The organism is Candidatus Desulfosporosinus nitrosoreducens, assembly GCF_030954495.1.
In the GTDB taxonomy this organism is placed as follows: domain Bacteria; phylum Bacillota; class Desulfitobacteriia; order Desulfitobacteriales; family Desulfitobacteriaceae; genus Desulfosporosinus; species Desulfosporosinus nitrosoreducens.
In genome coordinates, this window is sequence record NZ_JAVHUW010000073.1 from 1 (window position 1) to 115,343 (window position 115,343).

Below are 115,343 nucleotides of genomic sequence, written 5' to 3' on the forward strand. Positions count from 1 at the left end.
CTCGGGCCAGAGATTTGCCGCCGGTTTCTTTCGGATTTCACCTCACGGTGAACACCCTTACCTTAAACTATAGCTACTGCTACCTTCACTATTCGGGACTTTCACCCTAGAGATAACGCCCATGCCGGGCACACAAAGCAAGAAGAGCAGGAACGCCTTGTTCTGCTCTTCTTGCTTAAGATTATGGTTTTTTCTATAACAAAGGATTTTCTTACCTGAAATTTTCTATGGCAAAATGATTCAAAATTAAAGGATATAAATCCACAATGCGGGGGTTTTCCAGCTTGAGGGGCCTGCCGGTGACAATCATAGGTACTGTCGAGTCTTCCTCTTCCAGGGAACCATGACTTCCTCCGCCGGGGTGAATTGGCGCTCCCTCAGCGAAATACTCGTACCCCGACACGGCAGAAACAACAACCCGGCTTTCCTGTCTCGCTTCTAAAGCTGAGATAAGCCGGTTGAAAGCATCCGGAAACTTTCCAAACCTGACTGTCTGCTCCTCCGCTACATGAGCATCCAGCACAGATAAATCTCCATCGTAAGACCAGCTTTGACCATAGACATCATGAATGAGACCGTCACGGGAAAAGTACAGCTGTTTTCCTGTACCTCCCTGCAGGACACTATACTTGTTTTCGGCAATTTTCCAGGCGATTTGGGCATTGCGGGCATCTTTGACTAGAATGTCCACGATCCTGGGCAGAATCTCCTGCTGTCTTTGCAATATGTAAATAAAGGCCATACGTTCATTCGGGCAAATGGCAATCTCCTGCTGCCCTTCAATAGCTTCTTCCGTAGATCTGAGCCTGGTGAAAGACTTCAGGGCATGATCGAGATCAATCAGATAGTCTCTGCCTAAGCCAACCGTCGACTGAGAATGATCCCCCGTCACAATTACCACGGTTTCCTCAAGAGCTTTCTCCCATGATCCAAACTCTTTAAGGACCAAACCAATCTGTTGATCGGCCCGTTCGATAGAAGGCCCCGTACGCAAAGGACCATAGTAATGGGAGTTTTTATCGTTATCCGGAAAGTAAACCATCGTAAAATCCGGTAGAATTCCTTCTCGCACAAGCTGGCGCGCCACCGTTCCGGAAAAAACGTCATTAAAGCCAAAACGGTGAAAAACCCCTCTCGGGTAGGCCGGCAAGCGACGGGAAAAAGGCAGATGGACAAGTTGCCCTAAGGTTAAATGGGAAGGCCCGAAAATTTCTTTTTGCCGGAGCTGAAAACCGGTTGCCAAAGAAATTAAAAACGGAAGTTTCGCTTGAAAAGGATGTGCAGCCCGGTGCATAAAAAGGTTAATATTTCCGGTACTAAAGCCTGCGGCCTCTAACGTCTCATAAATCGTTGGAGTTTCTAAAGCCAGATGTTCCCTATTAAGCTTGGACAATAAATTTAAAATAATATTTTTAGGACCCATTTTTAAAACGCTTTGCCAAGTCGCCCCATAATCAACGACCTTGCGGCTCTCCCCGTCATACCAGATAAAACCCGGGATTCCATGCCGGTCAGGCCCTGCCCCCGTGACCATCGTACTGGTGGCCACCGGGGTCATCGTCGGAAAAGAGGATACAACACGTTCGAAATAAGTCCCATGTTGCGCCAGAAAGCATAGAGCCGGCGCGTTTCCCTCACATAAAATTCTTCCCAGAACAACAGGATGCAAAGAATCTATCACAAATAAGATAATCTTTTTCATGATCGACCCCCTTCAAAGTTGCTGGTAAAATCCATTATAACAAATTTATCTCCTATTTGTCACGAGAAGAGACTTGACCCATAGCATTCAACGTCACTGCCACTTCGGCCCCAAACAAAACTATAATACAGGAAATATAGACCCAAAAGGTAAACAGCATAATAAACGTCAAACTTCCATAAATCATCTCATATCTCCCCAAATGCTCGGTGTACCAAACAAAGACTACCCGGGAAGTATATATTCCCAAAGTTGAGACTAAAGCACCTATGAAGAGATAAGAATTCCGGATTGTCTGGGATGGTAAAAAACGATAGCAAAAATGACAGGTCAAAAAAAGCAATAGGGGAAAAGCTAAATGAGAAATCCCATGGAAAAGCGCTAACCACAGAGGAACACCTTGGCCCGTGAAAACGTTTTTGAAGAGAGCTAGAGAAACAATAGTTGCCAAAGAGGAAATAATCGTAAGGCTTACAAGGACCACGAGCATCCCGAAGCCTACAAGATACTGCCGAATAAAGGATCTTCTTTTGGTCACTTCCCAAATTGTATCAAGAATCCTTTGAAAATAGACAAAGCCACCCGTAGTGGTCCAAAGCAAACCGAGAATCCCAAAAAGCCCGACCTTGTTGGAACCTAATAAAACCAGCCGGGACACGTTTTGAGCGAGATAGAGTTTGGCATCCGGAAGAGCAGGAACGTAGGACTGGAAAACCTCCGAAATAAAATACTGCACCGTTTCCTGAGGAATAAAAATCGAAGCGCCATAAATCATCAATAGAAGTAACGGGACCATCGAAGAAAACCCAAAGAAGGCAATCACCGCTGCCAAAGCCCCAATATTGTGTTTCACAATTGATGTCACGAGACTTCGAACAAATAATGCAATCCGTTTGGCAACCATTTTAATTACTTCCACCTGCCTCTTCGCACAGCAACCTGAATACTAGTTTGCCCTGGAAGCCAATTCCCAATCCGACGATAACCCTTAGTAAGGTTTACCGTCGGATTGGGATCAGACCTTCCGGCTGCCCGGCTTAATTGCCGGGATTCCTTGAGCGCACAAAGGGCATTTTTCCGCCTCATAAGCCTGAATTTCAAGCTGGAGAAGGGAGCTTTGAGGCAAGCCGAACTCCACTGTTCCGCCGCTGCGATCGACAAGAACGCCAACTCCCACCGGAACAGCCCCCAGCTCCCGAACTACCGCCAGCACTTCACGCACCGACCCGCCTGTCGTAATAACATCCTCCACAACCAAAACCCGTTCCCCCGCAGCCAGGGTGAATCCCCGGCGCAAGCGCATAATTCCGTTTTCCCGCTCCGTAAATAAAGCTCTCACACCCAAGGCTTTAGCCACTTCATGAGCCACGAGAATACCTCCCATAGCGGGGCCTATGACGGTCTGGACCTCAAAATCCCGAAAAGAGGCTGCCAATCCTGCGGCTAAAATAGCTGCCCGCTCAGGATACTGCAAAACTTGAGCGCACTGCATATACTGCGCACTATGTTTCCCCGAAGTTAAAAGAAAATGTCCTTCGAGCAGGGCTTGGCTTTTTTTGAACAAATCCAGATAGTCTTCCATTTTAAGCAGAGTTCTCTCAGCGGCAACGTTTTTTTCAGTCATGTTATCCTCTCCTTATTTCATCTCAGCCAAAGTCTTTCTAAGGCTTGTTGCGGATTCTCCGCCCGGGTTATCGGCCTTCCCACCACAAGATAAGAGCTGCCTGCCGCCAAGGCTTCGTGCGGAGTCAAAACCCGCATTTGATCATCTGTTTCACTCCAAGCCGGTCTTATCCCCGGAGTAACAATCAAAAATTCAGGAGCTGTGTTTTTTCGGATGGCTCCGGCCTCTTGAGCTGAGGCTACGACACCGTCCAATCCAGCCTTGGCGGCAAGTTTCGCCAGGGCCACAACGTGCTCTTGAAGTTGGCGTTCTATCCCCAACTCTTGGTGAAACTGATGTTCCGACATGCTTGTCAGGACGGTTACCCCAATGATTTTAGGTACAAGTCCCAGTTTATAGCCTTCGTCACGTGCAGCGGAAGCCGCCCGAGCCATCATATCCTGCCCCCCGCTGCAATGGACGTTGAGCATATCCGCCCCGGCCCGCACATAGCCTCGCACTGCCCGCTCAACTGTAGTGGGAATATCGTGCAGTTTCAAATCTAAAAATATGGGAAATCCCAGTGATTTTAGTTCGCCAACGATTGCAGGACCTGAATAAGCATAGAGCTCCATGCCAACCTTAAGCCAACAACCGCTTCCCTGCAGGGCATTTGCTAAGGCTAAGGCCTCTTCTCGCCCCTGGACATCGAGTGCGACCATAATCCGCTTATTTAAGTTCTTATCCATTACAAGCCCTCCATTCATTCCTAACACCTAAGATGCGGAATATCTTCAGACGTTCTGCCTTACCCGCCGCAAGGAGCTTCCTGTAACTTAACCGCGATGGGCTAAGCCAACTATTTCCCGCACCGCAGAATACCCTTTCTCTGCACAATAATGTTCGATACCCTCCAGAATTTCCAGCGGAACCTGAGGATTATAAAAGTTCCCCGTTCCAACGCTGACCGCCGTTGCCCCCGCTAAAAGAAACTCCACCGCATCCTGCCAGGAAATAATTCCGCCCATTCCTATGATCGGTAAATCTACGGCTTCCGCCACCTGCCAAACCATGCGCACCGCCACAGGGCGAATCGCCGGGCCGGAAAGCCCGCCAAAGGTGTTCGCCAGAACGGGACGCCGGGCCTCCAAATCAATACGCATGCCTAAGAGAGTATTGATCAGGGAAAGGGCATCTGCTCCGCCGCGCTGAACAGCCCGGGCCATAGCTGCGATATCCGTGACATTCGGGGAGAGCTTGGCGATGACCGGCAGATCTGTTTCAGCCTTAACCGCCGCGATTACTTCTTGAGCACTCTGAGGGTCCGTACCGAAATGCATCCCGCCGTGTCTGACATTGGGGCAGGAGATATTGACCTCCAAAGCAGCTATGCCGGAGCCCTGACGCAGCGCCCGGGCCATAAGGACATAATCCTCCAGAGAAAACCCTGAAATATTAGCTATCACAACCGTAGGAATTTTGCTTAGTTTGGGCAGATAGGACGTGACAAATTCCTCTAGCCCCGGATTTTCCAAACCAACGGCATTTAATAAGCCCGACGGGGTTTCCGCCAAGCGCGGAACAGGGTTTCCTAAACGAGGAAGGGGCGTGATTCCTTTTAAAGTAATCCCCCCCAAAGCTTCGAGCGGGCAATAAGCGCTATATTCCTCGCCAAATCCATAGGTCCCTGAAGATGTAAGGACAGGATTGCGGAGAGTGATCCCGGCAAGCCGAGTCGTCAGGTCAACAGGTTTCATCCCAAACAACCTCCTCTCCGGGAAAGACCGGGCCATCTGTGCAAACCTTTTTATGGATCAATTGCCCCGCTCCGTTTTTCAGAGTACACACACACCCCAAACAAGCTCCCACGGCACATCCCATGCGTTCTTCGAGCGAAACCTCCAGCGGAACCCGGAACCCACTGCAGAGCTCTGCAACTGCCCGCAGCATTTGTTTCGGGCCACAGGCAGCGACACTTATTTTTTTCCTGCTTACGTCCTCCCCATCGGTCTGCAAGATTAAGAGCTCTTGGCGAACCAGTTCTGTCACCAAGCCTTTTTCCCCTCTGCTTCCGTCCATAGTACTGAGATGCGCAGGAATTCCCAGGCCCTTCCAGCTGGACAGTCCGGCACTTTCCAGAAAGGACAGATTTTCACCGCCCCAAAACAGGCGCACCTTCAGCCCTCGCATGAGGGCACTCTGAGCCAGAGCATACAGCGGGAACACTCCGATTCCCCCGGCAACCAGCCACAGTTCTCCTTCTTCAGGCAGAGAAAAACCATTTCCCAAGGGCCCCATTACACTGAGCTTATCTCCACAGTTCGCCTGAGCTAAAATCTCAGTCCCTCTTCCTTGGACTCGATAAAGAAGTACGATTTCATCACGCTCCGGAAAAATCTCAGCGATACTAAGCGGGCGTCTTAATAAAGGATCAAGGGTTGTACGGGCCAAGTCTTGGACTTGAAGGGCTACAAATTGCCCGGGCTTTGCCGTTCGGGCAATGGGCCCCTTTAAAACCAAGCGCCTCAGCTTTTGATCTTCATTTCCTATAAGTTCATGTTCAGCGACTTCTCCCAGCGCAAGCATGGCATTCTCTCCTTTCGAGTAACCTAAACGTCACCGGATTTCGTACTAGGGTTCTCCCTTCCCCGGATTTTTAGACTTAAATTTAAACCTTGCCGTTTCCGCTTTATGTTTGTGCCTTGACGTTTAAAGGGGCAGCAGGCCCGGAGAAATGCTCTCCAACACGTGAAGCAGAGCAGCCGCAGTATCGAGACTGGTAAAGCAAGGAATTCCATACTCAACAGCCGCTCTACGGATAGCAAACCCGTCACTTTCCTGAAGCCGCCCATGGGTCGTGGAGTTAACGACATATTGAATCTTCTGTTTGCGGATTCCGTCAATAATTTCATTGGAACCATCGTGCAGCTTGGCAATGGGTTCTACCCGAATTCCTTCCTTTATCAGATAACCGGCCGTTCCCGCGGTAGCTAAGATGCGAAACCCCAACTCTACGAAGCGGCGAACAAGATCCACCCCTTCCGCTTTATCCCGGTCCGCCAAAGTCACCAGCACGGAACCATAAGTCGTAAAAGAAAGCCCCGCCCCTAAAAGTGCTTTGTAAAGAGCTTTCTCGTAAGTGCGATCCATCCCCATGACTTCTCCGGTGGACTTCATTTCCGGTCCTAAAGAGGGCTCAACCTTTTGCAGTTTAGAAAAAGAAAACACAGGGGCTTTGACTGCAACGCGATTCCCCAGCGGCCAAAGGCCACGGGGTATTCCGATATCCTCCCATTTTCTTCCCAATATAACTTGAGTACCCCAATCTACGATGGGTACTCCTGTAACTTTGCTTAAAAAAGGAACGGTTCTGCTGGATCTCGGGTTGACCTCCAACACATAAAGTTCCTTTTGATAAATGACATACTGAATATTTAACAGCCCGCTTATTTTCAGAGAGCGTGCCAGGGATTCTGTCAGAGCAATTATCCGCTCCTGCATACTTTGCTCCAGAGTCTGAGGAGGGTAGACCGCGATAGAATCGCCGGAGTGAACTCCGGCCCGCTCTAAGTGCTCCATAATGCCGGGAATAAAGACATTTTCTCCATCGGAAATGGCATCGACTTCTACTTCCTTGCCCAACAGGTATTGATCCATCCAGATCTCCTGATCCGAAGAAGCACTTAAAGCACGCTTAACAACCGCATCTAGTTCTTTTTCTTCATAAACGATCTCCATAGCCCGGCCGCCCAAGACATAGGAGGGGCGTACCACTAAGGGAAATCCTATGGTTTCAGCCACTTGGCGCACTTGTTCCCTGGTTGTCGCTCCGCCGCCCTGCGGGCGTTTCGCGCCCAGTTCCTGAAGTACTCGATCAAAGGTTCCTCTCTCTTCCGCCCGATCAATATTTTCCACCGCAGTACCCAGAATCGGATACCCCCGCCGTTCCAAACTGCTTGCCAAGCCGATGGCCGTTTGCCCGCCGAACTGAACAATGACACCCTCAGGCTGCTCTTTATCCAAGATCGCCGCCACATCCTCCAAGGTTAAGGGTTCAAAATATAAGCGATCTGCCGTATCAAAATCTGTCGAGACGGTTTCAGGGTTATTATTAATGATAATACTTTCAAAACCTGCCTTTCGCAACGCTAAGACAGCATGCACCGAGCAATAATCGAACTCAATCCCCTGCCCGATGCGAATCGGGCCCGACCCTAAAACGACCACTTTAGGACGTTTGTGGACTTCCCCCTCATCTTCGGCATCATAACTGGAATAAAAGTAAGGAGTGCTGGCTTCAAACTCTCCGGCACAGGTATCCACCATTTTAAACACCGGCAAAATCCTATGTTCTCGTCGAAACCTGCAGATCTCGTCTTCCGTACTGTTCCAGAGCAAGGCAATCTCTCTATCGGCAAACCCCAGGCGTTTGCCCTTGCGCAACGTCTCCGCATTCCAAGGAGCACTTGCTAAAACATCCCTAAAGTCCACCAATCGTTTAAGGATGAGCAGAAAATATGGATTCCACCTGGTCAGTTCCGCTAGTTGTTCAATGCTCCAGCCCCGCCTTAAAGCTTCAGCCAGAACAAACAACTGCCGGTCGTCAGGTTTGCCGCAGATGTTCTTAAGTTCAGCCTCAGAGATTAATTCCAGTTCTTCCAGATTCACTCCGAAAAGTTTAATGTCAAGGGAACGAATTGCTTTGAGCAAAGCTGTTTCCAGGTTCCTGCCGATACCCATGACTTCGCCCGTTGCTTTCATTTGAGTGCCTAGCCGGCGGTCTGCCTCTGAAAATTTGTCGAAAGGCCAGCGCGGAATTTTCACCACTACATAGTCCAGGGCAGGCTCAAAGCAAGCCGACGTTTTACCCGTAACGGCATTTTTCAGCTCGGTCAGGGCATAACCTAAGGCGATTTTGGCAGCGACTTTAGCGATGGGATATCCCGTAGCCTTGGAAGCGAGGGCACTGGAACGGCTGAGACGGGGATTCACCTCAATCACCACATAGTCCATGCGCTCCGGATGCAAGGCAAATTGGACATTGCATCCCCCTTCAATGCTCAAGCCGTGGACAATCCTGCGCGCTGCGCTGCGCAGCATCTGGACTTCCCGATCCGTTAAGGTTTGGCAAGGCGCAACGACAATACTGTCTCCCGTATGAACGCCAACCGGGTCCATATTTTCCATATGGCAAATCGTAATACAGGTGCCGATACTGTCACGCAAAACCTCAAATTCGACCTCTTTCCAACCGGCCACACTGCGTTCCACTAAAATCTGCCCAATCAGGCTCGCTTGCAAACCGCTTTGGGCAACTTGTTTCAACTCTTCATCACTTTCGACAATTCCGCCCCCGGTTCCTCCCAAGGTAAACGCCGGACGCACAATTAAAGGGTAACCGGTTTTGCGGGCAAATTCCAAAGCATCTTCAATCTTAGCCACGATTTTGCTCTCCGGAATCGGCTCACCCAACTTCTGCATTAAAGTCCGGAAGCTTTCCCGGTCTTCCGCCTGGTCGATACTCTCCAAGGAAGTGCCCATCAAGACAACGCCACAGCGTGCCAACACTCCGCGCTTAGCCAGTTGATAGGCCAAATTGAGGCCCGTTTGTCCGCCCATGGTGGGAATTAACCCGTCCGGCCTTTCTCGCTCAATAATTCGTTCCAGTGCTTCCACAGTTAAGGGCTCAATATAAATCCGGTCTGCGGTTTCGCGATCCGTCATGATTGTCGCCGGATTGGAATTGACTAAGATTACTTCAATCCCTTCTTCCCGGATAGCCCGGCAGGCCTGTGTTCCGGCGTAATCAAATTCTGCCGCCTGCCCAATCACAATGGGGCCCGAGCCAATCACCAGAACCTTTTTCCATGCCTTCTTGGGCATTACCTTCTCCCCTTCCTCGCCAAACGTTCTTCCACCATCCCGGCAAAGCGATTGAAAATCTCGGCATTTTCTTCAGGGCCCGGAGCCCCTTCCGGATGAAACTGGACGGACAGCACGGGATAGACGGCGTGTTCCATACCTTCGACAGTTCCATCGTTAAGATTGCGCATGGTCACTGCAAAACCGGAACCCTGCAAAGAAGTGTCGCGGACCGCGTAGCCGTGGTTCTGCGACGTCATTGTCGCTTTACCCGTCCGCAAATCTATGACGGGATGATTTCCCCCGCGATGCCCGTAGGGAAGCTTGTAAGTTTCTCCGCCAGCTGCTAAAGCCAACAGTTGATGACCTAAGCAAATCCCTAAAACAGGCAGCTGCGCATAAAGCTGCCGAACTGTAGCAATCCCTTGGAACAAGGCGCTGGGATCTCCGGGGCCATTGCTCAGAACCAGGCCGCTCGGTCGCTGCCATAAAATTTCTTCGGCTGCAGAGCCTGCCGGAAAGACCATGATCCTAAATCCCCTCTGTTGGAGCGAGCGCAAAATATTCCGCTTCACTCCAAAATCGAGCACCGCAATCAGCGGGCCTGACCCGGGTATCTCATAAATCTCCTTCACGGTCGAACGATAAACCCAATGCTCTCTCCCCCCGCCCTGGCAATCAGAATCCGCATTGCCGCTGTCAGGGCCGACCCGGTCTTCTCTCTGCTTTCTCCAGAACTCCAGCCCTGCTTCCTCAGTGTCAGTCAAAACCCCCGGCAGTGTGCCAAATTCCCGCAGATAGCGAGTCAAGGCTCTCGTATCGACGCTTTTTAACCCTTGAACATTATACTGCTGACAATACTCCTCCAGAGATCCCTCGGCGTGCAGGCTTCCTTCCCCTTGAGACAGCTCGCGCACAATGAGTCCCTGGAGGCGGGTTTTATCCGCCTCATTCTCTTCGTGGTGCCAGCCATAATTTCCGATTTGCGGCTGGGTAAGGACTAAAATCTGCCCGGCATAAGATAGGTCTGTGACCATTTCTTGATATCCGCTCTGAGACGTATTAAAAACTACTTCCCAGGCCACCGGCGAAACAGAACGTTTCTCCCACTCTCCGAACCTCTCCCCTGCAAAGGCCGTCCCATCCTCAAATACGAGATAAGCCACCTGCGACACTTCCTCTCATTTCTCTTCCCGCCCCTGCTTAAGCAGACCAGGTTTTTGCATGTTAGTGTTCCGGCTGGAGAACAACTCTGTTCTTCTGAACTAAGCGGCCTTCCACCCAGACCATGACCGGGAAGCCCTGCAGGGTTTTTCCAAGAAATGGAGTATTGCGCGCTTTGGAAACTAAACTGGCCGGTTCAATCACTTCCCGGAAATCCGGATCGAAAAGCACCATATCCGCGCCGGTTCCAGGCTTTAGAGTTCCCCCGGATAATCCAAAGCGCTGAGCCGGCAGACAACTCCAGGCCTCAATCACCCGCTCCCAGCTTATTTTGCCGGGCAGTACCAAATATTGATACACCGCACTTAAGGCTGTTTCCAGACTTGCAATTCCAAAAGGGGCCTCGGCGAAGGGACGGGACTTCTCCGCTTGAGTATGAGGAGCATGATCCGTAGCAATCATGTCGATAGTCCCATCACACAGTCCCGCAATCAATGCTTCCCGATCTTCTTTTGAGGCCAGGGGCGGATTTACTTTCAGGGCTGTATCTGTCAGACGGATATCTTCATCACAGAGAATCAGATGGTGAGGGTTAACCTCAGCGCTGACATTAACTCCGCGCGCTTTAGCCCTGCGGATCAGCTCCACACTCTCCGCCGTAGAAATATGGGCTAAATGCAGTTTCCCACCCGTTTCCTCCGCCAAGATCACGTCCCGGGCTACAACGACGCTTTCGGCACTGGCCGGGATTCCTTTCAGTCCCATCCGCCCTGAAGCCAGTCCCCGGCGCATGAGTCCATCCCCTGCCAGATCCTTGTCCTCACAATGACTGATAATCGCCAGTCCTGTTAATTTGGCATATTCTAAGGCCAGTCTCATGACCTCGGCGTTTTGAATATTTTTCCCATCATCAGAAAAGGCTGCCACTCCGCCTTCTTTCATATCGGCCATTTCCACAAGTTCTTGCCCGTGCATGCCTTTAGTGACAGTCCCAATGGGCAGGACGTGAGCATACCCGGCCCGTTCTCCTTGCAGCCGCACAAATTCCGCCAAGGCGCGTTTGTCAATCACAGGCTGAGTGTTGGCCATGGCCAAAATCGTTGTAAATCCGCCGCGTACAGCCGCCCGTGAACCGCTGAAAATATCTTCCTTGTCTTCTTGTCCCGGTTCGCGCAAATGCGTGTGGACGTCAATGAGTCCCGGAAAAAGAAACTTTCCCTGACCGTTGACAGTTTCCACCTCTTCACCCTGAGCTTTATTCAGAACTTCTTCCTCCGTGATTGAGGAAACCATCTCCAGAACTTTCCCTTCTTGGATGAGAACATTTTGCGGACTCGATATTTTTTGACTCGGGTCAATCACCCACACATCTTTAAGCCACCACACTGCCGGACCCTCCAATCAATAAATAGATTAAAGCCATGCGTATAGCCACGCCGTTCGTCACCTGACGCTCAATCAAAGCTTGCGCCCCGTCGGCCACATCGTCGGAAATCTCTACTCCCCGGTTCATCGGACCCGGATGCAGGACAATGCTTTCCTTCCCGGTCTTCCGCAAACGCTCTGTCGACAAGCCATAGAGACGGCTATATTCACGCAGACTGGGAAAAAGCCCGCTTTTCTGCCGTTCCAGCTGCAAGCGCAAAGCCATCACCACATCTGCGCCCGGCAAGGCCTTGTCCAGATCATGAGTGAGTCTTACTCCCAAGCCCTCCATCTCGGCGGGCACTAAGGTAGGCGGACCCACCAAAGTCACATCGACTCCCAGTTTTTGCAGTCCCCAAGCATTGCTCCGGGCCACCCGGGAGTGCAGGACATCCCCGACGATGACTACCTTTTTTCCATTTAAATCTCCGAGTTTCTCTTCCATTGTGAAAATGTCCAGTAAAGCCTGGGTCGGATGTTCATGCTGACCGTCTCCGGCATTAATAACCCCTGCGTCGAGAATGTCCGCCAAAAAACTTGCCGAACCGGAACTGGAATGTCTTAAAATCACCAAATCGGCACGCATGGCCTGGATCGTTTTGGCCGTGTCGTAAAGACTCTCTCCTTTGCTTACGCTGCTCTGAGCGACAGCGATACTTGTCGTGTCGGCGCCCAAAACTTTAGCGGCCATTTCAAACGACGTCCGCGTTCGGGTACTGGCCTCATAAAAAAGATTGACAACGGATTTCCCTTTAAGAGTAGGCAACTTTTTAATGGGACGCATGAGAATCCCTTTCATCACTTTTGCCGTGTGCAGGATCTGGCGAATTTCCTCTACGCTCATCTCTTCCAAGCCCAAGACATCCTTACGCTGCAGTTTCATTGTAACCCTCCTAATATTTCTAATACGAACGGCGGCCCAAATGCAGAACAATTCTTCTTTACCCGTGAATCACATTCTTTGCCATCAAACCTAAAACGTCTCTTTTCTCTTTGTATCCCCTTCTCCACAACCTTATATACAAGCCCAATGGAGGCTTGATTGGTAACAAAAAATCCTCTCCCTTCTAAAGGGAGAGGATTAAAAACAGGCATAGCCCGTCATCCACACGTCCCTTGACCATCTCTCGGGATGGCATTTAAAGGGGTAAGTCATTAAGCGTATGTTTTCAAATTTGGCTGCCCAAAAAACAGGCAGGTACTTTTACTTTTGTTTCCTAACGATGATCTTCCCGTTCCAACAGCAGGACATCTTCCTCGGAATCAACCTCAAGCAAACGGACCGCAACAATTTCTCGTCGCGATGTAGGCAGGTTCTTGCCGACAAAGTCCGCTCGGATAGGCAGTTCCCGATGTCCACGATCAACCAGAACGGCAAGCTGGATGCGCTCAGGTCTTCCCAAGTCCATCGTCGCATCTAAGGCGGCGCGGGCTGTCCGCCCGGTGTAAAGGACATCATCGATAAGAATAACCGTTTTTCCTTCGATGCTAACCGGGACATCAGTTTCATGAACAACCGGTTGAACATCAATGGTACTCAAATCGTCCCGGTAAAGCGTAATATCCAAGATTCCCAGCGGAAGCTCCGCTCCTTCAAATTCTTTGATATACTGCTGAATCCGCTCAGCCAGCGGCACACCTCGCCGCCGGATTCCCACTAAGACCAGCTTATCGGTTCCTTTATTTTTCTCTACGATTTCATGGGCGATTCGGCTCAGTGCCCGGCGAATCCCGTCGGCATCTAAAATCTTGCTTTTAACCGTTCCCTCCAAAGCAACAATCTCCCTTCCTCATAGGCAGTACAAGAATAAATAAGACCGTCCCAACAGCAGACAGTCCTCCCTCAACTTCCGTCTGCCTTTCCAAGCCTCACAGGACTTCATTTAAAGGCCATTTAACTGTCATTAAGTTTACTTTAGCTTAGACTAAATGTCAATGACAAGCGATAAGCAAATTCAGCGAACCACCAGTGCGGTGCCGAGGACAAACTAAGAAATCTCTTCCCTCAGCTTCTTAATTACTTGGGCAAATCCTTCCGGGACAGGAGCGTCAAATCTCATTAAATCCCCGCTGCGCGGATGAAAAAAACCCAAGTGAGCCGCATGCAGCATTTGCCCTTTAAGTCCGAAGCGATTTTTCGAAGGTCCATAGACAGGGTCCCCCAAAATCGGGTGCCGCAAATAATTCATATGAACGCGAATCTGATGAGTCCTTCCCGTTTCGAGATGCACTTCCAGATAAGTCATATCCTTAAAACGCTCCAAAACAGTATAATGAGTCACAGCCGTTTTGGAATGCTGCATAACCACAGCCATCCGTTTGCGATCCGCCGGGTCACGTCCGATGGGAGCATCCACCGTACCCGAGGGTTCCGCTATCACTCCGTGAACCACCGCTAAATACTTTCTTTCCATGCTATGTACTTTCAATTGGGCAGCCAGGTTTTGATGGGCATCATCATTTTTAGCTACCACCAAAATGCCCGAAGTATCTTTATCAATGCGATGGACAATTCCGGGGCGCAAAACTCCGTTAATACCGGAAAGATTTTGACAATGATACAGCAAAGCATTGACAAGAGTCCCTGTCCAGGCACCCGGTGCCGGGTGCACGACCATGCCCTGAGCTTTATTCACAACCAAAACATCTTGATCCTCATAAAGAATTGCCAACGGAATATTTTCCGGTTCGGCTGCAGCCGGACGCGGCATAGGGATTGTCACTACAATCCGGTCACCCTCACGGACTTTATAATTGCTTTTTTTTATAAGCCCGTTGACTTTAACCTGCCCAGCGGCGATGAGATCTTGCACAAAAGACCGGCTTTTGTCTAAAACACCCGTCACTCCAACATCCAGTCTTAATCCCGCGGCAAGGCCGAATTCCCAAACCTCCGGCTGAGGGGAGTCCTCTGAACCCGTGGAGTTCATTTTCTCTTCAGAGAAGCCATCATTAAATTCGTCAAATTCAAGATCTTCCGGCTCAGACCCAAATATCTTTTCCACTTCCACACCCTCAACTATTTCCGCTTTCTCCTTGTCAGGTTATCCTATTCCTGAGTATTTGCAGTTTTCGGCTCGTCTTCCCGTTTCTTGCGCACCTTTTCATCCCAATATAAACGCAGCATGAGCAGCCCAACCCCGATTACAATCATACTGTCGGCAAAGTTAAAAACATACGGCCAAATCTGGAAGTCAAGATAATCGACAACCTTGCCGGACATCAGACGGTCATAGAGATTCCCGAGAGCTCCTCCTCCAATCATCCCAATAGCCAAACGCGCTAAAACTTCCTTCTTGGGAATACGGAATTGACCATAAATAACCCCTCCTACCACCAAAAGGGCGGTAACAACAAAAACCCAGGTTCGACCGGCCATCAAGCCGAAGGCCGCTCCCGGGTTAAGTACAAACGTTAAATGAAATACTTTAGGGATGACCTTCAGCGATTCGCCTGGAACAAAATTTGTTTGAATCAGCACTTTTAGCAAGCGATCGACAGCCCATACCCCGATCATGGCCAGCCACACTAACAAACGTTTAACCCCCCTGTTTTTTCTCATCTTAACACAGGGCTTAAACGAGAGCAAATTATTCCTTGGTCCTTTTTAGGTACGACCGTGATCCTGACTATAATGGATAGTGTTGCCGCGACCCTCCGGCTCTCTGGCTGTCTCAAGGGTTTCGACAGATTGGACAGCCCCGATCACCTCGTCCGAATCCTCGTAGAGGTCATTAGGATCGGATATGTCCCTATTTGTTCCCAGATCCTGAAGGGAATCCGCTGTCCCGTAACGGGCTACAGCCTGCCAAGCATCTTCACCATCAAATTCAACCCGATCCAGTCCATCGTTAAAGGTGCGGGCAAAAGGACGGTTAAGAAGCTCATCTTCCACAGGTTCGCGGTGCAAGGAGTGCTGCTCCTCCTGTTCTTCCTCTTGGCTGCAGCGAGTACAAACCGTAGTATATGGCACCAGTTCCAGGCGTTCATAAGGGATCTCTTGCCCACAGTGCTCACAAACCCCGTACTTTCCCTTTTCAAAACGCTCTAAGGCGGCATCAATCGCTTCAATTCTATGCAGCGAGCGATCATGGTAAGCAATATCCTGAGAACGTTGGTAGACCTCCGTGCCAATGTCGGCAGGATGATTATCCGCCACAGACAGTTCACCTAAAGACTCCCGCATGTCTCCGTTGATAAACTCTGTTGCAGTCTCCATCAAGCTTTGCTTTTCTGCTCGCAGGGCTTCAATCAATTTTATATAACGAGATCCATTGTTCATCTCGTCACCCCTTTCTGATGGTTTGACATTAGTGTTCCCACGCGCTAACTATTTACGCAAGAAATCCATCAACAGCAATTTCTTATGCTGAGTTGATAGTTTGTCTGGTATTAAAACCCTCTTAAGTAAATCTCCCTAAACGTATTTCTGAAAAAATTTAGGACCTGTGGAATTATTCCACAAGTCCCAAGCAATCCGCTAACTTTAATTGACTTCCCCGGCAGCATACCGGAAGAGCCCCCGTTTTCCTAATCCAAAAGAACTTCCAACTGCAGGCCATTGGACAGACTGAAAGCATTCCCTTCATCCGTATCAATATGCATATCCAAGGCATAACTTGAACTGACACGAATCAGAACATGCTCAAGAATTCCGCCTCGCACACCAGGGACAACAACCCGCACATGGTCACCATCCTTTAAAGAATGTTTTGCCGCATCCTCAGGAGTCATGTGAATGTGGCGGGCGGCAATAATGACGCCTTCATCCAAATGGACTTTCCCTTGCGGACCCTCCACATCAAGTCCGGGTGTACCGTCGATTTTTCCTGAATCGCGCACGGGAGGTTTAACTCCCAATTTAAAGGTATCTGTCGCCGCCAGTTCAACTTGCGAAGCCTTTCTCGCCGGTCCCAAAACACGAACTCCAGGCATGGAGCCTTTCGGCCCAATTAATGTCACAATTTCCTCACAAGCAAATTGGCCTGGTTGGCTCAGGTCTTTCGTTTTTGTCAGCGTATGCCCTGCTCCAAAAAGCTCTTCGATATGCTGTTGGGACAAATGAATATGCCGGTTAGAAATACCAACTGGAACCATAAAACTAGCCATTGAACTTATCACCCTCCATAGTCTACTACCCAATAAAGAAAACTCAGCTTATGCCGATCTTACCTGAGCGGAAGCCACCAGTTGACCTTATGCCAATAGTATACTCCTATTTAGAGCAAAACACATGAACTTCGGGCGATAAATTCTTAAGTTGTAATTTTTATAATCTTTATAATTTTAAAACCCTTTTCTCAAACTACCGCTTTTTCGTCCAGCCGTCAGATAAGTACTTAGAACTTGTCTCCGGCATTAAAGATTTCTCCTCAGCCGTCAATTGACTGGGGATGAGCTCAATTCCCATCACTGAACAAAATCCCCGGCAAATTTCCCGCTCCAATTCCTCGCGCTCAATAGGCCGGGGCCAAACCCCATCCAAAGCGCAAGCTTTGGCTTTAAAGCCTTGCAATAAACGTTCCCGCATCTCTTGAGTAGGGAACTTCAGAAGTCGAAAGAGAAGATCGGCATCAAAGTGGAGAAGGATAGACCCGTGCTGCAAAAGCATCCCCTCTTTCCGCATCTGAGCACTCCCCACCAATTTACGGCCCTGCACGACAAGCTCATACCACGAAGGCGCATCGAAACAAGCAGCGGTGCCTGTTGCTTTACCTAGTCCGCCGAGAGACATCTCCGCCGGAATCCCCAGCGCTTGAAACCCTGCAACCAAAGCTTTGCTGATCTTTAAATAGGATTCCGTCACAGTCCCCGAGACTTGGGGATCTTGTTCCGGGGCAATGACACTATAAGTCAGCTCGTATTGATGCAAGACTGCCCTCCCCCCTGTTGGCCGGCGGACAATGTCAATCCCTTCCGCCCGGCAAGCCTCTTCATTAACCTCTTTATCATAGCTTTGAGCATAACCCAGGGATAAGGTTGCCGGATGCCAGCCATAAAAGCGGAGAACGGGCTGAGGGGCCGGAGCTTGAGCCATAGTTTTCAACAACACTTCATCAATTGCCATATTCTCAGCTCCCTTAAATACGGCATAAGGTAAATAGCGCCAGCTTGTCATAGAATCACCCTTTCCTTTCATCTTTTGTTAAATCCAAGCCTTCAAGCACTTGGGCCCAGGCCTTTTTAGTTTCTTCCTCCGTCAGCGGTAAAGGATAATTGTATAAATCCTCTCCGGGAATTTCGTTGTAATAAGGGCGATTACAGCCTGTACAGCCCGAGGTTTGAAAAGGTATCCCTCCGCGTTGTTGTTGAAGCTCAGCCACAGGAATTCCAAAGCTTGTTAAGCGGCCATTACCATTAGCAAAGCCAAAACTTTCGCACCGCGCCAAGCCCTGCTTAATTAAATCATGCGCCACCTGAATCCGGCGGTAATGACTCATTTCAGGTTGGCTTACTTTTTCCATCTTTGTTCCTTTCACCGGCGTAAAAGCGAACAAAGCTACGGTCACTCCCCGGTCATATAAAGTCTGAAGGCAGCGGACCATTTCCTCTTCATTTTCCCCTAAACCAACAATGAGATGAGTTGCCATACGGCCGGGAAACATCTCGGCGGACTTACAGAGCAGGTCCATCCGTTCCTGCCAGGACCCATCTTTACTTAGGGCATAAACTTGAGGAGTCGCCGCATCCAAGGCAATGCTGACATGATCAACTCCCAGTTCCAGAAACTCCCTGACCTCGTCAAGAGTTCGCGGACCGGCAGAAACACAGATTGGCAAAGGGTTTGCGGCTTTGACCTCTTTAACCAGACTCTTCACTTCCTCCAAAGCCGCCCTATCCTGAACGACTTGGAAGCAAACCCGCTGTAACCTGTTGTCAGCTTTAGAGGCAACCAGACTTTGCAGCAAGACATCCGTGCTGAAATCAGGCCAGCTCACCCGGGAGAGGAGGTCTGCACGAGCCCCGCTTTCCCGGGCCTGAGCACAAAAAGCGCAATTAAAACGGCACCGTTCTCCGACCATCAGGTAAGCTGTTGTTGGCAAGGCATCCACTTTAACCTTTTTTAAACCTAAGACTTTGGCTGTGCCTAAAGAACATCGAATCACAGCGCACAACACTCCTCTCCGCGAACAATTTTCAGGCGCAATTCCTCGGCTTTGCGGCGCGCCCCCGGGGTAGGCATGACTAAATGGTTCAGTCCCAAGGCGACGGCAGCTTCATCCAGACTCTGGCGGTATCTGCCTTTAGGACGCATACATCCTAAGAATAAAGGGATCTTGGGAAACCGGATTCTGGCTGAAGCCAAAAAGCGGACAACCTCTTCGACAGGCAACGGTTGCCGGTCGGCGTATTTTGTTCCGGGCGTGGGAATAAAGACATTAAAAACTATGCCCTCAGCCTTCATATCGTCAAGAGCCTCCAAAGCCGCCGCTTCTCCGCTCCACTCGCCCCCTTTCAAGCCCAAAGTCAGATGCGGCATAACCGGCAGAATTTCACGCAGGGCGAGAAAAACCCGCCGGTAATCTTCCGGTCCGCGCTCTAAGCCATAAACTTCCCGAATCGTTTCCCGGTCCGCCACAAAATCAAAGGAAACGACATCTGCCAGGTTTTTTAAAAAAGGGATTTCGCCGTTGTCCAATAGGCCTACGTGAAAATTCAAGCGGATGTCCCGCTTAAGGTCACGCAAAAATTCCAGATGCTCCAGAAAAGGAACCTTTCCTTCCGGTGTGCACCCCCCACTAACGAGCGCGCTGCGAAACGGGTAGCGGTCATTAAGAGCTCCGTGGATTTGTATCTCTTCGATGCTCCGCATTCCTTTCAGATAATGCCCGCCGCAATGAGCACAATTGAGAGCACAGGAGCGGCCCGTGAGCGTGATGCTCTCTGTTTGAGTCGGATAATCAAAATAGATCACGTTCTCAAAATTTGCCTGACGTACTTCCCAGGCCTGCCGAATCAAACTTGGGACATCATATTGTTCCATCTCTACTTCCTCGCTTACTTGGAAAAAAGCCGCCCGAAACGAGCGGCATTTTGCAATATCTTTGTATCGGGCATTCTTGGCTTCTCTAACTACTTCTTGCGATAACGCAGATCCGGTTTTCGCACCGCACCCACTTCATCCAGGCGGGTAATCAGAGTCGTATGCGGGGCATTTTTAACCATATCCGCATCTTCTTGGGCTTCCCGGGCGATGTTGATGAGAGCCTGAGCAAATTCGTCGAGCGTCTCGGCACTCTCTGTTTCCGTGGGCTCAATCATCATGGCCTCTTCGACGATCATCGGGAAATAAATTGTCGGCGGGTGATAGCCATAATCCAGCAAGCGCTTGGCAATATCCAGAGTATGCACGCCTGTGGACTTCAAAGTCTTCGGCGTAATCACAAATTCATGCTTGCAGATTCGATCAAAGGGCAGGAAATAATGGTCTTTAAGCACGCTCATCAAATAATTGGCGTTAAGCACAGCATTTTCCGACGCCGCCTTGAGCCCTTCTCCACCCAATCCCCGAATATAAGCATAAGCCTTAACCAGAACAGAAAAATTAGCATAAAAAGAGCGAACCCGGCCAATCGAAAGAGGCAAATTATCCTCCAGCTTAAAGGTCCCATCCTCATTTTGCACTACAATCGGTTTCGGCAGGAAAGGCAAAAGGAACTCTTTAACTCCCACGGGACCGGCACCAGGCCCGCCTCCCCCGTGAGGTGTGGAAAAGGTTTTATGCAAATTAAGGTGAACCACATCAAAACCCATGTCGCCGGGACGGGCTATTCCCATAATCGCGTTTGTGTTCGCTCCGTCATAATACAATAGCCCTCCGACCTCGTGAACCAGCCGCGTGATTTCCAAAATGTTTTCATCGAAAAGTCCGACTGTGTTCGGATTCGTTAACATCAGAGCGGCGACCTCATCGCTGAGAACCTTTCTTAAAGCCTCGATATCCACCCCGCCGCGCTCCGTGGAGGGCACCTGAATAATATCATAGCCAACCATTGCCGCTGTCGCCGGGTTTGTACCGTGAGCCGAATCCGGAACAATGACTTTCGTCCGTTTCGTGTCTTTGCGATGCTGATGATAGGCTCTGATAATCAGCATTCCTGTCATTTCCCCGTGCGCACCGGCCGCCGGCTGGAGGGTAAAGCCATCCATTCCTGACAGTTCACAGAGATCCTGCTGCAGTTCGGCCATGAGCTGCAGTGCTCCCTGCGTCAAAGCTTCCGGCTGGTAAGGATGGAGAGAGGCAAAGCCCGGCAGGCGTGCCAGGGTTTCGTTAACCTTGGGATTATACTTCATTGTACATGATCCTAAAGGATAAAATCCAGTATCTACCCCATGATTAAAGGTAGAGAGCCGCGTGAAGTGGCGAACAACATCAACTTCAGATAATTCCGGAAGCTGGGGCTCTTGCTGGGTAAGCATATGCTCAGGAATCAGCATCTCCACAGGAACTTCCGGAACACCACATTTGGGCAAAGTCACCGCATTGCGGCCGCCGGCACTGAGTTCAAAAATCAACGGTTCTAACGATTTCATTGGATTTCCCCCAATCTGGCCACAAGCCGGTCAATCTCCGCTTTAGACTTGGTCTCAGTCACGCAGAAAAGAAGATGATGGTCAAGTTCAGGATAGAATCTTGCCAAATCAAGTCCGCCGATAATTCGATCTTTTAACAGGGATTCGTTTATTTTTGAAGGTTCAAGCGTTGTCTTTACCACAAACTCATGGAAGAAGGGCTGCGAGAAAGCTAAGCTCATACCGGGGATTTTGGCAATCTCCCGAGCCGCATAATGAGCGTTTTGTAAATTAAGATAGGCTAATTCCGTCAGCCCTGTTCTTCCCAAGGCACTCAAATGCATCGTAAAGGCCAAGGCACAGAGAGCTTCATTGGAGCAAATATTGGAAGTGGCTTTTTCTCTGCGGATATGCTGTTCGCGAGCTTGGAGAGTTAAAACATATCCTTTTTTTCCATTTTTATCGCTGGTCGCTCCGACGATCCTGCCCGGCATTCTGCGGACATATTTGTCCCGACAAGCTAAGAACCCTAAATACGGACCTCCAAAATTAAGAGGATTCCCAAAGACTTGACCTTCACCAACTACTATATCCGCGCCGCATTCTCCCGGAGTCTTCAACAGCCCGAGAGAGACCGGGTTGACGGCCATCACCATCAGGGCCCCTTGGGCATGAACGGCTAAAGTAATTTCCTCCGCTTCTCCGATATTGCCAAAAAAGTTAGGAGTTTGCACAAGCACACCCGCGATGCCCTCGCGCAGCTGAGCCTCTAAAGCTGCCATATCGGTCATACCGTCTTTAAAAGGAATTTCAATAAGCTCCACCCCGCGCGGCGGCAAATAGGTTTTTAAAACCTCACGATATTCCGGATGTACAGTTTGCATCACGAGCACTTTATTCCGGCGTGTGGCATCACAGGCCATGAGAGCCGCTTCAGCCAAAGCGGAGGCCCCGTCATACATTGAAGCATTGGCAACGTCCATTCCCGTTATTTCACAGACCAGAGTTTGGTACTCGTAAATCGCTTGCAGAGTTCCCTGACTGATTTCCGGCTGATAAGGAGTATAGGCGGTATAAAACTCCGAACGCAGCAACAACTGATCCACGAAACTGGGAATATAATGTTCGTAAGCCCCTGCACCTAAAAAAGAGGTGTACTCTTCAACCGTCTTATTCTGATTAGCCAATCCCTTGACATGTTTGACCAGTTCCTGTTCAGACATTCCCCCGCGAATGTCCAGCGATCGATTTAAGCGAACCTCTTTAGGCACATCGGCAAAAAGATCTTCCATAGCCTTAACCCCGATACGGGCTAAGAGTCGCTCTTTTTGGCTGTCCGTATTCGGTACGAAGTTCATTCTAATGCTCCTCCTCTGCCAAGAACGATTCATATTCGGCAGCCGTCATCAGACTATCCAGGGGCGACAAATCCTCCGCTTCAACTTTTATAAGCCAGCCCTCACCATAGGGATCGCTGTTGAGTAAATCCGGCGAATCCATCAGTGAAGTATTTACTTCCACAACCTTGCCGCTGACCGAAGCCGTAATATCCGAAACGGCCTTGACCGATTCAACCGTTCCGTAGGCTTGCCCCGCTGTAACTGTTGCGCCTTCTTCAGGAAGTTCAACAAAAACAACATCGCCGAGACTTTCTTGGGCATGGTCGGTGATCCCGAAAGTCACTATCTTGCCCTCCACCTTTATATACTCATGTTCTTTGTTATACTTTAATTCTACTGGATTCATGATATCGCCCTCCTCAAATTTTTCTTATTTTGCCCTATAAAACTGTGTGACATCCCTTACTCCCCAAAGCTACTCATCCTGAGGAGCTCCGCCCGTTTTCTGCCTGCTGGAATGAACCTTCACTTTAACTCCGTTTATAAAATAGGCTGGGAATAACCTTCGCCTGAACGGCCTTGCCGCGAATCATAACATCCAGTTCCTGGCCCAAAACCGCTAAATCAGCTCGGACAAGACCAAGAGCTATATTTTTGTCCAAAGTTGGCGAGTAAGAACCCGAAGTAACGAATCCAATTTCCTGTCCATCCTTTTGCAAAGGATAATGAGACCGGGCAATTCCTCGTCCGATCATTTCCAGGCCTACGAGTTTGCGCGGAATTCCCTGTTCTTTTTGCTTGACCAGAGCGTCCTTGCCAACAAAATCCTCTTTATCTAATTTGACAAAAATACCGAGTCCTGCTTCCATGGGAGTAATGGCTGCTCCTAACTCATTGCCGTAGAGCGGAAGACGGGCTTCAAACCTCAGGGTATCACGAGCGCCCAAGCCAATGGGCTGTATTCCTTCCGCCGAGCCGGTCTCTAGAATTTTCCGCCAAAGTTGTCTCCCAAACTGCGGGGAAACGTAAATTTCAAAACCGTCTTCCCCTGTGTACCCTGTGCGGGAAATAAGGCTTTTAACGCCTTCAATCTCCCCGTAAGTAAAGGTGTAGTATTTCAGAGCCGACAGGTCCGTATTGGTCAGTTGTTGCAGGATTTTTTCCGCTTGCGGCCCTTGCAAGGCGAGTTGGGCATATTGGTCGGAGATATTCTCCACAACAACCTCAAAATTTTGAACTTGTTCAAGCATCCAGGCAAAATCCTTATCCGTATTCGAAGCATTGACAACAAGCAGGAAATGGTCCGGGCTATGCCGATAAACCAGCAAATCGTCGACAATTCCGCCATCCGGGTAACACATCGGCGAATAAAGGATCTTACCGTCCTCAAGTTTAGCCACATCATTGGTTATCAGCCTCTGAACAAAAGCTAAAGCATCCTTGCCCCGGACATCAACCTCACCCATATGCGAGACATCAAAAAGTCCCGCATTTTTTCGCACAGCATGATGTTCTTCGATCACCCCGCTATACTGTACAGGCATTTCCCAGCCGCCAAAGTCAATCAGTTTGGCCTTAGCTGCTTGATGCTCTTCGTAAAGTGGAGTTCGCTTCAGTTCCACCATCTCGACACCTCCTCAAATTTTTGACATAGTCTTAGTATTTCCTCAAAAACCGAAACAAACTATCCCGTAAAAAAATTTAGCGATCCCCTACTGCGGAAAGTATTTATTAACGAGGCTACACTTTTCCTCAGCATAAAAAAGGACAGAGAAGTTATGCTTTCGCACCTTCTCTGTCCTTGAACCTGAGAGATTCGCCGTTTGCGGCTTCCCCTTTGGTGTTCCCTTTGAGAGAAACTCTCCAGAGTATCGTCTACTGGCCGTACCTTTGCCTGAGAGTTTCCCCTCCTGAGAAGCGACTTCAAGAGATTTTCTCCTTCGGCGTCTGGATTTCCAGATCTCTCCTGCCAGTATCATCCGATTACTATTGTTATTGTTGTATACTATACTATGCCATTTCTCTCAATTAGTCTATACCCTTTTCAAGGGTTTGACTGATTTTTTTCAATTTTATACTACTTGATTCGACAAACCTCCACCCATTCTTTGGCAAGGCTAAACCCAAGTCCCCTGTTATTCGCTATACTGCTCAATCACCGAACTGCAACGCGGGCAGATTGTCGGGAATTTCTCATTTTTTCCGACGTCCTCATGGAACATCCAACAACGCTCGCACTTTTGCCCTTTCGCCGGTTCAACCAAAATTCCCAAGCCTTCGTGCACCTCGGCTTGCTGTACCCCTTCCGGCCTTTTTTCCTGAGGCTCATGAACTGTCAGCTCAGAGACAATGAAAATTTCCGCAAGATTCGGGACTCGCTGTAAAAAAGCATACTGTTCTGCAGTGGGATAAAGACTGACATGAGCCGTCAAGGTATGATTAATCGTCTTTTCCTGACGCGCTTTTTCCAGCACCTTAGAAACATCTGTCCGCAATTCGAGGATCTGATCCCAGAGATCGGCTAATCTCTCATCCAGCCACTCCGGATTAACTTCAGGCATTTCGGCCATTTGAACATTTTCTTCCGCCTTTTTACCGGGAATGTAAGGCCAGATTTCTTCCGTCATGAAAGATAAGACCGGCGCCAGGAGACGAACAAGGGCGTTCAGAACCTCGTACAACACCGTTTGGGCAGAACGGCGAAGCAGAGAATTCTTCCCTTCCACATAAAGCCTATCTTTGACGATATCAAGATAAATAGCGCTTAACTCAATGGTGCAGAAATTGTGAATCGTGTGGTAGACCCAGTGAAATTCATAGGAATCATACCCCAATAACACCCGCTCGATAACTTTAGAAAGCTTAAGCAAGGCCCAGCGATCAATCTCCTGAAGCTCTTGGTAGTTTACTTTGTCCTTCTCCGGATCGAAGTCATTCAAATTACTCAGCAAGAAGCGAAGGGTATTGCGGATTTTGCGATAAGCCTCGGACATTTGCTTCATGATACGAGGAGAAGCCGCCACATCGTTCTTATAATCCACAGAACTGACCCATAAGCGGAGGATATCCGCTCCTAATTCTTGAACAACTTTCAGGGGATCGACGCCATTGCCCAGGGATTTAGACATTTTGCGTCCTTGCTCATCAACCACAAAGCCATGAGTTAAGACACTCCGGTAAGGAGCCTGGCCAAAGGCAGCCACCGCCGTGGAAAGGGAAGAATTAAACCAACCGCGGTGTTGATCCGAGCCTTCCAAATATAGGTCCGCAGGCCAAGCTAATTCTTCACGTTGCTTCAAGACACCGGCATGACTCGTGCCCGAATCAAACCAAACATCCATGATATCCGTCTCTTTACGGAATTTAGTACTGCCGCAGGAACAGGCAATCCCTTCGGGCAGCAATTCTTCAGCTTCACGGGCAAACCAGGAATCCGAGCCTTCACGGCGGAATATTTCTTGGACTTGAGCAATCGTCTGTTCGTTTACCAGGACCTTCCCGCAATCCTCGCAATAGAAAATAGGAATCGGGACCCCCCAGGTTCTTTGTCTTGAAATACACCAGTCTCCCCGGTCCGCGATCATGTTGAAAATCCTGTCTCTGCCCCAGGCGGGAATCCAGCGCACTTTCTCAATCTCGTTCAAAGCCTCCTGACGGAAACCGTCGATCGAGGCAAACCATTGTTCTGTCGCTCGAAAAATAATCGGACTCTTACATCTCCAACAATGGGGATAACTATGCTCTATCGTTTCCTCCAGGACCAGGTCCCCCGTTTTTTGAAGATCCGCAACAATCAGCGGATTGGCCTTATCGGTTTTGAGACCTGCATAGGCTCCTGCCTCAGCGGTAAATTTTCCGCGGTGATCGACGGGACATAATACTGGTAAACCGTACTTCTTCCCGACGAGAAAATCGTCTTCACCATGTCCGGGAGCGGTGTGAACACAACCTGTCCCTGCTTCTAAAGTCACATGTTCTCCGCAAATGATCACAGAGTCGCGATCCATAAGGGGATTTCGGCAAACTATTCCTTCCAGCTCTTTGCCTGAAAGTGTCTTTTCCACAGGCAGCTCCAGGTTCCACAAAGAACGCAGGGATTCAAGCATCCCTTCGGCCACAACCCAATGTTCATTCTTCACCGCGACAACGGCATAGGTTAATTCCGGGTGAACACTGATTGCCAGGTTGGCAGGCAAGGTCCAGGGGGTTGTGGTCCAGATCACCACGTAGGAATTCTCTGCCGCGAGGACATTCTGGCCGTTCTTAACGGCGAATTTAACGTAAATAGCTGTTGCCGGCTTATTGGCATATTCGATCTCCGCTTCCGCTAAAGCCGTTTCACAGGAAGGGCACCAATAAACAGGTTTCATACCTTTATAAATATAGCCCTTCGTCGTCATTTTGCCAAAAATCCCAATCTGCGCAGCCTCATATTCCTTTTTGAGGGTTAAATAAGGGTGTTCCCAATCTCCGCGTACACCCAGCCGCTTGAATTGTTCCCGTTGTATGCCGACATATTTCTCGGCATAAGCCTTACATTGCTGCCGAAATTCAAGCGCCGACACGGCATGACGGTTAACTCCCAACTTTTTAATAACTTGTTGTTCGATTGGCAGACCGTGTGTGTCCCACCCCGGCACATAAGGTGCATCATAGTTCATCATGGTCTTGTATTTTACGATAATATCCTTAAGAACTTTGTTGATGGCATGACCGAGGTGTATATCTCCATTAGCGTAAGGCGGCCCATCATGAAGAATAAACTTTGGGCGTCCAGCACGTGCGCGCTGTACCTTTTCATACAAGTTTTGCTCTGCCCAGGATTTCAAGATTTCCGGTTCCCTTTGGGGCAGGTTCCCCCGCATCGGAAAGTCTGTTTCCGGCAAATTTAATGTTTCCCGATAGTCCATGAATATTTCCTCCTTATTAATCTCCAACCTCAGCGGATGGTCAAAAACAGCCTAAATAACTAAAATCCCGCCCCTCTATAAAGGGACGAGATCACTCGCATACCACCCTTGTCGCTATTAAAAAGCCACTCGGAAGTCTTTTAACGGTGACCAACCGTAAGAAACTTACTGAAAACCTTCAGTTCTTCACTCCAAGGGGATCTTCTTTGCCTTTCCTCACGGGCTCACACCATTTCCCGTTCGCTGTTGAGGGGATCAGACAAAAACAGTCCTTGTCAACGCTTTCCTCAAGTATTATAACTATTATTCCAATATAACTTAAAAATTAGTCCTTTAAAATAACTTTGCGCAAAATCGTTACTAATTTCGCTTTTCCTTCCAAGTCGATGGGATCTACCATCCAAAGACACAAAAAGGAGATTTTTCGCCCTCTCCACTCCTGCACCAACGGCTCCATCTGTTCTTTAGAAAGATATAAATGGGTTGACTCCTGAGCGGGAGTTAAGCTAACTACAACACAACGCTGCTCGATGCCGTCCATGACCTGAAAGGCACGATCAAGCAAATCGTCACTCCCGGTCATCAAAACATCCCCCGGACGAAAATGATGGCTCGCCTCGGCAAGACCGACACAAAAGATTTTTAAATCCTTAGCTTCTAAAGGGAGATCGTCAAGGGTCGGCGAGAGCTGAATCTCTTGTCCTCCGACTTTCCCAGTAAAAACCTGCTTCTCATCCTCGTGCAGTCCAAAACCTTGAACGAGAAAGTCGGGAGATATCTCGCTAATTAATCTATTCATCGGTGACAATCCTTCTCTTTCCAAGTTCTCTTTAGAACATTTTACCACGAAACCGGACGGATTCGCAACAACCGGCAAGCTCAGTCCTTCTAGGCTATCACTTCATTCCGATCCTGCATCGTTTCCAAATCAAGATGGGAGAGCAAAAATGACTTAAGTTGAGTTCGAATCAAGTCACGCTTGCGGATCAGCTCTTGAATTTCCCCTTGTATTTCTTCCCATTTTTGCTGAGCTTCAGACACCTTGACCAACTTTTCCTGTTCAGCCTCTCTCAGCAATAATTCAGCCTCATGACGAGCGGCCTGCTTCACCTCTTCCGCCGTTTGTTGGGCCAAAATTAAAGTCTGCTGCAGAGTGTTCTCAATTTGACGGAAATGACTGATTTCAGCTTCCAAAGCTTTGGTCTTCTCGCGCAGTTCGAAATTCTCTGCATAAGCGGATTCAAATTCTTGACTCACAGTTTCCAGAAACTTCTCTACTTCCCCACATTGATACCCCCGGATTCCCTTGCCGAATTCTTTATTGCGTATATCAAGAGGAGTCATTTGCATCATAGTTCCCTCCTAACGGCGTTGTGACTTATAAAGTACAAGTTGCCAGGCAATTCGTTCTTTGCGCGTGGAAATACACTCTAAAAGTTTAATACGTCCATAGCCTCGGCAGGAAATTGTTTCCCCGGGTTGTGGTTTAATATCCGCTTTGTTAACGGCTAAACCCTCACGCCGCACCTTGCCTTGAACTATCCATTCCTGAGCCAATGTCCTCGAAACCCCAAAAGCGTGGGCAAGCAAGGCGTCCAGGCGTGATGAGCTTACCGTAACCCTCTTCTCTACTCCCAAATCGGGCTGAATATCCGGCGTCTCCTGACAAAATAAGACTTCGATTTTTTCCCGCCCAACCATTTTCCATTGATTTATTAAAAATGAAGCAATCTCGGAGGAAGCCGCAAGATATTGTTGACCGTTCTGACCGGCCCGGATATCTCCCAGCACATCCCGTTTGCAGCCAAGGCCAATCAGTGAACCCAAAATCTGGCGGTGTTCCAGTTGGGCACGAGGGTCTAGCGGACGCACTTTCAGAATCGCTAAATTCACATCCTGAAAGCTCAAGTCTGCTCCTTTAGGCCCCATGACAATTCGGACGCGTTCTGCGTCAGGAAACCCACCTTCAGCTAAAAAAGCCAGCTGCTCTCGGCGCAGAATAACCTCCGCCCAATCCCGCAGCGCAAAGCTCAAAAAAGAAGTGACCAATTTAGAGTTTTCTCTGCGCACTAAGTCAATTTGGTCTAAAAGATGGGCAGCTTCCAAACGCACCTCTTTTTCGCTCCAATAGCCAAGTACACTGCGATCTATAGAACGTTTCATTTATTAAAACAGCCTCGCATAATAAAATAGCCTCATAATTAGTGACTGAATTAAGCTTAGGACAACAATAGCGATCAAGGGAGAAAAATCCAGTCCCATGGCCGCGCCTATGCGGAAGCGTTGAAAAGGCTTTAACAGAGGATCGGTCACATCATAAAGAAGCGTAAGCAATTGATTTGGCCTTAATTGAGGTACGAAAGACAGGATGGCTCGAATAATGATCGCCAAAATCAAGATTGATATTACTTTGTCAATAATCTGAGCGATTAGAGATATCAAATCAGAATCCCTCCTACTTTGGCCAGAACAAACCTTTAACTTTCAGTTCATCGCGCATCTCCCCGGAAATGTCCACATTGTTGGGTACAAATAAGAAAATTCCATTCCCGACTTTCTGCATGTTGCCATTCAAAGCATAGGTTGTCCCGCTAATAAAGTCGACAATACGTTTCGCCAGGAGTTTCTCGGCATTTTCTAAATTAACGATGACCGGACGGCGAGATTTTAATTGATCGGCGATGTTTTGAGCTTCCTCAAACGTGTTCGGCTCCATCACTACTACTCGCATTTGTTTTTGAGTATGGATACTGACAACAGGGGCATTTTTGCGGCTGGTACGCACCTCATCCTGAGCCGCCTTTTCTTTTTCATTCTCCTCAAAAACCTCTTCTTCAGGCTCGTCATCAGCAAATCCCATGATTCCAATCATCTTGTCTATCAATTTTGCCATGGTTTATCCCCTTCCTTTACACCTTATTGCTCTCTTACCCACGTTCACCAAAAATCTCACGTCCTACACGGACAAAAGTTGCACCTTCTTCAATTGCAACTTCAAAGTCTCGGCTCATACCCATTGAGAGCTCCTGTAAATCTACGCCAACCCATTTTCGTGACAGCAAAGAATCCCGGAGCTTCCGCAGCTGTCGGAAAAACTCTCGAGTTTCCTGTAAACTGGCCTCAAGGGCGCCAATGGTCATGAATCCCCGCACACGAACACAAGAATAATCCCCGATCGAATTCAAAAAATCCGGAACTTCTTCAGGGGCCAGCCCTGCTTTAGCGCTATCGCGGGAAATATTGACCTGGACTAATGTATTCCAAGTCAATCCCCGTCGTTGCCCTTGTTCGTTCAGGGTTTCCAAAAGCGAAAAGCGATCCAACGAATGGATCAGGGCGACCCTGGCATTTAAATATTTAACTTTGTTAGTCTGTAGTCTACCGACAATATGCCACTCACAATCGCTGGGCAGAAGCGGATCTTTCTCCATCCATTCTTGAACTCGATTTTCTGCGAAAGCCCGTTGCCCGGCCAAATAAGCCTCTTGCAAATTTAATACGGGCTGGGTTTTGGAAACTGCCAATAAGCGAACAGCATCCTTATCCCTGTTGCTCCGCTCAACTGCCCGAAGAATTCGCTCACGAACCTCAATTAAACGCTGTTGAATACCCAAGTCCACCATATTCTGAATATCCCCTTCGCAAAGAATTCTACGCCCTTTCCTCCGTTTCCTGCTTATAAAGCTTTTTCCTAGATATTTTTTACCTTGGCGATTAACCCTTCCAGGCCATCCCGGGGATTTGTCACGACAGGGATGCCGTTCGGCAAATTATCGATGCAAGCTTGTTGATCATCCTCGTCGAGTACTTTAACCTTTTTAAAATGCACAACACCTTCATTGACAACAAAAATTCCCAATTCTTCACCCTGAGTCCAAAGAGCACTCTTAGGAACGAGGACCCCGCTGGTCTGGGGAGAATAATTCCAGATCACTTCTTGATGTCTGTTCGACGCCGAACCATCGACATAATGAGGGAACTGAACGACAATGCCCATAGGCTTTTCGGATTTGCGCATAATCTTAGCGTTCATGGTTTGGTTTCCCACCGTCAAGCTAAGGGTTTTACCTCCCGTAAGGTCATCAATGCTTTGTAACTGAAGAAAGGCCATTGTCGGCATGAGGTTATTGACTATTTTGCCCACGACTTCTCCCTCTTGTACTGTTTGACCCGTAGTTTTCACAACGGAAGTTTGAGCGACCAGTTTTTCCAGATCCATGGACATTAGGTTATCGCTCGTCATGATGGTTTCCAGCCCATCGCTTTGATGAAAAAACAGACCGCCCATACCAGCCGTAATGGCTGTATTCGCTGCAGAGCCCTGTTTGCTACCTGGTGCCGCTCCATTTTGCTGCAGCGTGGCAAGAGTTTCTCCTCGCCTAAAGCGCTGACCATCATTCCCTATAAATTGAATCGTTCCAGAGAAGGGAGCAATAACCGGCAGCTCCTGATTGGCATAAGTTGCGGGAACCTTTCGTTCATGGGTAATTGTTCCGGTCTGAGCTACTGCAAATTTGATGTCCCTGACCGCGAAGTTCGAACGATAGGACCAAACGACTCCCCCAACTAAGATAAGCAATAAAACCCCCCAAAACCAATAGTATTTTGGTTTTGTCTTCTTTTTCTTCATGTCACCCTCCCTGGTCCACCATGCTCTTGAAAGCCCTATTTTGCCCTAGGCAGGTTGCAGATAAAAACAGTCCCGCTTCCAAGTTGAGATGTTACATTAATCGTTCCCCCAACTCCTTCCACCATATGCTTGACAATACTTAGGCCCAGCCCTGTTCCTCCCTGTTCACGTGACCGGGCTTTATCCACGCGGTAAAATCGCTCAAAAATCCTGGGCAGCATTTCCTCAGGAATGCCGCAGCCGGTATCTCCAAACTCCAACTGAAGATGGTCCTGAAAAACTTGCGCTTTTAACCAAACTCGTCCCTCAATGGTGTATTTCACAGCATTCTCCAGCAGGTTTAACAAGAGTTGACTTAACAAATCTTCACCCATCGATAAGGGCGGCAAATTATCCGGAAGAGTGACCTCTACCTCAATTCCTTTAGCCTGGGCAAGACTGAGAATTACCGGCTCTATTTTTTCATAAGCTTCCTGAAGATAACTTATTTTGCCGAAGCCCAATCCTCCCCTGTTTTCCCGCCCCTCAAAACGGGCTAAGGTCAACAGATCTTCGATCAGACGCTGTAAACGCAGAGTCTCAGCCTGTATGATTTTCAGGAAGCGCTCGCGCAGAGAGGGAGCGTCCGCCGCACCGTCAAGAAGCGTCTCCACAAACCCTTTTATAGAGGTCAGAGGAGTTCGCAATTCATGCGAAACATTAGCAACAAATTCTGTACGCATTTGTTCCAGGCGGCGCAGTTCCGTCACATCATGAATGACAATTACGGCACCGCGCGGCTGTCCCTGTTCGCTGAGGATCGGATTGATTTGGCTCTGCAGTGTCTTTTGTCCAAAGTGTGTTTCCTTAGTTGCCGACGGTTCTCCCGCAAGTACCTTGCGAATTAAATGCTCCAGTTCCGAATCAAAGGTAAGCTCAAGCAAATATCTTAACTTGCGCTCTGTCTCCTGACGCTCAAAAATCCTGTTGGCCGCGGCGTTTACTAAAACAACTCTGCCCACTTGATCGACAGCCACGACTCCTTCTTGCATCCCCGCTAAAATTGCCTCCATCTTATGAGCTTCTTGAGTTCCATTTTGGACGATCATCTCCATATGCCGTAAAAGGCTATTAAGCTCGGACGTAAATTCCCCGATTTCATCCGTTGAATCTGTAAAATCAATCCGTTCATAATTTCCTCCGGCAATGCGCCGGGCGGCAAAATGAAGTTTGTCCAAACGTCTGGACAGATACCCGGCATAGACATATACCGCTCCCGCCGGAAGACACAGGGCGAGGAGAGCCACTTTAAAGTTGACCTCCTGAGCGGCCGAACCTAGCCTTACACTTTCTCCCACCCAAAACAACAACAAGGATAAACCTGTCATGACGATAAAAAGTCCTGTTAAGCGCCATTTTATACTCATACATCTTAGCCTTTAAAGCGATAGCCGATTCCGCGCAAGGTTTCAATATACTCCGGATTCGAGGGATCTTTCTCTATTTTAAGGCGCAAATGCCGTACATGGACATCCACCGTGCGGGTATCTCCATGATATTCATAGCCCCAAATCCGCTCTAAAAGTTCGTCCCTCGAATAAACTTTCCCCGGATGAGCGGCAAAGATCCGCAGGAGTTCAAACTCTTTAGGTGTCAACTCCGTTTCCTCACCCCTTATCAAAACGCGAAAACCGCTGATATCAATGCGCAAGTCCCGGCGTACAATCATCACCTCAGGTTCTTCCTTGACGTTTAAACGGCGCAAGCGGGCTTTGATCCGGGCCAGCAATTCCCGCGGGCTGAACGGCTTGGTCATGTAATCATCCGCGCCCAGCTCCAAGCCTAAAACTTTGTCAATTTCCTCGCCTTTCGCAGTTAACATGATAATTGGTATTTGCTGATATTGGGGATTTAAGCGCAATCTCCGGCAAACTTCCATTCCGTCCATTACCGGCAGCATAACATCCAGAACGAGCAAATCCGGTTGTTCCTTTTCGATACTTGCCAGAGCTTCAGGTCCATCTTTCGCCACTCGAACGCGATATCCTTCTTTTTCCAAATTAAATTTTAAAAGTTCTCGAATCGGTTCCTCATCATCTACAACTAAAATTGTTGCCACTTAATCCCCCCCTTTGCGAGACTCGAAGTCCGGATAGTTCGTACCGCTCGATACTTCAGACTTTCCCCATACCTCATCTTGTCGCCGGTGTATCACGTCCCGTGTCCTCCAGGTCTCACCTCATACTCATGGCTTATGCTCGTACATTGTATCATCGTGCCGCTTGCCGCGCATTCTGATCCATCCCGCCATTCGTCCGGTCCTTACCCCGTCACGGCGGTGGGAGAAAAACCACTCCGGGTTATCTTTAGTGCAAATAGCAGCCACCGCCAGGTTTTCCTTGCGAACCCCCCTTTCTAAAAGCATGTTTTTATTAGCCTCCCATAAATCCAGGTGGTAGTGTCCGTCAGGCAGGGGATGTAAAAATGAAGTCTCCCCAAAATTAAAACGAAACTGACAAGCTACAGGCTCATCAACCGTATAGCAGCAGGGCCCAATACCCGGTCCAATCGCCACCCAAACATTCTCGGCACACCCCCCGATCTCTTCTAAGCGCTCCAAGACTTTTAAGCCTATTTTTTGTACGGTTCCTTTCCAGCCCGCATGAGCAATTCCAACCGCCTTCAGATTTGGCTCATAGAAAAAGAGGGGCACGCAGTCTGCATAAAAGGCCATTAGGCCAACTGAGCTCTGAGTTACAAAACCATCTACAGCAGGAATAACCGAATCTAATTCGCGAACCCCTCGGCCTTTATCGCTCTCGTGAACCCAGACAACGTTGGCTCCATGAACCTGTTCTCCGACCACAGCCTCCGGCCACGGAACATCCCAAGTCTCCAGCCAGCGTTTCCTATTTCTCACAACAGCTGCCGGCTCATCGCCGACGTGGAGCCCCAAGTTCAAGCTTGCGTAAGGCGCACCACTAAAACCTCCGTTTCGTGTCGAGAAACCCACGTCAATTCCCTCTTCAAGCCATTGCGAAATCGTCAGATAGCTTAGATCCCCTTTAGTTCGCCAATTCCAGTTCATTCCTCCGACTCCTTTAATTTCTTTTAAATATACCATTTAATAACCCTAAGAACAAACCTGCCATTAGTCCTACTCTGATTAATAAATAAAGCATAAGCTCATGTTCTTGAAGAAGCATGAACTTATGCCTATTGGCAACCTTACGTACTCTTAGCGCCGATCGTCATTGTCCAAATGGAATTCCGGCAGATCGTTGGCGTCTACTAAAATGACATCCACGCCGATTTTCTTAACACGATCCCAGGGAATGAGGAAATCCTCCGGTCTGCCGCTTCCGAAAAGCCCCCAACTGCTTCGTGTGGGACCCGGCACAACCAGACCTTTGACCACACCCTTTTCGAGATCCAAATCAAGATCTTTTATCGGCCCTAATCGTCGGCCATCTTTCACATTGACAACATCCAATAAGCGCAAATCTGAGATTCTCATAGCCAGCCCCCCTAATCGAGGTTCGAGGTTCAGAGTTCGAGGTACCAGCTCGACTTAACTGCGGACTGTCCTCGTTCTTTATCTGTCATCTCTTCATCATATGAGGGAAGGTCTGAAAATAGCCTACGCTTTACACATATTTTCGCATATGCTGCATGGCCGCCTTTTCCAGACGGGAAACTTGAGCTTGTGATATTCCTATCTCATCGGCGACTTCCATCTGAGTTTTCCCATTAAAGAACCTTAAGGACAAAATAAGCTTTTCCCGCTCACTCAGGCGCCGAAGCGCTTCGCGAACCGCAAGTCCCTCAACCCATCCGGTGTCGGACTGTTTATCATCTCCTATTTGATCCATAACAAAGATCGGGTCCCCTCCATCGTGATAAATCGGCTCAAACAAAGAAATAGGTTCTTGTATCGCATCCAAGGCAAAAATAACGTCTTCCCTGGGAAGAGACAGTTTATTGGCGATCTCAGAGACCGTTGGTTCCCGGGAACATTCTCCCACTAACTGATCTCTTACTTGCAGGGCTTTGTAAGCTATGTCCCTCAGAGACCGGCTCACTCTAATGGGGTTATTGTCCCGCAAATAGCGGCGAATTTCTCCAATGATCATAGGCACAGCATACGTTGAAAACTTAACGTTTTGACCGAGATCAAAATTGTCTATCGCCTTCATCAAGCCAATACACCCAACCTGAAACAGATCGTCAACATACTCTCCCCGATTCGTGAACCTCTGAATAACACTGAGCACGAGGCGGAGATTCCCGTGAATCAATTTGTCCCTTGCACTGCGGTCCCCAGCTTGATAAATCACAAACAGCTCTTTCATTTTCGCACTGGATAACACAGGTAACTTCGAGGTGTTCACGCCACAGATTTCAACTTTATTTAATGCCAAATTAAGAGCACCTCCCCAGCCAATTCTGTTGAGAAGTATGCCCGCTCAGACTTTTACTTATTCTAAACGACAAAATTCTTTACGTAATCTGCGTATTATTCTTTTTTCGAGCCTTGAAATGTAGGATTGTGAGATACCCAAGCGATCCGCAACCTCTTTTTGCGTTTTCTCAACTCCGTTATCCAAGCCAAATCTCAGCTCCATAATAACCTTTTCCCGATTTGTTAACCTGCCCATAGCCAAATGCAGCAGCTGCCGGTCAACCTGCTCTTCGATTGGTTTGGAGATTACATCGTTTTCCGTGCCTAAAACGTCGGATAACAGCAATTCATTGCCATCCCAGTCAATATTCAGCGGCTCGTCAAAGGACACCTCAGAACGGGTTTTGTTATTACGTCTAAGATACATCAAAATCTCATTTTCAATGCAGCGGGAAGCATAGGTCGCTAATTTAATTTTTTTCTGAGGGTCAAACGTGTTAACTGCCTTAATCAAGCCAATCGTTCCTATGGAAACAAGATCCTCAATCCCGATCCCCGTATTTTCAAATTTGCGGGCAATATAGACTACGAGCCGCAGGTTCCGTTCGATTAAGATGTCTCTGATCGAAAGATCGCCCATTTCCAAACGTTCCAGCAGTACCCCTTCTTCATCCGAATTCAAAGGCGGCGGCAAAGCCTCACTGCTCCCAACGTAATAAATCCCGCCTACTGAAAAAAACTTCCGGCGAAACATAAGCCAAAGACGGCTTACTGTATTGTGAACATTACTCCACCACTTCAATTATTCATCTCCACCTTTCTGCACAAGTTCTGGGTGCAGTAACGCTTGATATTCACCCTCTGAACTTAACACTTGCCCGATAAGAGCCACCGTTGCATGGATATGGCGAGGTCCCTTCTCATCAAAACAGGTGATGCGCTCAGGTCTGATCCCTAACAGCCAGCTCTGACGATCAATGGTTTGAAAAGGGATAAAAACAAGCCGTTTTATTAAACCGGGATTATCCTTCCACAACAAAAGCCTGGGGTCTTTACTTTCTTTCCAGGGAATCTTGAAAAAGAACTGTACGTCACTAGGTATTGAGGTGGCGGCAGCCTGCTCTTCCACCAGTAAAACCGGGTTCCCATTCAGAGGGTCTCTCAGCTGGTTTCCCGTGTCCAGCAAGGCCTTTAAGCTGACTGTCCTTTGTCCTTGGCCATCAAAATCGATTTCTAAATTGTAAATACTTTTTACTAGCTGCGCCCTGCCGGCTTGCCATTGCTGCCAGCGCTTTTGCAGAAACCACCACAGCAAAACCGACAGCGGCAGAAGCCAAAAGGTTTTTTTTACCAGCCTAAACAGGACATAGCTTTGCCCCCTGTCAAATTGCATCCACCCCCATAAAGCATAAACAAACCCTCCTAATCCGGCTGAAAGAAGCCAAAAACCTATAAAGACTTTAAGAAAGGTGTTCAGATTTCGAGTTGGGAAAGCTGCAATGACCATCAACAGGGGGATAGCCCATTTGCTCAGCGTTGTCCAGGGAGGACCGGAATAACAGACTAAGATGACTGGAATTTCTCCAATAAGAGCACCGGCGAAAATTCTCCTCAGCTTAACCGGCAGATGGATTAGGCGCCCAATTAGAAGGAGAAGCAAGGCATCCATAACCCCATTCACAAGCATATCCAAATCGAGATAAGTCACAGCTCCGCTCATCGACGCATCCTTTCCAGATCTATACTAAAAATTATAGCCTAGCACAGGCGGAAAACCTGTCGCTTTCCGTGGTTTCAGATGGTATTTTTTAGGAGAATGAGTGCGAGTAGTGTAGTTATTTTGTGTATGGAAAAATAAAGAAAACCTGTTCAGGATGGTTAAATACCTGACAGGTTCAAAATAATAAGTTTTCAGTTGGCTATTAACATTCTCGCTGCAGTTGGTCCAATATCTCGACAACCTCCCGGGATGCCTGAGCCATCTGTTCCAGCAGCTTTTCCGCCTTGGTCCTATTACCCTGTTCAATGGCTAGGGCCGCTTCCCGGGCAAAGTCATGGACCTGTTTATGAGGGGCTTCTAATTGTCTAAAAGCAGCTAAAGAGCGGCAGTGTTCCGATTTATTGCTTTCGACCCATTGTCCCAAACGACATTCTTTATGAGTGCCAACTTCCTTTGCCGTCAAATGCTCAAAACCTAACAGCAAATTATAAATCCGCCAGGTCCATAAAAGATGGTCCGTTTTATACAATTCCAAGGCTTGGCGGTTTGACAACTCGGACACTTTGCCAATTTGATCCCCACGGATTTTCTGCAGATCTAAACTAAGATCATAAATTCCCTGTCCCGTTACCTTGGCAATTTCCTCAACCGTCTCTGCAGCCAAAGCCACCGTAGACACGCTGCTGGCAGCTTCTTGAACCGCAGCGCTCTGCTCCTGACTGCTCGCGGCAATGTTCTGGATATCCTCAGTAATGGAATTGAAGTTTTCAATGATACCCTCTAGAGACGAGGCTGCTTCCTGCATGATAGTTTTGCCATTGTACATCGTCTGCGAGAGTGTCACAATCTTTTGGTTAGTCTCCAGGGAGTTCTGACTTAAGCCTGTAATTTTATGGCGGATATCTGAAACGGATGTTTTAGTATGTTCGGCAAGTTTGCGGACTTCATCCGCAACCACGGCAAATCCCCGGCCTTGTTCTCCTGCCCGCGCCGCTTCAATGGCCGCGTTCAAGGCCAATAAATTTGTTTGATCAGCCACACCCGCAATAACACCTACAATTTTTTCTATGTCGCGCATGGAGGTGAGCACATCTTGAACCTGTTGACTCACGGACGTAAACTCGTCAAAAGAACGCTCTACGAAAAGAATCGCTTCATGAATTTTCTCTCCGCCGGACACAGCAGCCGTCGTCGCTTGTTCCACAAAGCTGGCAGAATTAGTCGCCGATCGGGCAACTTGATTCGATGAGGCACCCAGTTCTTCCGACTGGGCCGCAAGGTTTGCCAACTGATCGGTTTGTTCTTTGATCTTAAGCAGCATTTGGCGTATGGAAGTCATACCTGTCAAACGCTGCAGTGAGCTATTAATCTCTCCCAAAGAAGTCGCCACCGTCGCTTGACTTTCCGCAATAACCCGATTGAGTGACTCTACTATGGGCAGGAGCGGACTTGCCGGAGCAAGGTCTACTTCAAGAGGCCTGGTAAAGTCAGCTTCAGTCAGAGAATGATACATCTTTTCACATTCAGAATTCTGAAGAGGAACTTGGGCATTCTCGTTTTTAAATAACCCCATATTGCACATCCTTTAAGATATAAATTAAGTAAGTGTGAGAACTTTCCTTAATCTGTATCCGGAAAATTCCAGGAAATTGAGAATGCCTCAAATCCTTTATCCATTAAAATTCTGCTTGAACGTTCTCATCCCACTTAAATTAATTATACACTATTTTCTCAAGTTCTTCACGATTCCCTCTTTTCTTTGAGGAATCGTCTTATTTCACTTAACAGTTCAATTAGTCTGTAATCTAATAAACCTATGGTAATATCAGTGCTTCTTGCACTTTAATTGCTGTTGCACAGAAGACAGCGCTTAATTCCCAGCAAAAAAGCATCCCCCTTCACGATCCAGGTGAAGCGAGGGATGCCGCTATTGTTCCAGTGTATTAATTCAGGTTATCTCCGACGTCTCAAAAATTCCGGAATATCAATGTCCACTTCTTTGGTTACGGGTTTAATAACCGTTGCTTCAGGACCCTTTGGCGCACCTGAAAAACCGGACCACTGCTGGTCAAAGCCCGTGGCAATTACGGTAACTCTTAATTCTTCCTTAAGGCTCTCATCGATGACGGCGCCGAAGATAATGTTAGCTTCGGGATCGGCCGCATCCGCAATAATTCCGGCGGCTTCATTCACTTCAAAAAGTGTGAGGTTAATTCCGCCTGTGATGTTCAGCAATACTCCCTTTGCTCCCTCAATTGAAGTTTCCAGCAAAGGGCTGGAAATAGCTTTGCGAGCTGCATCGACGGCTCGGTTTTCTCCCGTTGCCTGTCCGATCCCCATCAATGCTGAACCGGTATTGGACATAATCGTTTTAACATCCGCAAAGTCCAGATTGATCAGACCCGGCACCGCGATCAAATCTGAAATCCCTTGTACCCCTTGCCGCAAGACATCGTCGGCTATGCGAAAAGCCTCGTGGATTGTTGTGTGCTTGTCCACAACCTGCAGCAAACGGTCATTTGGTATAGTGATCAGCGTATCCACTTTGCTTTTAAGTTCGGCAATCCCTTTTTCAGCTTGCATCGCCCTTTTACGCCCTTCAAAGGTAAAGGGACGTGTCACGACACCGACGGTCAGAGCACCCATTTCCTTGGCAACTTCGGCAACGATAGGCGCTCCGCCTGTGCCGGTACCGCCGCCCATACCGGCGGTAACGAAGACCATATCCGCGCCCTTAAGAGCCTTAGCCAGTTCTTCGCGGCTTTCTTCTGCCGCTTTGGCACCTATTTCAGGATTTGCACCCGCCCCAAGACCTTTAGTCAGCTTAATCCCAATTTGAACCTTTTGACTGGCGCGAGAAAGCTGTAAAGCCTGCGAATCCGTGTTGACTGTTACGAAATTTACCCCTTGTAGCCCAGCGGTAATCATCCGGTTAACCGCATTGTTTCCACCACCACCGACCCCAATTACCCTAATCTCGGCAATTTGGTCTAAGTCAGTTTCAAATTCTAGCATCTAGGCTTAACCCCCTCGCTTCATTATGCCTGCAACTCTTAAGCTCAGGCTCGTTATGATTTCCTTTTGACAATAATGCACGTTCACTGCCAAAAGTGCAAAAACAGACATCCTAATTGAACAGTTTTAGCGCCGAATAGTTTAAAATACCGTATCAACTAGAAATTCTATACGTTCAGGCATTATCCCTTTTTTTTAAAATAAAAACTTTCAGCAAGGTGAATAACTCTTTGTTTATTTTAGAGCTGAGCTACTTTTTTAACAGGTGACGCCGAATGCTTCCTAAATTGTTGAATAAACGAACACCAAAAGCTACAATGGCAGCTAAATAAAGGTCGACACCAATGCGATCCCCGACATAGGCCAGAGCTGCCGCTAAAAGCATATTGCTGAAAAACCCGCTCAAAAACACCGTGCTGTCAAAATGGTCTTCTTGAGCAGAGCGAATACCGCCTAAGACAGAATCTAAAGCGGCTAAAATCCCTACAGAAAAGTACTTGGAATATTCTATAGGGACAGAAAAGGGACTAATATACCCGATAGCCAATCCTAACACTAAGCCCAGTAGCGGTAACCACATCTTTTCAGAATCCTCCCCGACTCAGCGGCCGATAACCGGTTTCGCCGCTGTGAAATCAATATAGCGTACCCCTTGTTGAAATGATTTATACTCTTTGTCGCTGATCAATTGCAGAAGTGCATTTAATTTATCTTTCCATTCTTTAGCCTGCCCCAAACGAACTTCCACGCCGCTGGTCAAATACAGAGTCATCTGCTGGATCTCATTGACGTGAAGCTCTCCAATCTGTCCTAATAATTCCTTGGGAGCTTGTCCCAATAAATTAAGCGCCGCTGTGAGGGAAGGATTGCTGAGGTTCTGACCAGGCCCAATTGTATCCGCCACGGTAATTCCCGTAATTACCGGATAATCTGTTTTCGGCCAACTCTCTGACCTCCGTAAAAAAGTTCCCTGGGCATCTACCTCCAATACTCCTTTTGGCACGACAACGAGAGCGACTGGGGTCCTTTCAGTGACTTGAATAACCAGAGTGTGGGGCAGCATTCGCTTAAACCGCACGTCTTGAACAAGCGGATGCAGAGAAATTTTATGTTTAAGGTCTTCCTGGTCAAAAAGCAAAATATTCTGCCCCTGAACCCCATTAGCTAATTTCAGAATTTCATTTTCCGGAATAATCGTTAGTCCTTGAACAGTAATGTGCTGAATAATAAAAGCACTGGAGCGAAGGAACAAGGCTAAACCCAGTGCAAGCAAAATGGTCAAGGCTGCCAAATAAAGGAAGGATGCATTCGTATTCTTGGATGGCATTTAGGTCTTTCCTCCTCGTTCCAAGTATAACGAAAACAAACCTATTCTGTCATGCCTTTTTTAAAATTTTTTCCTGACAAAAATCCCAGTTTTTCTCGGGAATTCTCTAACGTTATTGCCCTTTACGGGTGACCCGCAGAAGTTTTGCACCTAAATGACGATACTTCTCTTCTAAATTCTCATAACCGCGATCAATATAATCTACTCTTTCCAGGACAGTAGCTTCGTCGGCCGCCAAAGCAGCTAAAAAGAGCGCCGCCCCAGCCCTAAGATCCGTAGCCTCAACAAAAGCTCCTTCCAGGGTTTCTATCCCCCTAACAACGGCGGTTCTGCCCTCGACCTTGATCTGAGCTCCCATCCGGCACAGTTCATCCACATGCTGAAAGCGATTTTCAAAAATGGTTTCCGTGATAATACTGGTTCCCTCCGCACAGGCCAGCATGGCCATAAACTGAGGCTGCATATCCGTGGGGAACCCCGGGTAAGGCATGGTCTTCAGATCTATGCCGGCAATTTTACCTTTCTGTTGGACACGTACCGCTTCATCTAAAAGCGTAATTTTGGCGCCCACCTGACGCAGTTTGGCAATGACGGGCTCTAAATGTTCCGGCACAACATTTTCCACCGTCACATCTCCTCCGGTCATGACTGCGGCAATCATATGCGTACCCGCTTCAATCCGATCCGGAATCACCGTATGTTCTGTCGGGTGAAGAGCTTCAACTCCGTCAATTCTCAAGACGTCCATCCCTGCGCCGCGCACTTTCGCTCCCATTTTGTTTAAGAAATTTTGCAAATCGACAATTTCCGGCTCGCGCGCAGCATTTCTTATCACAGTCGTGCCTTTGGCCAGAGCGGCCGCCATCATGATATTTTCGGTAGCTCCCACACTGGGAACATCGAGATATACTTCCGCCCCTTCTAAATGGTCCGCCCAAGCCTCAATATACCCATGCCTCTCCTTGACTTTTACTCCAAGCTGCTGCAGCCCTTTAATATGTTGATCCATCGGGCGGGAACCGATGGCACATCCCCCCGGTCGGGAAATCTTCACCCGCCCGTAGCGGGCCAACAGCGGACCTAAAATCAGATTGGAAGCGCGCATCTGCCGCATCAGCCCTTCATCGACGTCACAAAATTCCAGAGCTGCCGCATCAATAAGTAAGCCTTCGTTCTGACGTGTTGCTTTGCAGCCAAGGTGCTCAAGAACTTCGATCATGTGGGTAATATCTGCCAGAGCGGGGATCTCCAAAAGAGTGGAAGTTCCCTCAACAAGCAGGGTCGCCGCCAGCAAAGGAAGGGAAGAGTTTTTCGCTCCGCTTACCCGAATAGTTCCTTCCAAGGTTTGTTTTCCCGTAATGACATAGCGATCCATAGCCATAATTCTATCTCCTCCTCGGTGTCACTACTTAGTGGCTTGGTTTTCATTTCCTCCCAGATACTCTATTTCAGTCTGCAAAGCCAACCCATACTTTTGTTGAACATCTTTTTGGATCTCCGCGATTAAAGCAAGAACGTCAGAAGCTTTAGCTTCCCCGGTATTGATGATGAAATTGGCGTGCTTGTCGGAAACTTGCGCCCCCCCAATGCTTTTTCCTTTCCAACCGGCAGCTTCTATTAGCCGTCCTGCCGAATCACCGGGCGGGTTGCGGAAAACACTCCCGGCATTGGGAACTTCCAATGGCTGATTCAAGGATCTCCGTTTTAGATTTTCTTGCATGGTGTGCAGAATTTTGGCGCGGTCACCGGGGAAAAACCTTAGGCAAGCTTCCGCAATCCAGACCTTACCGCGTAAAGAGCAAGAACGATAGCCGAACTCTATTTCCCTTCTCTCAAAGGTCCGGATTGTTCCGTCTGGGGTTAGGGCGGAAACTCGTTCCAGCAATGAAGCTATTTCACCGCCATGAGCACCGGCGTTCATAATCACTGCCCCTCCAACGGAACCGGGAATTCCCCGGGCAAACTCCAAGCCGCTCCAGCCGCGCTCTCCGGCTTCCTGGGCCAGACGGGCCAGAGGATAGCCCGCTTCCACCCGGACAGTGCAATCCTCCCAATGAATTGAGCGCATTTGTGTCGTTACCAGGGTTATTCCGGGCAGCCCTTCATCCGGCAATAAAAGATTTGAACCTTTGCCCACGAGCCAAACCGGAACTTTAGCGGCTGCAGCACGCTGACGTGCTGCCCTTAAATCCCGCAAGGTCCGGGGCCAATAGGCCAGCTCAGCAGTTCCACCAATCTTCCACGTGGTCAACTGCTTCAGAGGGTAATTTTTCTCCACACGCCCCGGTATTCCATCCAAAACCATGATTGTTCCACCTCAAATTATCCGTCATTATACTTTCAGTCCAAACCGAAGCCAGGGCTGACTTGACGTCGAGCCAGGAAACCCCCAAATTGAGACATTGAGCAATAGCGTCGGCAGCCGACGGCTCTTCCGCCAAATTCGGCCAGCGGGGCAAGTGACCTATATAAGTCTTCCCATCTCCGCTATAAAAGTCAATCCCCCATTCGCGAAGCTCCCAACGCGCATTGGCGCCGGTTTTCGCCGCTCTTCCCATTGTATGTTCCGCTGTGAATTCCGCCAGCCAAGTCTCCGGCAAAATCCAAATTAAACCCAGACCTCTTTCACATTTCCACGTTCCTTCAGTAGTTTGCCAGAGAATTGAGGGTTCAAATCCGGCCGCCTTTAAAATGTGGCCGGTCAGAGGACAATCCCCCATAAAAGCTGTCTCTGCCGGGAGACTTATAACGATTTCATCTTCTAAAACATTATGTAAAAACGATGTTACGGATTGCAGCGGAATTTTCTGTGCTAAGACCTGAGCAGACCAAAGGTCTTGGTCGACATCAGACCAAAGGATTCCTTCCGTAAACGGGTTTGCCGCTTCATACCCATCATTAAACGGAGTTTCCCACCAAGATGTTTCGGGTACAGGGTTGAAATTTTCCAGTGCCGGGTCGACCTCGGAATAATCGAGATCCAATTCCTTTAGAAGAGCACGAACCCCTTCAATCCCGGGGACTCCAGAAGCTGCAACGAGCATCACTTTTCGCCTTGGCCACACCCTACTCACTCCTCTTCTTATTTTCTGCCATATGGTATGCACAGAAGCGAGAAGGTGTGATAATCGAGGCCCGAGATCCGCTATCTTAATATCCGGCTATTTGTAAGCGAAGAGCTAACTACCGCCAGGCAGTGGCCCAGCAAAGGTCCACTATTTTATTTAAAGCCTGAGGCTGGGCTAAAGCGCGGGCAGCAATCCCCATTTCTTTTAAAAGAGAAGGATTGGAGATTAATTCCTCAATCTCCTGCCAAAGTCTTTCTCCATTTAATTCTCCATCGAGAATCAAACGCGCCGCGCCGGCTTGTACCATTGCCTGAGCATTATGTTCCTGATGATTTTCTGCCGCAAAAGGATAAGGAACTAAAAGACTCGGAACCCCCGCGACTTGTATTTCAGCCAGGGAAGCCGCTCCCGCCCGGCCAATAAAAAGGTCTGAGCAAGCCAGAGCTTCCGGCATATCCTGCAAATACTCCATAACCCGCCAGTGAGGATTTTTCCGGGATATCCCTCTCTCTTCTAATTGCGCGATAGTTTCCTGATAAGTTGCTTTGCCCGTAGCCCAAATCACTTGAATATCGGGACGGTGTCCAAGACGCTCCAATACTGCAGGCATCGACTGGTTCAACGTCCTGGCCCCCCGGCTTCCGCCGGTAACAAGTAAGGTTAAGCGATCCGGCAGCAGTCCAAAATGCCTGGCTCCGCTGCTGCGGGTGACTTGGCCAATGTCCGGGCGAACCGGCAGACCCACTAATTCTAATTTCTTTTTCACTCCAAAACGGGCTATGCTTTCCGGAAATGTGACCATCACCCGCCGTACGACCCGGGCCAAAAGCCGATTGGTTATCCCCGGCAAAGCGTTTTGCTCATGAAGCATTGTCGGAATATTAAAGAGGGCGGCCGTTAAAACAACAGGCCCTGATACATACCCTCCGGTTCCCACAACCAAATCCGGATGAAAATTGCGCAGCAATTGCTTCGTCTGCCAAAGAGCTTTACAACTTTCAGCCAAAACTTTAACTGTATCCAAACTCAATTTGCGCGGCAAACCTTTACCGGAAATCCCGGCAAATTCTATTCCCGCCTCCGGAACCAAACGGGCTTCCATTCCATCACGGACTCCCACGTAGAGGATTTTGGTTTCGGGGTTCCTAGCCAATATCCCTTTAGCAATGGCCAAAGCCGGATAAATATGCCCGCCGGTTCCTCCGCCTGTCAGCATCACTCGCACCGTGTTTACCCCTTCCTTACCTAATTTCCCGAGAAACTCTAAGTAAGACTCCAACACCCAGCATTGTAAAAACAAGGGATGTGCCCCCATAACTAATAAACGGCAAGGTAATCCCGGTTACCGGTAAAACTCCACTCACTACGCCCATATTGATCATGGCCTGAATGGATATCATAGCCGTTAGCCCCACAGCCAGCAAACCTGAAAAAGGGTCCTGTGTTCTCATAGCCACCCGAAATCCTCTCCAGGCAAAAAGGAAAAAAAGCATGACAACTAATGTCGCTCCGACAAACCCCAGTTCTTCTCCAATCATGGCAAAGATAAAATCCGTGTGATTTTCCGGCAAATACAGGAACTTCTGGCGGCTTTGCCCCAAACCCAAGCCAAACAACCCTCCCGGTCCTAAAGCCAGCAATGCCTGAATTGTTTGATAGCCGTTTCCTAAAGGGTCTGCCCAGGGGTCAAGAAAAGCAAAAATTCGGCGCATACGGTAAGGGGCTGCGGCAATCGCCGCTACAACTAAACCCAGCCCGCTCCCGCCTAGGCCTAGAATATGCGCAGTTCTTGCGCCGGCGGCAATGAGCATAAAAAAGGTCGTGCCGGCGATCACCAAAGTTGTTCCCAGGTCAGGTTGGAGCATAATCAAGCCTGCAACCACTCCCAGCAAGCCAAGGACAGGGATGACACCTTTGCGAAAGGATCGAATTTTATGGGGGTTTAAGGCCAGGATATGTGCCATCACCAGGACCATCGACAGCTTGATCACTTCAGAAGGTTGTATGGACAAAGGCCCCAGCCCAATCCAACGATCGGCGCCATTCACTCTTCGGCCCAGGCCCGGAACTTTTACCGCCACTAATAAGACAATGGCGGTGTACAGTGCCGGCTTGGCAAAGCGGCGCAGCATTTGCAAATCAACCCTATAACTGACGAACATAGCCAAAAGGCCAAGGAACACCCAAATAGTTTCCGCTTTGAGAAAATGATACGGATCGTCAAATTGAATGTACCCTCGTACGGCGCTTGAACTGTAGACCATAATAAAACCTATCCCCAGCAAGGCCAGAATCGTGCCCAACAAGACCAAATCCGGTCGGTGATACCTTCGCACATAGAGTTCCCCCTTTATTGTTCAATGGGTTCCCTATAATGCCTACGCACTAACTCCTTAAACAATTCCCCTCTTTCCTCATAACTTTTAAACATATCCCAACTTGTACAAGCAGGAGAAAGCAAAACCACGTCCCCCGGCACCGCCTCGGCAATTGCCTGCTCTACGCCGTCGGCAAAGCTCTCTGCCCGGATGATCCTTTCTACGCCTTCATCCCTTGCCGCCTGTTCCATTTCAGCGGCCGCCATCCCCAATAAGATCAAACTTTTGACCCTCTCCCGGACAACCTTCATAAATTCATGAAAATCGAGTCCTTTATTTTTGCCACCGGCGATTAAGACCAAGGGTTCTTCAAAAGCCAACAGGGCTTTAGTCGCCGCATCCGTGTTTGTCCCCTTGGAATCATTTACAAACAAAACTCCGTCAAAAGTCCCTACAATTTCTTCCCTGTGTTCTACTCCCGGAAACTCGGCCAATCCTTCAGCGATCTCAGTCCAGGAAAGGCCAAAAGCTTTGGCCGCCGCCGCGGCCGCCATAACATTCTCTAAATTGTGTGCTCCGCGCAATTGAAGATTCTTGCGGGACACAATCGGAATAATCTTCCCCTTTTCAGCGTAGACGATGCTACCCTGGTGCAAACTTATCCCCTTCTCCAGAAAGGACGTGGGGCTAAAATACAAGACTTGACCTTTTAAATTCGCGCCTAACCCGCGTACATAAGGGTCATCCCAGTTCAAAATTGCCAGATCTCCAGCCTGTTGATTCTCGAAAATTCGAGCTTTGGCCTCAAGATAAGCTTCAAGCGAACCGTGTCGATCCAGATGGTCCGGAGTGAGATTCAGTAAGACGGCAACATGAACACGAAGTTTATGAATGAATTCCAACTGAAAGCTCGACAGCTCCGCAACGACTATGCTGTTTTCACTCAGGCCCTCAACCTGACCACTCAAAGCAACTCCAATGTTTCCGGCCACAACCGTCGGACGGCCTGTTCGCTTCGCCAACTCGCCGATCAAGGATGTCGTTGTCGTTTTGCCATTGGTCCCAGTGACCCCCACACAAAGGGCAGGGCAATTAAACATTGCCAACTCAACCTCGCTCCAAACCTCAACCTTTTGGCTGAGAGCTTTTTGCACAAGGGGCAGTTGCGGAGATACCCCCGGTGACAAAACCAGCAGCTCAGGATTAATCACCGCGTAATCCGGCACACAGCCAACCAATAAATGCTTTTGATCTAGATTCATCTTATCGACGCCTGCCAACTCTGCCAACGGCTTGCGGTCTGTAAGGTAAACTTCAGCCCCCAAACGCTGAAGCTTGCGCACGGCCGCCTGCCCGCTTAAGCCCGCACCAATAACCAAAACCCGTTTATTTATCCATTCCACCTTGTGTATTCCTCCGTTGCAAATATTTGTGTTATAAGCAGCTTTCTAAGACATTTTTTCCTTATTATTTCTGAAGATTCATCTCAAAACGTTCCAAAATAGCCGGGCATAGCCCCATTCTCGTCTCGAACCGGCACGATGTAAACTAAAAACCTCTCCCCGCAACTCGTCTAACTCAAGGTGGGCATATAAGCAACGATTCCCAGAAGGGCACAAGCCAAAGCCACTGTCCAAAAAACAAGGACTACTTTCCATTCGCTCCAACCGCCAAGTTCAAAGTGATGATGGAGCGGACTCATGCGAAAAATCCGCTTTCCGGTTGTTTGAAAGGAAGCCACCTGAAGGATAACCGAAAGCGCTTCCACAGCAAATAACCCTCCGACGATAATGAGAACCACTTCGCTTTTCGTAAGGACCGCCAGACTAGCCAGGGCTCCGCCTAAAGCCAGCGATCCTGTATCCCCCATAAACACGCGCGCGGGGTGGATATTAAAACGCAAGAATCCCAGACAGCCACCGGCTAAAGCGGCGGCGAAAACAGCCATATCCGTCTCATGGGCCAGAACGGCCACTCCTTGGATCGCCGCCATCAAAGCAATGACGATGTAGCCTATCCCGGCAATTGCCGAGCTTCCCGCGGCCAGACCGTCAAGGCCGTCGGTCAGATTTACGGCATTCGTCATGACGACAATAATCAGCGCTGTGAAAATATAGTAAAACCAGCCTAATTCCCAATGCAGCGAGGTAAAGGGAATTGAAATATCCGTCCCTCTGCCTAACCAGCGAACCGATATCCACATCAGCACAAAAGCTAAACCAAATTGTCCGATAAGTTTTTGATAAGCACGAAGCCCTAAGGAGCGGTGCATGACAACTTTAATAAAGTCATCGATAAAGCCAATCAAGCCAAAACCCAAGGTAATGCCAACAAGGGTCACCATTTCGAGAGAGGTAGGTTGTTCCGCGGAAAACAGCGCGCTGACAATAATTCCTACGAGAAAAATTATCCCACCCATGGTTGGGGTACCGGCCTTTTGCAAATGCCTCTTAGGACCGTCATCCCGGACTGTTTGCCCAAACTTCAGAATCCTTAAGACAGGTATCAAAAAAGGTCCCAAGAGTAATGTGATAATTAGGGCTAAACCCCCAGCCATGATCAAACGCTCTGACATGCGCTATTCCATCCTTTTCTCTGATCTTTCTAATTGTACGGTGACCTCTTCCATTTTCATTCCCCGCGACCCTTTAATTAAAACCCATGCCCCGGTCCCTTCTGCCGCCAAAAAGTCCCGGGCTATCCTGGCCGCTTCGTCACGAGTCTCTGTTATATAAATCTGATTCTCCGAATATCCGGCCAAACGTGCCCCGTCGGCAATATCTTTAGCTAAAGCGCCGACGGTAATCAAGGCGCTGATCCCAAGCCTGGCAAGGGTTTGCCCTACCTCGCGATGTCCCGCTACTGCCGACGTGCCTAATTCGTACATTTCGCCTAAAATTGCCAACGTTTTATTTCCATTGGCCCGTTCTTTAAGAGTCCTGAGAGACGCCTGCATAGAGACGGGATTGGCATTGTAGACATCATTAAGCAGCGTGGTTTCATATATCCCTGAACGCAGTTCCAGACGCATTTTGGATAGTTCCAGCTCCTTAAGACCTGCACACCCATCAGCCAAAGAAATGTCCAACACTGTTCCCACGGCAAGGGCCGCCAGAGCATCCAAGACGTTGTGCCTGCCGGGCAGCGGCAGATAAGCATCCGTTTTTTGATCGCGGAAGCTCACCTTAAACTCAGTCCCCAAAGCCCCTTTAGGGGTAAGACGGGAACCTTGAATATCCGGATGGCGCAGTCCTTCGTCCACCCCAAAGAATAGCACCCGGTGCGCATCGCCTCGCGATTTTTGCACGGAGTTCTCATCTTCAGCGTTTAAAATAGCAACTCCCCCTGCCGGCAAAGCCTCGACGAGCTCCCACTTCGCCTGGGCAATCCGCTCTTGCGTCAGAAGCAATTCCAAATGGGCTGTGCCAATATTGGTGATCACTCCGATATCCGGTTTTCCGATCTCACATAAAGCCTTAATCTCACCTAAACCGCGCATCCCCATCTCCAAAACCAGGATCTCCGTCCCCGGGGGAGCATTGAGAATCGTCAAAGGAAGCCCTAATTCATTGTTATGATTCTCCTTGTTGCGATAGACACTAAAGTGCTGGGATAAAACCGCCGCAATCATATCTTTTGTCGTCGTCTTGCCGTTGCTTCCGGTCACGCCCACTACTTTAGCGCCAAGTTCCAGGCGCCAAACCCCTGCCAGCTTTTGCAGCGCCTCCAGGGCGGAATCAACCAGAAGCAGCGCTTTTCCCTCGGGAACGTACGGCTTTTGGACTCGCTTCTGAAAATACCCCTTTTCCCCGACCACTAAAGCCGCCCCATTTTTCCAGGCAGCCGCCATAAAATCATGTCCGTCCACTCGTTCGCCGGGCAAAGCAAAGAACATCTCTCCGCTCCGGGCCTGGCGACTATCCAGGACGCACCCGCGCACTTCAAGTTCTTGAGAACCATATAAGGTTCCTTCTGTGATCCGAGCTACGGTCTCAGCCGTCCATTCAGGCATATCCCAACCCTCCTAAAGCCTCGCGGGCCACTTCCCGGTCGTCAAAGGGATGAACCTCAGTCCCAAAAATCTGATATGTTTCATGCCCTTTGCCGGCAATTAAAAGGGTATCCCCCGGTTTGGCCATACGGCAAGCTGTCCATATAGCTTCCTTTCTGTCCCGTAAAGCGACATAGTCGACTCCTGAAACTCCTGTAAGCACCTCTTTAATAATCAGATCCGGATCTTCTGTGCGAGGATTGTCTGAGGTCACAATAAGAAAATCACTCCAGCGTGAGGCCGCCTCCCCCATCAAAGGACGTTTCCCGCGATCCCGGTCTCCACCGCAGCCAAAGATCGTTATTAACCTGCCTTGGGTAAAGTCCCGGGCTGTACGGGCAACATTTTCTAAACCGTCCGGCGTATGGGCGTAGTCCACAATCACTTGAAACGGCTGTCCGCAGCGGACACTTTCAAAACGCCCCGGAACACCGGGAATTTCCGCCAAGGCCTCCGCCACAGCCTGCGGGGCGAACCCTCGTTCCACACCCCAGGCAAAGGCGGCCAGAGCATTATAAACGCTGAAAAAACCTGGCGTAGCATAACGAATATCCTGAAGTCCTCCCCGGAAACGTATTTGGAAGCGCACCCCTTCAGCAGTAACTTCCACGCTTTCAGCCCGGTAATCTGCGGAATTGTGTATCCCATAGCTCACAACAGGAGCGGCGGATACCTGAGACAGTTTGGAAAATGCCGGATCATCACTATTCAAGATGCTGAGTTTCGGCTGCTTTTTCCCTTGCAATTCGGCAAAGAGGCGGGATTTAGCGTTAAGGTACTCCTCCATTGTTTTATGATAATCCAAGTGATCTTGTGTTAAGTTCGTAAAAATTCCCACATCAAATTCACAGCCTGCCACTCTTCCCAGGTCTAAAGCGTGGGAGGACACTTCCATCACCGCGACACTTACTCCCGCGGAGACCATTTCCCCCAGGAGCTGCTGGATCTCCGTAGCCTCCGGTGTTGTTCGCTCACCGGGGATTTCCCGTCCATCTATGCGGGAACCTAAAGTACCTATAATACCGACCTTTTTCTTCTCTTTCTTGGCAATCGCCTCGATCAAATAGGTTATCGTCGTCTTCCCGTTCGTCCCAGTCACACCAACCAGTTCCAATTGCTGACTGGGATGACCGTAAAACACGGCTGCTATGGGCCCCAGTGCCTGGCGCACACTGGCAACCTTCACCTGCGGAACAGGCAAAGGCAAAAAACGTTCCACTACTAGTGCCGCCGCTCCTGAAGCGACGGCCGCCGCTGCATAATCATGCCCATCAACCTTGAAACCCGGCACACAGGCATAAAGATCCCCCGGCTGAACGCGCCGGGAATCCATGGCTATTCCTTTGATTAAAACTTGAGGGTCTCCCGATGAGCCTTGCATCTCCAGCTTATTAATTATTTCAGACAGTGATTTCATCACCGCAACCATGCTAATCATCCTTTCATGATGATTTCAAAATCAAATGTTTGGTTTTAAGCACTTAAAATTATTATAGACAATTCCTGCAAGCCGTAGACCTGCTCATTGTCGACCTAAAGGACTGACCGAAATTGGGACACGACCTGCCAGATCATTGATCGCTTCAACATCCTCGTCCTCATCCTCCCACCAATGGGCGAGAGTTGGGGCAGAGGCATCTTTCCCTAAATAAAGGAGCACATTCGATCCCGCCTCAACCTGAGCGTCCCCATGGGGAATTTGATCAAGGACCACTTCGCCCCGACCTTCTGTCAGAGCCTTAAAGCCGGCCTGATTCAAAGCCTTTTCCGCCTCGGCTAAAGACAATCCCAAGACAGAAGGAACCGTAGCCGATTTTTTTACCGCCGGGAACTCCAAACCAGGCATAGGTTTTCCAGGCGTCAGAGGTGCTTGAGTATCCGGTTTTACGCCGAGATATTTTAAAGAATCGAGCATAACACTCTGAACGATCGGTGCGGCAACCGCTCCGCCAAAAAAGGGAATCCCGTCAACCACGGCCAGGATAGCCAGGCGCGGATTATCTGCCGGAGCAAAGCCCACAAACGAAGCGATATATTCCCCTTGGACGTAAGCTCCATTAACCACCTTCTGAGCAGTCCCTGTCTTTCCGGCTACCCGGTAACCGGGAAGAAATGCCCTGCGACCCGTTCCATTCGTTACAACCGATTCCAGGATTTCACGTTCAAGTTTAGAAGTATCTTCACTAATAACGCGGCGAACTTCCTCTTTTTTAAAGGGGGTAATCACCCGGCCGCTTGGTCCGACAATTTCTTTCACCAATTGTGGTTTCATTAACGTTCCGCCATTAGCAACCGCGGAAACAGCTGTTAAGAGTTGAATCGGCGTCACGTTATTTGTCTGTCCGATAGACATAGTCGCTAAATCCAACGCTGTCGCCTTTTTCTTATTTGCTAAAATGCCCACAGCCTCTCCGGACATTTCAATTCCTGTCTTCTGACCGAAGCCAAATTGGCGCAAGTATTTATAAAACGTGTCCATTCCCAGACGCTGGCCCATTTCAATAAAACCCGGGTTGCAGGAATTCTCAGCCACTTGCACAAAAGTCTGGTCTCCATGTCCCCCTGATTTCCAGCAACGTACATTTTTTCCCAAAACCGTATAAGAACCTTTGTCAAAGAAATGTTCCGTTGGTTTGATTTTCTTTTCTTCCAGGGCAGCGGCTAAAGTGATGACTTTAAAGGTAGACCCTGGCTCATAACCGTTTTGAACAGCAATATTTCTCCGGGCACTGGGGTCCGCATCTTGATAGTGATTGGGATCAAAGGACGGAACAGAAGCTAAGGCCAACATCTCCCCCGTATTCGGGTCCATCACCAGAATCGAAGCAGTTTTAGGCACTTGCCCGTTCATGTTGACACCCTGGCCCGTCATCAGCTTTTGCAGTTCTCTCTCGGCAAAAGCCTGAATGTTTTTATCGATGGTTAAGCGCACAGTATTTCCTTGCTTAGGGGCCAGGTACTGATGCTCAGCTTCAGGCAAGGGAATTCCGTTAGCCCCGAACTCCTGAAGTATACTCCCGGGAGTCCCCTTCAGCTCCGAATCCCTGGTTAACTCTATCCCTTCCAGCCCCTGATTGTCAATGCCGGCAAATCCGATAATATGGCAGGCTAAGGTTCCTGAGGGATAATACCGTTGACTGTCCTCCGTGGTCCCTATGCCAGGAAACCCTAACGCTCTGATTTGGGCAGCGACTTCCGGTTTAATCTGCTTTTGAATATATTCCAAAGCTGAGCGTTTCGTAATTCGGGCCTCTATCTCCGCTTCGGTTTTGCCCAGGATCTTGGATAAGGTCAGGGCTATCTCCTTCACCCTGCCTGATTGTCTTACTTCGGCGGGGATAGCATAAACCGTCTCGCTGCTGACACTCATGGCGAGAACATTTCCCTGACGATCCTCAATATTCCCCCGTTTAGGGGCCACCGGAACCCCCCGGAAATGGGAGTCATCTGCTTTCTGGCGCAAATCAGCTCCTTGACTCAACTGCACAAATCCTAAACGAATGATCAGAACGACCAAAAAAGCACTGACACACAAAAAAAGAAAAGCGATTCGTTTACGCATGACAACTAAAGGACTCACACGTCCTCACCCCTGCCTTTCTGGGGTCTCTGCGTACCCAAAGCGCCCTTCTCTTTTATCTATCGCTGTGTAGAAGCGAAGAAACTTGTAAATAGCTTGGAAAATTGGTGCAACGCTGTATTGGATTCGGCCTCGGCTGTTTGCGTGGGAGCTTGGGGCGGCAGAGTTCCCGTTTGATTTTTTACCGCAGACTCCGTTTGATTCTTGGCCGCAGGAATTGTACCTGCCATGTAAACTGTTCCCGTAGGCTTTTCCATCCCCATAGACAGAGCAACACTCTCGATCCGACCCACCGCACGCAGTTTATCGGCCTCTAATTGAAGAAGATCTTTCTGTTCTTTAAGTGTAGAAATTTCTTTCTCCAGAGCCCGAACCTGCGCGCCCTTAACGACAGTAAGCTGGATCGCTTCCACTCCGATGGTGCCGGTCAATCCAACAATGAACGCTAAGAGCACGATACTCTTCCCATAAGAATGTCGTTTCCGCTTTACTACGCTTCGTTGGTTTCTCTCGTCAGACCTAAGGTCAGTTGGCTCCTGATATATCATTTTTTCCTGCGCCACTACCAAGGGTATTCCTCCTCCTTTTGCTTTAGACCGTTATATTTTCTCAGCAATCCGCAATTTTGCACTTCGAGCACGCGGATTTTGTTCTACTTCTTCTTCAGTAGGCAGAATAGGTTTTCGGGTTAACAATTTAGCGACTGCTTTGGCATTGCACCGGCAGATTGGCAGTTCCGGGGGACATGTACAGCGTCCCAGCCAGGATTTCATTCTTTCTTTAACAATCCGGTCTTCCAGGGAATGAAAGGTAATGACAGCAATTCGGCCCCCTCCGTCAAGGCAGCGCAGGGCCTGATCCAGGACGCGGTCCAAAACTCCCAGCTCATCATTAACGGCTATCCGCAAAGCCTGAAAGGTTCGTTTGGCAGGATGAGGCCCATCGCGGCGGGCTGCCGCAGGGACGGCCGCCTTAATTGCCTCCACTAAATCCCCCGTTGTTTCCAGCGGCCGCTCTTGCCGTTTCCGAACAATAAACTGTGCAATTCGTTTCGCCCATTTTTCTTCCCCATAGTTCCGGATAACCTCGGCCAATTCTTCTTCCCGCCAGGTGTTGACAAGGTCTCGGGCAGTCCTGGGATTTCCTGAATCCATCCGCATATCGAGAGGTGCATCCTGCATGTAACTGAAACCTCTTTCAGCTTCGTCCAGCTGCGGCGAGGAAACTCCCAAATCGAACAATATCCCTTTAACCGGCAGAAGATTCTTTTCCGCAAGGGTCCTTTCCAGGCTTTCAAAATTTCTCTGAACTAATATAACACGTTCGTCTTCACCAAATATTTCCCGGGCATGACGAATCGCGTGCTCATCTTGATCGAAACAAATCAGTTTTCCCTTTGAGTCAAGTTTTCCTAAAACCCTCCGACTATGCCCGGCCCCACCTAAGGTGCAATCCACATAAGTACCGGAAGGATCGGTGACCACCCCGTCAACCGTCTCTTTCAGCAAAACCGTAACATGATGAAAATCCAAAATTACCCGTTCCTTTCTATATACCTAGCTGTACTAGGGATTCGGCAGCACTGGCATAAGCGTTTTCCGCTTGCCGGCTGTAGTCTGCCCAAAGTGCCTGACTCCAAATCTCCACTCTGCTTGACACCCCTACCAGAACTAAATCCTTTTCCAATTGCGCATAGTCCCGCAAATTTGCCGGCAATAGAATTCTACCCTGCTTGTCCAATTCACATTCCGTTGCTCCTGAAAAAAAGAAACGTACAAAAGCGCGAACATCAGGTTGCGTGAATGGTAAAGCGCGAAGTTTTTGCTCCAAGATATTCCACTCGGTAATGGGATAGACAAACAAACAATGATCTAAACCTTTGGTCACTATAAACTGTTCCCCTAAGGCATCGCGGAACTTTACCGGAATGATTAACCGGCCTTTTCCATCAATTGTATGGATGTACTCCCCCATAAACATCTTGTTCGCCCCACTTTACCCCACTTCATCCCACTATTCTCCATTCAAAAAGATTTTCCTGCAACTCAACACAAGATTTCTAAAAAAACTCAAAAAAAGGAAAAGAGTCCTAGCAAGCAGGGACCAAACAAAGGGACGATTCTCTTATTTATCGAGAACCGTCCCTTTACATACCAAGCAATTTATTTCTTTATACAGTCAGAAAGCATAACTCCGTTAATACTTTCCTTCTGCATAAGGGCAACTGGGCAGCCGCCTGCGCCGGAGACTGCAAGAGGGTTGATTCATGCGAAGACAGTGTCTTCGGGCGCCGGCCAAAGATCTTAGACCGTGTGAAGCGGTTTTCCGTCTATGCCATGAGCAGCTTCCATAATAGTCTCCGGGAGCGTTGGGTGGGCATGTACTGTCCGTGCCAAATCCTCTGCCCGAAGCCCTTTTTCGACAGCCACGGTCAGCTCCGCAATCAGAGTGCTGGCCTGAGGTCCCATAATGCTCGCCCCAACAACAATCCCTTGCTCATCCGCTAAAATTTTAACCATTCCGACGCTTTCGCCTAGGGCTAAAGCCTTGCCATTGGCGGAAAAGGGAAATTTACTGACGCGATAGACTGCACCGGAAGCCTTAAGTTCCTGCTCCGAATATCCGACCGCAGCAATTTCCGGGTGGGTGAAAATAGCGCTGGGAATAGCTTTGTAGCTCATAGCGACAGAGTGCCCCGCAATATGTTCCACTGCTGTAATTCCTTCCGCGGAAGCTACGTGCGCCAACATGATTCCTCCGACAACATCTCCTATGGCATAAACATGAGGAAGATTCGTTTGCATTTGCGCATTAACCTTTAGAGCGCCTCTTTCTAATTCTAAACCAAGCTTCGCGGCGTCAATCCCTTTTAAATTTGGTTTGCGCCCTGTTGATAGGAGAACACGGTCGGCGGGAATCTCTTTGATCCCCTTTGCATCCTCAACCAAAACAACGAGGTTTCCGCCCTCTTCCCGTATTTCTTTAACTGCCGTTTTCGTTAAAATGTCCATGCCGCTGCGCTTGAGCAAAGGACTTAAGCGTTTAGGAATTTCCTCGTCAACCGTCGGTAAGAGAGTCGGAAGCATCTCCACAACCGTAACTTTAACTCCGAAGGATTGGAAAACAGAAGCAAATTCCAAACCTATTACTCCTCCGCCGATGACGACAAGACGATTGGGCAATTTCTCTTCTTGCAGCAATTCATCACTTGTGCAAACACCCGGCAGGCCGGCTCCGGAAATAGGAATGCGTATCGGCACCGATCCTGTAGCTATGACAATATTATCAACTTCAACCGTTTCAATCCCGGAATCTGTTGTAACTTCAATTTTTCCCGGTTCCTTAAATTCACCCCAGCCCTTAAGTACACGAATATTGGCAGCCTTCATCAACTTTTCTACTCCACCGACGAGGGTATTAACTACTTGATTCTTACGGGCCAAGACAGCAGTATAATCCAGGCGCTTTTCACCTACAAACAGGCCAAACTCTTGGGCGTTCTCTATTTCACGCCAGAGGTCCGCACTTTTCACGAGAGCTTTTGTGGGAATACACCCCTGGTTTAAACAAGTACCCCCTAAACGTTCTCCCTCAATCAGAACAACAGATAACCCTAATTGGGCGGCTCTTAAAGCACTGACATATCCACCCGGCCCGCCGCCAAGAATACCAACTTGATAAGACACTAGATTACGCTCCTTCCACACTCTTTTTTTATTCTTTCGACTCTTAATTACATTTTCCTGCTTTTTAGGTAAGAAGACCTGCTCTTGACAAGCCGCCCCCCTAAGATTGCTCACTATACTGTTCGCCGAATCTCTGATATGTATACCCCAAACCCTTGGTTCCATGGGTTTGGGGTATACGGGATAATTGAGTTTTTAGATAAAAAGGTTATTTGAGCTTAATAAGAGGATGCTCCCGGGATGAATAAAATTTGTCCGGGATAAATCAGATCCGGATTGCGCAAGTCGTTACCAAGAATGATGGCTTGCATCGTGGTCCCAAAGCGTTTGGCGATCTTATAAACCGTATCTCCTTTTTTAACTACATAAACTTCATGTGTTGGAGTCGGTTCTGGCGTCGGACTGCACTGTTGCATTGCTTCATAAGGCTGCGGACAAGGCATTGGTTGCGGGCAAGGCATTGGGGCGCAGGGGTCCGGCATATTGCACATTCCTGAAAGCATTCCTTCCGATTCGGACATTCCCATCATTCCAGGCATCGCCTGCATACCTTGCATGCCCTGCATGCCCTGCATGCCCTGCATACCTTGCATACCCTGCATACCCTGCATACCCTGCATGCCTTGCATGCCACCTTGCATACCTTGAGCATCGGTCATCATCCCAGGCATCGCCTGCATGCCACTCATACCAGGTCCGAAAGTTGGATTATAAGCAACGGAACGTAATTCCATATTAGTCTCCTCCTTTTAACGAATCAAATCATCACAGGGTTTTTAATAATATTGTCTTTGATTAATAACAATATATGGATGTTGAGGTATATTGTGTATGTACCAAAACTTTTATGATGATTTTTTATAAAAGGATTCCTCCAAATACTCAAAAATGCAATTTAACTAAGAGTTTGTACCACAATTTTAAACATCTCAGAAAAAAAGGGACAATAATTCAAAAAGGACCCTTCCCCAGCATCAATAATCACTAGTAAAACCACTAGGAAGGGCCCAATATAACGAAGAGAAAGAACTCACCAAACCACATAGCGCTTCAATTGCCATGCTTATTCAGATTCTTTAAGGAAGCTTACATACTCCTCTTTTGAGAAGAGATTTTCCAATTCGCTTAAGTCAGCCGGTTTAATTACAAGCATCCAACCTTCTTGATAGGGGTCCTTATTCACTGTATCCGGAGCATCCGTCAGATTCTCATTAACAGCCGTGACCTCACCACTAACCGGCATATAAAGCGCGGAGAGTGATTTCAGAGATTCAGCTTGTCCAAAGACATCCCCTTTTTTAAAAGTCTCACCGACACTCGGCAGTTCAATAAAAACAACCTCTCCCAATTGATCCTGGGCAAAGTCGCTGATCCCTATAATTGCTTCTTCTCCCTTGACGCGAACCCAGATATGCTCCTGATCATAGCTGATTTCCTCAAGTAAAGTAAGCTCTTCCAATCCCATCTTGTCAGTCATATACTTTTTTCTTCCTTTCTGCCCTGACCGTACAAATAAAACTTAATCCCCTGATTAGCGAATTATAACTTTTCAAGCTCGGTATAAACCTGATAATCTCTTGCTTTGGAGCGATAACTCAAGAGCTGGTTTGAGGGAAGCGGCTCGATTCCCTGCCTGGCCAAAACTTTGCTTTCCTGGGACACAGGCTTAAGCATATAATTGCATTTATTGCTTCCTGTTCCATCTTGCATAAGCTTTGCTGTCGCGGCCACTTCACTCGGAGTCAGATAGGATAAGCTTCCATCCTCACGTTTAAGCGGTCGGATAGTTGTTTGGAATTTAGCAGCCGGGAACTGGCCGAGCAAACTTAAACTGTTAAGAATGTCCTTACCGTCCACGGCGTCTCCCAATATTTGAGGGTATAATTCAAGCGGCGCGAGAACATTCATAAGCAAAACGTCAGCGAGGCCCTCCTCAATAACTTGTTGCAGAAGGCCACTGTTGCGGCCATCCGTGTCAATTTGCAGTTTCATGGCATTACTCTTAATATATCGCAATACTTGGATAAACTCATCCTTATAAGCCATATTCCCTTCGGACAAATGAATCCCGTCCACCCACTCTTTATGCAAGGTACCCACACTAAAGAATCCATCCAGCTTTTCTCCCGCGTGCAGATAAGCTATGGCCGCGCCAATGGTTTGACGAATAATGTCGCCGTCAACAATAATCGGGAATTCAATACCGTCTGGCCCTCGGAAAATTGCATTGCGCTTTGCTTTATAAAACGCTTGAAACTCGTCTTTGCCTTCAGCTTTTACATCCTTTTCCACATACTCGATCTGATGTTCATCCATATAACGCTCAACAATTTTGCAGCGCGTGCAACCCGTAACTTTATAGATTATTACACTCAATGTTATCCCTCCGTAAATTCTTTGACTTTTTGCCAGTTTCCTCATATTTATTAATTTAAATTTAGTGCAACTATAATTTTACCTGATTTATCCGGCTGAGTTTGTAACCATATTTACATTACAAAAAAAAATTAGTTATTCAGCTACTCTGTAATCTCCCCTATCTTGAGGCTAAAAGAATCACAAGAGCCTGTTAAACTAATTCCCACCAAAATTCACACAGCAAAAGCCAATGCTTTAAGTTTCTCTTCGTCTAAGATGACTATTTTCTCATATTTATAGTTTATAATTTTTAAATGCTTTAATTGATTCAGGGTCTTGGTTACGGTGACTCGGTGAGCGCCGAGAAAATTTGCTAACTCCTCATGGGTTATGGTAATCGTATTTTTTTCTTTTAGTTTTCCCTGTCTCTGCTCATAACAATAGATACTATATAAAATTCTGGCTAAACTTTGCTGAATATGGCAGATCGTATCTTGAATCTGGGTAGCTAAGATTCTGTACATAATTGCCAGATTCTTCGCTATGCATAAGGAAACTTCAAAATCTTCCTTCATTAGCTGCAAAACAATTTCTTTGGCGAAGAAATAGAGTTCACAATCCTCCATGGTTATGCATTCGACAATTCCCGGCTGTTGGTGAAAAGAGAATTGAGAAAGGGCAATGGTTTTTTCAGTATTAATGCTTATTGTCTTTATCGTCCCATCTTTGCTGATGATACTGGTCTTAAGTTTACCTTTATCAATAAAATATAAACCGTGTAAGGTTTCTCCTGAGCGAAGAAGGTATTCCCCCTTTTTCCTAAAGACACGTTTCCCTAACGTCAGATAGTTTTCCCAAATATCGGACGGGATTCCCACACTGCGAAAAGTTTCTACTCCAATTACTATAGATTGGGTAATATATTCTACCAACTCATCTCGCCTATTTTCCAAATTCTCACCCCATCACAGAAAAGTAAAAAGGATTTCATTGTCAATACTATAAGCATGAAATCCACTGAACATCAATTGAATCAAAGGGAAGAGGAACATTTAAAATGCCCCTTTATCAATCTCCAGAAATCTTCCTTAATATTCAATTTTTACATAGCAAATTGAATTAAAGACTTGGTATTAAAGGGAAGTTTCATAATCGTTCCTCCGACATCTTGATTAGCCATACAACCATCGTTTAGGCAAGGTATATTTTCTTGCTTGGCAGCAGCATCGACAAAACACCGCTGAACACACATTGGAGGTATTTTCGGTATTGTGTGATGAGGTTAACGAACTGGATTGGGCAGTTTCCCTGCAAAAGCTATCAGATATTCTTTCGGCTACTCTTCAATGAAGTTTCAGAATTCCAGCAAAATTCATTGGGCTGCTGACTTGGCGAGAAAGCATCTTTACGTGCATATTCCTTTAAGGTATCATCCGGATTTTTACACTCTTGTTCTTGTCTTTCTTTTCACAGAGAAGGATATAATTCACCCACTTTTTTCTTAACTCTGATAATCCAGGGAGGCAAGCAATTCCACTCAGAAGCTATACACTTGACAAACCTTCGCCAATGCCTGAAGCATAGTCGATTTTTTATAATTACGATTATGATCTTTAATAATTTGACTATACCTTAATATTGTTCAGGTAATTTGTAGTATTAACTACATTTTAAAAACTTCTGTTGACAAATCATTGCCTCCTAGAATGTCTTTAGCGCATTCCGCAATTAGAGGAGAGCGCAACTTATTTGAGATTATAAGTCCGAGTATTTATGGCCGGTCATATTAACGTCTAACCTTAAAATTAGAGCAGACGAATTTCTCACACTAAATGCCAATACCGCCCACCAAGCAGTTTGACCCGGCCTCAAAACAACAAGAACAATCACAATAGCAGCTAATATATTAGAGAAGAAGCCCGAATGCACAATTGATGCTAATGGTTAGGATTGAAAAATCTTTACAAAAATTGAGATTCCGACCAATAAAAATATGCCGAAAAGCCACCATCTAAGCACTTTATCCCGGAACTTGTGAATTAATAGAGTTGCCAGCTTAGCACCTACAACTACACCGCTGCAAGTATACAATGCCAATCCCAGTACGGGCTGACCCTTAAGAACATAGACGCTGGTGGCGGTTATTACAGTAACGACCATGACAAACACAGACGTGGGTATTGCCACTTTGGGAGTAAATCCGGTGTTGACTAATTGGGGTGTGTTGATTTCTCCGCTTCCGAGGGCTAAAGTCCCCACACCTAACCCGGCTAAAAAGCTTAACAAAACCATCCTCACTTTTTTTCCGGTGGACAATTTCCCCAAAACTAATCCGGCAGTTTGTTCCTGGATGGAGCCTTGGTTCTCTTCGCTGCTCTTTCGCAATATTATGGCGAAGGCAAGTATAGTGATAACCGCACCAAATAACAGTTTTATAACCAGCGCATCAATTAAATGCAAATTGATAAGTATTGCTCCAATCAAAGCGCCAGGCACCGACCCCAGTATCAGCAAACCTCCGACTTTAAAATTGATTAGCCGCATGCGGTAATAATTGATAAAAGCCGTTCCCATGCCGAATACTTCGGTAAGAAGCGACGTACCCATTGATTGCTCGGGAGTAAGGTGCAATACGAACATAAAGAAAGGCGCAAAGAGTAATCCTCCCCCGATACCACTGGACATAGCCAGAGTGGCAGTAACAACGGCCACTGGAAACGCATACCAATATTGCAACCAATACATATTTATTTACCTCCAAATTTTATTATTTAGCAAAGCAGGGAATATAATCAGTTAAGCCAATCATTTTCCGGTATTAAGCTTGTTTGGATGTCCATTCCAATCTCAAAAATTTGGATTTAGAAGGGAGGGATAAGCCTCCCCTTAGTGAAACTCGCCAATACTATTTACATTAAAGGCGGACTATGCCAACATATCCGTCATCGTCGTCATCTTTTTCCGCCGGGGCCTCTCCTTCAGCCGCAACGCAGAAGCCGCCGCCCTCGCTATAGCCCAAAGTTCCTGCCACTTCGACCACATCGTCACAGCCCATTGCCGCTGCCCCGGGCATTCTGAATTGGGTATTATCGACCCCTTCAATCGCAACCTCTTGCGGTTTCTCCAGTTGCGGCACCCAGTCATAGGGCAGACGATAGGCGCGATAAACCATGTTCAGCGTGTGTTTCTTGTCCCAATAGGGGGAGATATATTCCCAGACCAACTCGTGCTCTTGGGTTACCTCAAAGATTCTTCCTCCGGACCCTTCCGTAATCACGGTGTTCCCGTTCGGCATTCTTTGAGCACTGCTGATGAAAGGGCTGTAGAAATAATGAGAATGGAAGGGTTGTAAATGACCGGCTTCGCTCGGGGTATATTGCCAGACGATTTTTAAGGTAACCGGATCGATTTCCAAGACCCGCGAATGATCCCGGCGATAGGCTTTAACCCCATAAGGGCTGGTCATGCCGGGCAGTCCGTAACCGGCCCAACCGCCATTGTCAAAGATAAGAATATTCCCTTCCCCGGGAAGGCCTTGCGGGATCATGTGAACGTGATGCTGTCCGATAATAATCCCCAGACGTTTTAATTGCTTGCTGGAGGTATAATCCGGACCAAGCTTCCAGACAATTTTGCCCGTTTCTTTGCTGATGATGGCCATTATATTGGTTTCGCGGGCACTCCAGATAATGTTGTCCGGATGGAAACGCTCATCCCCTTGGTCGTACCATTTATTAGGCCCTAAGGCGGACATGGCGTTAAGATGCATCCAGTCTCCTATGCTTTCACCACCGGTCTCGTGGGTATTCGGGTCTCGGAAGAGAACATTTTTCTCAGCTTCCGAAAAGCCTAATTCATTAAAATGCTCGCTTAAGATCCATTCCCAGACGATATTTCCTTCCCAGTCCACTTCAATAATGGCATCATCAAGCAAATTTTTATCCGAGATCTTGTGGTTGACGAGATTCTTATGACACAGCATCAAAGTATTTCCGCTATCCACTTTAGGAGTCATGCCCGGTACATAATATCCCACCGGGTTCCCTTCCCTCTGATAGTCGTGGTGCGTCCTGGCCATCCATTGCGGTTTATTGCCCGGATCTTCTATATACTCATATTTATTGAATTCCCAAACTACATTGCCGTTCCAGTCCACCTGGACCAGGTCAACATAATCCTGATATCCAAACTTGCTATCCCGGGTTCCGCGATGTCCAAGGACATAACCGCCCGGAAGCATTTTGTTCGGGAAGCCGTGCAGCCCTTTCCAGAGCTTAACTTCTCTACCATTCATGTCAATCAGCAGAGCACCCTGTTGATGCGCCTGGAGAATCGTGTAACCATTGCTGGCCTTTTCCGGGTTATAAATTGTAGTACCTGTTGGATGTACGGTTGGCAATCCCATTGTAAAATCCTCCTTATATTTATTAGCACTCAAACCTTGTTCTTGTTCCTCTTTTCACAGGGTGGGGCATCGCCTCCTCTACTTTTTTATTAACCCCTGGTAAGCCGGGACGGCTATCTATTCCGCCCTGCAGCGACACTGTACAAAGTTTTCGCAAACGTATAAGTACAGCCAAGTTTTTTATGATCGTATTAAGATCTTTAATGACTTGACTATACCGTATATCCCCTCAGATAATTTGTAGTATTTGTTACATTTCAAAACTCCTTCGACAAATCACACCTCCTCAAACGTTGCTTTCATCATTTTTCGAGCATTCTAGCCAAACCGCGGCAAGAAAAAAATCAAGGGTAAGAGAGAACGGAATTTTTCCGTCCTCTCTTACCCTTGATTGAACATAAACTTCTGGCCGTAGACAAAAGGAGCTCTACGCCAAACGTAAAGCTCTTTTTATCTTCAGAATGAACTGTAAATCAAAGGGAGCCGCCCCTTTCTTCCTCTGCTATGCTTTAACCGCAATCGCTTGGTTAAGTTGAGCGACTAAATCGTCAACATTCCGTCCATGAGTTAAGGCGGCACCTTCTATGCTTTCAGTCATGGACGAGGGGCAGCCCAAACAGTGCATACCTAACTCCAAAAATACCTGAATCGTTTGAGGATATGATCTTAGCACCTGACCGACTGTCATCTCTTTGGTCAACATTCTGTCTACCTCCTTTAGAAAATCTTTCTAACAAACTGTAGCCGCTTAAAGCAGTAATTTAAGCTGAATAACTGCTGCCGATTGACTTAAGCTTTATAAGCAGAGCCCAGCTCTGACAGTAATTTATAAATATGTTCCGCCAATTCTTTACTTAAGGCTCCAGTTCCACAACTGGCCGTAATCATGCTTTGCCGGCGTAGTTGAGACTCATTGATCCCCCGCTTAACAAATTCTGAGATGTTTTCCTCCAAACGGTGCCTGAGACTTTCGGCATTTTCCTCCCAGGCTTTATTGCTGGTGGGAACAATTCCCCAAGAGAGAACCCCGCCCCGGTCAAGAAACTCACCGACCTGCTTGGCCAAGACCGTCATGCTCGGCATATACTCATAAGCGTCAAAATTAACAACTTGAATTTTAGAATCGAAAAGCAAGGTCCAATCCATCCCTGCACAAACATGAACTCCGGGAATTCCCTGTCGGCGAAGAATCCCCTCGGCAATAGAATTCAGCTCATTAATGAGTTGAGTTCTGTCTAACGTTACATGAGTCGAAGCTCCACAAGCGTAAAGACCGGGATCGTCAATGGTCATCAAGACGGGCAGCCCGAAAGATTTCAGGCGTTTGGTCTGCCATTCGGCATGCAGGGCTAAATTTTTAACGAGCATATCCCTTAAGGTTTCGTCATAATAACTGGATTTTCTGTTTTTATCCGTTATTTGCATCCCTAAAGTCAGTGGACCGCTGAGCTGGCCTTTTAAAAGCAGAGCACTGCGCAAGCCATTTTTCTCCAGATCCTGGCAAAACAATTCAAATCCTTCTCCGCCTTCCGGGCTAAAACCAAATTTATCGAGAGCCTGGCTTTCATCTTCCAGAGCATCTAAATACAAGGCATAGAAGGCTGTCATCCGCTCCATCCAGTCATCCGCTTCAATTTGAAACTTTGGTGTTTTTACATCTTCAATAACTCCCGTAGCAAATAAAGCGTTGAGATATTGAGCTACAAAGGAACTTTCGGCCCCGCGGCCGGGCAGCTGAGGCCAATGGGGTGCCTGAGGAGCACACGCCCAGATTAAATCCAGAGCCTCAGCCCCCTTAGTATGTGGCACACTGCCAACTCCCGTAGCCAAGAAATTCGGTTTAAAATCAATGTTAAGCATTCCCCAACCTCTTTCCAGTTTAGTAACAGTCCCAACTAATAGTATATAATAGCAAAAATCAAGCCAAAGGCAATTTCTCCCCCAATTGCCTAAGGTCTCAAGATATGCCATAAATAGATGCCGTCAGCCCAGTGAAACGCTCCCCAAATCAGAAAAATACCCACAATAATTCCAGGTACCCATAGGAACGGCAGGTAACTTCCGCCGATCCGGTGAATATCGTGAATTCGAATCGGAAACAGCAGGCAGCTCAGTAAGAGATAGGCGAGAAGCGGTATATAGATTGGTATCCCCCAAGGTAAGGCGGCCCAGCTAAGAGCGACCAACAGTGAAAAGTAGTAGCGCCGTTCCAGCCAATACATAACTCCCATAACATGAGGAGCATCAGGCAAATGAGGAGCGGCTACCCCAATCTGCAGCAACCGCAGCAGTATCCCTAACATACTTAAGGTTCCCCAAATCAGCCAGGGCGACTGGGCCTGCAGCAACTCGATCCCGGGGCATAAATGTATGAACCAGGGACTAAAATCTACAGGAATACGATACAAAGCTGAAGTTATCAACCCGCCGATTAAACCTTGCCGGGCTAAAACAAGCAATCCATTCCACAGCCAGGCTTTGCGCAAGCGCCGCTTTGGTTTGGAAACCCCTATCTCTTTATAACGCCAGGTAACGGAGCGAATATTCATCCAAGTCAGAAAAAGCATGAGTATGGCCCATAAACCCGAAACCAGAGGTTCCCTTGGCCAAGAGGCCGGTGAAGCCGGCGATACTGCCACCTGCACTTGCCCCCAAGATCCCTGGATCTTGTTCTCTTGAATCATCAAGGACTGTTCTTCCGGCAGCCCCGTAATAGAAACCGGCTTAGTTTTAAAAGCAAAGGCCAGATCAGGCTGAACCTCTGTTGCCGCCCGGCGGAAATAGACTTGAGCCGCAGAGTCTGAGTCTAAGCCTTTTCCCACCGTCCAGGCCCAAAGTGACGGATGAATCAGCTTTGCCGAGGAAATTTTTTGCATGGCCCCTGCTTGAGGAAGCCGACTAGAAGGAACAGCTTCCACCGGCAACTCCGCCCAGACTCCTATACCTACCCGGTCTGCCGTTTGCAGCCATAAATCATCGGGGATCTGGCCTATAAAATATATAAGATTTATCCCCTTGCTCCGTTCACCGTTAAGCCAGGATTCCAACTGACCCGCGTGCCGGACTTTATATTCTTCCTCAGGAGTTAAGGCCTCTCCTTTGATAGAAAGGACCTGACCATTCAAAACCCACTTTCCGGAAGAAAAAGCCATTGTCTGTAAACCAAGTGGAAAGGCTAAATCATCAATATCACCGTTGCTGTTTGTCACAGTGATATGAATCTGGTACAGGAAGGGGTCCTGCAAAGTCCAGCGCCGGGCGTCAGGTATGCTAAAGGTTAAGCTGACCGGTTGATGATCGACATTCTCCTGAGGCTGCACCACAACCGTCTGTTCGGCGACACCTGCCGACCCGTCCGAGAGCACTCCATAAACAGTCCAGGGACCTCCTTCCGGCGTAAAGCCATGATGCCACAGGCTCGTCTTAACAACAACTTGGGCAGTTGCGGCATTCCAGGAGACACTCGACTGCGGTGCGGTCAGTGTCGTCTCAACGACGGCCTCCAGACTGATTTCTCCTGTAATTCGCCCCAGTTCCGGCCAATCCGAACCTAAAACCATTGTCCGCTGCTCTTGACTCGAAGAAAGTCCGACAATTAAAATGTTATCTTCCCCGTAACGAAAGGCTTTAGCGGGAATTTCAATAGTATCCGCCCCGCCGCTGCCTTCAAATTCGCCGATTTTCGCAGGACTTGCCGTCCCATTTAAGTAGACAACCACGTGCCCCTGAACACCGTTAAATGTCAGCAACATCGTCCTGGAACTCCATTCTCCGGGGACTCGAAAACGTTTTGCCCCTACGGAAAATGCTTCACTGGAAGGTATTGTTAAAGGCTGTCCCCCCGTCAATATAAATTGACTGGTTTTCCCCTGCGCGTGTTCGGACTCTGTAGTCCAGGCCTGGCGCAAGGTTGAAAATCGATCCCAATTTCCACTTAAAGTTTGCGTATAGCGGCTGGAACTAAGTTCAGCCCGCCCCGCTTGCAGAGAAACACCGGCCGGATTATTCCAATACCACCATACTCCGCTGATTAATAAGACAAATAACCCTAAAAATAGTATGATACGACGATTAAACATAGCCTTTCCTGTCCTCGCAGTTTATTCGATTAGTAATTCGTGCAAAACTTTAAAAACCCTTGCCCTTTAAAAAATAAAACCCCTGGGGCAAGCGCTAAACTCTTCACCGCTTGCCCCAAGGGTTTTGTTTTATTTCTCAACATACGGTATTAGCTAATCAATTCAACCTCTTCTCACCATTGCACTCAGGGCAAATTCCATAGAACTCCAAGCGGTGTCCAATAATTGAAAAACCCGATTTTTCTTCAGCTTCTTGATCAACATCGATTAAAGGGCGGTGAAAATCTGTCACTTTACCACATTTAGAACAGACAATGTGATAATGATTCTGAGGGTTGCCGTCAAATCGGCTGGACATATCTCCATAGGATAATTCCAAAATATGCCCATGCACCTTAAGCATGTTCAGCGTATTGTAAATAGTCCCTAAGCTCACTCCAGGAAATTTTGCTTTAACATGGTGATAAATCTCATCTGCAGTAGGATGGGATTCCGTCCCGAGAAGAAACTCTAAAATTGCCTGTCTCTGAGGAGTGAAGCGGACACCTTTATCCTTTAATTGCTTGAGAATTTCAATCGCATCCAAGACAAGATCTCCTTTCGTGATTTAAAATAATTTTTAATTAATTTTAAATCAAGATTAGAAATTTGTCAATAAAAAAGAGGAGTTCAAAACTCCCCCTTTTTATATTGTCAGAAAGTATAACTTCCTTAAAATACTTTCTGTGGCATAAGGGCACTAAACGGCTGCCTGCACCAAAGGTGCGAAGACAGTTCTTCGGGCACCCGCCAAGTTTCCTTAGCTTGGGATTCTGTCAAGTTAATTAAGCTGGATTCGGTGCTTCAACCGGACAAACACTGGCGCAGGAGCCGCAATCGATGCAAAGATCCGCATTAATAACGTACCTGTCGTCGCCTTCGCTTATTGCGGAAACCGTGCATTCTCCCTCGCAAGCACCACAACTAATGCAGTCAGAACTGATAACGTATGCCATGAATAACATCCCCTTTTTTCCAACTTCAAAGTCAATATACCAAAGCTCAAGAAAAAAGGCAAGCATAAAGATGATTATTCCGGGCATAATCTATAATTTGTGTTAATTACAGATCACGTTCAGGTCTATAGGGCACTTGATATAAGCGGCGCAGACAATGTGAACAATAAGGTAAAACCCGATTACTCACATGATTTCTGCGAAAAAGAACATGTGCCAAATCCTCATGTTCAAAACCGCACGCTCTGCATTTTTCTAACATTTTTCTTCCCTCACTTTGTGTAATTCAGAACAAATAGCCTATATATAGTATGCTCTTTTTGTTCTGAGAATAAACACGCCGTGCTAGAATTGTTTATTCAGAATACTGGTCAAATGGCTGAGTGTAAAGCATTCGTACATCTGGCAATAGGGAAGAAACGCTTTTATATAGGGTGTCTCTTGCCAACGCTGCCTGGGAAGCGTGTTCAGCCAAAGAACTTCCCGAACGTGGCGCTGAATTTGCTCTAATAAAGCGGCGGCTTTTTCTCCCTCTAAAGTCTGGGCATCGCTGACAATAATTAACAGTGTTTGTTTGGATAAGGTATCGGGAAATGTTTGGTTTAGACTCTCTAAGGCCTGCGCCAGATTTGTCCCTCCTCCCCACTCTTTTCCCGAGATACTCAAGGTTTCCTTAACCATTTCCTGGAATGTTTGCCCTTTTTTCAATTTTCCGGTCAGGGGTATCAGCGCTTCGCCAAAAGCAAAGGCCTTAATCCCATTTACGACCTTGGAAAGTCCATAGACAAATTGCCAGATAAACTCGCTATACTTAAGCATCGAACCGGAAATATCACAAAGCAAAACAATTTTGGGTCTTCCTCTGCGCCGGCTGCGATAACTCCGTTCCAGAAGGACCCCGCCATAACGCAGATTCCTGCGCAGGGTCGTGCGCATTTCCAGGCCTCCGCGCCGGCGATCCGCCCGATAACGCCGGGTAACCTGACTGGCAAGGCGCTGACTGAGACGACGTATTAAGCGTATGACTTCCGGCCATTCCTCCGGGGATATTTTTTTCAAATCCCGGCTTAAAACCTCGGCTTCCTGTTCGCGCAGGGCGCGTTCCACTTCCGAAAACACACCATCTGTGGAACCGGGGGAAAGAATTGGGTCATCTTCATTTAATTTCTTACGCCAATATTCCAAGGACCCCCGCAGAACCCGTTCAACCATCGGCTGATAGGTGTGATCCACAGGAATGCCGCTCCTTGTGCCGTTGGACGATTTCTCCAAAAAATCCCGCAGGCGCTGTTTGTCCTTTTCAGTGAGGCTGGCGTAAACAGCCCTCTGCTCTTCAGAAATCTCCAATTCATGCCCCTGAAAACGCAAGTCCTGCCTGGCGTTCTCCATTTGTTCATGCCATTGACTGGCTTTTTCAGCGCTTTCTTTTTGCCAGGCCTCTTTTTGTTCCGGGTTGCTGAAGTAAGCGCGGAATGCTTCTTTAAAGGCCGGAATATGCCGGATATCTTTGACAAGCGTTGCCTGGAGCGCCGCCTCGACCTTGCTCTTCTCCGTCATACCGATTAAGGCTAAGCCGTTTGCAGCATCATAAATTTCCGAAGGACTGATTTTTAAGCCGACAGATCTCAAGAGCTGGGCAAATTCCACCAAGTGACGGTCTAATTCACTCACTCTCTCATGCATGGTGTCCATGGGCCTGTCTTTCCCCTTTGTCCGCCTTATTCGCTTCGAAGAGAAGACGCTCCGCTCCCATCTCGCGATAAAACAATTCAACATCCTCCTGGCTCTTCAACAACAAAGTCAAGGTCGCTTCCACCCACGCAGGGTCCAGACCTGTTTTCCCCATGACAAGCAAGGCTTTGGCCCAGTCCATCGTCTCCGAAACGGAAGGCATTTTGTTCAAGGAGAGCTTTTCCCTCAGAACATGCACGGCGCGAGCCACTTCCAGGGCTAATCGTTCCGGCAAATCCGGTACTTTCTTCCTTAGAATGCGAACTTCTTTATTGACCGACGGGGGTTCTACATTAAGGAATATACAGCGCCGTTTCAACCCGTCGGACAGCTCCCTCTCTCCATTGGAGGTTAAAACAACCATAGGCCGTTTTTGCGCCCCGACCGTTCCCATTTCCGGGATCGTCACTTGAAACTCTCCCAGAAGTTCAAACAAGAAGGCTTCAAACTCCGAGTCCGTTTTGTCAATCTCATCAATCAGCAAAACCGCTTGCTCTTGACTCAGGAGAGCCTGCAGCAAGGGACGAGGGAGAAGGTAATCTTTAGAAAAAAGATCTTCTTCCCGCAATTGTTCCCGGCTTAACTGAATTTTCAGAAGTTGACGCTGATAATTCCACTCATAGAGCGCCTTCGTCTCGTCCAAACCTTCATAGCACTGCAACCGGATCAAAGGCGCTTGGAAAACCTGACTGAGAACCTTAGCGATTTCCGTCTTGCCGACCCCCGCGGGTCCTGATACCAAAAGTGGTTTGCCCAATTCGGTTGCCAGAAATGCCGTCAAGGCGATCCGATCATCTTGTTCGGTAATATAGCCTACGTCTTCCAAAACATCTTCAAACTGATCAAGGGTCATCCTGTTCATCTAAATCCCCCTCTTTCTTTATTTTCCTGCTTCCGGTCTTCGGCTTCTGGCATTCGACCTCAGGCATACCTCTTGATACACTTTCTCATAGCCTAAAACCGCCCGTTCTACGGGAAATGTTTCTCTTGCCCAATGAACGGCTTGTTCGGAAAACGCTTTATAGAGAAATTTATCGCTAAGCAATCGCAAAACTGCTTCACTCATTCCCTGCACGTCCCCAACATCTGCCAAATAACCTGTCTTGCCGTGTTGAACGACTTCCGGCAATCCCCCGACCCGGCTGGCAACTACAGGCACACCGCAAGCCATCGCTTCAAGAGCTACTAAGCCAAAGCTTTCTTGCCCCGACGGGAGAAGAAACACGTCCACCATCTGCAAAATTTCTACGACACTCTCTTGTTTTCCTAAGAACTGAACCTTCCCTTCCAGCCCAAGTTTCAGCACTTCCCGCTCGACCCTGCTCATTTCCGGTCCGTCTCCGACGAGAAGAAGCCGACAGGGAATTGTCTTCTCGACCCGGGCAAAAATATTAACCACATCAACGACTCGTTTCACTTCCCGAAAGTTGGAAATGTGAGCCAGAATTTTTTCTCCTTGGGGGGCAAAATACTTCCGGCAGCGCCCGGGCAAGCCTTCTAAAGGAAAATACACCTTAGGGTCAATGAAATTGGGGATCACGTCGATCCCTTGATCCGCTCTCCCAAAAGTTTCTTCCGTTTCAAGCGCAAGAGCCCGGGAGACAGATGTAATTCGATCACTTACCCTTAAAGCCAGGCGAGTCAGCTGATAAAATTCTTCAAAAGCCCCTACTAAGGTGACATCGGTTCCATGGAGCGTTGTCACCAGTGGCAGCGGCTTCGTCATCATCTGAATGGCCAGATAGGCACTGATACTGTGGGGAATAGCATAATGGGCATGGATGAGATCCAACCCCACATAATTGGCCACTTCCACGATCTTATTGGCTAGCAGCAAGGTATAGGGCGCTGTTTTAAACAAGGGATAGCTTACATCGGCTACCTCATGAAAAAAAAGCTGTTCATGATAGCGGTGCAAGCGAAAAGGGCGAGACGAAGAGATGAAATGGACTTCATGTCCCCGCTCACCCAAGGCATACCCTAGTTCTGTCGCCACAACCCCGCTTCCTCCATAACTCGGATAACAAACCATTCCAATTTTCATAGACCGGCACCCTCTTTTATCCAACATAATCGAAAAAGCCCAAAGAAAGGCTATCCTTCAGGAGTTATATCCTCGAACCCAATCGGCATAGCTTCTTGAATCGCCTCACCGATGATCTGCTGTATATCATTAACCATGCGTGACACTTCAAACTCCGCTTCTAAGTATTCCCTTGCGGCAGGGTTAATGCTTAATAAACTGTATAAGCGCTCCAGCTCTTGCTGTTTCTCCTCGCTGACTTCATTCTCTAACATTTGCGCTTCGCGGATCTCCCATTGTTTTAATTGAAACTCACGAACCATCTTGTGATTATTGGCATCACTCATAACTTTTTCCTTTGATTTGTGAAACTGTTTAAATTCGTTTGATTCTTTAAGCGAACGAGCCAATTCATGAGCTAAATCATGTGCTGCCATTTCTAAACCCCTCCCAGCTCCGTATCTTATCTAATAATTGTCCATATTATATAAAATTTTCCCCTCTGAGACAATTGCTCCTAATCTCAAGTGCTCGTACTGTTCAAAACCAGTTCCTCCAGGACGTCGAAAGCTTGCAACCGGCTATAAGCTAAAAAAACCTCCCATTGATCCTGGCTGATCGCCCACGGACAATGTACCGCTTTCCAACTGGCAAACCCCAAAGGATTTCCGCCGTACATTTTTTCCAGCCGGCGTTGCGCCAGACTGATAATACCCGGCGCGTGACAGTTGCTGGCAATAGGTTCCAAACATAGGACCGGTTCATTTTCATAAGTCACAAGCAAACTGAACCTTCCGAGCTTTTGGATGCCTATCTTTTCCCGCCGAATATCCCCTGCAAGTGGAATGGGATCAGGCTGAATAACCCCGCCCATCTTCTTCCAGAAACTTTGTTCAACAGAACTGCCGATGGGAGCACAAACTCCGACCGCCCCCATTTGTCCGGCAAAACGAACCACAAAGCGGGCAAAATCATAATCAGGGCTGCCTTTTAACTCTAAGCCATCCAAGACAACAAGTCGTTCAGCGCCGCGCAAAGTTAAGGCTCCGCTTCCTTCTTCACCCAATTGAACAACATTATATCCTGGCAGCCTATGAATTTCCGGTTTCAACGTTATGCCTTTTTCGATTAAGAAAGCTCCTAAGGCTAAAGCCCAATCTTCAAGGCAGTCTTCATTCCAGTCTGTTTGCGGGTCAATTTCAATTTCCATCCAAGGCATTGGCACATCTCCTTTACACGGCACTAACATTTCCTAGTGTTGCACTGTAAAGGCAAGTCTATGCCAATACCCCTGCAATTAGCGCAGCCTCTCCAGCAAGGTCCAGTCACGCACTTGAAAATCATAAAATAACAGCCAAATTATTTCAAAATCCGAGGGCGGCACAACAATTTTCCAGGCGTAAGCCTCAAAATCAAGCATGTGAAAAATCGGAGAAACCACTCGTATCAAAAGAGCTAGAGGATCCTGGTGACTATATCCTTTAGCTTTTTCACTTTTTTGCTGCAGTAGAATGTTCAAGCGCCGAATATATTCCTCGATATACTCCGGAGGATGGCTCTGAACGTGGGACCGCCCCAAGACAGACCTGGCTTCTTCGGAATCATAAAAAAGGTGGGTTACCTCCACTCCTAAACGACTGCCATCTTGTTGATCCTCTATGACAATATCCGGACGATCCGCATGCTTTAAAATTCTGCAGCGTTTCCCCTGTTGGTTATTTAAGAGCTGCACCAAGGCTTGAGCGGCGCTTTCTTCCATCAGCCATTTTTCATCCAGCGAATATGACACAAGGGATTCCTCCTATTCCAAGATATAGCTGACTTTGGCAAAATTCCTAAACCCTACAACCGAATGCACCCCGATCCGGCGCAATAACTGAGCCGCTTCATCAATATCCCGGCCGACTGCCGCCGCAAAATGGGCATCCGACCCTAAAGTGAAGTCAATCCCTCTGCGTTTTATTTCCTCCATCAGACATTTTTCTGGATAAAATTCTTTAACAGGCTTGTATCTTCCATTTGTATTCACTTCCAGAACCAGACCATGCTCCGCAACTGTTGTTAAAGCTTCATCGGCCAGAACCGTAACGTCGGAGGCCGGCCGAACTCCGAACACTTTAATGAGGTCAAAGTGCCCAATCGTCGTAAATAATCCACTTTTGGCGGCCTGAGTCACTACATTAAAATACTCCCGGTAAAGCTCATCCGCATCCTTCTGATGATGTTTCGGCTCTTCCTCCGGAATATCAAAAATCCAGCCCGCAATTTCATGGACGGAACCAATGACATAATCGAAGGGATATTGACTCAGGAGATTTCTGATTCTCTCTTCCTCATTGGGCCGATATTCCGCTTCTAAACCAATGCGCACAGCCAAATGGGGGTATTCCCGGGCCACTTCACAAATCAGGGGGAAATTCATTTGTTCCCAATAATAATCATGATCGGCAAAGCCGATTTCTTTCAGTCCTCTGCGGGACGCCTCATCCAAAAAAGCCCGAATGTTATCACGATTAGCTTCCCGGTCATTATGTCCAAGAAGGTGAATATGCAAATCCAACATCTCTTAAAGCTCCTCCCGCCGCTATAATGTTTGCAATCCGGTCCTTACCAGCAGATAAGGATGTAAACTCAGATTGGACCGGGCTATTCTCGTCGACGGCGCGGCCAGATCAGCAAAGAAATTCCCTGTCAACTTTACATCTGTCCGTCCCACTATTTGCCCCTTTAGGATGCGCAGACTGTGAGGTGCGCTCAGGGAATAGGACCCTGCCACTGAGTCCTGAGTATGTAAACCTAATACGGACAAGATTAAAACTCCGTCGTCGATGGCTTCCAGAGCCGTATGCCAAGGAACCTCGGCGGTATGCTGAAGATACAGCCCCGCCGAGCCTTGGGGTAACGCCGTCGGATTTTCCCCCCAGCGCACGGCGTCCTTGACACGGAGAAATGGAGTTTGCAGCTTGCCGTCAAGGACTAGCGCTGTCTGAATAGCCGGTACCCCCTCGGGTGTTACCAGGTATGACCCTAATTCAAGGGGCCGAAGGGGATCAATCAGCAAAGAGAACTGCGGATGAAACACTTCTTTGTGCTCCCGAAAGTTCTCCTGAGAAAATGTTCCTTGCCCTTCAAGAACACGGTCTCCGGAAAAATTGGGCAAGACAAACTGTCCCAATAATTCCTCCGTCATTGAGGGCGCAAAAACAACCTGAGTCTCAGGGCCGACCGCCGGTGCCTCTTCAGCCATTTTCGCATAATAATCAACCGTCCGCAGCCACAATTCTCTCTGTTCTTCCGGGCGGCTGAGACGGCGCTTGGCAAATCCGCCGCCAACAAGACTGTCAAAGGAAAACCAGGATGCGAATTGGGACTGTTGATACGTTACGGCAAGCCCTGTGGAAGTCCGGACATGCCGATAACCCCAAGCAGCTTGAATACTGCCTTGCATCTTAGCGTTTTCAGGCTTTTCCTTAAGCCATTCCTGAGCAAGATCAAACAGTACTGCGTCATTTCCCTCCATAATGTTCTTGACAGCCCGGTCTTCTACCGCTACCAGGGGCAATGGCTTGGGAGCCGGAATATGCGCGGCATCAGGGTCTATGTAGGACGCTTGCTTCCACTGCTCCATTTCCTGCTGCCAAAACCCCGAACCTTGCTGTGGATTCATCTGAACCATAGCCTGGCTGCAGGTTCCATCCGCCCAGACCAAAAAGATATCCCCGCTTTCTCCCTGACGATAACTCGGCGGGGTGTAGACACTCCCGGGAAAATTATCTTTGATCCCTAAAGACACAGCCTCTGATTCGTGCACCAGAATACGCCAGGCGGACAGCCTGAGATGCTCATGTTCCGGTGCATGTTGAAACTGATAAAAAAGATCCTCTAACTGCGCGACGAGTTTCATCCTTGTGCTCCTCCCAAACTGACTTGTTGATCGGGGTCCATAAGCAGATAACGCTGACTTCCTCCGCTCGAAGGAACAGACTGCCCGCCCTTGCCACAGGTCCCAATGGCATCAAAACAACCCTCCCCAAGTCCGCCGCGAATTGCTTCCAAAGCGGAGAGGATCTTGCCGCTAAAGATCGAAGGCTGATAAATTGGCAAGTCCGGATCAGCAACGTCAATAATCCCATCACATTGAAAAACGAAATCTCCCGTTTTAGGATTAACTTGCCCGCCCCGGTACCCTAATAATAGGAGGTTTTTCTGTCCTTCAAGCAACTCACCGTTTGCCAAAAGAATATTGCGGACAGCCTGCACTTCCTCCATCAAAGACAACCCTGCAGGCAAAGGGAGCAAACGATCAACGGTCAGGCGAATATTGCTCATGCGCGGCAGGGGAACATTGCCATAGCTCTCCGCCCGCCCGGCTCCGGTAACCGGCATACCCGCTTCTTGAGCGGAAAAGATATCACCAAGTCCGGCCTCCAAAACTCCATCTCTGACAATAGTTACAGTCTGCCTGATAAGCCCATTGGCGGAATAGGGCTGATAAGCCCAGTCACCCGGCAGCGGACCGTCGATAATATTGACCCCCGGTCTGGCCACACGCAGTCCTTTACGCAGTTTTCCTTTTTCGCCCAGCACTGATTCAGTCATATGATCAGACTCTACCGCATGCCCAAAGGCCTCATGGGCTAAGCCTTTAGCCAAACCATAGTCGATAATCAGAGGATAGTGGCCGCTGGGCAATTGCGGAGCAAGGCAGACCTTTTGCGCAAATTCCGCCCGATCCCTAGCCTTCCTCTCCAGAAAACAATCGTTTAATTCCTCATAAAGTAAAGAGGCATCCATGCCGCTGCGATGGACCAGAGTGCTCTGAGCCTTGCCTTGCGCTCGTACTGTTCCTTGATGCATTAAAACCGCCCTGGGAATTGCAAACGACACGAGCGTTCCATCCGACCTCCCAATGCACCAGACTTCTTCCAACTGTCGATAACTTGTCTGCCAGGTTCCCTGGGGATAAGCACTCTTTAATCTCATATGCAGCTTCATAACCAATTCCTCAAGTTCCGCTAAGGGAACTTCCCCGAAAGCTTTTCGTGCGGGATTTGCTTCCTCTGCTAAAACCCGGGGAGCTTCCCAAATCTGGCAATTGAGCTTGGTACCAAGAGTTTCATTTCTGCGAGCCAACTGGATGGCCTTTGCCGCAAGCTTGCCCCCCACTTCCTCTTCCAGGACATCGGAAGTCGCAAAGCCCACTGCCCCCCGTTTCGTAAACGCCTGAACCCCGAAACCACTATCTCCGCCTGTCGAAACCCGCTCGAAGCGGCCATTGCTCAAACGCATACTCCATTCCCGGCGCGATTGGACGCGCACAATCACATACCCCTCAAACTCCGCGGCTTCAGTCAAGACCTTGTGAACGAATGATCTCAGCTCTTTTTGTTCCACAATTGCCCTCCTGTCATCCATAGTCCTTATTCATAGTCCTTATTGCTGAGCTAATAATTCCCCTAACAATATGGATATTATACCACAGAGCTAAAGAAAACTTGACAGGTACCCAAAGACCCTGATCCACATTTGGCGGAGCTCCCTTGCCGGTGAATGGGCGGACCCCGGAATGTTGAGTGAACGTGCACTTTGCGGCATGTATGTCTGACTACAAAAAATATCCCGAGGCTTGTATAAACAAGAAGCCCTCGGGACACACTTTAATTAGTCTCACGTTTTTCTTTTTTAATCCCCACTCCTCTCTTTTACTTCACTTGCGGCGAAGACGTCGCAAGCTTTTTTTGTCCCAAAGTTACTCCAACAATTTTCCCGCATATAAGTTCAACCGTGCGGCTGGCCATGCCAGCCTATTTTTCTTGTACATTCAGAAAGTATAACTTCGTTAATACTTTCCTTCTGCATAAGGGCAACCAACGGCTTCGCCTTCGCTAAGGCTCGGCAAAGCCGGGTTTTCTTTATCGGCTTTACTTTAAAGGTTTGACCATAATCTTGCGTTCCTCAGCAAAACCCGATGTTTCATAAAGATGGAGTGCCGGCAGATTATGAGTGCTGACGGCTAGACCCAGATAAGAAATCTCTTGCCGGCGACAGTAATCCTCCGCTGCCCTGAGCAGTTCTTTGCCGACGCCCTGCCCTCTCCACTCGGGCAGCACGCCAAAGTCCATAACCCATCCCTGTATGACTCCCGTCAACTCCTCCCGGGATGAAGGGTAAAGTACCAAATAGCCAACCGGTTGCTGCTTACCCTGATCTGCGCCTGAATCACTTCCTCTTCTCTCTTCGGCAGAAGCCTCGGCAATAAAGACAATGGAATCTGTCTGTTGAATCCAAGTCCAGAACCCTTTAAGAACGTTTTCACGATATTTAAGAACTTCTTCCATTGGCTGTTCACGCCAGGGGGAAACGCTGTCTGGAATATTAATTTTTCCTAACTGATACATAAAAGGCCAATCGCGATTATTTCCTTGACGAACTCGCATAACATCACCTCTTAAGTAACGTATGCATATGTCAAATCCATGTCACTTTACGGCCGTATTTTTTTGCCGACTGCCAAGCTGCCCCACAATCTACCGTTCTCTTTGTTAAATTAGCAGATAAGTTCTCGGCGCAGTTCTTTTTCAATATACTTAATAATACCCGCTGCACAATGACAGGTAATCCTGGTCGGAACCCCTGCTGCCCGACAGAGAGTATGTGCTCATTCCCCACTATATTAAGCTTCTCCCGAAAGAAGGTGATTCCTTGTACCTGCTCAGTCTAATTCTGGGCCTTAGTCTTCTTCTCTGGGGCATGAAGGAATTGCGGCAAGGACTTCAGTCCTTCGCAGGGCTTCATCTCCGCCGGCTTCTTCTCTGGATGACCGCAACTCCCATCCGGGGTTTTGGGGCCGGAGGAATAGCTACCGCCTTCCTGCAATCCAGCAATGCCCTAATCGTCATGGCTGTCTCTTTTGTCGACGCGGAGCTGCTTCCTTTTGAAAATACTCTGGCCCTGATTTTAGGCAGCAACATCGGTTCCACCCTGACTACACAATTACTTGCCTTTCCTTTGGCGCGGATAACCCCTTACCTTTTAATTTTAGGTGCCCTTGGCTATCTATTCATCTCTAAACGAATTCGCTATTTATTTTTAGCGGTCTTCGGACTGAGTCTCCTTTTTTTTGCCCTGAGTATGCTGCAAGCAGGGATGGCTCCGCTGGCTGACAAACCGGCCATCCAAGCTTTTCTCCAGCAATTGGGGGATAACCATCTCAAAGGGGTCCTCGCCGGAACATTACTGTCGGCCCTGCTTCAATCCTCCAGCGCAACCACAGGCATTGTTATGCTGCTTGCTGAAAACGGCCGGATAACCCTCTCCACGGCCTTAGCCTTTATTTTCGGCGCCAATATCGGCACCTGTTTTACCGCCGTGCTGGCGGCTCTGGCCAGCTCAAGGGCTGCCCAGCGTGTGGCGCTTTTTCACGTTTTACTCAACGTCTTTGGTGTCCTGCTTTTCCTGCCTTTTATCGGCTTCCTGGCTCAAGGGATCGCTTTCATGGGAGGGGGCCTTTCTCGTCAGGTCGCCAATGCTCACAGCCTGTTCAATATACTTTCTTCCCTTTTAGCCTTCCCTTTTTTAGCAAGGATCACCCGGCTTTTAAAAAGAATTCTTCCCTAAAAATCAGGTATCCCTGCTCTTGATCCCGTACAGAGTCTCAAGCAAATCACAAATCCCCGCGGCATCATCCAGATCAAAACAAGGGACTTCAAGATCGAACCTGAGGTCACTGGCAATGGCAATCAGCTCTTCCGGCCGACAAAAAAGCTTCCGGTGTACTCCCGAACGAAACACTTCAATTTTCGGTTTGTTGCCCGACTTATAACCCTCGGTAAAAATGACATCGACTCCCCGAATCCGGGCGACCACTTCGTCCAGAGGCTGATCCTCCGGAACGCTTTCCAAAACAGCAATCTTTTGGGGCGAACTGATTGCTACGACATCTGCTCCCGCTTGAGCATGACGCCAAGTGTCCTTGCCGGGCCGATCCATTTCGAAACCGTGAACATCATGCTTCAAGGTTCCCACTCTCCACCCCCGACGCTTGGCTTCGCGGATTATTTTCTCCAAAAGGGTTGTTTTTCCTGAGTTTGACCCTCCTCCGACAATCGACACAACCGGAATCAGAGGTTCTTCATGCTGTTTAGCCATTTTAATTCTCCCAATCCGCTATCCAATTGGCCATCAACATTTCTCCCGCCTTAACCGGGCCGTGGCCGGCGGGCACATCCACCAACAGCTGGCTGCCTACCATGGAACGCAGGATTCCTGACCCTTGGGCCGAGGCCAAATCCGCCCATAGTTCCCCGTCTTTGAAAACAGCTTGAGCACGCAAGAAGCGCCGCTGTTTTCCGGTCTTGCCAAAGTCACTCGCTATTCTCACTAAGAATTTTTTCTTTTCAACACCCGCATACCCTGCCAGTTTCCGTAAAGCCGGACGGACTAAAAGTTCAAAGGTCACTACGGCTGCAGCAGGATTCCCCGAAAGAGAAAAAAACAGTTGTTTCCCTTTGTGGCCTGCTGAAGCGGGAGTTCCCGGTTTTAAGTTCAATTTCCAGAACAGCATGTCGCATCCGAACTGCTTCAGAGCGTGTCGCATGATATCGTAATCACCTACTGACGCTCCCCCGGTCGTAATGATCATATCGGCGTCTGCAACCTCCTCCAGGGCTCTGAGAGTATCCTCAATTTGGTCTGAAATGATGGGAACGACCGTAACCTCGCAGCCAAGCCTCTGCAGCATGGCGCGAAAGGTATAACTGTTGCTGTTAAAAATTTTCGCGGGAAGCAGAGGCTGTCCAACGTCCATTAACTCGCTTCCGGTGGCAATCAGAGCAACACGGGGCCGGCGATAAACCTCAATTTTATCCCAGCCGACAGCTGCCATTAAGCCTATCGCCGGCGGAGTCAAGTAAAAACCGCGCCCAAGGAGAATTTCCCCTTTTTTAATCTCTTCTCCTCTCCGTACAATATTGGAGTCCGGTCTAACGGGACACAAGATTTTCACTTGATCCCTGTCGGCTTCCGTATCCTCTTGACGGACTACGCAATTAGCTCCGGGAGGAAGCGGAGCACCCGTAAAAATCTTTGCGGCCTCCCCGGCAACAACCTCCCGTTCTGAAAAGGTTCCTGCGGGAATTTCGCTGACAATCTTTAATTGCAAGGGAGCGGCATCGAGCTCTTGAGCAAAATAAGCATAGCCATCCAAAGGCGAGCGGTCAAAGGGGGGCAGATCAATTTGGGCGGCGATATCTTGAGCCAACACTTTCTGAAAAGCATCAGCTATGGAAACGGTTTCAGGTTCAACTGTTTGTATTTTTTGCAGCACCAGCTCTTTAGCCTCTTCTAATTCGATCATAACTTTCATACACATACCATCCCTATTTTTCTTCTCTAAATGCTTTCATTATTTTGCCTCTAGTGTATCGACAATCGCAAACATTGTCAAAATAATCTACATAAAAGAGGGACGGTCTTTTTAACAGCTTGACGTGTTAAAAAGATCGTCCCCCCTTTATGTCTTAAAGAGGCTTTGCACGCAATTTTTCAATCTCTACTTTGCCTTTTTCACGATAAACCTCCAGTTTCCGATACGCTTCCTCGATCCGGATAAGTTCCTTTCCCACTGCGATGATGACATTAGGATGACAGTAATCCACGAGCAGACGGCTTTGAGGGCTGATCTGAACAAAGGTCGTGCTGATCTCTGACCCCCCAAGTTCCCGGATACTGGCTTTCCCGCCGATGAATAGCTTCCCTCCGCGGCATACTCCTTCGATTGTAGCATCCCCGGCAACCCGAATCTCAGAATTATAAGTCCCTTTCTGACAAGTAAAAGAACCGCCGCATTCAATGGTCGCCCCCTGAATATAATTAACCACCAGGCTGAGTTTCTCAGGAACTTCCAACGTCAAGGTTTCAATAAATCCTTCGAGCGCTTGATCCACTCGCTGCAGAAAAGACAACGATTGAGGTTCTAAAGGGCCTAATCCTGATAAAAACCGTTTGGCAGTCCGTATCGCAACAAGCAAGGCTTCCGTAATCAATTGATCGTCTGTATGGGCTGAAATGAAACTCTCCAGCCGGCCGGTAACTTTAGGCAGTTCCGGGAATTGCTTTTCCAAAACGATTTTTAGACATAGCCCGGGTTTGACGTTAGCCACACCCGCTGACTTTATCAACTCCGCTGTCCTTACCAGACAGGAATTCAATTGCTCTCTCAACTCTGTCACGCTGCGGAGAAGTTCAGAATGTACCACAAATTTTTCCCCGATCACAACCTTCCCGCCGATCAAGTTCTGTTGAATTTTTGCCCCTTTCTCAGCCCGAATCTCGGCATGAGACGCTGACCCTCTGATTTCCAGCATTCCACCGGCGAAAATCCTCAAACCGTCTTGAACGTTTCCCCCAATGTAAACATCCCCCGGAAACTCAATGCTTCCGGTTGCTAAATCAACATCTTGATTAAGAACATAAACATTTTCCACCATGTAAGTTCTTTCATCACTGCGGATAGGTCGGCCTGCACAGGTGGCAAGCACTTCAAGACCATCCTCGGAAAGGCGGACATTTTTCTTTAAACGAAACTGGAAGTCTTTAGGAGTAGCAACGGAGTATACCTTGCCAAATACGTCCATGCCAGGTACTCCGGGCTTGGCTGGAATTTTGCGTGCCAATACTTCTCCTTCTTTAACGAGCTGGACTTTTGAAGCAAAAAAGTCAATTTTTTTCCGCTCATCTTCCTGGACTTGCAAATCATCAGCCGCAACAAAATTTTCCAACTGAGCGTTCTCGGAAGGTACCGGTGCCTTGGCAACGGCAATCTCGACTTCCTGGACACCCTTAACGGCTGATATCTCACTCCAGCACTCAGGGCGATAGCCATAAATGACTTTCAGATTTTTCAGGTCGGCCAGCAGCTTTGCTTCATCCCATATTTCCCCCTGGTCTTGTGACTCTTCCCAGACTACAAGCTTTTCCAAGCATATTTCTTCAAGACCAGAGGGGTCTTGGGGAAGAACATAACGTCCTCCTAACTCATGCTTCACTTTGGCCACCACCAACATCCCATAAAACCGAACTTCCAACTCCCAGGTCAAATTCTCCGCCTTGGTGACAGGGCAGAATTCTATGATATCTCCCCTATTGGCCTGAAACGGCCAATCTTGAACCGTTCCATTTAACCGGAGCTCCCCGACTCGCGCACAGGGAACGATGGTTTTCATCCCCTCTTCAGGAATAATAAGGTATTTGTTGTCGGACTGGATAGCTTGGGAATGCCCATGAACGACCTCTTCTGGCATGTTAATTACCCCACTTTGCCTATAACTATTTTAATAATCATACCAGTTATTATCCCTTGAACACATAGGTCTTAAGTCCTATGGACTTCCAATATAAAGAAAATCAAGCCGGCGCAGGCGGGCTGCCCGGTTGCTTAGTAATCAAATATTTGATACCCTGAGGACTTGCGGCCATTGGGATCTTCGCTGTTTCCGGGTACTTGGGGTAAAGGCTTATTGGGAGTTGGAACGATGGGTTTTAATAAATCGACCGTCTCTTGATCAATAACCTTATCCGTAGTCAATCCTTGGTCTAAATTCCTGACTACCTGTTTAACCTCAAGGGGATCAATCTGCCAGTAGCTCACCCCATCAACCTCTAAAAAGGAACCCGGAAGAGTTTGGGAAATCACATTCGAACTGTTAAATCCTACGGCGGCTTTAGCTACGGTCAGGATATCCCCGGCTTGCAAATTTGTCGCAACCGCTTGCATTAATTGAGGAATGAGGTACGGCAGTTTGGGCAATGTGCTCAGTTGGAACATCTCTTTGGCCACTGCTTTTAAAACGACCTGCTGCCTGGCTGTCCGTGAGATATCTGACAAGGCATCATGGCGAAAACGAGCATACTGTAATGCTTTCGAGCCGTCAAGACGCTGCAGCCCTTTATGTAAGTTGATATAGCCATCCTCCTCATCTCCTGTCTCATAATACATATCTTTCTCGACGTTAACCGTGATTCCTCCTAAAGTATCAATGATCTTCTTAAAACCTTGAAAGTTAGTCTGAATGTAGCCTGAAATCTTCTCACCGGTTAAATCTTCAACACTTTTTTGTAAAGTCACCATATCAGTTAACGCTAAAATTGCATTAATTTTAACATAGCCATGGCCTGCCAGGAATAATCGCGTATCGCGAGGAATTGAGAGTAAACTTATCCTTTCTGTTTGCGGATCAATCCTCGCCACTATCAGGGAATCGGTATTGAATTTTGTTTCCTCAGGCCTTTGGTCAGCTCCAATCAATAAAATGCTGACCGGATTGCTGAACCCATCCTGCGCAGAAGAAATTAAGCCTCCACCGGACAAAGTTGTCCCAATACCCATGAATCCTTTATATCCGTTAAACCCTAATACCAATATTCCCAAAAAAACAGCAGTTACCAACACCGAGATCCATTTTTTTTGCACTCCAAACAACTCCATTATAAAAACTAACATCTTTTTACCATTATAACCAACTTTATGATAACGAAGAATCATATTACCCTAAGAAATAAAAAAATCTCAGGAAAAGTTAACTTTCCTGAGATAAAAGAATAACAATACTATTTATACTAAAACCTCTTGCTCTCTAAAATCACTGGTTAAAGGAAGTTCCATCAAGCGGTCTATGAAACCGTCCCCAAAGAGCATGACAAAATATAAAGGATTTAATACCCGCTCTTGTCTTGAGCTGTTGGGGGTAAGGCCACCTTCCAGCATTTGCAGGCGCTGAAGGATGTAGCTGCACTTTTTCCGCTGAGCTTGCCAGAGTTTTTTCTTCAGGTATTCTAATTGAAAGTCAACCTTTGCCTGGTTGCGAATCAGCCATTCGTGAACATTAGCATGAATTTCCTCGAAAGGTTCCAGTTCGGCATAACCGCTTTGGATGACCGCCCGCAAACGCTGCAACCGCTCATCAATGTCCAAGGAATCCTGGGCCCGAATCAAGCCCTCTTTGTAAGACCCCAATCCCTGATAAACATTCTCAAGGGTCAATCCTTCTTTAACCAACGTTTTCTGCCAGGCAGGGGTAACGATAACCCCGGACAAGCGGGGAAATAAAATCGGCATTACGAAGCCAAAGGTCGAGAAGACTTGCCCCAACTGCGCCCAGTAATTTAATTCCCCGGGACCCGGAACATAGGCCAAGGTAGGAAACAAAAATTCCTGAACAACCGGACGGGTTACAACATTAGGAGAAAACCGCTCAGGAGCCTGTGCCAGCAAGGCGCTCAAAGCATCCAAGTCCCAGGTTTCTTCCTGACCTCTTAAGTAAAACACCCGTTCCTGCTCCAGGATTGCCCGGCGTTCAGGATTGGCCAGGAATAAGTTCACTTCCCCTCCTAAAGGCTGGATTTGGGCTTGAAAGCCTAATTCTACCCATGCTTTCGTACGCTCGGCCAAGGCTTCCCGAACATCGTTATGCATTTTCAAAATCTGTTCATACATCGGAGCAGCAAGCTGCTTGAATTCCGGCAGCATGGGATCAAAAAAGATGAGGCCCCACTTTTTCAGCAGCCATTGCAACGTCAAGGCAAACCATTGACTCAAATTTTCGGCTTGATCGAGGAATTGACGGCAATGTTTAAATACGTAGGTCTTAAATTCACCGTCCGGCATCTCTCGAAACTGATCCTCCAGCACCTCCCATGACGGGACCGGCTGTGAGCCCACCGATTTCCCTTCTCCGTCACCCGGCAGGGTGCAGGGAAAAGGTTTTCCGGCTGAATTTAAAAAATAGGTTTTTTGAATTTCCAACCAATCGTGATCCTCGCCGGCTATCCAAAAAATCGGCACCACAGGTCGTCCCAGCTTTTCCCGCTGCTCTTGCGCTAAACGAATCGTTGTGACAGCCTTATATAAGGTATACAGAGGGCCGGTTAAAATACCTGCTTGTTGCCCGGTAATAACCGCCAAGGTTTCTTTATGTCTCAATTCTTCAATCATTTGCAGGGTTACCGCGCTTGCTCCCAGGAACTCATGGTACGCTTTCAAGCCATCAGCTAAACGCTCCCTGGAATAATTTCTCGTAGTTAAATATTCGGCACGCTCTGCGAAGCTCTCTTGCCGTTTGGGGTCTCCACTAGGGAAAAAAGAAGCTACTTGTTCAAAACAAGTAGCCATGGTTTGCATTGGATCTCTCATATCTTATCCTCCCCGCTACCTTCCAGTACACGGTATTTTATCATGCGTGCATAGAAATCGCAATTCTGCCGGCCTGACCTGTTCGAACTCGTCCGATGACCGCAGCCGCCGGTGTTCGGAAAGCGGTCAACAGTTTAATTAAACTCTCCAAACGATCTTCCTGAACAGCTATGAGAAGCCCGCCCGAAGTAATAGCATCACAGAGTACAAGCCGCAGTTCTTCAGAAACATCTTGCGCAAAACTAATCTTACCTTCCAAATGCCGCTGATTGGCACGGGTTCCCCCGGGTATTGCCTTTTGTTGAATGCAGCCCCACACACTCTCCAGCACGGGTACAGCCTCAGCATATACTTCCCCGCCTAAACCGCTCGCCAAAAGCATCTCATGTAAATGCCCCAAAAGTCCAAAGCCTGTCACATCTGTTACGGCATGAACTCCGACCCTTATGGCTGCTTCAGCCGCTGCTTTGTTAAGGGTCGCCATGACCTGAATAACTTCTTGTTCCGCTTCCGCCGCAACAATCCCGCGCTTGATTCCAGTAGTGATGATCCCTACGCCAAGCGGCTTGGTGAGCACTAAGTAGTCATCTGGCCGGGCCTGAGAATTAGAAAGGACTTGATCCGGGTGAACAAGGCCGGTTACAGAAAGTCCATATTTCGGCTCGGAATCGTCGATAGAATGTCCGCCAACCAGAACTGCTCCGGCCTCACGTATTTTCTCGCTCCCGCCTTGAAGAATTCTGGCCAAAATTTCCATCTTCAATTTTCCCACCGGAAAGGACACTAAGTTCATGGCTGTTAAAGGTTTGGCGCCCATGGCGTAGAGATCGCTTAGTGCATTGGCGGCAGCAATCTGCCCAAAAGCATAGGGATCATCTACGACAGGAGTAAAGAAATCCACACTTTGAACAATGGCTTGTTCGGCATTGAGGCGGTAAACTCCGGCATCATCCGAAGTTTCCAGACCTACCAGCAAATTAGCATCTTCTTGATTAGGAGGTAAATGGCACAAAACTTGTGCCAGGTCAGCGGGACCTATTTTGCATCCTCAGCCGGCCTTGGTCGACAACTGGGTCAGTCGAACTTTATCTTGGACTGTTTCAAATCCCAGATCCATTCGTTACACCTTCTCCAACATACGCATTTATGAACACTCTGCATCATCCGCTAGTTATAGTTTCATTGTACAACACATCAGACGGACTTACAAATAAGGCCAAAAAAGCCTTGGCTTAGGCCGAACTTGCGAGAGCAGAAGCCGTTAGTTTATTTCCAATCTTGCAGACGTTGGGCGATGTCCTCTATATCCCCGGCAAGCAGGGTTCGTCCATCGAAAAGAATCCAGTCTTTCTGGATGCGGCTTAAAATGGCCACAGAGCCCCTACGCAAAAATTTTTCCAACTCAAGGACACTTCCTTGTTTGGGGCGGACAGCGCAGACCCAAGTGGGGAGATTAACGGTTGGCCAAGCCCCTCCTCCCACTTGAGAGGCGTCTTCTTTTAATTCAACCGCAATCGCTGTATTAGACTCTAAAGCAGCTTTTAGTTTTTCCGCCGCAGACTTTAAATGGTCTAAAGAATAAGAGAGCATTCTCCAGACAGGAATAGACTCTCCATCCCCATTTTGGTACATGCGAAGAGTTCCTTCTAAAGCGGCTAAAGTCAGCTTGTCAATTCTCAAAGCTCTCGTCAGTTGATTTGCTCTCAGGCGTTCGAGATAATTCCGCCGCCCCACAATAATTCCTGCCTGCGGACCGCCCAACAGCTTATCTCCGCTGAAGCTGACAAGGTCAAGCCCCGATTTTACGCTTTGTTGAATCGTCGGTTCAGGAGGAAAGCCAAGACTTGCCCCATCAAAAAAGCTCCCGCTTCCCAGATCCTCCAGCACAGGAATTCCGTATTTCTTTCCCAGTTCAACCAACTCCGCACCTGAAACAGCATGGGTGAACCCTTCGATTCTGTAGTTACTGGTGTGAACTTTTAATAAAAGAGCGGTCTCTGAATTAATCGCAGCTTCATAATCCTTATACCAGGTTTTGTTTGTGCTTCCTACTTCAACGAGCTGTGCACCGCCTGCCTTTAAAACCTCGGGAATTCGGAAAGAACCGCCAACTTCAACTAATTCGCCGCGGGAAACAATCACTTCTTTACCGAGAGCAAAGGTATTCATCATGAGCAGTACGGCCGCTGCGTTGTTATTGACCACCATTGCCGCTTCGGCCCCTGTGAGCTGGCAAAGCAGTTGCTCAACATGGACATAGCGCGAGCCCCGTTCCCCTGTTTCAATATTTAATTCCAGATTGCTGTATCTCTCCGCTTGAGCCGCGACATGGCGTGCAGCCTCAGGAGCAAGGAGGGCTCTGCCACAGTTTGTATGTAAGACAACTCCTGTGGCGTTAATCACGCGGCGCAAACTCGTTTCCGGAAACATCAAAACTTGAAGAAGCTCCTTCTTTAGCCAAGGCCAGAGAGCGGATTCATAATCCGCGAAGGAACTTGAGATATTTCGGTAGACATTTTCTCTTGCTTTTTGTAAAACCTGTCGAACGCAATGAGTTAGGCGTGGCAGGTCTCTTTTATTCGCCAAGAAAGGACTGAATTCCGCTTCGGTTTCCAGCTGTGCCAGCACCTCGTGCACCGCGGGAAGTGCCCTTAAACGCCTTTGTTTTTCTTCTTCCACTGTTTGACACCCCTTACAGGCCGTTTCTCAATCCCTCAATTATCCTGAAGCGACCCGCACACTTTTTAGGATTTCAACATCCAAGTTGGCATATGATATAAGCACAAGCTTATTCGAGGAGGAATTACATGTCAAGCATTAACTCAACTCCGTCACAGAAGCAGCCAGTCCAACAAGCCGTTATCATTGCCTTCTCCGATCTTACACGCAAAAAGAACCGCTTTCAGCCCTGTATTTTCTGCGGTGAAACTATCAAAGTTCATAAATTCAAGGGCAAAAATGTTTGTACCCGTTGCCTGCACCAGATACCGGCGATTTTCTCCTTTGCTTAAGGCTAAAGATTCAGCTTAATATGTACAGCCTTCCACCTCTCGGCAAGGTTGATGAACTAAAAAGGGTCTCCTTAATTTAAAGAGCCTTCCATCACTCTATGTTGTGGAAGGCTCTGTCTTTCAGATAGCTCGCCACTATCTTATTGAAATTTTAAAATCTGGCAGCTTACGAAAGCTTGTTGAACGATTCATTAAGTGTCTGTACAGCTTTAACCGGAATAATCTCCTTCCCATGTTCGGTCAAAAAGGCACTCGTCGTAGCCACAATCTCTCCATATTCGTCAAGAATGGCTTCAGCCATAAGTCTCTTTTTGCCTGTTCCTATTCGGCTGAGGATAAGGTAATACTCGCCTTCGAACAGATAAAGGCTGGAACGTAGTTGACTAAATTCCGGCAATCTTCCCACAGCGGAAACCACATCTTCAAAATCAGCAAAAACATACACTAACTCCGTAACCCGGCTCTTTACGGGTTTACGGGCAGCTTTCTCCTTGACCAATCCTTCAAGCTGTTGTTCTTCTTGTTTCATAATAGTGATAACAAATTCGTCGTTTGTTGCCACTGTCGCTTGAATCCAAAAAGGTTGATCCAGATTGAATTCCACTTCTTCCCTTGCTTGCGCAATGAGTTCCCAAAACAGTTGCTCCGTTTTCGCTGATCGTTGGAATAAATCAGCCATCGTAATATCCCTGTCAGTTAATTCTGTCAAGGAGATAAAGATGCGGATGGTATGCTCATTAACCTTTTGTACACGCATATCCCCACTCTCCTTTCCGCATCAAGTTCTTACCCTATCTTATTCCCATTATATCATATTACGCCATTACTTTTTCAGTTAATTCCATGGATTTTGACGATCTTTATCAGCCAAACTGCATAAGTTGATAAGTGCAGCTAAATCGTCCGGTCCCTATCCGGAAAGCTCCGAAACAGAACTCCGGAACTAACATGCTTAATTCCCTTAGAAGGTGAGATCCCAGGCAATGCTATATAGTCTTGCCCATTTAAGCCATCGGCAATCATTGAGAAGCTCCCGGATAGCCTAAAGCAAACTCCCGACACGTTCGCAGCGCACAACTTCTTTGCGGACCGGAAGGTACATCAATTTGACCTGGTCTTCCAGCTTCAAGTTTTCATAGATGTTCTTATCAACGTACAGCTGTTGTTGTTCCGAACCGCTGCGAACCTCTAAGCTATAAGTTCCGGATGTTGAATCAAAGGTTTTACCCTGTACCAAACCTTGCAGAAATCCGGGTTGAGCCAGCCAGTCCGGCTGGGATGAAAACAACAGCTGGGTATAAATTCCTAAAACGCCGGCTAAAAGGACTGTCTTGCCAAATAGCACCAGGAAGCCCCAAGCATCTCGTTCATAACGAAATGTCCTTAAAACCTTCCCGCCAATTCGGAAGAGGACAAAGATCCATATCAAAATGAGCACAACCATGTTTGGCCAGGTCGTACTCCACAGATAACGATAGTAATCTACCATAGTGAGCCCCTTTAGTGAAGCGTTTATGTTTACGTCGGAAAAACATCTATTCCGCTTTAGCGATTTGCTCCTTGCCAGCACCGCAACTCGGACATTGTTTGGGGCGGCAACGTCCTTCAGACGTGGCGTTACATTGGGTACATTGCCAAATTGCCATGATGATCTTCCTCCTCAAGTTTAGTTTAACTTTAGTTATTCCAAATGATTTAGGAATAATTCTAAAGTTAATCAGATTCTATATATTTTCCCGGACAATGTCAATATTTTTATTCAAATGCTTACACAGTAAATAGGCCCGGATCTTTTTCAGATACGGGCGTGTCCATAGTTGTTAATTTTATGATCACAACGCTGAAGGCATATCCAGCGTATATATATTTCCGGAGGAATCAACAACTTTAAGCTGAAGTTTCTTGCCGCTCAATTTGCTTGGCAATTTCGCGCTAAAGTTATTGTTTTTGTCAGGTTTGGCCGTTGCGAGCAGAACCGGAGCCGCCGGAACAGTATCGTAGATATAAACCGTCGCATCGCTGTTGACCGATCCCGCAATAGTTTTAGTCGTGGTATCAATTCCATTTAATATCCCTGATGTCGTATCCTGAGCAGGCTGAGTAATTTTAAGCCCAAGCTGCTCAATCGGTTCTTCCACATTAACCGGGTCAAGCGGACCGGACATTTGACCCTTGGAGACAGTCAATTTATAGCTGTGTTTTTTATAGAGCGAATTGTCCTTGCTGTCAACAGACAACGTGTAACTTCCGGTAGGCAAAAGAACTGAGAAGTTCCCGTCACTGTCCGTTGTCGTCGTCCAAGTTGACGTCGTATTAGATACCTCTACCGCTATGCCCCAGGTTTCATCCGGTGTTACGCTGCCTCCTATTGTACCCGATTTGCCGCTTACTACTCCCGCGTCTGTGGGCATAGCCAGAGTTGTTGTCTTGGCAGTGGAGGTACCTTTCGTTGGCAGAGTAATTTTAGGCAGCTTAGTCGTTTGCACCGTCAGGATACCCTTAGACACCCTGTAATATTTAAGATAATAGTCGCCATTGGTATACATATTAAACGTATACTTTCCATTAGCATAATCACTGGTAGACGGCCCTTCACTATTGCCATTGGGATCTATCAAAGACAACGAGCCGGAGAGATCACTGGGAGAACTGGGTTTTACATCATAATTAAGAGTAACAACGAGATTTGAGCCAATCAAAGGGGTTACCGTAAAAGGCACAATAATCGTCCCGTTAAGTTTTTGGCCGGATTGAGAAGATACTCCGCTTGTAATATATAAATTATAATCCCCGCCGACATAACTGCCCGACGGTAAAACCCGCACAGAAAGCCCATCATCTGAAAGTTTCGCTGTCGTTCCGACTTTCTTTTGTTTGCTGTCGGTTACGTAGATAGTGCTGTTATTGACACTTGAACTCAACAAGGGATTGTTAAAGGAAATCGTCCAGATCTTATTGATTTCTGTTGTAGTTTTTGACGACCAGATCGTAAACCCTGTGTTTCCGGCGCTTGAAGAAGCCGCAAAGGCAGGCGAAGAGAATAAAACTATTCCGCTGATTATTAAAAGGCAAGCTAGCCACCGGGTTTTTTTTACCACGATACCATCCTTCCTTGGAGAAACACCATAGTTAAGCTTTCCAATCTTTTTGCTCCAACCCATTCATGATCTTTTGCACATAAGCCTGAGTTTCTTTATAGGGGGGAATCCCCTGGTATTTTGCCACGGCGCCCGGCCCCGCATTGTAGGCGGCCAGAGCCAGAGGAACATTGCCCTGGTAGCGTTCCAGCAAATCCTTTAAAAAATGCGTTCCTCCATCCAGGTTTTGCGTTGCGTCATAAGCGTTTTGCACGCCATAAGAAGCGGCCGTTCCCGGCATCAACTGCATTAAGCCCATTGCCCCGACCGCTGATGTTGCCTGGGAATCGTACCCGGACTCCGCTTTAACAACCTGCTGAATCAGGCTGGGATCAATCCCATATTTTTGAGCCATGAAATTAATAGTTTGGTTTATCGAACCGACATTTTCACCTTTAAAAGAAGAGGAATTCGAGAAACTATTAAGCCTTGTGTTGACTGCTGTCCCCGCCCCAGAGCCGTCAGACCCTTGTGAAGAATTCATATCACTCGCCAGAGCAACCTGAAGCAAGGCCGCAAAGAGCAATGAATTTGAATTGCCGCCTTCTCCCAAACTCCCTAGCGAGCCGGCTTGATCAGTTTGAGCAGTTTGCCATGAGGCATTCAGCTGCTGAAATCGCAATAAAAGAAGCATCTGGGCGATATCCATTTCTCAGACCTCCTTCCGCCCGTTATTTGCAAAGGCTTAAACTTCTAGTGGCCGGTCGTAAGTTCACTTAATTTCCGAACCTCATTGCTTTCCAAAATCTTTTCCGGTATAAGTTTCAAAATAATTCGATCCGGAAGATTGACGATGCCGCCAATAAATGGAGCGGTAACAAGGGGCGGCGGCGGAACAATATTTTCTAAGATCCGCACCTCCCGAACTTGATCCACGGCAAACCCTACCTGATTGCCATGGATTTCAGTGATTAAAGCAAAGGTACTTTCAACCGTTTTGTCCACCCCAAAGCGAACGTTCAAATCAATCAAAGGGATTGCCATACCCCTCAGATTGATAAGACCCCGTACATAAGAAGGCGCTTTAGGAATCGTACGCACCTCGCTTAAAGAGGTAATTTCCCGAACAACCTCAATAGGCATAGCATATTCTTCTTGTCCTAAAGTAAATATAACAACTTGAACCGACGTGTTAACCACATCCTCTACTATATCTTGCCGACATCATTGACCGCTTTTCCCAACATATCGTCTTGAGTCTGGATTACTTTTTGGTTCGCCTCATAGGCTTTCATAACCGTCATCATTCGAATCATTTGTCCTGAAAGATCAACATTGGAAGCTTCTACCGAACCCTGAAGGATTTTAGGATCAGCCGAGACTTGAACCGGCTGAGACGAGTTATACAAGGATTGTCCTTCACGTGTCAGGGCATCTGCCGGGATCTCCACGACACGGAGACGGTCCACAACTTGTCCGTTATCCATAACCGTGCCGTCTTCTTTAACCGTAAATTCAGAACTGAGGGGGCCAATAGGCCCCCTTTGACCCAAAAGGGCATTGCCATCCGACGTTAAGAGCGTCCCGTTGCTATCAAGGTGAAAATGCCCGTTACGCGTATAGCGTTCCCCTCCCGCAGTCTGAACCACAAAATACCCCGGCGAGGTTAAAGCTAAATCGGTTTTTTGGTCCGTACTCTGCAGCGAGCCTTGAATATTAAACAAACCGGCACGGACTACCCCAACCCCGGTCCCCATCCCTCCGATGGGAGCAACCTCGGAAGCTTGGCTCCCTCCCAGACGTTCAATGAACATGGAAGGAAAAGAACTGTTGCTGGCGAGTTCTTCTTTATAACCGGGTGTCTTCGTATTAGCAACATTGTCACCGATAATTTCGCTCTGTGCTTCAGCCGCTAACATACCCGAGGCCGAAGCATATAATCCTCTAATCACCCTTGACCCCGCCTTTTCACGTATTCGGAATTTCTATGCTCTTTACTTAATAACCAACTTCAGCAGATCTAATTGAGAAGAAAGTGCGCGGGTGAGAGATTCGTAATAAAGGCCGTTTTCCGCCACATTAGTCATTTCACGGTCAATATCCACGTTATTGCCATCGTTGCGCAGCGTCGTTGATTGATCAGTTACAATCCTCAGGCTATTGCTGTCAATAACCCCGGGCAGGTGCTTCTGGGCCGTCATTTTCATGGAAAGAGGGGCCCCGCTCTTGTCCCCTAAAGCCTCTTTCATCACCGACTGAAAATCAACATCGGAGCGCTTAAAATTCGGAGTATCCACATTAGCTACGTTATTAGCCAAAACTTGCTGCCGCATATTCGAAGCATTAAGCCCCTTCTGCAAAACGTTTAAAACCACACCGTCCAACCACCCGGACATCTTCTTACCTCCTCAATGTGTCGGCAATTCCCAGCATCTGATCCCCATCTGAAACTAAGCGGGCATTCATCTGATAAGCCCGCTGGGCTTGGAGGAGATCTGTCATGGAAACAGCTAAATCAACATTGGATTGTTCTAAAGACTGACTGCGAATCGTCCCCAAAGTCTGATTTCCGACGGTACCGCCCGGCTGTCCAACCTGGGGCGCTCCGGAATTTGCGGTAGGCACAAAAAGGTTGTCCTCAGTCGCCTCTAAGCCTTCCGGATTCTGAAACCCGGTAAGCGTAATTTGGCCCAGTACAGTTTCTTTTCCTGCCACCAGGCCCCTTATTTCACCGTTCTCTTTCACAACTAAGCTCGCCGCATCGGCAGGAATCTGAATCTTTGGCTGTACGACATTCCCGCGAATATCGGTAAGCAACCCCGACTCGTCTGTGCGAAATTGACCCGCTCGGGTGTAGCCTGTGGTTCCGTCCGGAGTTTTGACCTCGAAAAATCCTGAGCCGGAAATACCTAAATCCAAAGGCTGATCTGTAGGAACCAAAGTACCTTGTTGGAAATTGGTCCCCATAGCCATGTACATTACCCCGACTCCCACGTTCAAAGGAACCGGGTTGGCATTTCCCCCGTTGTTTGCGTTCACCGGGCGGACTGCTGTCGCCAACGTCTCAGCAAAGTCTGCCTGACTCGCTTTAAATCCGGAGGTGTCCACATTAGCCAAATTATTTCCAATCATATCTATAGCTTCCTGCTGAGCCCGAATCCCTGACGCAGCAGTTCCGATGAGCTGCATGAACACCCCTCCGTGTTTTAACTATTGTCCAGACTTCCGGCTTGGAATTAATTAATTAACAAATGCTTTATTGCCGTTTGAGGTCGATCAATTCCTGCAAGAGAGAATCCGATACCGTAATAACCCGGGAATTGGCCTGGAAACCACGCTGGGCCACAATCATATTTGTCATTTCCTGAGAAAGGTCGACGTTGGACATTTCGACGCTTCCCGTGGTAATTGTGCCGGTTCCATTGTCTCCCGCCGCTCCAAGAGTAGCAGTGCCTGAGTTATTTGTCGGACGATAAAAGCTTCCTCCAATATTCTCCAATCCAGAGGCATTGGCGAAATTAGCTATGGCGATTTGACCAATCTTATGAGTTGTGGACTGTCCATAAGTCGCGGATGTAGTGTCATTGTCTGTATAAACTCCGGTGATGATCCCATTCTGATCAATACTATAGCTTGTCAGGGCTCCATCACTCCCCGTATTGCCAAAGGCTGTATCGCCAATTTTGATTTTGATATTGCTTAAAGTACTAAAATCAGGGGTGTCCGTGCTGGCAGGATCAGCATCATACATTTGGCCTTGCACAATCGCACCGGTTGCAGGATCAACTAAATTACCGTCTCCATCAAGAGTAAAGGCTCCGGCCCGAGAATAAACAGTCTGACCCGCATTATCCAAGACAAAGAATCCATTATCTCCATCAATCATCATATCCGTAGGGTTCCCTGTAGTCTGAGAACTTCCCGCAGTCATGATTTGGTCAATCGAACCCAAAGTAGCCCCCAAACCAACCTGCATCGGGTTTGTTCCCCCATAAAGCGCCGGATCATTGGTGTCCGGTGAAGACGCTCCTTTTAATGATTGGCTCAAAGCTGTGGCAAAGGTCACCCGGCTCTTTTTAAAACCCGTTGTGTTGACATTGGCTATGTTATTTCCTATGACATCCATCATTGTTTGATGGTTTTTCAATCCTGAAATTGCCGAATAAAGTGAACGCATCATAGTGCGAATTCCTCCTCTTTGTGTGCACAGGGCATCCTAAAAACAGTCACCGCAATCAGCAGCGTTTATGGATTATCGGAAGTCGAACTATCAGTCCCCGACGTATCTGTTGCCGATGTATCCGTCGTCGATGTACCTGTCGTTGTATCGTCAGCGGGCTGCTGATTTTGGACTTGCGTAATCAGGCCGACTTCCAGATCCACGAGAGTTCCGTCCGTTTTGCGAACTTGCAACTGAGGATCGCCGTCAATCCATTTTACCGCTTCCACGGTACCGTCGATTTCGGTCTTGCCGTCCGTATCTATTCCACTTACCCATTTGCCAATCAAAGCAGCCCCTTCAAGAATGGCCGACTGTTGGGAATAATAGGTCATCGTTTGGCTCAACGTGTCCATAGATGTGGCAATATTAGTCATCTGTTCCAAGGAACTAAATTGAGCCATTTCCGCGATAGACTGGGTATCATCCATAGGATTCATGGGATCTTGATTTTGCATCTGCGCCACCAACAGTTTGAGAAAATCGTCTTTTCCCAGCGCATCACTGGAGGTGGTCGATGTTCCCTGACTTCCGCTCGAAGAGCCTGCCCCGGTTGTAGAATTTGTTCCACCAACTGTACTCATGCTTCCTCCTATGCCGTAACATCAATTTGACTGCTCCCCTTCTGTTCCAGAGGAGGAGAGTTTGCAATTGTGGACAGAGAATCTTCGTCCTCATTTGAGACAACATTCCAGGGGATCATCTGCCGGGGGGCATCCCCCCGCTGGTTTTGTCTCTGCTCCCCGTCCATGCCCATGTTCAGCGTACCACAGCTTACTCCTTGTTCCGTAAGGGAATGGCGCAAATCTGAAAGATGGCTTTGAAGACCTTGTCTGGTATCTGCTTGCGACGCCTGAACTTCAAGATGAACCAGGCCGTTATCCCAGCGCAAATTAATGTGAATTTTCCCCAACTCAGCCGGGTGCAGTTGAATATCCAACTCTTTCAAATCCTGCTGCCTATTGGTCAGCTGCTCGCGCAGAACACTTGAAACCTGTTCCCAGACTGGAACTCCCCCGGTCTTTCCACTCGCTACGTTGACCGGTTCAGAGTTAGCCGTTACCCCTAAGGTATTGCTTGAGTTCTGTCCCAGCGTAGCAACCTCTGTATGGGATTCGGCAGAGCGCGGACTTTGGTTCTCTGTTATCTCTGATTTGGGCCGAATCGTTGTGAATAGTTTCGTATCTTTAGCTTGGGCTGCAATAGGTTCAAAACTGTTTTCTTTTGTCCGTTTTAAAGAAACATCCGAACTTTTCGGAGCTGTCGGAGCGGCATTAAGACCTTCAACCCGTTGATCCTGAACATCAGGCGCCGGTTTGCTCCCTCTGACATCAGCGGAAATCCCGCTGCCAGCGTTGGCGTCACTGGCCGCTGTCTTTAGCGTCTCCGCTGTCTTCGCCGTCTCGGATGACTGAGATGTTTTGGCTGACTGAAGTTCCTCAGATGACTGAGATACCTCGGATGATTGAGAGTTCCCGGATGACTGAGATACCTGGGATGACTGAAGTACCCCGGATGTCTGAGAAGTCTCAGATGTCTTCCAGGTTTGAACAAGATTTGTCAGCTCCCGGCTTAAACTCAGGATTTTTTTTTCTCTGGTTATTGAATCCTCCTGAGCTGAGCCGTCCGTGATTTCATTAGTCAGCTGCGCTAATAGTTCTAAGGCTTTGTCTCCCTGGACGTCCTTGATTATATTCTGACTGGATGCGCCGGCTGACGTTACGGTACCTGAGTAAGATTCCTGGGAATTAAAGTTTATGATCTTGTTGGCGATGTCTTGCTTAACCGCCAAGATTTCCTTACTGTCCGAATCTTGCGCAGCGCTCTGACTAAGAAGCTGCGTTACTCTCGCTAAACTTGAAGATGTCCCCCCAGATGACTTAATCTCTCCGGAAAGTACTTCCAAAAGTTCTGAAATTACCTGTCTATAATTATCCAATTCCGACCCTTGAGTTTTGGCAGCCAACATCCCTGTCGACGCTAAATCTCCATCCGCGGTCAAAGGAACTTCACCGGGCATTGTCAAATTCTGATTGCTGCCCGACAGTATGCCCCCTGAATTTGCTTTTAGGGCATCACTTGTTAAAGCCTTCCCAGTTCCCTGACCAATACTTCCGAAATTGGCTTCCTTGCCTGCCGGAAAGTTACTCTGAAGCAGCTGTGTGAGAAAAGGCAAGGCGAAATTGCCGTACCCCAACACCTTATCTGACGAATCGTCAGTGCTTTGTTGTGTGGCTGCGGAATCGCCCGGGCTCTCTAAGCCCTTTTTCCCAGACACGTGTTTGCTTGCTTTAGAGCTCTGCCCTTTCGGATCTGTACTCAGATTCAAAGAATTGCCAAGTATGTCTGCAAATGCAGCAGCGGCATCTTCAGGAGAATCCGTGGCCTTATCCCCTCTTGTTGTTGGTTTTCCCACCTTGTTTCCACTTTTGAGGGAATCCGAAAGGACATAAATACCTGCCATTAATCATCACCTCCAAACTAAACGAACTAATTACTCTATCGACATAATCCAGCAAAAACATTAGTGCTTTTGCTTTAGAATAACGTGCTTTTCTGCCGGCTGAGCTTTCCCCGCAAACGAGCAATTGCTTGAGAATGCAATTGGGAAATCCTGGATTCGGAAAGTTTTAAAACCGCGGCAATTTCTTTGAGGGTAAGCTCTTCTTGATAGTATAAAGCGATCACCAGCTTTTCTTTCTCCGGTAATTTCTCCACTGACGCAGCCAGAATCTGTTTCGTCTCTTCTTTTTCCACGTTCTGATAAGCTTCGGTTGCCCCGGGATCTTCGAGCAAATTAAGAGGAGTGCCATTGTTGTTGTTATCCCCTGTCCCGTCAACAGGCGGTTCGTCAAAAGAGGTTAAGGTTAAGATCTGGGCCTGTGCCAAAACCGTCTCAACTTCCTTAACTTCAAAATTCAGCAATTTGGCTACTTCTTCGGCGGTAGCCGCCCGTCCGAAACGATACTCCAACTCGGCAAAAGCGTCTTGAACACGTTTCACTTTTTGCCGGGCGGAATGAGGAACCCAGTCCATAGTTCTGAGTCCGTCAATCATGGCTCCACGAATGCGAATCGAAGCATAAGTCTCAAATTTCCACCCTCTGGCAACCTCGAACCGTTCTAATGCATCGAGTAACCCAAAGACACCATACCCAATGATATCATCCTCGTCGACATGGGGCGGAAGAGACATGGCTAAACGACCCGCAATACGCTTAACCAAAGGCAGGTATTGTTCGATGTGCTCCTGCTTCCAAGATCCTCTCGCAGCGATTTCATAGGCGTTTGGTATCAAGTTTTACTCACCTCCTACCCGATATTCGCGGTTTGATGCTCGCGGCCCGAAACACACACTGAATGTCGCAGTATCCTTTGCTTTCGAACCCTAAATGTCAAAGAGCAGCTCAATTATTCCCACCCCATGCGGCGCACAATGTCCGCTTTTCGTTTGCCATCCTCCAACCCTATGCTTAAACTCGGATCTACCTGACCGGGAAACAACGGTGCATCAGATTTTAAGCTTAGGGTCTCATCTCCCACGGAAAAGTCGATCACACCGCCGGGTTCAGGCGTCGAACCCGTCTCTTCTGCTTGCGGCTCAGGCAAAGAAGTCTTTTGAAAGGCCATTAATATGGCCGAAAGCAAAAGATATAAAATCCCAAAGGACAAGCCTGTGCGAACAACTAAGTCAAAAGATCTTACACCATTAACCCAGCTCAGCAAAACTACGATAGCGGCAATAGCGAGAGAGACGCGCAAGATCCAAATTTTAAACAACCCGCTCATTTGGGTGGTCATCAAATCACCTTTTCACCATGGTTTATTGTCCGAACTCTCAATTCACCAGTTCCTACGTCGAAATGAATTGTCCTGCCGAAACTTCCGCCAACGTCTGAGCTCAAAAGCGGAATCCCATATCTCTTCAATTCCTGTTCCACCGCCTCCGCATTCCTGTCTCCAATCTTTAGAACCGGAGGTTTGCCGGGAAATGAAAACATCTGAGCACCGCCGGCTATTTTAGCTTTTAAGCGGGAGGAGTTCGCTCCCATGAGCGAAATTTCTTTAAGCAATAACTCCATTGCCGTGTCGGCGTATTTAGCGGGATTTCCCCCGGCATTCCCATTGGCCGTAGGGAGCATAATATGGGCCATCCCTCCTACTTTAAGAAAAGGGTCATGAATGCAAATCCCAATACAAGACCCTAGGCCCGCAGTCAGCAATATGTCCGGGGATTTCGCCGTTTTAAAATCGGCCATCCCTACACTGATTACTCCATTCATAATCCCATAGCCCCCAACAATTTCTTCAATGATCCATCATCCGGTAAAAAGATGAATTGACCTTCGATCTTGGGAATTCCTGAAAGTTGAGTATCAATAAAGAGTATAGTATCATCCAATAGACCCTCTTCAAGTAAAATTGCATCCAGGCTCGCCCCAATCATATCCACCGCTATGGCAGGAACAGAGGGTTGAAGAGGAATGCCTGAGAATTGACTGAGAGCTATGAGAAACGAACTTACTAAAATATTGCCAACTTCTTTCAGAGCTGACTGTGCCATCTCATTTGTGAACAGGTCCATGGGCTCATCAGTACCGAACAAAGCCTGGACAACAATCTCAGCGCTCTCCACCGGAAAGAAAAAAACAGCTTTTCCCGGGGCTGTTCCTTCTACTTTCACATAGATAGTCACTTGAGGAGAATCCAGCTGACCTATGATTGGCGAAACACTTTCGAACGGTACTGCCCAAACTTCCGGAACAGACATATCAATCCGACGTTGCAAAAGGGTAGACAAAGCCGTCGCCGCATGCCCCGAGCCGATATTTCCTATTTCACGCAAGGCATCAAGTTGGAACTGTGTAATCTCCATTTTTATACCAACCCTTTCTTACGCATCGCCCTTTGTATTTCAAAAACGCATTTGACGATTCGATCCCGATCACGCTCTGGCAGATCATGAAACTCAACCGAAATACTGTAGTGTTTGCTGTCTTCTACCTTTTCCACCCGGCAAACACGAACAGGGGTTTGCAGTTCTCCATTCGGCAGGCTTAATTGAGCATAGAGCAATGACTTATTTTCCACATAGTCTTCTGTCGTAAAGCGCATTCCTCCGCCGCTTAAATCCAGCATAACAGCCTTTTTCAAATCACTGAGCCCTTCTTTGGTTACCATCCGGAAAGCCACGGGAAAAAAGGCTGGAACACGAACAAAACTGCGGCGCTGAACTTTAGCGATAGACTGCGGCAGTTCTAAAACAAAGATTGGCACAGGAATTGCGATTCTTTGCATAATTCTTCCTTCAAAGGAATAAGCGGCAACTTCATCCCAAAACGTCAGTTTGACCATCATTCCCTCACGTAAAGGGACAATCCCACTTTTGTCGAAAGGGGCGCCGACCATGAGAAGTCTTTCACCGACTTCTTCAATACGCGTCCGATAGTTTCCTTCATAATCCCCTTCAGGCACAGTCAATTCGACAGTAATTCCCGGCAAAAGCTTATTCTTATACGACAAGTCATCACCCCCAACTATGATATTCTATCTTCATTGTAAGAATAACGCTTTAAACCATAGTTATGTTTAAGGTAAGATTCACAGCCAGGGGAATTCAATACTCTAAAATGAGCGCAGCAGCTTGTTTAAAAAGCCTTTGACTCCGCCGGCTTGACGGGGAGGACTTTGATAAATTCCACTGACCTTGGAAGCAATCCACTGAATGCAGCGGTAGGCCGAGCTTTCCGGAAAGCTGATCCCTAAAGGGTCCTGCTGCATGACAGAGCATCCCACAAGCGGATCGTCATAAACCCAGCCCATAAAATTCAGCGATCCGTGTAAAAACTTTCTGACAGCGGTTTCCAGGCGGTTAAATGTAGCCTGGGCGTCATTTTCCGAGCGTACCCTATTAACAACAATGTGAATGGGGACCTCGCCCGCCTCTTTCCTCAGCGTTTTCAACAACCCGTAAGCATCGGTCAGAGCCGTAGGCTCCGGAGTTGTTACCATAATGATATCATCGGCAGCTTGTAAAAAGTTCGTAACGGTATACCCCAGCCCCGCTCCTGTATCGATAATCAGAAGGTCCGCCATTTTTTCCAACCGCCCCAGATTTAAAATCACATTGGACAATTTATCCCGATCTAAATTCGCTAAATTTTGGACACCTGACCCCCCCGGGATAATTCCTATACCGCGCGGACCCGTCAGCATAATTTCTTCTATCGTCTTCTCTCCGCATAACAAGTGCTCGACCGTATAGCGGGCAATCAGCCCAAAAGCAACATCCACATTCGCCAAACCCAAATCCCCGTCAAGAATGACCACCCGCTGACCGTACTCGGCCAGGGCCAAAGCCAAATTGACTGTAAGGCTCGTTTTCCCCACTCCGCCCTTACCGCTGGTGACGGCAATAACACGCATTTTACTCTTCTCTTTTTTAGCAAGAATTCGCAAAACACTTGCTTGATCATGCATGAGGCAATCCCTCCCCCAAAACATAGTGGGCAATACGTTCCGGAGTTGCAACCTCTATATCGTCGGGTACACTTTGACCGTTCGTCAAATAAGCCGTCGGCAAAGTCGTTTGCCCCAGTAAATTGATCAGAGAGCCGGCACGCGCTGTTTCATCCAGTTTCGTAAAAATAAAATGGCTCGTAAGACTCTCAAAACGCTTGTAAATCTGAATCTGATCTTCAACTTGCGTCGTGGCGCTCATAACAAGCATCGTAAAATCCGGCTGCGCCTGATCTAAAAAGGCACATAGTTCTGACATATGTAATTCGTGATGCGGGCTTCTTCCGGCAGTATCAATAAAAATAAGCTCTTTGTCAGCGTGAAGGTCAAGGGCCTCACGCAAACCCGAAGGCGTCATGACAACCTCTACCGGCACCCCTATAATTTCCCCGAAGGTTTTCAGCTGCTCCACTGCGGCGACCCGATAAGTATCGGCGGTTATCAAAGCAACTTTGCGCTTATCAATAATACTAAATCCCGCGGCTAACTTGCCAATCGTTGTCGTTTTCCCTACTCCGGTCGGGCCAATTAAAGCAACAACTCTCGGCTTGTCAATTCCCGGCTGAATCGGTCCGGTTTGACTGCAGATTTGACACACATTTCCTTCCAGTCGTTTGAAAACTTTGGTGTTATCCTCCCATTCCTCTTCGGTCAATGTCTGTTGTACCTGGCTCAGCAAACGATTGATAAGATAATCGCCAATACCACGTTCTTTTAAATAATTCATCCATTTTAAAAGAGTTAGCGGCCAAACGCTTTTTTCCTCCTTAAAACCTTCCATATGATTGTTCATTTTTTGTAAAATCAAGCGCATGGACCTAAGTTCTTCTTCCAGCACAGCGGAATGCTCCGCCGGAAAGGCCGAAGCAATTCTTTCATCTCTAACCGGCTTTTTCTCCTCCGCAATATTTCTATATCCTTTAACTTGAGCAATAACAGGAGTTTCTTCAATAGCCGCCGTAATCTCTACTTTCATTTTGCCAAAAAAACCAAGAAACCCGCCTTCCCGGAATTCACGAGTTTGCAGAATGACTGCTTCCGAACCCAGTTCCCGCTTGACCTTGCCCATCGTCTCGGCCACGCTATCGCCCACAAATCGTCTAACTCGCACGTTCTATCCCCACCATTCCTACAGCTTGAACTTGGACGTCTTGAACCAATTCGTTATAAGAAAGCACCAACAGCTGAGGGATTTGCCGCTCCGTAACCCGTTTTAGATTAATCCGCACGAGGGGAGCGCATACCAGCACAGGAGTATATCCTTTGAGAGTCACTTTTTCCACCTCTCGGGAGAGGCTTTGCATCAGGACCTGCAATACTTTAGGATCAAGAGTCAAATACGTGCCATAATCGGAAGGCTGTATACTGTCAAGAATCTGCTGCTCCACCTGAGGGTCCAGAGTCAGCACAGGCAATGTCTTGTCTTTTCCTAAAAGAGGCTGTAAAATCTGACGGGCTAAAGCCTGCCGCACATGTTCGGTCAAACGGTCCGTATCTTTAGTCGTATGGGCCTGATCGGCCAAAGTTTCCAGAATTGTGATCATATCGCGAATCGAAACCCTTTCACGCAACATATTGGAGAGGACTTTCTGAATTTGACCCAGACTGAGTAAATCCGGAATAAGCTCTTCAACCACAGCGGGAGCCTGCTCTTTAGCATGATCCACAAGGGTTTTGACATCTTGGCGATTGAGAATATTCCAAGCCTGAGCTTTAATCACTTCCGTTATATGAGTAGCCAATACCGTCGGTGCATCGACAACCATCCAGCCGCTAAGTTCAGCCTGCTCCCGGTACATGGCGCTGATCCATTTGGCATCAAGCCCAAAAGCCGGTTCCTTGGTCGGAGTACCCGGCAAAGACTCATCCTCAAAGCCATTGCTCATCGCCATATATTGCTCAGGCATAATCTCTCCGGTGGCCACTTCCGCTCCTCGAATTTTAATGTTGTATTGATTGGGCTGAAGATTCATATTGTCGCGCACGCGGATGACAGGAACAATAAATCCAAGCTCACTGGCAATTTGACGGCGGATAAGCACGATTCTATCGAGCAAATCTCCTCCTTGCTGCACATCAACTAAAGCAATCAAGGCATAACCAAGCTCCAGTTCCATATGGTCAATATGTAAGAGGTTCAAAACATTTTCCGGTTTTTTACTTTCTTCAATTTCCGAATTCCGGGCAGCTTCCGTATCCACAACATCGGAAACTTTAGATTTTCTCTCCAGCAATACTCCAGCCCCTACCAACACCGCCGCTACTAAGAACATGGGAACCGGCGGCAGGCCGAGAAGGCCCAGTACTACCAGCACCCCAGCCGTGATGTACATGGCCCGGGGATTTTGGAACATTTGTTTGCCCAGATCTTCTCCTAAGTTGCTGTCTGACGAAGCTCTGGTCACCACGAGTCCGGTCGCAGTGGAAATCAACAAGGCTGGAATCTGGGAAACAAGGCCGTCCCCAATCGTCAGCATCGTATACTTTTGCAGAGCATCCAGCAAGGGCAGCCCTTGCATGACAACGCCCGAGATAAACCCCCCGATAATATTAATGAACAAGATGACGATAGCGGCAATGGCATCCCCTTTGATAAACTTCGTGGAACCATCCATAGCTCCATAAAAATCCGCTTCGTTTTGAATCTCTTTGCGCCGCTCGCGAGCCTGCTGTTCATTAATTATACCCGCATTCAAGTCCGCATCAATAGCCATCTGCTTTCCGGGCATAGCGTCTAAAGTAAAACGTGCCGCTACCTCCGAAACCCGTTCCGCGCCTTTCGTAATAACTATAAATTGGACAATAACCAAAATCGCAAAAACAATGAAACCAACTACTATATTTCCCCGAATAACAAATTGGGCAAACTGCTGAATGACCTGACCGGCATAGCCATTTAAAAGAACCAAACGTGTCGTCGAAATGTTCAGGGACAAGCGGAACAAAGTCATAATCAGCAACAAGGAGGGCAGCGCGGAAAATTCCAGCGGTTCCACGGTGAAAACCGCCAGCATCAAGGTAAGCACTGAACCCGAAATATTCAAAGTGATCAAGATATCCAGTAAACTTGCAGGCAAGGGTACAACCATCATGACAACAATGCCCACAACTCCGATGGCCGTTAAAATGTCCCTGTTGTTCATGAGTCGATGCCTAAATGCGGTTGCCATAAACGCTTGTTCCCCCTTCCTGTTTATAAGCCAATTCGTTGTATGCTAACCTTCCGATGATTCCCATCATCAGGCATGTTTCTTCTTCTTCAAACGATAAACAAAGGCCAGAACCTCGGCGACCGCTTTATAGAGCTCCGCCGGGATGCTTTGCCCAATCTCTACTTGAGCGTAAAGAGCCCGGGCCAGCGGCTTGTTTTCCATGACCACCAAATCATACTCTTGCGCTAACATTTTCATGCGCAAGGCAACCTCATCTTGTCCTTTAGCGACGACAAAAGGGGCGCTTTGGACTTTCAAGTCATAACGCAGGGCAACCGCAAAATGTGTCGGGTTTGTAATCACGACATCCGCCTTTTTCATGTCCTGCATCATCCGGCGCATGGCCATAGCCCGCTGCCGTTTTTTAATTTCACCTTTGAGTTCCGGATTTCCTTCCGTTTGTTTATATTCCTGCTTTAATTCCTCATGAGACATGCGCAAATTCTTTTCATATTCCCACCGTTGATAGAGATAATCCAAGGCTGCCAGTCCAAAAAAGGAAATCGAGATATTCCAAGCCAGATCCGTCAGGGCTTGTCCTAAATAAACAGCCCCTTGCCCCACGTCCAGTTGCTGCAAAGCGGGATAAATATCCAGATGGTCGCGAACACTTGCGTAAAGAAAATAGCCAATCAAAATGACTTTCAGTAGGGATTTGGCCAGCTCAATCCAGGCCCGAACCCCAAACATCCGTTTGGCGCCACTAATCAGGCTTAAGCGGGATAATTGAGGCTTCATGGACTCTCCGGAAAAAAGTACTCCCACTTGAATGTAATTTGCCGCCAGAGCGATCAAAAATCCTGCGCCCATAATCGGCCAAACAATTTGAACTCCTAACCAAAGAATATTAAGCATCAGACTCGCCACAGAAGGCTCGGTCCAATCAGAGGAGAGTCCCAAAACATAAGGAAATAACTGCTCCATGCGCAGCAGCATGGACGGAAGCCAATATTTCAGGACGGAGACCAGCCCTAAAAGCATAAAGGCCGATATAACTTCCTGACTCTTAAAAACCTGACCTTTTTTACGCGCTTCCTGCCTGCGCCGGGGTGTGGCGGCGTGTTTTTTTTCACTCATTGTTTCCACCCCTGATAAAGCTGCAAAATCCAAGACATATTCAAGTTAAAAAGATGACTTACCGACTCTCCGAAAAAGGGAATCGCTAAAAATAAAAGAATGAAGCCGAAAATGATCTTAACCGGGAACACTACCGAAAAGATGTTCAATTGGGGAACGGTCCTCGACAAGAGCCCCACTCCGACATCGGAAACCAGAAGTGCTCCAAAGACCGGAATTGCCAATTGAATCGCCAGGGAAAAAACATGCCCGATCAATTGAGCGTAATAGAGATAACCGCCGGGTAAATTTGTAGGGTTAATGGGAATATAGGCGTAGCTTTTGACGAGAGCTACTATCAAATAATGATGCGCATTCGTAGCAAGCAAAAGCATAGTAGCCAGAACCATTTGAAAATTACCCATCATAGGGCTCTGTACGCCATAAACCGGATCTATCGAAGCCCCCATGGTAAAGCCCATTTGGAAATCAAGCAGCTGCCCCGCCCCTTGAAAAATCGCTGTCAGGGCGTAGATGACAAAGCCGATAACTAAGCCTACCAGTATTTCTTTAACCACCACAGCAATATAGGGCAGCAGTTCAGTAGGAATCAGGGGATGAGTGGCTGAGATCAAAGGATAGATAACCACGGACAAACTCCCGGCCAAACCGAGCTTTATCATAGTCGGAACTCCCCGGGCGCCAAATACCGGGGCTAACATAATCATGCCGGCCCAACGGAATAAAATCAACAAAAACAAGGAGAGGTTCCACTGAAGCACCTCCGCTATACCCAAATCTCTCCCCCCTTAACAGAAATCCGAAGTCCGAGGCCAGAAGTCCGAATTCACGACCATTGAAACACAAGCCTAGCGTCTCAGCTTACATGGCTCCGAAAGTCGATATTTGGGTTAGTAAATTCGAAGTATAGGCGGTCAAGACCGACAGCATCCAAGGACCTAATAAAATTAAGATAACCGCTACCGCGAGAACTTTAGGAATAAAGGAAAGTGTCTGTTCCTGAATCTGAGTCATAGATTGAAAAATGCTGACCATCAAGCCTACCAATAAGCTAACTCCCAGGATCGGCCCCCCGACAAGCAGGACCGTTCCCAAAGCTTCTTTAGCCATAAATAGAACGGTATTTTGACTCACGAACATCCCTCCCTTTTCCAGTATACAACAATACAGCCCTCATTTGCTTTAATGAAAACTCGATATTAACGATTGGATTACTAAATGCCAGCCATCCACCAGCACAAACAGTAACAGCTTAAACGGCAAAGAAATCATCATCGGCGGGAGCATCATCATTCCGATAGACATCAGCGTGCTGGAGACGATCATATCTATGACGATGAAGGGAATAAAAATAGCAAAGCCCATCTGAAAAGCCGTTTTTAATTCACTGATCACAAAGGCGGGAACAAGAACATACGTAGGAATATCGCGATAGGTCTTAGGGCGTTCCATCTTGGCTAAGCCCACAAAGAGCTCCAAATCTTTTTCCCGGGTCTGCTTAAACATAAAATTGCGCAGCGGTTCTTCCGCTTTTGTCAAAGCTTCTGTCTGGGTAATCTGGTTTTTCATGTAAGGCTGGACTGCATCCGCATTGATCTGGTTCCAAGTCGGAGCCATAACAAAAAAGGTTAAAATCAAGGCAAGTCCTACAAGTACCTGGTTGGGGGGGAGCTGCTGCGTTCCCAAAGCATTGCGGACAAAAGAAAGCACAATCATAATGCGGGTGAAAGAAGTCATCAACATAAGGATTGCCGGAGCCAAGGACAGTATTGTCATTAAAAATAACAACTGCAGAGATGTACTTGTCTGCTGTGCCGTTGAACTGCCCAGATCAAGAGTTAATCCTGCGGCTAAAACCGTTCGGGGCCGAAGGAAAAGTTCCCAGCTCACAATGATTAAGCCAATACCGGCCGCACCGAGGCAACCCAGAGAATGCTTGGGAGAAACTTTCATTTTTCCACCTCCTCAAGCAAGCGTTCCAATTCCCGAGAAAATGAATCTTTTTTGCGTATCCCCCGTCGTCCCAGCCTTTGCAGGTTTTTCAGCCATCCGTCCACTCGTTCGGAAGGACGTGTCGCGATTTCTTCAAGAATTTCGGCGGCCAAGACAGGATCATTAATTTCTGAAATTTTTACCAGGTTGTGGTCAGATCCTCCCAGCACTTGGAGCTGCCCCGCTACTTCTACAAGGTAGAGAATTTGCTGCCCTCCCAAAACCTGCCGGTCAAGGACCCTGGCCCAAGGCGCATTCATGCTGCGCACATTGGCCCGGTTAAGCTTGCGAATAACCCACAAAGACACCAGAAGAATTATCAGGAAAACCAGCAATGTCCCGATTAGCCCCCACCAAGAAAAAACGGACTGTCCGGCTGCCGGAACTGCACTGCTTGATGGAAATGGCTGGCTTTCTATGTCTGTCATTTTATTTCAACGCCTTCGTAACGGCCTCGACCACACGTTCCGCTTGAAAGGGTTTAACAACGAAATCTTTAGCTCCGGATTGAATAGCCTCAATAACCATTGTCTGCTGCCCCATGGCACTGCACATAATGATACGGGCCTTGGAGTCCCGTTTGCGGATTTCTTTGACTGCCTGAAGGCCATCCATCTCCGGCATGGTTATGTCCATAATCGTCAAATTCGGCTGTAATTCCATATATTTGTCTACAGCTATGGCTCCATTTTCTGCTTCTCCAACGACAGTAAAACCGTTTTTATTCAGGATATCCTTTAGCATCATACGCATAAATGCAGCATCATCAACAATCATTATAGTAGCGCTCACTCAAATTTCCTCCTCTAATTTAAGGTATTCATTCGTTCCATGGGATGAACGATGTCTGTAATGCGAATTCCGAACGTCTCATTAACAACAACAACTTCGCATTTGGCGATTAACTTGCCGTTAACAATCATGTCCACCGGTTCGCCGGCCAGACGATCTAATTCTATGACAGAGCCTGGACCCATTTCTAAGATTTCTTTAATAGTCTTTTTAGCTCGCCCCAGCTCCACACTAATCTGCAGCGGAACATCCAAAATTAAATTGAGGTTATCATGCTGCCCCATTGGCTGTCCCGGCTGAAGCGGTGCAAACTGAGCCGGCTGAACCGGAGTCTGGAATCCGCTATAACTATTTCCCGGCATATTGCCATAGGGCGGCGGCGGATAACCCATTGAAGACGCGGCATAAGGCGGCGTTTCATAAGCAGGCGGCGGAGGACTTTGATAAGCCGCCGAAGGCGGTGGTGTTTGATAAGCTGCCGCGGGCGGCGGACTTTGGTATGCTGCTGAAGGTGCGAGAGTCGGAGTTGGGATCTGCGGCGTTTCCAATGCCGGAGCAGCTTCTTTAGCACCGGCCGCTTGCGCCGGTCCGCTTGTCATCACTCCCATTAACTTATCAACCATGCGCTTAGCCATGTCAACCGGGATCACCTGAATTAGGGTGCTGTCAATAACATCTTCCACAACCATTCTGAAAGAGATCCGCACCAAAGGGTCTGATGGCGACAAAAAGTCCTGAATGACATCCCGATCCTGAGATAAATCATTAAGCACTAAACTCGGCGGAGTAATATCCACCATAGAGTTAAACATCGTAGACATGGAAGTGGCAGCCGACCCCATCATCTGATTCATTGCCTCTGATACACCACTGATTTGCAACTCAGAAAGCTCAGCTGAGGGATTTTTCCCATCCCCCCCCATCATTAAGTCTACGATTACAGAAGCGTCTCGCTGCGAAAGAATTAGAAGGTTAGAGCCCTCAATTCCCGCTTTATAACGCACATCACATATTACGGAAGGAATAGGATATTCTTCCCGGATCTGCTGTGATGTTGTTACGTCAACTTTAGGAGTTGTAATCTCAACTTTTTTGTTCAAGAGCAGGGACAACGTCGTAGCGGCGGTCCCCATGGAAATATTCGCTATTTCTCCCAGCGTATCCTTTTCCATATCTTCCAAATTGTTTCCCGGTTGTAAATTCTCGGTCTCCGCATCAACTTCCACTGTACCGCGAAGCAAAGCGTCAATCTCTTCTTGAGAAAGCATGCCGTTACCCATCTGTTTCTTCCCCTCCTTCCTTTACGATTTCCATAATTTGCACAGCAAGATGTTCTCCGTGCAGTCCGGGTATCGACTTGAATTTCATAAATTCCCCCACATAAATCGGAATCGGATCATTAACCAGCTGATTCAAGGGAATCACATCTCCCGGCGACAACTCCAAAAGATCTCGGACAAGGATCTCAGAGTGGCCTAACAAGGCAATCATGTCAACTTTGGCCCACTCAATCTTTTGCCGGATCGCTTTGACCTGTTCTGGAGAGGAAATCTTAGCCTGAGTGGAAAAGAGGAAAAAGGTACTCAATTTATCCACTATAGGCTCAAGCACAAGGTAGGGCATGCAAATATTGATCATCCCCACAGAATCCCCAACTTTAATTTCCAAAGTAATCAGCACAATCATCTCATTGGGAGCCACAATTTGGGTAAACTGAGGATTTGTCTCCATAGAGACAAATTGCGGTTCAAGCTTGTAAACTTCCGACCAAGCTTCCTCCGAGATGAAAATCATCTGCTTTAAACGGTTTTCAATGATCGTCTTTTCGATTTCGGTCAAATCCCGATTTTTTTCACCGCCTGGACCTTGACCCCCTAAAAGCCGGTCTACGACTGTAAAGGCCAAAGTCGGGCTCATTTCGATCAGGACAGTTCCTTCCAAAGGGTTTAAAGCGTGCAGCCCTAACACCGTGGGATTGGGGAGAGAACGTATAAATTCATCATAAGTTATTTGCTCAATAGACAAGACACCGCATTCAACAACTGTGTGTAAGTTCCCCGAAAGATAGGTGGTCAACGAACGGCAATAATTTTCGTAAATGTTTTGGAGGGAGTGAATTTGATCCTTGGAAAACTTATTAGGGCGTTTAAAGTCATAGACCCGAATTCGCTTTTGAGTCTTGGTCGTTTTCATTTCTTCCACGTCAACTTGCCCATCGGATAAGGCACTTAGCAAAGCATCAATTTCAGCTTGGGATAAAACGTCTCCCATAGAATCCCCCCTCTCAATCTCAATATTCCTAGTTCCGCGTCCGCAACAAGAAGCTGCCGCTTTGTTATTTTACGCCTGCCGGACGCAGACCGAATCACGG

At 47.9% G+C, this 115,343-nt stretch carries 114 protein-coding genes, 1 riboswitch and 1 other annotated feature; of the genes, 2 read left to right on the forward strand and 112 right to left on the reverse strand.

Annotation, left to right across the window (positions count from 1 at the left end):
* Positions 1-211: 211 nt before the first annotated feature.
* From REC12_RS20935 to REC12_RS21315, 77 genes are all read right to left on the reverse strand, one after another.
* On the reverse strand, positions 212-1,702 hold the full coding sequence (locus tag REC12_RS20935) for an alkaline phosphatase family protein (RefSeq protein ID WP_308897739.1): 1,491 nt from the start codon (positions 1,700-1,702) through the stop codon (positions 212-214).
* 52 nt (positions 1,703-1,754) lie between these two features.
* Positions 1,755-2,621, reverse strand: coding sequence for a YihY/virulence factor BrkB family protein (locus REC12_RS20940; protein ID WP_308897740.1), 867 nt, complete (start codon positions 2,619-2,621; stop codon positions 1,755-1,757).
* A gap of 96 nt (positions 2,622-2,717) precedes the next feature.
* Entirely contained in the window at positions 2,718-3,326 is a 609-nt protein-coding gene (pyrE, locus tag REC12_RS20945; RefSeq protein WP_308897741.1) for an orotate phosphoribosyltransferase, read from the reverse strand.
* Positions 3,327-3,343: 17 nt separating this feature from the next.
* On the reverse strand, positions 3,344-4,054 hold the full coding sequence (pyrF, locus tag REC12_RS20950; protein WP_308897742.1) for an orotidine-5'-phosphate decarboxylase: 711 nt from the start codon (positions 4,052-4,054) through the stop codon (positions 3,344-3,346).
* Between the two features lie 87 nt (positions 4,055-4,141).
* The gene (locus tag REC12_RS20955; RefSeq protein WP_308897744.1) at positions 4,142-5,062 is read right to left on the reverse strand and encodes a dihydroorotate dehydrogenase; all 921 of its coding nucleotides are present in this window, start codon (positions 5,060-5,062) and stop codon (positions 4,142-4,144) included.
* Complete coding sequence (locus REC12_RS20960; RefSeq protein WP_308897745.1) at positions 5,049-5,891, reverse strand: dihydroorotate dehydrogenase electron transfer subunit; 843 nt, start codon at positions 5,889-5,891, stop codon at positions 5,049-5,051. Before REC12_RS20960 ends, REC12_RS20955 begins: the two co-directional genes overlap by 14 nt.
* Positions 5,892-6,014: 123 nt before the next feature.
* Positions 6,015-9,188: a carbamoyl-phosphate synthase large subunit gene (carB, locus tag REC12_RS20965; protein ID WP_308897746.1), complete on the reverse strand. Its 3,174-nt coding sequence runs from the start codon at positions 9,186-9,188 to the stop codon at positions 6,015-6,017.
* Positions 9,188-10,333 (reverse strand): glutamine-hydrolyzing carbamoyl-phosphate synthase small subunit, encoded by a 1,146-nt coding sequence (carA, locus tag REC12_RS20970; RefSeq protein ID WP_308897747.1) that lies wholly within the window; start codon positions 10,331-10,333, stop codon positions 9,188-9,190. The genes carB and carA overlap by 1 nt, the downstream gene beginning before the upstream one ends.
* A gap of 61 nt (positions 10,334-10,394) precedes the next feature.
* On the reverse strand, positions 10,395-11,717 hold the full coding sequence (locus REC12_RS20975; protein ID WP_308897748.1) for a dihydroorotase: 1,323 nt from the start codon (positions 11,715-11,717) through the stop codon (positions 10,395-10,397).
* A complete protein-coding gene (locus REC12_RS20980) occupies positions 11,704-12,639 on the reverse strand; it encodes an aspartate carbamoyltransferase catalytic subunit (protein WP_308897749.1) in 936 nt (311 codons plus the stop codon). The genes REC12_RS20975 and REC12_RS20980 overlap by 14 nt, the downstream gene beginning before the upstream one ends.
* The gene (locus tag REC12_RS20985) at positions 12,636-12,851 is read right to left on the reverse strand and encodes a hypothetical protein (protein WP_308897750.1); all 216 of its coding nucleotides are present in this window, start codon (positions 12,849-12,851) and stop codon (positions 12,636-12,638) included. Before REC12_RS20985 ends, REC12_RS20980 begins: the two co-directional genes overlap by 4 nt.
* Before the next feature lie 122 nt (positions 12,852-12,973).
* Positions 12,974-13,528, reverse strand: a complete 555-nt coding sequence (gene pyrR / locus REC12_RS20990; RefSeq protein ID WP_308897752.1) for a bifunctional pyr operon transcriptional regulator/uracil phosphoribosyltransferase PyrR — start codon at positions 13,526-13,528, stop codon at positions 12,974-12,976.
* Positions 13,529-13,744: 216 nt separating this feature from the next.
* Positions 13,745-14,686, reverse strand: coding sequence for an RluA family pseudouridine synthase (locus REC12_RS20995; protein ID WP_308897913.1), 942 nt, complete (start codon positions 14,684-14,686; stop codon positions 13,745-13,747).
* Positions 14,687-14,805: 119 nt separating this feature from the next.
* The gene (lspA, locus tag REC12_RS21000; RefSeq protein ID WP_308897753.1) at positions 14,806-15,291 is read right to left on the reverse strand and encodes a signal peptidase II; all 486 of its coding nucleotides are present in this window, start codon (positions 15,289-15,291) and stop codon (positions 14,806-14,808) included.
* Positions 15,292-15,363: 72 nt separating this feature from the next.
* Positions 15,364-16,038 carry a TraR/DksA C4-type zinc finger protein gene (locus REC12_RS21005; protein WP_308897754.1) on the reverse strand — a complete coding sequence of 225 codons (675 nt, stop codon included), beginning with the start codon at positions 16,036-16,038 and terminating at the stop codon, positions 15,364-15,366.
* A 248-nt stretch (positions 16,039-16,286) separates the two neighbouring features.
* Positions 16,287-16,865 (reverse strand): phosphate propanoyltransferase, encoded by a 579-nt coding sequence (gene pduL / locus REC12_RS21010; protein ID WP_308897755.1) that lies wholly within the window; start codon positions 16,863-16,865, stop codon positions 16,287-16,289.
* A 196-nt stretch (positions 16,866-17,061) separates the two neighbouring features.
* Positions 17,062-17,823 (reverse strand): lipoate--protein ligase family protein, encoded by a 762-nt coding sequence (locus tag REC12_RS21015; RefSeq protein ID WP_308897756.1) that lies wholly within the window; start codon positions 17,821-17,823, stop codon positions 17,062-17,064.
* A 55-nt stretch (positions 17,824-17,878) separates the two neighbouring features.
* Positions 17,879-18,862 carry a LipS2 family lipoyl synthase gene (gene lipS2, locus REC12_RS21020; protein WP_308897757.1) on the reverse strand — a complete coding sequence of 328 codons (984 nt, stop codon included), beginning with the start codon at positions 18,860-18,862 and terminating at the stop codon, positions 17,879-17,881.
* A complete protein-coding gene (gene lipS1 / locus REC12_RS21025) occupies positions 18,859-19,740 on the reverse strand; it encodes a LipS1 family lipoyl synthase (protein WP_308897758.1) in 882 nt (293 codons plus the stop codon). Before lipS1 ends, lipS2 begins: the two co-directional genes overlap by 4 nt.
* A gap of 89 nt (positions 19,741-19,829) precedes the next feature.
* Positions 19,830-21,290 (reverse strand): aminomethyl-transferring glycine dehydrogenase subunit GcvPB, encoded by a 1,461-nt coding sequence (gene gcvPB / locus REC12_RS21030; RefSeq protein WP_308897759.1) that lies wholly within the window; start codon positions 21,288-21,290, stop codon positions 19,830-19,832.
* Positions 21,287-22,627 (reverse strand): aminomethyl-transferring glycine dehydrogenase subunit GcvPA, encoded by a 1,341-nt coding sequence (gene gcvPA / locus REC12_RS21035; protein ID WP_308897761.1) that lies wholly within the window; start codon positions 22,625-22,627, stop codon positions 21,287-21,289. The genes gcvPB and gcvPA overlap by 4 nt, the downstream gene beginning before the upstream one ends.
* Before the next feature lies 1 nt (position 22,628).
* On the reverse strand, positions 22,629-23,015 hold the full coding sequence (gcvH, locus tag REC12_RS21040) for a glycine cleavage system protein GcvH (protein WP_308897762.1): 387 nt from the start codon (positions 23,013-23,015) through the stop codon (positions 22,629-22,631).
* A 124-nt stretch (positions 23,016-23,139) separates the two neighbouring features.
* Positions 23,140-24,234: a glycine cleavage system aminomethyltransferase GcvT gene (gcvT, locus tag REC12_RS21045; RefSeq protein WP_308897763.1), complete on the reverse strand. Its 1,095-nt coding sequence runs from the start codon at positions 24,232-24,234 to the stop codon at positions 23,140-23,142.
* A gap of 247 nt (positions 24,235-24,481) precedes the next feature.
* Positions 24,482-24,588: riboswitch (glycine riboswitch) on the reverse strand.
* Positions 24,589-24,744: 156 nt separating this feature from the next.
* Positions 24,745-27,519, reverse strand: coding sequence for an isoleucine--tRNA ligase (gene ileS, locus REC12_RS21050; protein WP_308897764.1), 2,775 nt, complete (start codon positions 27,517-27,519; stop codon positions 24,745-24,747).
* 78 nt (positions 27,520-27,597) lie between these two features.
* Positions 27,598-27,807: a binding site (T-box leader), on the reverse strand.
* Positions 27,808-27,844: 37 nt separating this feature from the next.
* Positions 27,845-28,318 carry a hypothetical protein gene (locus REC12_RS21055; RefSeq protein ID WP_308897765.1) on the reverse strand — a complete coding sequence of 158 codons (474 nt, stop codon included), beginning with the start codon at positions 28,316-28,318 and terminating at the stop codon, positions 27,845-27,847.
* An 89-nt stretch (positions 28,319-28,407) separates the two neighbouring features.
* Entirely contained in the window at positions 28,408-28,869 is a 462-nt protein-coding gene (locus tag REC12_RS21060) for a DivIVA domain-containing protein (protein ID WP_308897914.1), read from the reverse strand.
* 12 nt (positions 28,870-28,881) lie between these two features.
* The gene (locus REC12_RS21065; RefSeq protein ID WP_308897766.1) at positions 28,882-29,682 is read right to left on the reverse strand and encodes a YlmH/Sll1252 family protein; all 801 of its coding nucleotides are present in this window, start codon (positions 29,680-29,682) and stop codon (positions 28,882-28,884) included.
* A 3-nt stretch (positions 29,683-29,685) separates the two neighbouring features.
* Complete coding sequence (locus tag REC12_RS21070) at positions 29,686-29,961, reverse strand: YggT family protein (protein WP_308897767.1); 276 nt, start codon at positions 29,959-29,961, stop codon at positions 29,686-29,688.
* A 13-nt stretch (positions 29,962-29,974) separates the two neighbouring features.
* Positions 29,975-30,412 carry a cell division protein SepF gene (locus REC12_RS21075; protein ID WP_308897769.1) on the reverse strand — a complete coding sequence of 146 codons (438 nt, stop codon included), beginning with the start codon at positions 30,410-30,412 and terminating at the stop codon, positions 29,975-29,977.
* Between the two features lie 34 nt (positions 30,413-30,446).
* On the reverse strand, positions 30,447-31,133 hold the full coding sequence (locus REC12_RS21080; RefSeq protein ID WP_374214239.1) for a YggS family pyridoxal phosphate-dependent enzyme: 687 nt from the start codon (positions 31,131-31,133) through the stop codon (positions 30,447-30,449).
* Between the two features lie 77 nt (positions 31,134-31,210).
* On the reverse strand, positions 31,211-32,149 hold the full coding sequence (locus REC12_RS21085) for a biotin/lipoyl attachment domain-containing protein (protein ID WP_308897771.1): 939 nt from the start codon (positions 32,147-32,149) through the stop codon (positions 31,211-31,213).
* A gap of 35 nt (positions 32,150-32,184) precedes the next feature.
* Positions 32,185-33,555: a HAMP domain-containing sensor histidine kinase gene (locus tag REC12_RS21090; RefSeq protein WP_308897772.1), complete on the reverse strand. Its 1,371-nt coding sequence runs from the start codon at positions 33,553-33,555 to the stop codon at positions 32,185-32,187.
* Between the two features lie 5 nt (positions 33,556-33,560).
* On the reverse strand, positions 33,561-34,247 hold the full coding sequence (locus REC12_RS21095; protein WP_308897773.1) for a response regulator: 687 nt from the start codon (positions 34,245-34,247) through the stop codon (positions 33,561-33,563).
* A gap of 126 nt (positions 34,248-34,373) precedes the next feature.
* Positions 34,374-35,216, reverse strand: a complete 843-nt coding sequence (gene pgeF / locus REC12_RS21100) for a peptidoglycan editing factor PgeF (RefSeq protein ID WP_308897774.1) — start codon at positions 35,214-35,216, stop codon at positions 34,374-34,376.
* A gap of 150 nt (positions 35,217-35,366) precedes the next feature.
* The gene (locus tag REC12_RS21105) at positions 35,367-35,645 is read right to left on the reverse strand and encodes a YlmC/YmxH family sporulation protein (RefSeq protein ID WP_308897775.1); all 279 of its coding nucleotides are present in this window, start codon (positions 35,643-35,645) and stop codon (positions 35,367-35,369) included.
* A gap of 130 nt (positions 35,646-35,775) precedes the next feature.
* Positions 35,776-36,549: an RNA polymerase sporulation sigma factor SigG gene (gene sigG, locus REC12_RS21110; RefSeq protein ID WP_308897776.1), complete on the reverse strand. Its 774-nt coding sequence runs from the start codon at positions 36,547-36,549 to the stop codon at positions 35,776-35,778.
* Between the two features lie 57 nt (positions 36,550-36,606).
* Entirely contained in the window at positions 36,607-37,332 is a 726-nt protein-coding gene (sigE, locus tag REC12_RS21115) for an RNA polymerase sporulation sigma factor SigE (RefSeq protein WP_308897777.1), read from the reverse strand.
* Positions 37,333-38,250, reverse strand: coding sequence for a sigma-E processing peptidase SpoIIGA (locus tag REC12_RS21120; RefSeq protein ID WP_308897778.1), 918 nt, complete (start codon positions 38,248-38,250; stop codon positions 37,333-37,335).
* Positions 38,251-38,452: 202 nt separating this feature from the next.
* A complete protein-coding gene (locus REC12_RS21125) occupies positions 38,453-39,832 on the reverse strand; it encodes a methyl-accepting chemotaxis protein (RefSeq protein WP_374214236.1) in 1,380 nt (459 codons plus the stop codon).
* A gap of 371 nt (positions 39,833-40,203) precedes the next feature.
* The gene (gene ftsZ, locus REC12_RS21130; RefSeq protein ID WP_308897781.1) at positions 40,204-41,265 is read right to left on the reverse strand and encodes a cell division protein FtsZ; all 1,062 of its coding nucleotides are present in this window, start codon (positions 41,263-41,265) and stop codon (positions 40,204-40,206) included.
* A gap of 250 nt (positions 41,266-41,515) precedes the next feature.
* Positions 41,516-41,845: a small basic family protein gene (locus REC12_RS21135; protein ID WP_308897782.1), complete on the reverse strand. Its 330-nt coding sequence runs from the start codon at positions 41,843-41,845 to the stop codon at positions 41,516-41,518.
* Positions 41,846-41,866: 21 nt separating this feature from the next.
* On the reverse strand, positions 41,867-42,592 hold the full coding sequence (locus REC12_RS21140) for a cell division protein FtsQ/DivIB (protein ID WP_308897783.1): 726 nt from the start codon (positions 42,590-42,592) through the stop codon (positions 41,867-41,869).
* A gap of 112 nt (positions 42,593-42,704) precedes the next feature.
* Positions 42,705-43,973 (reverse strand): UDP-N-acetylglucosamine 1-carboxyvinyltransferase, encoded by a 1,269-nt coding sequence (murA, locus tag REC12_RS21145; RefSeq protein WP_308897784.1) that lies wholly within the window; start codon positions 43,971-43,973, stop codon positions 42,705-42,707.
* A 24-nt stretch (positions 43,974-43,997) separates the two neighbouring features.
* Positions 43,998-44,897 carry a UDP-N-acetylmuramate dehydrogenase gene (murB, locus tag REC12_RS21150; protein WP_308897785.1) on the reverse strand — a complete coding sequence of 300 codons (900 nt, stop codon included), beginning with the start codon at positions 44,895-44,897 and terminating at the stop codon, positions 43,998-44,000.
* The gene (locus tag REC12_RS21155) at positions 44,812-45,657 is read right to left on the reverse strand and encodes a hypothetical protein (protein ID WP_308897786.1); all 846 of its coding nucleotides are present in this window, start codon (positions 45,655-45,657) and stop codon (positions 44,812-44,814) included. The genes murB and REC12_RS21155 overlap by 86 nt, the downstream gene beginning before the upstream one ends.
* A gap of 118 nt (positions 45,658-45,775) precedes the next feature.
* Positions 45,776-46,885, reverse strand: coding sequence for an undecaprenyldiphospho-muramoylpentapeptide beta-N-acetylglucosaminyltransferase (gene murG / locus REC12_RS21160; RefSeq protein ID WP_308897915.1), 1,110 nt, complete (start codon positions 46,883-46,885; stop codon positions 45,776-45,778).
* 16 nt (positions 46,886-46,901) lie between these two features.
* The gene (gene ftsW, locus REC12_RS21165) at positions 46,902-47,996 is read right to left on the reverse strand and encodes a putative lipid II flippase FtsW (protein ID WP_308897788.1); all 1,095 of its coding nucleotides are present in this window, start codon (positions 47,994-47,996) and stop codon (positions 46,902-46,904) included.
* Between the two features lie 14 nt (positions 47,997-48,010).
* Complete coding sequence (gene murD / locus REC12_RS21170) at positions 48,011-49,381, reverse strand: UDP-N-acetylmuramoyl-L-alanine--D-glutamate ligase (protein WP_374214237.1); 1,371 nt, start codon at positions 49,379-49,381, stop codon at positions 48,011-48,013.
* Between the two features lie 170 nt (positions 49,382-49,551).
* Positions 49,552-50,553 carry a phospho-N-acetylmuramoyl-pentapeptide-transferase gene (mraY, locus tag REC12_RS21175; RefSeq protein ID WP_308897789.1) on the reverse strand — a complete coding sequence of 334 codons (1,002 nt, stop codon included), beginning with the start codon at positions 50,551-50,553 and terminating at the stop codon, positions 49,552-49,554.
* 3 nt (positions 50,554-50,556) lie between these two features.
* Entirely contained in the window at positions 50,557-51,990 is a 1,434-nt protein-coding gene (locus REC12_RS21180; RefSeq protein ID WP_308897790.1) for a UDP-N-acetylmuramoyl-tripeptide--D-alanyl-D-alanine ligase, read from the reverse strand.
* Positions 51,983-53,458: a UDP-N-acetylmuramoyl-L-alanyl-D-glutamate--2,6-diaminopimelate ligase gene (locus REC12_RS21185; protein ID WP_374214238.1), complete on the reverse strand. Its 1,476-nt coding sequence runs from the start codon at positions 53,456-53,458 to the stop codon at positions 51,983-51,985. The genes REC12_RS21180 and REC12_RS21185 overlap by 8 nt, the downstream gene beginning before the upstream one ends.
* 93 nt (positions 53,459-53,551) lie before the next feature.
* Positions 53,552-55,609, reverse strand: a complete 2,058-nt coding sequence (locus REC12_RS21190; protein ID WP_308897792.1) for a penicillin-binding transpeptidase domain-containing protein — start codon at positions 55,607-55,609, stop codon at positions 53,552-53,554.
* Between the two features lie 59 nt (positions 55,610-55,668).
* A complete protein-coding gene (locus tag REC12_RS21195) occupies positions 55,669-56,178 on the reverse strand; it encodes a septum formation initiator (protein WP_308897793.1) in 510 nt (169 codons plus the stop codon).
* 30 nt (positions 56,179-56,208) lie between these two features.
* Positions 56,209-57,141: a 16S rRNA (cytosine(1402)-N(4))-methyltransferase RsmH gene (gene rsmH / locus REC12_RS21200; RefSeq protein ID WP_308897794.1), complete on the reverse strand. Its 933-nt coding sequence runs from the start codon at positions 57,139-57,141 to the stop codon at positions 56,209-56,211.
* A gap of 16 nt (positions 57,142-57,157) precedes the next feature.
* Positions 57,158-57,589 (reverse strand): division/cell wall cluster transcriptional repressor MraZ, encoded by a 432-nt coding sequence (gene mraZ, locus REC12_RS21205; RefSeq protein WP_308897796.1) that lies wholly within the window; start codon positions 57,587-57,589, stop codon positions 57,158-57,160.
* Positions 57,590-57,912: 323 nt separating this feature from the next.
* Positions 57,913-59,295, reverse strand: coding sequence for a dihydrolipoyl dehydrogenase (gene lpdA, locus REC12_RS21210; RefSeq protein ID WP_308897797.1), 1,383 nt, complete (start codon positions 59,293-59,295; stop codon positions 57,913-57,915).
* A 218-nt stretch (positions 59,296-59,513) separates the two neighbouring features.
* Positions 59,514-60,029, reverse strand: a complete 516-nt coding sequence (locus REC12_RS21215) for a LysM peptidoglycan-binding domain-containing protein (protein WP_308897798.1) — start codon at positions 60,027-60,029, stop codon at positions 59,514-59,516.
* A gap of 329 nt (positions 60,030-60,358) precedes the next feature.
* A complete protein-coding gene (gene gcvH, locus REC12_RS21220) occupies positions 60,359-60,772 on the reverse strand; it encodes a glycine cleavage system protein GcvH (protein WP_308897799.1) in 414 nt (137 codons plus the stop codon).
* A gap of 62 nt (positions 60,773-60,834) precedes the next feature.
* On the reverse strand, positions 60,835-61,671 hold the full coding sequence (locus tag REC12_RS21225; RefSeq protein ID WP_308897800.1) for a thioredoxin domain-containing protein: 837 nt from the start codon (positions 61,669-61,671) through the stop codon (positions 60,835-60,837).
* A 215-nt stretch (positions 61,672-61,886) separates the two neighbouring features.
* Positions 61,887-62,606 (reverse strand): Crp/Fnr family transcriptional regulator, encoded by a 720-nt coding sequence (locus REC12_RS21230; protein ID WP_308897801.1) that lies wholly within the window; start codon positions 62,604-62,606, stop codon positions 61,887-61,889.
* Positions 62,607-63,597: 991 nt separating this feature from the next.
* The gene (locus REC12_RS21235) at positions 63,598-64,398 is read right to left on the reverse strand and encodes a sulfite exporter TauE/SafE family protein (RefSeq protein ID WP_308897803.1); all 801 of its coding nucleotides are present in this window, start codon (positions 64,396-64,398) and stop codon (positions 63,598-63,600) included.
* A 169-nt stretch (positions 64,399-64,567) separates the two neighbouring features.
* Entirely contained in the window at positions 64,568-66,058 is a 1,491-nt protein-coding gene (locus REC12_RS21240) for an aryl-sulfate sulfotransferase (RefSeq protein WP_308897804.1), read from the reverse strand.
* Between the two features lie 502 nt (positions 66,059-66,560).
* Positions 66,561-66,761, reverse strand: coding sequence for a DUF1858 domain-containing protein (locus REC12_RS21245; protein WP_308897805.1), 201 nt, complete (start codon positions 66,759-66,761; stop codon positions 66,561-66,563).
* An 86-nt stretch (positions 66,762-66,847) separates the two neighbouring features.
* Complete coding sequence (locus REC12_RS21250; RefSeq protein ID WP_308897806.1) at positions 66,848-67,918, reverse strand: methionine synthase; 1,071 nt, start codon at positions 67,916-67,918, stop codon at positions 66,848-66,850.
* Positions 67,919-68,007: 89 nt separating this feature from the next.
* Positions 68,008-70,137, reverse strand: a complete 2,130-nt coding sequence (locus REC12_RS21255) for a glycoside hydrolase family 2 protein (protein WP_308897807.1) — start codon at positions 70,135-70,137, stop codon at positions 68,008-68,010.
* A gap of 157 nt (positions 70,138-70,294) precedes the next feature.
* Positions 70,295-70,723, reverse strand: a complete 429-nt coding sequence (locus REC12_RS21260) for a Fur family transcriptional regulator (protein WP_308897808.1) — start codon at positions 70,721-70,723, stop codon at positions 70,295-70,297.
* Positions 70,724-70,961: 238 nt separating this feature from the next.
* Positions 70,962-71,132 (reverse strand): 4Fe-4S ferredoxin, encoded by a 171-nt coding sequence (gene fdxA / locus REC12_RS21265; RefSeq protein ID WP_308897809.1) that lies wholly within the window; start codon positions 71,130-71,132, stop codon positions 70,962-70,964.
* A 345-nt stretch (positions 71,133-71,477) separates the two neighbouring features.
* A complete protein-coding gene (locus tag REC12_RS21270) occupies positions 71,478-72,824 on the reverse strand; it encodes a vWA domain-containing protein (RefSeq protein ID WP_308897811.1) in 1,347 nt (448 codons plus the stop codon).
* Entirely contained in the window at positions 72,808-73,725 is a 918-nt protein-coding gene (locus tag REC12_RS21275) for an AAA family ATPase (protein ID WP_445223115.1), read from the reverse strand. The genes REC12_RS21270 and REC12_RS21275 overlap by 17 nt, the downstream gene beginning before the upstream one ends.
* 18 nt (positions 73,726-73,743) lie before the next feature.
* Positions 73,744-74,907 (reverse strand): N-acetyl-alpha-D-glucosaminyl L-malate synthase BshA, encoded by a 1,164-nt coding sequence (gene bshA, locus REC12_RS21280; RefSeq protein WP_308897812.1) that lies wholly within the window; start codon positions 74,905-74,907, stop codon positions 73,744-73,746.
* A 50-nt stretch (positions 74,908-74,957) separates the two neighbouring features.
* Positions 74,958-75,323, reverse strand: a complete 366-nt coding sequence (locus REC12_RS21285) for a YlbF/YmcA family competence regulator (protein WP_308897813.1) — start codon at positions 75,321-75,323, stop codon at positions 74,958-74,960.
* Between the two features lie 86 nt (positions 75,324-75,409).
* Positions 75,410-76,105 (reverse strand): hypothetical protein, encoded by a 696-nt coding sequence (locus REC12_RS21290; RefSeq protein ID WP_308897814.1) that lies wholly within the window; start codon positions 76,103-76,105, stop codon positions 75,410-75,412.
* A 78-nt stretch (positions 76,106-76,183) separates the two neighbouring features.
* Positions 76,184-76,675, reverse strand: a complete 492-nt coding sequence (locus tag REC12_RS21295) for a hypothetical protein (protein ID WP_308897815.1) — start codon at positions 76,673-76,675, stop codon at positions 76,184-76,186.
* A gap of 12 nt (positions 76,676-76,687) precedes the next feature.
* On the reverse strand, positions 76,688-77,449 hold the full coding sequence (locus tag REC12_RS21300) for a histidinol-phosphatase HisJ family protein (protein WP_308897816.1): 762 nt from the start codon (positions 77,447-77,449) through the stop codon (positions 76,688-76,690).
* A 21-nt stretch (positions 77,450-77,470) separates the two neighbouring features.
* A complete protein-coding gene (locus REC12_RS21305) occupies positions 77,471-78,790 on the reverse strand; it encodes a metallopeptidase TldD-related protein (protein ID WP_308897817.1) in 1,320 nt (439 codons plus the stop codon).
* A complete protein-coding gene (locus REC12_RS21310; protein ID WP_308897818.1) occupies positions 78,787-80,280 on the reverse strand; it encodes a TldD/PmbA family protein in 1,494 nt (497 codons plus the stop codon). The genes REC12_RS21305 and REC12_RS21310 overlap by 4 nt, the downstream gene beginning before the upstream one ends.
* Before the next feature lie 527 nt (positions 80,281-80,807).
* On the reverse strand, positions 80,808-81,323 hold the full coding sequence (locus tag REC12_RS21315) for a GNAT family N-acetyltransferase (RefSeq protein ID WP_308897819.1): 516 nt from the start codon (positions 81,321-81,323) through the stop codon (positions 80,808-80,810).
* 265 nt (positions 81,324-81,588) lie between these two features.
* On the opposite strand from REC12_RS21315, the gene REC12_RS21320 reads away from it, so the two are divergent.
* Positions 81,589-82,503 (forward strand): Na/Pi cotransporter family protein, encoded by a 915-nt coding sequence (locus tag REC12_RS21320; protein ID WP_308897820.1) that lies wholly within the window; start codon positions 81,589-81,591, stop codon positions 82,501-82,503.
* Between the two features lie 3 nt (positions 82,504-82,506).
* On the opposite strand, the gene mobB is transcribed toward REC12_RS21320, so the two are convergent.
* From mobB to selA, 7 genes are all read right to left on the reverse strand, one after another.
* Positions 82,507-83,034, reverse strand: a complete 528-nt coding sequence (mobB, locus tag REC12_RS21325) for a molybdopterin-guanine dinucleotide biosynthesis protein B (RefSeq protein WP_308897821.1) — start codon at positions 83,032-83,034, stop codon at positions 82,507-82,509.
* Between the two features lies 1 nt (position 83,035).
* A complete protein-coding gene (locus REC12_RS21330) occupies positions 83,036-84,250 on the reverse strand; it encodes a molybdopterin molybdotransferase MoeA (protein ID WP_308897822.1) in 1,215 nt (404 codons plus the stop codon).
* Between the two features lie 154 nt (positions 84,251-84,404).
* Complete coding sequence (locus REC12_RS21335) at positions 84,405-86,186, reverse strand: flagellar assembly protein A (RefSeq protein WP_308897823.1); 1,782 nt, start codon at positions 86,184-86,186, stop codon at positions 84,405-84,407.
* 134 nt (positions 86,187-86,320) lie between these two features.
* Positions 86,321-87,355, reverse strand: a complete 1,035-nt coding sequence (locus tag REC12_RS21340; RefSeq protein WP_308897824.1) for an LCP family protein — start codon at positions 87,353-87,355, stop codon at positions 86,321-86,323.
* Between the two features lie 141 nt (positions 87,356-87,496).
* Positions 87,497-89,074, reverse strand: coding sequence for a bacillithiol biosynthesis cysteine-adding enzyme BshC (gene bshC, locus REC12_RS21345; RefSeq protein ID WP_308897825.1), 1,578 nt, complete (start codon positions 89,072-89,074; stop codon positions 87,497-87,499).
* Between the two features lie 40 nt (positions 89,075-89,114).
* A complete protein-coding gene (selD, locus tag REC12_RS21350) occupies positions 89,115-90,191 on the reverse strand; it encodes a selenide, water dikinase SelD (protein ID WP_308897826.1) in 1,077 nt (358 codons plus the stop codon).
* A gap of 149 nt (positions 90,192-90,340) precedes the next feature.
* Positions 90,341-91,753, reverse strand: a complete 1,413-nt coding sequence (selA, locus tag REC12_RS21355) for an L-seryl-tRNA(Sec) selenium transferase (RefSeq protein WP_308897827.1) — start codon at positions 91,751-91,753, stop codon at positions 90,341-90,343.
* Positions 91,754-91,881: 128 nt separating this feature from the next.
* Between selA and REC12_RS21360 the strand changes: the two genes are divergently transcribed.
* Positions 91,882-92,085 carry a hypothetical protein gene (locus REC12_RS21360; protein WP_308897828.1) on the forward strand — a complete coding sequence of 68 codons (204 nt, stop codon included), beginning with the start codon at positions 91,882-91,884 and terminating at the stop codon, positions 92,083-92,085.
* A gap of 166 nt (positions 92,086-92,251) precedes the next feature.
* Here the strand turns inward: REC12_RS21360 and REC12_RS21365 are convergent, their stop codons facing one another.
* From REC12_RS21365 to fliM, 28 genes are all read right to left on the reverse strand, one after another.
* Positions 92,252-92,842, reverse strand: a complete 591-nt coding sequence (locus REC12_RS21365; protein ID WP_308897829.1) for an adaptor protein MecA — start codon at positions 92,840-92,842, stop codon at positions 92,252-92,254.
* A gap of 285 nt (positions 92,843-93,127) precedes the next feature.
* Positions 93,128-93,574: a hypothetical protein gene (locus REC12_RS21370; RefSeq protein WP_308897830.1), complete on the reverse strand. Its 447-nt coding sequence runs from the start codon at positions 93,572-93,574 to the stop codon at positions 93,128-93,130.
* Positions 93,575-93,620: 46 nt separating this feature from the next.
* Positions 93,621-93,731, reverse strand: a complete 111-nt coding sequence (locus REC12_RS21375; protein WP_308897831.1) for an RCKP-type rubredoxin-like domain-containing protein — start codon at positions 93,729-93,731, stop codon at positions 93,621-93,623.
* A gap of 186 nt (positions 93,732-93,917) precedes the next feature.
* Positions 93,918-95,183, reverse strand: a complete 1,266-nt coding sequence (locus tag REC12_RS21380; protein ID WP_308897832.1) for a hypothetical protein — start codon at positions 95,181-95,183, stop codon at positions 93,918-93,920.
* 31 nt (positions 95,184-95,214) lie between these two features.
* Entirely contained in the window at positions 95,215-95,871 is a 657-nt protein-coding gene (locus REC12_RS21385; protein WP_308897834.1) for a lytic transglycosylase domain-containing protein, read from the reverse strand.
* Between the two features lie 44 nt (positions 95,872-95,915).
* Positions 95,916-96,362, reverse strand: a complete 447-nt coding sequence (locus REC12_RS21390; RefSeq protein WP_308897835.1) for a chemotaxis protein CheW — start codon at positions 96,360-96,362, stop codon at positions 95,916-95,918.
* A gap of 8 nt (positions 96,363-96,370) precedes the next feature.
* Positions 96,371-97,114 carry a flagellar hook-basal body protein gene (locus REC12_RS21395; protein WP_308897836.1) on the reverse strand — a complete coding sequence of 248 codons (744 nt, stop codon included), beginning with the start codon at positions 97,112-97,114 and terminating at the stop codon, positions 96,371-96,373.
* 42 nt (positions 97,115-97,156) lie between these two features.
* Positions 97,157-97,558 (reverse strand): flagellar basal body rod protein FlgB, encoded by a 402-nt coding sequence (gene flgB, locus REC12_RS21400; protein WP_308897837.1) that lies wholly within the window; start codon positions 97,556-97,558, stop codon positions 97,157-97,159.
* Positions 97,559-97,562: 4 nt separating this feature from the next.
* On the reverse strand, positions 97,563-98,351 hold the full coding sequence (locus tag REC12_RS21405) for a flagellar hook-basal body protein (RefSeq protein ID WP_308897838.1): 789 nt from the start codon (positions 98,349-98,351) through the stop codon (positions 97,563-97,565).
* A gap of 67 nt (positions 98,352-98,418) precedes the next feature.
* The gene (locus REC12_RS21410; RefSeq protein ID WP_308897839.1) at positions 98,419-99,342 is read right to left on the reverse strand and encodes a flagellar hook-basal body complex protein; all 924 of its coding nucleotides are present in this window, start codon (positions 99,340-99,342) and stop codon (positions 98,419-98,421) included.
* A gap of 65 nt (positions 99,343-99,407) precedes the next feature.
* Positions 99,408-99,965: a flagellar hook capping FlgD N-terminal domain-containing protein gene (locus REC12_RS21415; RefSeq protein ID WP_308897841.1), complete on the reverse strand. Its 558-nt coding sequence runs from the start codon at positions 99,963-99,965 to the stop codon at positions 99,408-99,410.
* Positions 99,966-99,973: 8 nt separating this feature from the next.
* On the reverse strand, positions 99,974-101,845 hold the full coding sequence (locus REC12_RS21420) for a flagellar hook-length control protein FliK (RefSeq protein WP_308897842.1): 1,872 nt from the start codon (positions 101,843-101,845) through the stop codon (positions 99,974-99,976).
* A 74-nt stretch (positions 101,846-101,919) separates the two neighbouring features.
* On the reverse strand, positions 101,920-102,678 hold the full coding sequence (locus REC12_RS21425) for a FliA/WhiG family RNA polymerase sigma factor (RefSeq protein WP_308897843.1): 759 nt from the start codon (positions 102,676-102,678) through the stop codon (positions 101,920-101,922).
* A 113-nt stretch (positions 102,679-102,791) separates the two neighbouring features.
* Positions 102,792-103,181: a hypothetical protein gene (locus REC12_RS21430; RefSeq protein ID WP_308897844.1), complete on the reverse strand. Its 390-nt coding sequence runs from the start codon at positions 103,179-103,181 to the stop codon at positions 102,792-102,794.
* Positions 103,181-103,663: a chemotaxis protein CheD gene (locus REC12_RS21435; RefSeq protein ID WP_308897845.1), complete on the reverse strand. Its 483-nt coding sequence runs from the start codon at positions 103,661-103,663 to the stop codon at positions 103,181-103,183. Before REC12_RS21435 ends, REC12_RS21430 begins: the two co-directional genes overlap by 1 nt.
* Positions 103,660-104,256 (reverse strand): chemotaxis protein CheC, encoded by a 597-nt coding sequence (locus REC12_RS21440; protein ID WP_308897846.1) that lies wholly within the window; start codon positions 104,254-104,256, stop codon positions 103,660-103,662. Before REC12_RS21440 ends, REC12_RS21435 begins: the two co-directional genes overlap by 4 nt.
* 2 nt (positions 104,257-104,258) lie before the next feature.
* Positions 104,259-104,903: a flagellar brake protein gene (locus REC12_RS21445; protein WP_308897847.1), complete on the reverse strand. Its 645-nt coding sequence runs from the start codon at positions 104,901-104,903 to the stop codon at positions 104,259-104,261.
* Positions 104,904-105,005: 102 nt separating this feature from the next.
* Positions 105,006-105,860 (reverse strand): MinD/ParA family protein, encoded by an 855-nt coding sequence (locus REC12_RS21450; protein WP_308897849.1) that lies wholly within the window; start codon positions 105,858-105,860, stop codon positions 105,006-105,008.
* Positions 105,853-107,010 carry a flagellar biosynthesis GTPase FlhF gene (flhF, locus tag REC12_RS21455; RefSeq protein WP_308897850.1) on the reverse strand — a complete coding sequence of 386 codons (1,158 nt, stop codon included), beginning with the start codon at positions 107,008-107,010 and terminating at the stop codon, positions 105,853-105,855. Before flhF ends, REC12_RS21450 begins: the two co-directional genes overlap by 8 nt.
* Positions 107,000-109,069 (reverse strand): flagellar biosynthesis protein FlhA, encoded by a 2,070-nt coding sequence (gene flhA / locus REC12_RS21460; RefSeq protein WP_308897851.1) that lies wholly within the window; start codon positions 109,067-109,069, stop codon positions 107,000-107,002. The genes flhF and flhA overlap by 11 nt, the downstream gene beginning before the upstream one ends.
* A 69-nt stretch (positions 109,070-109,138) precedes the next feature.
* Positions 109,139-110,188 carry a flagellar biosynthesis protein FlhB gene (gene flhB, locus REC12_RS21465; RefSeq protein ID WP_308897852.1) on the reverse strand — a complete coding sequence of 350 codons (1,050 nt, stop codon included), beginning with the start codon at positions 110,186-110,188 and terminating at the stop codon, positions 109,139-109,141.
* Complete coding sequence (gene fliR / locus REC12_RS21470) at positions 110,185-110,964, reverse strand: flagellar biosynthetic protein FliR (protein ID WP_308897853.1); 780 nt, start codon at positions 110,962-110,964, stop codon at positions 110,185-110,187. The genes flhB and fliR overlap by 4 nt, the downstream gene beginning before the upstream one ends.
* Positions 110,965-111,049: 85 nt before the next feature.
* Positions 111,050-111,322 carry a flagellar biosynthesis protein FliQ gene (fliQ, locus tag REC12_RS21475; protein WP_308897854.1) on the reverse strand — a complete coding sequence of 91 codons (273 nt, stop codon included), beginning with the start codon at positions 111,320-111,322 and terminating at the stop codon, positions 111,050-111,052.
* Between the two features lie 48 nt (positions 111,323-111,370).
* The gene (gene fliP, locus REC12_RS21480; RefSeq protein WP_308897855.1) at positions 111,371-112,141 is read right to left on the reverse strand and encodes a flagellar type III secretion system pore protein FliP; all 771 of its coding nucleotides are present in this window, start codon (positions 112,139-112,141) and stop codon (positions 111,371-111,373) included.
* Positions 112,138-112,608 (reverse strand): flagellar biosynthetic protein FliO, encoded by a 471-nt coding sequence (locus REC12_RS21485; protein WP_308897856.1) that lies wholly within the window; start codon positions 112,606-112,608, stop codon positions 112,138-112,140. Before REC12_RS21485 ends, fliP begins: the two co-directional genes overlap by 4 nt.
* A 1-nt stretch (position 112,609) precedes the next feature.
* Positions 112,610-112,957 (reverse strand): response regulator, encoded by a 348-nt coding sequence (locus REC12_RS21490; protein WP_374214240.1) that lies wholly within the window; start codon positions 112,955-112,957, stop codon positions 112,610-112,612.
* A 29-nt stretch (positions 112,958-112,986) separates the two neighbouring features.
* Complete coding sequence (gene fliY, locus REC12_RS21495) at positions 112,987-114,252, reverse strand: flagellar motor switch phosphatase FliY (RefSeq protein WP_308897859.1); 1,266 nt, start codon at positions 114,250-114,252, stop codon at positions 112,987-112,989.
* Positions 114,245-115,243 carry a flagellar motor switch protein FliM gene (fliM, locus tag REC12_RS21500; protein WP_308897860.1) on the reverse strand — a complete coding sequence of 333 codons (999 nt, stop codon included), beginning with the start codon at positions 115,241-115,243 and terminating at the stop codon, positions 114,245-114,247. Before fliM ends, fliY begins: the two co-directional genes overlap by 8 nt.
* Positions 115,244-115,343: the final 100 nt, after the last annotated feature.

Bases quoted from the DNA above. Each gene is read 5' to 3' on its own strand.
- REC12_RS20935 (WP_308897739.1), bottom strand. From the start codon at position 1,702: ATGAAAAAGATTATCTTATTTGTGATAGATTCTTTGCATCCTGTTGTT.
- pyrE (WP_308897741.1), bottom strand. From the start codon at position 3,326: ATGACTGAAAAAAACGTTGCCGCTGAGAGAACTCTGCTTAAAATGGAA.
- pyrF (WP_308897742.1), bottom strand. From the start codon at position 4,054: ATGGATAAGAACTTAAATAAGCGGATTATGGTCGCACTCGATGTCCAG.
- REC12_RS20955 (WP_308897744.1), bottom strand. From the start codon at position 5,062: ATGAAACCTGTTGACCTGACGACTCGGCTTGCCGGGATCACTCTCCGC.
- REC12_RS20960 (WP_308897745.1), bottom strand. From the start codon at position 5,891: ATGCTTGCGCTGGGAGAAGTCGCTGAACATGAACTTATAGGAAATGAA.
- carB (WP_308897746.1), bottom strand. From the start codon at position 9,188: ATGCCCAAGAAGGCATGGAAAAAGGTTCTGGTGATTGGCTCGGGCCCC.
- REC12_RS20980 (WP_308897749.1), bottom strand. From the start codon at position 12,639: ATGAAACTGCAGCGTAAGGATGTCTTGGGCTTGGAAGAGATGAGCGTA.
- REC12_RS20985 (WP_308897750.1), bottom strand. From the start codon at position 12,851: ATGCCTGTTTTTAATCCTCTCCCTTTAGAAGGGAGAGGATTTTTTGTT.
- REC12_RS20995 (WP_308897913.1), bottom strand. From the start codon at position 14,686: ATGAACTCCACGGGTTCAGAGGACTCCCCTCAGCCGGAGGTTTGGGAA.
- REC12_RS21005 (WP_308897754.1), bottom strand. From the start codon at position 16,038: ATGAACAATGGATCTCGTTATATAAAATTGATTGAAGCCCTGCGAGCA.
- pduL (WP_308897755.1), bottom strand. From the start codon at position 16,865: ATGGCTAGTTTTATGGTTCCAGTTGGTATTTCTAACCGGCATATTCAT.
- REC12_RS21015 (WP_308897756.1), bottom strand. From the start codon at position 17,823: ATGGCAATTGATGAAGTGTTGTTGAAAACTATGGCTCAAGCTCCGGCC.
- lipS1 (WP_308897758.1), bottom strand. From the start codon at position 19,740: ATGGAACAATATGATGTCCCAAGTTTGATTCGGCAGGCCTGGGAAGTA.
- gcvPB (WP_308897759.1), bottom strand. From the start codon at position 21,290: ATGAAATCGTTAGAACCGTTGATTTTTGAACTCAGTGCCGGCGGCCGC.
- gcvPA (WP_308897761.1), bottom strand. From the start codon at position 22,627: ATGAACTTCGTACCGAATACGGACAGCCAAAAAGAGCGACTCTTAGCC.
- gcvH (WP_308897762.1), bottom strand. From the start codon at position 23,015: ATGAATCCAGTAGAATTAAAGTATAACAAAGAACATGAGTATATAAAG.
- gcvT (WP_308897763.1), bottom strand. From the start codon at position 24,234: ATGGTGGAACTGAAGCGAACTCCACTTTACGAAGAGCATCAAGCAGCT.
- ileS (WP_308897764.1), bottom strand. From the start codon at position 27,519: ATGGACTATCGGGAAACATTAAATTTGCCGGAAACAGACTTTCCGATG.
- REC12_RS21055 (WP_308897765.1), bottom strand. From the start codon at position 28,318: ATGAATAGATTAATTAGCGAGATATCTCCCGACTTTCTCGTTCAAGGT.
- REC12_RS21060 (WP_308897914.1), bottom strand. From the start codon at position 28,869: ATGCAAATGACTCCTCTTGATATACGCAATAAAGAATTCGGCAAGGGA.
- REC12_RS21065 (WP_308897766.1), bottom strand. From the start codon at position 29,682: ATGAAACGTTCTATAGATCGCAGTGTACTTGGCTATTGGAGCGAAAAA.
- REC12_RS21075 (WP_308897769.1), bottom strand. From the start codon at position 30,412: ATGGCAAAATTGATAGACAAGATGATTGGAATCATGGGATTTGCTGAT.
- REC12_RS21085 (WP_308897771.1), bottom strand. From the start codon at position 32,149: ATGAAGAAAAAGAAGACAAAACCAAAATACTATTGGTTTTGGGGGGTT.
- REC12_RS21090 (WP_308897772.1), bottom strand. From the start codon at position 33,555: ATGAGTATAAAATGGCGCTTAACAGGACTTTTTATCGTCATGACAGGT.
- pgeF (WP_308897774.1), bottom strand. From the start codon at position 35,216: ATGAACTGGAATTGGCGAACTAAAGGGGATCTAAGCTATCTGACGATT.
- REC12_RS21105 (WP_308897775.1), bottom strand. From the start codon at position 35,645: ATGAGAATCTCAGATTTGCGCTTATTGGATGTTGTCAATGTGAAAGAT.
- REC12_RS21120 (WP_308897778.1), bottom strand. From the start codon at position 38,250: ATGAGCGGAGCTGTGACTTATCTCGATTTGGATATGCTTGTGAATGGG.
- REC12_RS21125 (WP_374214236.1), bottom strand. From the start codon at position 39,832: ATGTGCAATATGGGGTTATTTAAAAACGAGAATGCCCAAGTTCCTCTT.
- ftsZ (WP_308897781.1), bottom strand. From the start codon at position 41,265: ATGCTAGAATTTGAAACTGACTTAGACCAAATTGCCGAGATTAGGGTA.
- REC12_RS21135 (WP_308897782.1), bottom strand. From the start codon at position 41,845: ATGTGGTTACCGCTACTGGGCTTAGTGTTAGGATTGGCTATCGGGTAT.
- REC12_RS21140 (WP_308897783.1), bottom strand. From the start codon at position 42,592: ATGCCATCCAAGAATACGAATGCATCCTTCCTTTATTTGGCAGCCTTG.
- murA (WP_308897784.1), bottom strand. From the start codon at position 43,973: ATGGCTATGGATCGCTATGTCATTACGGGAAAACAAACCTTGGAAGGA.
- murB (WP_308897785.1), bottom strand. From the start codon at position 44,897: ATGGTTTTGGATGGAATACCGGGGCGTGTGGAGAAAAATTACCCTCTG.
- mraY (WP_308897789.1), bottom strand. From the start codon at position 50,553: ATGTCAGAGCGTTTGATCATGGCTGGGGGTTTAGCCCTAATTATCACA.
- REC12_RS21180 (WP_308897790.1), bottom strand. From the start codon at position 51,990: ATGCCTGAATGGACGGCTGAGACCGTAGCTCGGATCACAGAAGGAACC.
- REC12_RS21185 (WP_374214238.1), bottom strand. From the start codon at position 53,458: ATGGTTGCGGTGATGAAATCACTGTCTGAAATAATTAATAAGCTGGAG.
- mraZ (WP_308897796.1), bottom strand. From the start codon at position 57,589: ATGTTTATGGGGGAGTACATCCATACAATTGATGGAAAAGGCCGGTTA.
- REC12_RS21215 (WP_308897798.1), bottom strand. From the start codon at position 60,029: ATGGAATTACGTTCCGTTGCTTATAATCCAACTTTCGGACCTGGTATG.
- gcvH (WP_308897799.1), bottom strand. From the start codon at position 60,772: ATGACTGACAAGATGGGATTGGAAGAGCTTACTTTACTTGAGGAAATC.
- REC12_RS21235 (WP_308897803.1), bottom strand. From the start codon at position 64,398: ATGTATTGGTTGCAATATTGGTATGCGTTTCCAGTGGCCGTTGTTACT.
- REC12_RS21240 (WP_308897804.1), bottom strand. From the start codon at position 66,058: ATGGGATTGCCAACCGTACATCCAACAGGTACTACAATTTATAACCCG.
- REC12_RS21245 (WP_308897805.1), bottom strand. From the start codon at position 66,761: ATGTTGACCAAAGAGATGACAGTCGGTCAGGTGCTAAGATCATATCCT.
- REC12_RS21250 (WP_308897806.1), bottom strand. From the start codon at position 67,918: ATGCTTAACATTGATTTTAAACCGAATTTCTTGGCTACGGGAGTTGGC.
- REC12_RS21255 (WP_308897807.1), bottom strand. From the start codon at position 70,137: ATGTTTAATCGTCGTATCATACTATTTTTAGGGTTATTTGTCTTATTA.
- fdxA (WP_308897809.1), bottom strand. From the start codon at position 71,132: ATGGCATACGTTATCAGTTCTGACTGCATTAGTTGTGGTGCTTGCGAG.
- REC12_RS21270 (WP_308897811.1), bottom strand. From the start codon at position 72,824: ATGGACACCATGCATGAGAGAGTGAGTGAATTAGACCGTCACTTGGTG.
- REC12_RS21275 (WP_445223115.1), bottom strand. From the start codon at position 73,725: ATGAACAGGATGACCCTTGATCAGTTTGAAGATGTTTTGGAAGACGTA.
- bshA (WP_308897812.1), bottom strand. From the start codon at position 74,907: ATGAAAATTGGAATGGTTTGTTATCCGAGTTATGGAGGAAGCGGGGTT.
- REC12_RS21285 (WP_308897813.1), bottom strand. From the start codon at position 75,323: ATGGCAGCACATGATTTAGCTCATGAATTGGCTCGTTCGCTTAAAGAA.
- REC12_RS21290 (WP_308897814.1), bottom strand. From the start codon at position 76,105: ATGCCTTGGATGGAAATTGAAATTGACCCGCAAACAGACTGGAATGAA.
- REC12_RS21300 (WP_308897816.1), bottom strand. From the start codon at position 77,449: ATGTTGGATTTGCATATTCACCTTCTTGGACATAATGACCGGGAAGCT.
- REC12_RS21305 (WP_308897817.1), bottom strand. From the start codon at position 78,790: ATGAAACTCGTCGCGCAGTTAGAGGATCTTTTTTATCAGTTTCAACAT.
- REC12_RS21315 (WP_308897819.1), bottom strand. From the start codon at position 81,323: ATGCGAGTTCGTCAAGGAAATAATCGCGATTGGCCTTTTATGTATCAG.
- mobB (WP_308897821.1), bottom strand. From the start codon at position 83,034: ATGGCTAAACAGCATGAAGAACCTCTGATTCCGGTTGTGTCGATTGTC.
- REC12_RS21330 (WP_308897822.1), bottom strand. From the start codon at position 84,250: ATGAAAGTTATGATCGAATTAGAAGAGGCTAAAGAGCTGGTGCTGCAA.
- REC12_RS21335 (WP_308897823.1), bottom strand. From the start codon at position 86,186: ATGCCAGAAGAGGTCGTTCATGGGCATTCCCAAGCTATCCAGTCCGAC.
- bshC (WP_308897825.1), bottom strand. From the start codon at position 89,074: ATGAGAGATCCAATGCAAACCATGGCTACTTGTTTTGAACAAGTAGCT.
- REC12_RS21360 (WP_308897828.1), top strand. From the start codon at position 91,882: ATGTCAAGCATTAACTCAACTCCGTCACAGAAGCAGCCAGTCCAACAA.
- REC12_RS21365 (WP_308897829.1), bottom strand. From the start codon at position 92,842: ATGCGTGTACAAAAGGTTAATGAGCATACCATCCGCATCTTTATCTCC.
- REC12_RS21370 (WP_308897830.1), bottom strand. From the start codon at position 93,574: ATGGTAGATTACTATCGTTATCTGTGGAGTACGACCTGGCCAAACATG.
- REC12_RS21375 (WP_308897831.1), bottom strand. From the start codon at position 93,731: ATGGCAATTTGGCAATGTACCCAATGTAACGCCACGTCTGAAGGACGT.
- REC12_RS21385 (WP_308897834.1), bottom strand. From the start codon at position 95,871: ATGGATATCGCCCAGATGCTTCTTTTATTGCGATTTCAGCAGCTGAAT.
- flgB (WP_308897837.1), bottom strand. From the start codon at position 97,558: ATGTCCGGGTGGTTGGACGGTGTGGTTTTAAACGTTTTGCAGAAGGGG.
- REC12_RS21405 (WP_308897838.1), bottom strand. From the start codon at position 98,351: ATGCAGCTCATCGGAACTGCTGCGTCAGGGATTCGGGCTCAGCAGGAA.
- REC12_RS21410 (WP_308897839.1), bottom strand. From the start codon at position 99,342: ATGATGCGTTCACTTTATTCGGCAATTTCAGGATTGAAAAACCATCAA.
- REC12_RS21415 (WP_308897841.1), bottom strand. From the start codon at position 99,965: ATGAGTACAGTTGGTGGAACAAATTCTACAACCGGGGCAGGCTCTTCG.
- REC12_RS21420 (WP_308897842.1), bottom strand. From the start codon at position 101,845: ATGGCAGGTATTTATGTCCTTTCGGATTCCCTCAAAAGTGGAAACAAG.
- REC12_RS21430 (WP_308897844.1), bottom strand. From the start codon at position 103,181: ATGACCACCCAAATGAGCGGGTTGTTTAAAATTTGGATCTTGCGCGTC.
- REC12_RS21435 (WP_308897845.1), bottom strand. From the start codon at position 103,663: ATGAATGGAGTAATCAGTGTAGGGATGGCCGATTTTAAAACGGCGAAA.
- REC12_RS21440 (WP_308897846.1), bottom strand. From the start codon at position 104,256: ATGGAGATTACACAGTTCCAACTTGATGCCTTGCGTGAAATAGGAAAT.
- REC12_RS21450 (WP_308897849.1), bottom strand. From the start codon at position 105,860: ATGCATGATCAAGCAAGTGTTTTGCGAATTCTTGCTAAAAAAGAGAAG.
- flhA (WP_308897851.1), bottom strand. From the start codon at position 109,069: ATGGCAACCGCATTTAGGCATCGACTCATGAACAACAGGGACATTTTA.
- flhB (WP_308897852.1), bottom strand. From the start codon at position 110,188: ATGAGTGAAAAAAAACACGCCGCCACACCCCGGCGCAGGCAGGAAGCG.
- fliP (WP_308897855.1), bottom strand. From the start codon at position 112,141: ATGAAAGTTTCTCCCAAGCATTCTCTGGGTTGCCTCGGTGCGGCCGGT.
- REC12_RS21485 (WP_308897856.1), bottom strand. From the start codon at position 112,608: ATGACAGACATAGAAAGCCAGCCATTTCCATCAAGCAGTGCAGTTCCG.
- REC12_RS21490 (WP_374214240.1), bottom strand. From the start codon at position 112,957: ATGATTGTTGATGATGCTGCATTTATGCGTATGATGCTAAAGGATATC.
- fliY (WP_308897859.1), bottom strand. From the start codon at position 114,252: ATGGGTAACGGCATGCTTTCTCAAGAAGAGATTGACGCTTTGCTTCGC.
- fliM (WP_308897860.1), bottom strand. From the start codon at position 115,243: ATGGGAGACGTTTTATCCCAAGCTGAAATTGATGCTTTGCTAAGTGCC.